The 113,784-nt window shown below is 65.1% G+C and carries 104 protein-coding genes (2 of these 104 cut by a window edge); 60 read left to right on the forward strand and 44 right to left on the reverse strand.

Translation table 11 applies throughout. The annotated features are described in order from the left end of the window. On the forward strand, positions 1–116 hold the 3' end of the coding sequence (locus JQ604_RS20025; RefSeq protein ID WP_212360201.1) for a hypothetical protein. It extends 655 nt beyond the left edge of the window; 116 of the gene's 771 nt are visible here — the last part of the coding sequence; its start codon lies off the left edge, out of view; its stop codon occupies positions 114–116. 25 nt (positions 117–141) lie between these two features. Here JQ604_RS20025 and JQ604_RS20030 read toward each other — a convergent pair whose 3' ends face one another. The 3 genes from JQ604_RS20030 to JQ604_RS20040 are packed head-to-tail and all read right to left on the reverse strand — an operon-like array spanning position 142 to position 3,618. Beyond that, positions 142–765: a DUF1254 domain-containing protein gene (locus tag JQ604_RS20030; protein ID WP_212360204.1), complete on the reverse strand. Its 624-nt coding sequence runs from the start codon at positions 763–765 to the stop codon at positions 142–144. Then, positions 762–1,340, reverse strand: a complete 579-nt coding sequence (locus JQ604_RS20035; RefSeq protein WP_212360207.1) for a DUF1214 domain-containing protein — start codon at positions 1,338–1,340, stop codon at positions 762–764. Before JQ604_RS20035 ends, JQ604_RS20030 begins: the two co-directional genes overlap by 4 nt. 4 nt (positions 1,341–1,344) lie before the next feature. Further along, a complete protein-coding gene (locus JQ604_RS20040) occupies positions 1,345–3,618 on the reverse strand; it encodes a transglycosylase domain-containing protein (protein ID WP_212360211.1) in 2,274 nt (757 codons plus the stop codon). A gap of 284 nt (positions 3,619–3,902) precedes the next feature. Between JQ604_RS20040 and JQ604_RS20045 the strand changes: the two genes are divergently transcribed. Together JQ604_RS20045 and JQ604_RS20050 are read left to right on the forward strand one after the other, a co-directional pair. Continuing rightward, a complete protein-coding gene (locus JQ604_RS20045) occupies positions 3,903–4,418 on the forward strand; it encodes a YcgN family cysteine cluster protein (protein WP_212360214.1) in 516 nt (171 codons plus the stop codon). A 204-nt stretch (positions 4,419–4,622) separates the two neighbouring features. Further along, on the forward strand, positions 4,623–6,209 hold the full coding sequence (locus JQ604_RS20050) for an MDR family MFS transporter (protein ID WP_212360216.1): 1,587 nt from the start codon (positions 4,623–4,625) through the stop codon (positions 6,207–6,209). Positions 6,210–7,030: 821 nt separating this feature from the next. On the opposite strand, the gene JQ604_RS20055 is transcribed toward JQ604_RS20050, so the two are convergent. Both JQ604_RS20055 and JQ604_RS20060 read right to left on the reverse strand, forming a co-directional pair. Next, positions 7,031–7,402 (reverse strand): hypothetical protein, encoded by a 372-nt coding sequence (locus JQ604_RS20055; RefSeq protein ID WP_212360220.1) that lies wholly within the window; start codon positions 7,400–7,402, stop codon positions 7,031–7,033. A 178-nt stretch (positions 7,403–7,580) separates the two neighbouring features. Further along, a complete protein-coding gene (locus JQ604_RS20060) occupies positions 7,581–9,062 on the reverse strand; it encodes an FAD-dependent monooxygenase (protein WP_212360223.1) in 1,482 nt (493 codons plus the stop codon). Positions 9,063–9,310: 248 nt separating this feature from the next. On the opposite strand from JQ604_RS20060, the gene JQ604_RS20065 reads away from it, so the two are divergent. Continuing rightward, entirely contained in the window at positions 9,311–9,769 is a 459-nt protein-coding gene (locus JQ604_RS20065; protein WP_212360228.1) for a YybH family protein, read from the forward strand. Positions 9,770–9,882: 113 nt separating this feature from the next. Here the strand turns inward: JQ604_RS20065 and JQ604_RS20070 are convergent, their stop codons facing one another. Together JQ604_RS20070 and JQ604_RS20075 are read right to left on the reverse strand one after the other, a co-directional pair. After that, positions 9,883–10,710, reverse strand: coding sequence for a molybdenum storage protein subunit alpha (locus JQ604_RS20070; RefSeq protein ID WP_212360231.1), 828 nt, complete (start codon positions 10,708–10,710; stop codon positions 9,883–9,885). Positions 10,711–10,720: 10 nt separating this feature from the next. Beyond that, on the reverse strand, positions 10,721–11,533 hold the full coding sequence (locus tag JQ604_RS20075) for a uridine kinase (protein ID WP_212360235.1): 813 nt from the start codon (positions 11,531–11,533) through the stop codon (positions 10,721–10,723). 297 nt (positions 11,534–11,830) lie between these two features. On the opposite strand from JQ604_RS20075, the gene JQ604_RS20080 reads away from it, so the two are divergent. Next, a complete protein-coding gene (locus JQ604_RS20080) occupies positions 11,831–12,064 on the forward strand; it encodes a DUF6894 family protein (RefSeq protein ID WP_212360239.1) in 234 nt (77 codons plus the stop codon). 9 nt (positions 12,065–12,073) lie between these two features. Continuing rightward, positions 12,074–12,217, forward strand: coding sequence for a hypothetical protein (locus JQ604_RS20085; protein ID WP_212360242.1), 144 nt, complete (start codon positions 12,074–12,076; stop codon positions 12,215–12,217). A 112-nt stretch (positions 12,218–12,329) separates the two neighbouring features. Here JQ604_RS20085 and JQ604_RS20090 read toward each other — a convergent pair whose 3' ends face one another. The 3 genes from JQ604_RS20090 to galE form a co-directional block, all read right to left on the reverse strand. Beyond that, positions 12,330–13,031 (reverse strand): fumarylacetoacetate hydrolase family protein, encoded by a 702-nt coding sequence (locus JQ604_RS20090; RefSeq protein ID WP_212360246.1) that lies wholly within the window; start codon positions 13,029–13,031, stop codon positions 12,330–12,332. Between the two features lie 261 nt (positions 13,032–13,292). Then, a complete protein-coding gene (locus JQ604_RS20095) occupies positions 13,293–15,104 on the reverse strand; it encodes an ABC transporter ATP-binding protein (RefSeq protein WP_212360249.1) in 1,812 nt (603 codons plus the stop codon). 195 nt (positions 15,105–15,299) lie between these two features. Then, positions 15,300–16,313 carry a UDP-glucose 4-epimerase GalE gene (gene galE, locus JQ604_RS20100; RefSeq protein ID WP_212360252.1) on the reverse strand — a complete coding sequence of 338 codons (1,014 nt, stop codon included), beginning with the start codon at positions 16,311–16,313 and terminating at the stop codon, positions 15,300–15,302. 131 nt (positions 16,314–16,444) lie between these two features. On the opposite strand from galE, the gene JQ604_RS20105 reads away from it, so the two are divergent. Next, positions 16,445–17,491: a glycosyltransferase family 4 protein gene (locus JQ604_RS20105; protein WP_433996267.1), complete on the forward strand. Its 1,047-nt coding sequence runs from the start codon at positions 16,445–16,447 to the stop codon at positions 17,489–17,491. Here the strand turns inward: JQ604_RS20105 and waaF are convergent. Next, on the reverse strand, positions 17,473–18,540 hold the full coding sequence (gene waaF, locus JQ604_RS20110) for a lipopolysaccharide heptosyltransferase II (RefSeq protein ID WP_212360255.1): 1,068 nt from the start codon (positions 18,538–18,540) through the stop codon (positions 17,473–17,475). The genes JQ604_RS20105 and waaF overlap by 19 nt on opposite strands. A 159-nt stretch (positions 18,541–18,699) precedes the next feature. Here waaF and rfaD point away from each other — a divergent pair, with 159 nt between their 5' ends. The 6 genes from rfaD to JQ604_RS20140 all read left to right on the forward strand — a co-directional run bounded on the left by rfaD (position 18,700) and on the right by JQ604_RS20140 (position 26,631). Then, positions 18,700–19,680, forward strand: a complete 981-nt coding sequence (gene rfaD / locus JQ604_RS20115; RefSeq protein WP_212360258.1) for an ADP-glyceromanno-heptose 6-epimerase — start codon at positions 18,700–18,702, stop codon at positions 19,678–19,680. A 12-nt stretch (positions 19,681–19,692) separates the two neighbouring features. Further along, positions 19,693–21,165 (forward strand): D-glycero-beta-D-manno-heptose-7-phosphate kinase, encoded by a 1,473-nt coding sequence (rfaE1, locus tag JQ604_RS20120; RefSeq protein ID WP_212360261.1) that lies wholly within the window; start codon positions 19,693–19,695, stop codon positions 21,163–21,165. Continuing rightward, entirely contained in the window at positions 21,162–22,442 is a 1,281-nt protein-coding gene (locus tag JQ604_RS20125) for an O-antigen ligase family protein (RefSeq protein ID WP_212360264.1), read from the forward strand. The genes rfaE1 and JQ604_RS20125 overlap by 4 nt, the downstream gene beginning before the upstream one ends. Before the next feature lie 82 nt (positions 22,443–22,524). Continuing rightward, positions 22,525–24,435 (forward strand): nucleoside-diphosphate sugar epimerase/dehydratase, encoded by a 1,911-nt coding sequence (locus JQ604_RS20130; protein WP_212360267.1) that lies wholly within the window; start codon positions 22,525–22,527, stop codon positions 24,433–24,435. 28 nt (positions 24,436–24,463) lie between these two features. Beyond that, on the forward strand, positions 24,464–25,696 hold the full coding sequence (locus JQ604_RS20135; RefSeq protein ID WP_212360269.1) for a glycosyltransferase family 4 protein: 1,233 nt from the start codon (positions 24,464–24,466) through the stop codon (positions 25,694–25,696). After that, on the forward strand, positions 25,693–26,631 hold the full coding sequence (locus tag JQ604_RS20140) for an NAD-dependent epimerase/dehydratase family protein (protein ID WP_212360271.1): 939 nt from the start codon (positions 25,693–25,695) through the stop codon (positions 26,629–26,631). Before JQ604_RS20135 ends, JQ604_RS20140 begins: the two co-directional genes overlap by 4 nt. Here JQ604_RS20140 and JQ604_RS20145 read toward each other — a convergent pair whose 3' ends face one another. Further along, complete coding sequence (locus tag JQ604_RS20145; RefSeq protein ID WP_249158470.1) at positions 26,632–27,627, reverse strand: MraY family glycosyltransferase; 996 nt, start codon at positions 27,625–27,627, stop codon at positions 26,632–26,634. Between the two features lie 30 nt (positions 27,628–27,657). Continuing rightward, the gene (locus JQ604_RS20150; protein WP_212360275.1) at positions 27,658–28,617 is read right to left on the reverse strand and encodes a lysylphosphatidylglycerol synthase transmembrane domain-containing protein; all 960 of its coding nucleotides are present in this window, start codon (positions 28,615–28,617) and stop codon (positions 27,658–27,660) included. 342 nt (positions 28,618–28,959) lie between these two features. Here JQ604_RS20150 and JQ604_RS20155 point away from each other — a divergent pair, with 342 nt between their 5' ends. The 5 genes from JQ604_RS20155 (at position 28,960) to JQ604_RS20175 (ending at position 35,230) form a co-directional block, all read left to right on the forward strand. Beyond that, the gene (locus tag JQ604_RS20155; RefSeq protein WP_212360277.1) at positions 28,960–30,372 is read left to right on the forward strand and encodes a mannose-1-phosphate guanylyltransferase/mannose-6-phosphate isomerase; all 1,413 of its coding nucleotides are present in this window, start codon (positions 28,960–28,962) and stop codon (positions 30,370–30,372) included. A gap of 397 nt (positions 30,373–30,769) precedes the next feature. Next, entirely contained in the window at positions 30,770–31,786 is a 1,017-nt protein-coding gene (locus tag JQ604_RS20160; protein WP_212360281.1) for a Gfo/Idh/MocA family protein, read from the forward strand. Between the two features lie 28 nt (positions 31,787–31,814). Further along, positions 31,815–32,966 carry a DegT/DnrJ/EryC1/StrS family aminotransferase gene (locus JQ604_RS20165; RefSeq protein ID WP_212360284.1) on the forward strand — a complete coding sequence of 384 codons (1,152 nt, stop codon included), beginning with the start codon at positions 31,815–31,817 and terminating at the stop codon, positions 32,964–32,966. A 136-nt stretch (positions 32,967–33,102) separates the two neighbouring features. Further along, a complete protein-coding gene (gene murJ / locus JQ604_RS20170) occupies positions 33,103–34,632 on the forward strand; it encodes a murein biosynthesis integral membrane protein MurJ (RefSeq protein WP_212360287.1) in 1,530 nt (509 codons plus the stop codon). 256 nt (positions 34,633–34,888) lie between these two features. After that, a complete protein-coding gene (locus JQ604_RS20175) occupies positions 34,889–35,230 on the forward strand; it encodes a DUF1127 domain-containing protein (RefSeq protein WP_212360291.1) in 342 nt (113 codons plus the stop codon). A gap of 99 nt (positions 35,231–35,329) precedes the next feature. Here the strand turns inward: JQ604_RS20175 and dapD are convergent, their stop codons facing one another. Beyond that, the gene (gene dapD, locus JQ604_RS20180) at positions 35,330–36,298 is read right to left on the reverse strand and encodes a 2,3,4,5-tetrahydropyridine-2,6-dicarboxylate N-succinyltransferase (RefSeq protein ID WP_212360294.1); all 969 of its coding nucleotides are present in this window, start codon (positions 36,296–36,298) and stop codon (positions 35,330–35,332) included. A 223-nt stretch (positions 36,299–36,521) separates the two neighbouring features. On the opposite strand from dapD, the gene JQ604_RS20185 reads away from it, so the two are divergent. After that, on the forward strand, positions 36,522–38,831 hold the full coding sequence (locus tag JQ604_RS20185) for a xanthine dehydrogenase family protein molybdopterin-binding subunit (protein WP_212360298.1): 2,310 nt from the start codon (positions 36,522–36,524) through the stop codon (positions 38,829–38,831). Positions 38,832–38,942: 111 nt separating this feature from the next. Then, complete coding sequence (locus JQ604_RS20190; RefSeq protein WP_212360301.1) at positions 38,943–39,389, forward strand: c-type cytochrome; 447 nt, start codon at positions 38,943–38,945, stop codon at positions 39,387–39,389. A gap of 78 nt (positions 39,390–39,467) precedes the next feature. Here JQ604_RS20190 and JQ604_RS20195 read toward each other — a convergent pair whose 3' ends face one another. Next, positions 39,468–39,890: a CHRD domain-containing protein gene (locus JQ604_RS20195; RefSeq protein ID WP_212360304.1), complete on the reverse strand. Its 423-nt coding sequence runs from the start codon at positions 39,888–39,890 to the stop codon at positions 39,468–39,470. A gap of 166 nt (positions 39,891–40,056) precedes the next feature. Between JQ604_RS20195 and JQ604_RS20200 the strand changes: the two genes are divergently transcribed. Further along, entirely contained in the window at positions 40,057–40,983 is a 927-nt protein-coding gene (locus JQ604_RS20200; RefSeq protein WP_212360307.1) for a c-type cytochrome, read from the forward strand. 181 nt (positions 40,984–41,164) lie between these two features. Here the strand turns inward: JQ604_RS20200 and JQ604_RS20205 are convergent, their stop codons facing one another. Then, a complete protein-coding gene (locus JQ604_RS20205) occupies positions 41,165–41,410 on the reverse strand; it encodes an Lrp/AsnC ligand binding domain-containing protein (RefSeq protein ID WP_212360311.1) in 246 nt (81 codons plus the stop codon). A gap of 97 nt (positions 41,411–41,507) precedes the next feature. On the opposite strand from JQ604_RS20205, the gene thiD reads away from it, so the two are divergent. The 4 genes from thiD (at position 41,508) to JQ604_RS20225 (ending at position 45,430) form a co-directional block, all read left to right on the forward strand. Beyond that, the gene (gene thiD, locus JQ604_RS20210) at positions 41,508–42,305 is read left to right on the forward strand and encodes a bifunctional hydroxymethylpyrimidine kinase/phosphomethylpyrimidine kinase (protein WP_212360314.1); all 798 of its coding nucleotides are present in this window, start codon (positions 41,508–41,510) and stop codon (positions 42,303–42,305) included. A gap of 192 nt (positions 42,306–42,497) precedes the next feature. Beyond that, on the forward strand, positions 42,498–43,310 hold the full coding sequence (locus JQ604_RS20215) for a UDP-2,3-diacylglucosamine diphosphatase (RefSeq protein WP_212360317.1): 813 nt from the start codon (positions 42,498–42,500) through the stop codon (positions 43,308–43,310). Next, entirely contained in the window at positions 43,307–44,398 is a 1,092-nt protein-coding gene (locus tag JQ604_RS20220) for a glycosyltransferase family 4 protein (protein ID WP_212360321.1), read from the forward strand. The genes JQ604_RS20215 and JQ604_RS20220 overlap by 4 nt, the downstream gene beginning before the upstream one ends. 42 nt (positions 44,399–44,440) lie before the next feature. Further along, positions 44,441–45,430 carry a threonine/serine dehydratase gene (locus JQ604_RS20225; protein ID WP_212360324.1) on the forward strand — a complete coding sequence of 330 codons (990 nt, stop codon included), beginning with the start codon at positions 44,441–44,443 and terminating at the stop codon, positions 45,428–45,430. 76 nt (positions 45,431–45,506) lie between these two features. Here the strand turns inward: JQ604_RS20225 and JQ604_RS20230 are convergent, their stop codons facing one another. Together JQ604_RS20230 and JQ604_RS20235 are read right to left on the reverse strand one after the other, a co-directional pair. After that, the gene (locus JQ604_RS20230; RefSeq protein ID WP_212360328.1) at positions 45,507–47,015 is read right to left on the reverse strand and encodes a caspase family protein; all 1,509 of its coding nucleotides are present in this window, start codon (positions 47,013–47,015) and stop codon (positions 45,507–45,509) included. A gap of 135 nt (positions 47,016–47,150) precedes the next feature. Further along, the gene (locus JQ604_RS20235) at positions 47,151–48,479 is read right to left on the reverse strand and encodes a hypothetical protein (protein ID WP_212360332.1); all 1,329 of its coding nucleotides are present in this window, start codon (positions 48,477–48,479) and stop codon (positions 47,151–47,153) included. A gap of 76 nt (positions 48,480–48,555) precedes the next feature. On the opposite strand from JQ604_RS20235, the gene JQ604_RS20240 reads away from it, so the two are divergent. Continuing rightward, positions 48,556–49,755 (forward strand): MFS transporter, encoded by a 1,200-nt coding sequence (locus JQ604_RS20240; RefSeq protein ID WP_212360335.1) that lies wholly within the window; start codon positions 48,556–48,558, stop codon positions 49,753–49,755. Here JQ604_RS20240 and dgcA read toward each other — a convergent pair. Then, the gene (dgcA, locus tag JQ604_RS20245; protein ID WP_212360339.1) at positions 49,725–50,720 is read right to left on the reverse strand and encodes an N-acetyl-D-Glu racemase DgcA; all 996 of its coding nucleotides are present in this window, start codon (positions 50,718–50,720) and stop codon (positions 49,725–49,727) included. The genes JQ604_RS20240 and dgcA overlap by 31 nt on opposite strands. Before the next feature lie 132 nt (positions 50,721–50,852). Here dgcA and JQ604_RS20250 point away from each other — a divergent pair, with 132 nt between their 5' ends. The 3 genes from JQ604_RS20250 to JQ604_RS20260 all read left to right on the forward strand — a co-directional run bounded on the left by JQ604_RS20250 (position 50,853) and on the right by JQ604_RS20260 (position 53,743). Further along, on the forward strand, positions 50,853–51,989 hold the full coding sequence (locus JQ604_RS20250; protein WP_212360343.1) for an MlaE family ABC transporter permease: 1,137 nt from the start codon (positions 50,853–50,855) through the stop codon (positions 51,987–51,989). Positions 51,990–51,991: 2 nt separating this feature from the next. Further along, positions 51,992–52,771, forward strand: coding sequence for an ABC transporter ATP-binding protein (locus JQ604_RS20255; RefSeq protein WP_212360347.1), 780 nt, complete (start codon positions 51,992–51,994; stop codon positions 52,769–52,771). 87 nt (positions 52,772–52,858) lie between these two features. Continuing rightward, a complete protein-coding gene (locus JQ604_RS20260) occupies positions 52,859–53,743 on the forward strand; it encodes an MlaD family protein (RefSeq protein ID WP_212360350.1) in 885 nt (294 codons plus the stop codon). A gap of 7 nt (positions 53,744–53,750) precedes the next feature. Here JQ604_RS20260 and JQ604_RS20265 read toward each other — a convergent pair whose 3' ends face one another. From JQ604_RS20265 to JQ604_RS20275, 3 genes are all read right to left on the reverse strand, one after another. Continuing rightward, the gene (locus JQ604_RS20265) at positions 53,751–56,123 is read right to left on the reverse strand and encodes a putative bifunctional diguanylate cyclase/phosphodiesterase (protein WP_212360353.1); all 2,373 of its coding nucleotides are present in this window, start codon (positions 56,121–56,123) and stop codon (positions 53,751–53,753) included. A 127-nt stretch (positions 56,124–56,250) separates the two neighbouring features. Then, positions 56,251–56,643, reverse strand: coding sequence for a hypothetical protein (locus tag JQ604_RS20270; RefSeq protein ID WP_212360357.1), 393 nt, complete (start codon positions 56,641–56,643; stop codon positions 56,251–56,253). Between the two features lie 185 nt (positions 56,644–56,828). After that, on the reverse strand, positions 56,829–62,891 hold the full coding sequence (locus JQ604_RS20275) for a negative regulator of septation ring formation (protein ID WP_212360360.1): 6,063 nt from the start codon (positions 62,889–62,891) through the stop codon (positions 56,829–56,831). Positions 62,892–63,269: 378 nt separating this feature from the next. Here JQ604_RS20275 and JQ604_RS20280 point away from each other — a divergent pair, with 378 nt between their 5' ends. Together JQ604_RS20280 and JQ604_RS20285 are read left to right on the forward strand one after the other, a co-directional pair. Further along, entirely contained in the window at positions 63,270–63,647 is a 378-nt protein-coding gene (locus JQ604_RS20280; RefSeq protein ID WP_212360364.1) for an Hpt domain-containing protein, read from the forward strand. A 156-nt stretch (positions 63,648–63,803) separates the two neighbouring features. Beyond that, a complete protein-coding gene (locus JQ604_RS20285; RefSeq protein ID WP_212360368.1) occupies positions 63,804–64,124 on the forward strand; it encodes a 2Fe-2S iron-sulfur cluster-binding protein in 321 nt (106 codons plus the stop codon). A gap of 10 nt (positions 64,125–64,134) precedes the next feature. Here JQ604_RS20285 and JQ604_RS20290 read toward each other — a convergent pair whose 3' ends face one another. Continuing rightward, positions 64,135–64,593, reverse strand: coding sequence for an acyl-CoA thioesterase (locus tag JQ604_RS20290; protein WP_212360371.1), 459 nt, complete (start codon positions 64,591–64,593; stop codon positions 64,135–64,137). Positions 64,594–64,767: 174 nt separating this feature from the next. Here JQ604_RS20290 and JQ604_RS20295 point away from each other — a divergent pair, with 174 nt between their 5' ends. Further along, positions 64,768–65,796, forward strand: a complete 1,029-nt coding sequence (locus tag JQ604_RS20295; protein ID WP_212360375.1) for an NAD(P)/FAD-dependent oxidoreductase — start codon at positions 64,768–64,770, stop codon at positions 65,794–65,796. A 130-nt stretch (positions 65,797–65,926) separates the two neighbouring features. Next, positions 65,927–66,511, forward strand: a complete 585-nt coding sequence (locus JQ604_RS20300; protein WP_212360378.1) for a DUF2147 domain-containing protein — start codon at positions 65,927–65,929, stop codon at positions 66,509–66,511. A 9-nt stretch (positions 66,512–66,520) separates the two neighbouring features. Here the strand turns inward: JQ604_RS20300 and JQ604_RS20305 are convergent, their stop codons facing one another. Further along, complete coding sequence (locus tag JQ604_RS20305; RefSeq protein ID WP_212360381.1) at positions 66,521–68,482, reverse strand: hypothetical protein; 1,962 nt, start codon at positions 68,480–68,482, stop codon at positions 66,521–66,523. Positions 68,483–68,572: 90 nt separating this feature from the next. Then, complete coding sequence (locus JQ604_RS20310) at positions 68,573–69,649, reverse strand: lysylphosphatidylglycerol synthase transmembrane domain-containing protein (RefSeq protein WP_212360385.1); 1,077 nt, start codon at positions 69,647–69,649, stop codon at positions 68,573–68,575. 586 nt (positions 69,650–70,235) lie between these two features. On the opposite strand from JQ604_RS20310, the gene JQ604_RS20315 reads away from it, so the two are divergent. The 5 genes from JQ604_RS20315 to JQ604_RS20335 all read left to right on the forward strand — a co-directional run bounded on the left by JQ604_RS20315 (position 70,236) and on the right by JQ604_RS20335 (position 78,065). Further along, positions 70,236–71,657, forward strand: coding sequence for an MFS transporter (locus JQ604_RS20315; protein ID WP_212360388.1), 1,422 nt, complete (start codon positions 70,236–70,238; stop codon positions 71,655–71,657). Positions 71,658–71,728: 71 nt separating this feature from the next. Continuing rightward, positions 71,729–73,735: a S9 family peptidase gene (locus JQ604_RS20320; protein ID WP_212360392.1), complete on the forward strand. Its 2,007-nt coding sequence runs from the start codon at positions 71,729–71,731 to the stop codon at positions 73,733–73,735. Positions 73,736–73,878: 143 nt separating this feature from the next. Then, entirely contained in the window at positions 73,879–76,281 is a 2,403-nt protein-coding gene (locus JQ604_RS20325) for an EAL domain-containing protein (RefSeq protein WP_212360397.1), read from the forward strand. An 837-nt stretch (positions 76,282–77,118) separates the two neighbouring features. After that, a complete protein-coding gene (locus tag JQ604_RS20330) occupies positions 77,119–77,565 on the forward strand; it encodes a hypothetical protein (protein ID WP_212360401.1) in 447 nt (148 codons plus the stop codon). Then, on the forward strand, positions 77,562–78,065 hold the full coding sequence (locus tag JQ604_RS20335; RefSeq protein ID WP_212360405.1) for a hypothetical protein: 504 nt from the start codon (positions 77,562–77,564) through the stop codon (positions 78,063–78,065). Before JQ604_RS20330 ends, JQ604_RS20335 begins: the two co-directional genes overlap by 4 nt. A gap of 2 nt (positions 78,066–78,067) precedes the next feature. On the opposite strand, the gene JQ604_RS20340 is transcribed toward JQ604_RS20335, so the two are convergent. Continuing rightward, a complete protein-coding gene (locus tag JQ604_RS20340; RefSeq protein ID WP_212360409.1) occupies positions 78,068–78,220 on the reverse strand; it encodes a hypothetical protein in 153 nt (50 codons plus the stop codon). 236 nt (positions 78,221–78,456) lie between these two features. Here JQ604_RS20340 and JQ604_RS20345 point away from each other — a divergent pair, with 236 nt between their 5' ends. From JQ604_RS20345 to JQ604_RS20355, 3 genes are all read left to right on the forward strand, one after another. Further along, positions 78,457–78,885: a hypothetical protein gene (locus JQ604_RS20345; protein ID WP_212360755.1), complete on the forward strand. Its 429-nt coding sequence runs from the start codon at positions 78,457–78,459 to the stop codon at positions 78,883–78,885. A gap of 314 nt (positions 78,886–79,199) precedes the next feature. Beyond that, entirely contained in the window at positions 79,200–80,264 is a 1,065-nt protein-coding gene (ftsZ, locus tag JQ604_RS20350) for a cell division protein FtsZ (RefSeq protein WP_212360413.1), read from the forward strand. A gap of 369 nt (positions 80,265–80,633) precedes the next feature. Further along, positions 80,634–82,382, forward strand: coding sequence for an adenylate/guanylate cyclase domain-containing protein (locus JQ604_RS20355; protein WP_349631125.1), 1,749 nt, complete (start codon positions 80,634–80,636; stop codon positions 82,380–82,382). A 129-nt stretch (positions 82,383–82,511) separates the two neighbouring features. Here JQ604_RS20355 and JQ604_RS20360 read toward each other — a convergent pair whose 3' ends face one another. Beyond that, positions 82,512–82,946, reverse strand: a complete 435-nt coding sequence (locus tag JQ604_RS20360) for a hypothetical protein (protein ID WP_212360417.1) — start codon at positions 82,944–82,946, stop codon at positions 82,512–82,514. A gap of 71 nt (positions 82,947–83,017) precedes the next feature. On the opposite strand from JQ604_RS20360, the gene JQ604_RS20365 reads away from it, so the two are divergent. Together JQ604_RS20365 and JQ604_RS20370 are read left to right on the forward strand one after the other, a co-directional pair. Beyond that, positions 83,018–83,623, forward strand: a complete 606-nt coding sequence (locus tag JQ604_RS20365) for a hypothetical protein (protein ID WP_249158483.1) — start codon at positions 83,018–83,020, stop codon at positions 83,621–83,623. A 324-nt stretch (positions 83,624–83,947) separates the two neighbouring features. Further along, positions 83,948–84,541 (forward strand): YdcF family protein, encoded by a 594-nt coding sequence (locus tag JQ604_RS20370; protein ID WP_212360422.1) that lies wholly within the window; start codon positions 83,948–83,950, stop codon positions 84,539–84,541. An 8-nt stretch (positions 84,542–84,549) separates the two neighbouring features. Here JQ604_RS20370 and JQ604_RS20375 read toward each other — a convergent pair whose 3' ends face one another. Further along, on the reverse strand, positions 84,550–85,896 hold the full coding sequence (locus JQ604_RS20375; protein WP_212360426.1) for a PLP-dependent aminotransferase family protein: 1,347 nt from the start codon (positions 85,894–85,896) through the stop codon (positions 84,550–84,552). A gap of 182 nt (positions 85,897–86,078) precedes the next feature. Between JQ604_RS20375 and JQ604_RS20380 the strand changes: the two genes are divergently transcribed. Then, positions 86,079–86,330 carry a DUF1127 domain-containing protein gene (locus JQ604_RS20380; protein WP_212360430.1) on the forward strand — a complete coding sequence of 84 codons (252 nt, stop codon included), beginning with the start codon at positions 86,079–86,081 and terminating at the stop codon, positions 86,328–86,330. Positions 86,331–86,405: 75 nt separating this feature from the next. Here the strand turns inward: JQ604_RS20380 and JQ604_RS20385 are convergent, their stop codons facing one another. Together JQ604_RS20385 and JQ604_RS20390 are read right to left on the reverse strand one after the other, a co-directional pair. After that, positions 86,406–86,831, reverse strand: coding sequence for a universal stress protein (locus JQ604_RS20385; RefSeq protein ID WP_212360435.1), 426 nt, complete (start codon positions 86,829–86,831; stop codon positions 86,406–86,408). A gap of 195 nt (positions 86,832–87,026) precedes the next feature. Then, the gene (locus JQ604_RS20390) at positions 87,027–87,560 is read right to left on the reverse strand and encodes a SixA phosphatase family protein (RefSeq protein WP_212360438.1); all 534 of its coding nucleotides are present in this window, start codon (positions 87,558–87,560) and stop codon (positions 87,027–87,029) included. Positions 87,561–87,656: 96 nt separating this feature from the next. Between JQ604_RS20390 and JQ604_RS20395 the strand changes: the two genes are divergently transcribed. The 5 genes from JQ604_RS20395 to JQ604_RS20415 all read left to right on the forward strand — a co-directional run bounded on the left by JQ604_RS20395 (position 87,657) and on the right by JQ604_RS20415 (position 95,626). Then, the gene (locus JQ604_RS20395; protein WP_212360442.1) at positions 87,657–89,144 is read left to right on the forward strand and encodes an NAD(P)/FAD-dependent oxidoreductase; all 1,488 of its coding nucleotides are present in this window, start codon (positions 87,657–87,659) and stop codon (positions 89,142–89,144) included. A gap of 149 nt (positions 89,145–89,293) precedes the next feature. After that, positions 89,294–89,794, forward strand: coding sequence for a peptide-methionine (R)-S-oxide reductase MsrB (gene msrB, locus JQ604_RS20400; protein ID WP_212360447.1), 501 nt, complete (start codon positions 89,294–89,296; stop codon positions 89,792–89,794). Between the two features lie 191 nt (positions 89,795–89,985). Beyond that, the gene (locus JQ604_RS20405) at positions 89,986–91,812 is read left to right on the forward strand and encodes a flagellar hook-basal body complex protein (RefSeq protein ID WP_212360450.1); all 1,827 of its coding nucleotides are present in this window, start codon (positions 89,986–89,988) and stop codon (positions 91,810–91,812) included. 45 nt (positions 91,813–91,857) lie between these two features. Continuing rightward, positions 91,858–93,741: a flagellar hook-associated protein FlgK gene (gene flgK, locus JQ604_RS20410; protein ID WP_212360454.1), complete on the forward strand. Its 1,884-nt coding sequence runs from the start codon at positions 91,858–91,860 to the stop codon at positions 93,739–93,741. Between the two features lie 7 nt (positions 93,742–93,748). After that, positions 93,749–95,626 carry a flagellar protein gene (locus JQ604_RS20415; protein WP_212360457.1) on the forward strand — a complete coding sequence of 626 codons (1,878 nt, stop codon included), beginning with the start codon at positions 93,749–93,751 and terminating at the stop codon, positions 95,624–95,626. A gap of 72 nt (positions 95,627–95,698) precedes the next feature. On the opposite strand, the gene flbT is transcribed toward JQ604_RS20415, so the two are convergent. After that, positions 95,699–96,130 (reverse strand): flagellar biosynthesis repressor FlbT, encoded by a 432-nt coding sequence (gene flbT, locus JQ604_RS20420; RefSeq protein ID WP_212360462.1) that lies wholly within the window; start codon positions 96,128–96,130, stop codon positions 95,699–95,701. A 374-nt stretch (positions 96,131–96,504) separates the two neighbouring features. Here flbT and JQ604_RS20425 point away from each other — a divergent pair, with 374 nt between their 5' ends. The 3 genes from JQ604_RS20425 (at position 96,505) to JQ604_RS20435 (ending at position 98,703) form a co-directional block, all read left to right on the forward strand. Further along, positions 96,505–97,728 (forward strand): flagellin, encoded by a 1,224-nt coding sequence (locus tag JQ604_RS20425; RefSeq protein WP_212360465.1) that lies wholly within the window; start codon positions 96,505–96,507, stop codon positions 97,726–97,728. Between the two features lie 217 nt (positions 97,729–97,945). Further along, entirely contained in the window at positions 97,946–98,311 is a 366-nt protein-coding gene (gene flaF / locus JQ604_RS20430) for a flagellar biosynthesis regulator FlaF (RefSeq protein WP_212360468.1), read from the forward strand. Between the two features lie 26 nt (positions 98,312–98,337). After that, positions 98,338–98,703: a hypothetical protein gene (locus JQ604_RS20435; RefSeq protein ID WP_212360473.1), complete on the forward strand. Its 366-nt coding sequence runs from the start codon at positions 98,338–98,340 to the stop codon at positions 98,701–98,703. Between the two features lie 31 nt (positions 98,704–98,734). Here JQ604_RS20435 and JQ604_RS20440 read toward each other — a convergent pair whose 3' ends face one another. The 4 genes from JQ604_RS20440 to JQ604_RS20455 all read right to left on the reverse strand — a co-directional run bounded on the left by JQ604_RS20440 (position 98,735) and on the right by JQ604_RS20455 (position 101,261). Further along, positions 98,735–99,100, reverse strand: coding sequence for a hypothetical protein (locus JQ604_RS20440; RefSeq protein WP_212360476.1), 366 nt, complete (start codon positions 99,098–99,100; stop codon positions 98,735–98,737). A 160-nt stretch (positions 99,101–99,260) separates the two neighbouring features. Beyond that, positions 99,261–99,758, reverse strand: coding sequence for a hypothetical protein (locus JQ604_RS20445; RefSeq protein ID WP_212360479.1), 498 nt, complete (start codon positions 99,756–99,758; stop codon positions 99,261–99,263). 19 nt (positions 99,759–99,777) lie between these two features. Continuing rightward, complete coding sequence (gene flgJ / locus JQ604_RS20450; RefSeq protein ID WP_212360767.1) at positions 99,778–100,104, reverse strand: flagellar assembly peptidoglycan hydrolase FlgJ; 327 nt, start codon at positions 100,102–100,104, stop codon at positions 99,778–99,780. 32 nt (positions 100,105–100,136) lie between these two features. Next, entirely contained in the window at positions 100,137–101,261 is a 1,125-nt protein-coding gene (locus JQ604_RS20455) for a flagellar basal body P-ring protein FlgI (protein WP_212360483.1), read from the reverse strand. A 263-nt stretch (positions 101,262–101,524) separates the two neighbouring features. On the opposite strand from JQ604_RS20455, the gene JQ604_RS20460 reads away from it, so the two are divergent. Next, the gene (locus tag JQ604_RS20460; RefSeq protein ID WP_212360486.1) at positions 101,525–101,938 is read left to right on the forward strand and encodes a flagellar assembly protein FliX; all 414 of its coding nucleotides are present in this window, start codon (positions 101,525–101,527) and stop codon (positions 101,936–101,938) included. Between the two features lie 81 nt (positions 101,939–102,019). Here JQ604_RS20460 and JQ604_RS20465 read toward each other — a convergent pair whose 3' ends face one another. Further along, entirely contained in the window at positions 102,020–102,391 is a 372-nt protein-coding gene (locus tag JQ604_RS20465) for a winged helix-turn-helix transcriptional regulator (protein WP_212360488.1), read from the reverse strand. 100 nt (positions 102,392–102,491) lie between these two features. Between JQ604_RS20465 and JQ604_RS20470 the strand changes: the two genes are divergently transcribed. The 4 genes from JQ604_RS20470 to JQ604_RS20485 all read left to right on the forward strand — a co-directional run bounded on the left by JQ604_RS20470 (position 102,492) and on the right by JQ604_RS20485 (position 105,609). Continuing rightward, complete coding sequence (locus JQ604_RS20470; protein ID WP_212360491.1) at positions 102,492–103,103, forward strand: NAD(P)-dependent oxidoreductase; 612 nt, start codon at positions 102,492–102,494, stop codon at positions 103,101–103,103. Positions 103,104–103,311: 208 nt separating this feature from the next. After that, the gene (gene dksA, locus JQ604_RS20475) at positions 103,312–103,677 is read left to right on the forward strand and encodes an RNA polymerase-binding protein DksA (protein ID WP_172803574.1); all 366 of its coding nucleotides are present in this window, start codon (positions 103,312–103,314) and stop codon (positions 103,675–103,677) included. A gap of 247 nt (positions 103,678–103,924) precedes the next feature. Then, on the forward strand, positions 103,925–104,743 hold the full coding sequence (locus tag JQ604_RS20480) for a phytanoyl-CoA dioxygenase (protein WP_212360495.1): 819 nt from the start codon (positions 103,925–103,927) through the stop codon (positions 104,741–104,743). A gap of 80 nt (positions 104,744–104,823) precedes the next feature. After that, positions 104,824–105,609, forward strand: a complete 786-nt coding sequence (locus JQ604_RS20485; RefSeq protein ID WP_212360498.1) for a 2-keto-4-pentenoate hydratase — start codon at positions 104,824–104,826, stop codon at positions 105,607–105,609. 47 nt (positions 105,610–105,656) lie between these two features. Here JQ604_RS20485 and JQ604_RS20490 read toward each other — a convergent pair whose 3' ends face one another. From JQ604_RS20490 to flgF, 8 genes are all read right to left on the reverse strand, one after another. Next, positions 105,657–106,049, reverse strand: coding sequence for a ClpXP protease specificity-enhancing factor SspB (locus JQ604_RS20490; protein ID WP_212360500.1), 393 nt, complete (start codon positions 106,047–106,049; stop codon positions 105,657–105,659). Between the two features lie 66 nt (positions 106,050–106,115). Further along, positions 106,116–106,865 carry a carbonic anhydrase gene (locus tag JQ604_RS20495; RefSeq protein ID WP_212360504.1) on the reverse strand — a complete coding sequence of 250 codons (750 nt, stop codon included), beginning with the start codon at positions 106,863–106,865 and terminating at the stop codon, positions 106,116–106,118. Positions 106,866–107,054: 189 nt separating this feature from the next. Then, positions 107,055–107,240: a hypothetical protein gene (locus tag JQ604_RS41605; protein ID WP_249158485.1), complete on the reverse strand. Its 186-nt coding sequence runs from the start codon at positions 107,238–107,240 to the stop codon at positions 107,055–107,057. Next, on the reverse strand, positions 107,201–107,779 hold the full coding sequence (locus JQ604_RS41610; RefSeq protein WP_249158487.1) for a hypothetical protein: 579 nt from the start codon (positions 107,777–107,779) through the stop codon (positions 107,201–107,203). The genes JQ604_RS41605 and JQ604_RS41610 overlap by 40 nt, the downstream gene beginning before the upstream one ends. 218 nt (positions 107,780–107,997) lie before the next feature. Next, the gene (gene flgH, locus JQ604_RS20510; RefSeq protein WP_212360509.1) at positions 107,998–108,750 is read right to left on the reverse strand and encodes a flagellar basal body L-ring protein FlgH; all 753 of its coding nucleotides are present in this window, start codon (positions 108,748–108,750) and stop codon (positions 107,998–108,000) included. Positions 108,751–108,755: 5 nt separating this feature from the next. Beyond that, entirely contained in the window at positions 108,756–109,802 is a 1,047-nt protein-coding gene (gene flgA / locus JQ604_RS20515) for a flagellar basal body P-ring formation chaperone FlgA (protein WP_212360512.1), read from the reverse strand. 2 nt (positions 109,803–109,804) lie between these two features. After that, the gene (gene flgG, locus JQ604_RS20520) at positions 109,805–110,593 is read right to left on the reverse strand and encodes a flagellar basal-body rod protein FlgG (RefSeq protein WP_212360515.1); all 789 of its coding nucleotides are present in this window, start codon (positions 110,591–110,593) and stop codon (positions 109,805–109,807) included. 15 nt (positions 110,594–110,608) lie between these two features. Beyond that, positions 110,609–111,373 carry a flagellar basal-body rod protein FlgF gene (flgF, locus tag JQ604_RS20525; protein WP_212360519.1) on the reverse strand — a complete coding sequence of 255 codons (765 nt, stop codon included), beginning with the start codon at positions 111,371–111,373 and terminating at the stop codon, positions 110,609–110,611. Between the two features lie 383 nt (positions 111,374–111,756). Between flgF and fliL the strand changes: the two genes are divergently transcribed. The 3 genes in view from fliL to JQ604_RS20540 are tightly spaced (at most 18 nt apart) and all read left to right on the forward strand, a layout consistent with a single transcriptional unit that may run on beyond the window. Then, positions 111,757–112,245, forward strand: coding sequence for a flagellar basal body-associated protein FliL (fliL, locus tag JQ604_RS20530; protein WP_212360523.1), 489 nt, complete (start codon positions 111,757–111,759; stop codon positions 112,243–112,245). Positions 112,246–112,263: 18 nt separating this feature from the next. Next, positions 112,264–113,466, forward strand: coding sequence for a flagellar motor switch protein FliM (gene fliM / locus JQ604_RS20535; protein WP_212360526.1), 1,203 nt, complete (start codon positions 112,264–112,266; stop codon positions 113,464–113,466). Continuing rightward, positions 113,463–113,784, forward strand: partial view of a DUF6468 domain-containing protein gene (locus tag JQ604_RS20540; protein ID WP_212360529.1) — the 5' portion only. It continues 134 nt past the right edge of the window; 322 of the gene's 456 nt are visible here — the first part of the coding sequence; it begins with the start codon at positions 113,463–113,465; its stop codon lies beyond the right edge, outside the window. Before fliM ends, JQ604_RS20540 begins: the two co-directional genes overlap by 4 nt.

Below are 113,784 nucleotides of genomic sequence, written 5' to 3' on the forward strand. Positions count from 1 at the left end.
ACGGCATGGCCGCCGATGTCGATCGCCAGATCGGCGAACTTGCGCGGCTGACCGCCAATCCGCCGATCATCGGTGCACCGCCGGTCATCGGCGAGGCCGTGGTGACCAAGGGCTGACTGTCTTCGCACCTGAGTTTCCCATTTACTTCTTCTTCGCCGGCGGCGGCGGGGCAGGTGCCGGCGCGGGCCGCGGCTCCTGCTTGGCGGGGGTCGGCGGGGCGTCGACCTGCACGCTGCAGCGTGCGGCCTGCAGCGAGGCCTGGGCCTGCGGCATCAGGCCGGGCTCGGCGGCGAGCGCCTTCAACAGGATCAGGCCGGTCTCGGTCGGGGAATCGATGATCAGCCGGTCGGCGGCGGTGACTTCCTCGTCCTCCGGCAGCGCGTTGTGCTGCGCTTCGGTCATCAGGTCGAGCTCGATCACGCGCTTGCCGGCAGAGCGGTCGTTGATCGCGTAATAGGCGACCTCGTTGCGGGTGTAGAACGACACCGAGGTGTAGGACTGGCTGACCGGCACCGTCAGCTTGATCGGCCCGGTGGAGAGATCGTAGCGGCAGATCGCCATTGCGAACGCCGGGTCCATGAACGGCATCGGCGAGCTGCCGGGCTCGGCCAGCGGCAGCTGCGTCACCTCGTTCTGCTTCGTCATCGGCGTCAGCCGCGAATAGGCATCCTGCGAGGCGACCCGCGGCAGCGCCAGCACGCTGACGAGATGCACAATGCCGCCGAGCAGCACGCCTGCGATGATGGCGAAGGCGATCCGGATCATGGGCAGCCCACCGTCGCAATCGCCGGCATCGGCGCATCGCGCTGGGTGCGCGTGGCCACGCCGACCGGCGTGTCGTACAGCCGCAGCATCAGCGAATAGCGCTCGATGCCGCCGGTCGGCAGCCAGTTGCCGGCGCGCGAGCGCGAGGCGATGCGGATCTCGAACGAGCCGTCGGAGCCGCGGATGATCTCCTGGCTGGTGAAGCCGTAACGCTGCAGCGTGTTGGCGACGAGGTGGCCCTTCTGGTCGAACAGTGTCAGCGTCCAGAACCGCGCCGGCGGCGTCACGCCGCTGACCACGATATCGCAGCGGCCGTCGAGCGGCTTCTTCCTGTCGTCCGACGTGGCGGTGAAGGCGATGCCGTCGCCGGTGCCGACCGGCAGCTCGCCGCTGCGCGCGATGGTGGCGCGCGAATAGGGATCGACGTCGGCGGTGCCGTTCTTCGGCCGCGCGGTCCAGGCGCCGATCTTCAACGTACCCAAATCGGTGCCGCGCGTCGCTGTGACGTAGGTCGAGCCGAGGCCGACCGCAGTGGCGATCGCAAGCGCGAGCAAGGTGATGAGGATCAGCCGCACGTCGTCAGTTCTTGCGTGGTGCAGTCGTTGGTGTGCCGTCGGGACCAGCGGCGGCGTAATTCTCGGGGAAGGCCAGCGCGCTCGAAGAGTCCGCCTTCTGCCTGGCGGGCTCGTTCAGCGTGGTCGCGCCGACGGTCTTGGCCGCATCGTCGAGCATCTTCTCGACCCGCACCAAAATGTCGGCGCCGCGCTTGGTCAGCACCGGCGGCGGACCGGGCTTGGTCTCCAGCACCCGCGGCGCGGCGTTGGCCTGCGCGGCTGCCGGCTGCGGCGGCAGCTTCTGGCCCATGCCGACGCCGACCAGCTCCTTCACTTCGACGCCCTGATGCGCGACTTCCATGATGTCGTGCCAGGTCTGCGCCGGCAGCGAGCCGCCGGTCATGCGGTTGGTCGGCGAATAGTCGTCATTGCCGTACCAGACCGCGCAGGTGAAGTTGCCGGTGTACCCGACGAACCAGGCGTCACGATAGGCATTGGTGGTGCCGGTCTTGCCCGCGGTTGGAATGCCGTCGAGCGCCGCGCGGCGCGCGGTGCCTTCGCTGACCACGTGGCTCATCATGCCCGCCATGTCTGACGCAACCGAAGCCGGGATCGCCTGCTTCGGCTTCGGCCCGTCGCGATCCCAGCGCCAGACCAGGTCGCCGGCGCCGGTGCGCACTTCCAGCACGGCATGCGGCGTCACCGACTTGCCCCGGTTCGGGAAGGTCGCATACGCCACGGCGTGCTCGAGCACGGTGACTTCGTCGGAGCCGATCGGCATCGACGGCGTGTCCGGCAGCGGCGCCTTGAGGCCGAAGCGGCGCGCGACCTCGACGATCTTGGCGCGGCCGGCCTTCGGGCCTTCCTTGCCGCCGAGCGCGATCGACAGTTTGACCGGCACGACGTTGATCGAGCGGGTGATCGCCTGCGTCAGCGTCACCGAGCCTGAGTAGGAATGGCCATAGTTCTGCGGACACCAATTGCCGATGCAGACCGGGCCGTCGACCACGATCGAGGTCGGCTTGAAGCCGTTGAGGAGAGCCGTGGTGTAGACGTAAGGCTTGAACGAGGAGCCGGGCTGGCGATAGGCGTCGGTCGCGCGGTTGAACTGGCTGGCGCCATAGTCGCGGCCGCCGACCATGGCGCGGACGCCGCCGTCGAGATCGGCCACCACGGTCGAGGCCTGCGTCGCGTGATAGTCGCGACCGAACTGGCGGAGCTGGTTCTCGATCGCATCTTCGGCGGCGCGCTGCACCTTCATGTCGATCGCGGTGCGGACCACGAAGACGCGCTCGGTGTAGGACTTCGGGAAGGTGTCGACCAGCTTGCGCATCTCGTCGAAGGCGTAGTCGAGATAGTAGTTCGGCGATTGCTCGTCGCGGCGGTCGACGGCGACGGCCGGATTGCGGCGGGCACCGAACACCTGGCCCTCGGTCATGAAGCCGGCATCGACGAGGTTGTCGAGCACGACGTTGGCGCGGGCGCGCGCCGCGGGCAGGTTGATGTGCGGGGCGTATTTGGTCGGCGCCTTGAACAGGCCGGCGAGCATCGCGGATTCCGCGAGGTTGACGTCGCGGGCCGACTTGTTGAAGTAGAAATGCGCGGCGCCGTCGACGCCGAAAGTGCCGCCGCCCATGTAGGCGCGATCGAGATAGAGTTTGAGGATTTCGTTCTTGGTCAGGCGGAATTCGAGCCACACCGCCAGGAACGCTTCCTTGACCTTGCGCTCGATGGTGCGCTCGTTGTTCAGGAACAGGTTCTTGGCGAGTTGCTGGGTGATCGACGAACCGCCCTGGCGTACGCCGCCGGCCTGCGCGTTGGTGACGAGCGCGCGGGCAAGGCCCGGGAAGTCGATGCCGTAATGGTCATAGAAGCGGCGGTCTTCGGTGGCGAGCGTCGCCTTGATCAGATTGTCCGGAAAGTCTTCCAGCGGAATCGAGTCGTTGTGCTTGATGCCGCGGCTGCCGATCGGATTGCCGTAGCGATCGAGGAACGTCACCGCGAGGTCGGATTTCTTCAGCCAGTCCTCGTCCGCGGTCTCGCGGAACGCGGGGATCGCCAGCGTCAGCATCAACACCATGCCGCCGAGGCCGATGGTGGCGGCTTCCGACAGCGGCTCGATGAACACCCAGCGCTTCCAGCGGCCGACATAGAAGCGGTCCATGAAGGTGGAGAAGCGCTCATAGAGCTCGCGCAGGCCCTTGGCCGACGAGAACAGCGTCGAGTCGATACGCGCATCCAGGTCCAGGAAGAAGTTCCGGACCTTCTGCTTCCAATGCGGCGGTAGGATCTGGCGCACTTGGGGACTGGGCCCTTGATCAGTTCGACAGCGCTGCCGGCGCCCAAGCGGGGCAGGGGCAAGCGTCTTGCTTCGATGTTGCGGCAAACCCAAGGCGCTTTTGCGTCATTGGGGACTCGGAGGCTGTTCTATCCGAGCGGCGGCCATAAACCAATGGCGCGGCTATCGAATTTAATGAAAGCCCTAACGCCTTCAACGGCTTTTGTCGTCCCGCAAAACCACCCCCTTGCGCTGCCCCGGACCACACCCCAAGAAGAGGCCAAGAGAGGTTAGAACAGGGAATCATGACCGCACCGCCCAAGCATGCTTCCAGCCAGGAGGGATTCTTCTGGAAAACCAAGACGTTGGAAGAGATGTCCAACGCCGAATGGGAAAGCCTGTGCGACGGCTGTGCGCGCTGCTGCCTGGAGAAGCTCGAGGACGAGGATACGGGGAAGATCTACTTCACCCATATCTCCTGCAAGCTGCTCGATGCCGGCTCCTGCACCTGCAAGGACTACCAGAACCGTTCCGACCAGGTTCCGGACTGCGTCCGCCTGACGCCCGAAAACGTCCGTACCCTGAACTGGCTGCCGCCGAGCTGCGGCTACAAGCTCGTCGCCGAGGGCAAGGACCTTTACTGGTGGCATCCCCTGATTTCCGGTGATCCCAACACCGTGCACGAGGCCGGTGTCTCCGTGCGCGGCCGGGTCGAGGGCACCGAGATCGACGTCAACGACGAAGATCTCGAGGATCACATCGTGCAGTGGCCGGGGCTGCTGCCGAAGCGCGCGCGGCTGAAGAAGCGGCCCAAGATCTGAAGCTCGAAGGTCTGAACGACGCGCATCTGAACGCGCGAGGCTGTTGATCACGTCATCGCGAGAAGACGCTTGCGGGATGCACCCATGCGCTTGGGTGCCTGCCTCAGCATCGATTTGCTGCGTAGATTGCAGCTGAGAGAATGATTCCGCCGCCGCGGCCGGCGACGTAGCCGCTTTACGCCACATAGCAGCATTACGCCCGAAATGAACAAATACGAACGGCAGAGCCGTTTTCCTGCCGAATCCCAGACATTGCCCGACGACATTGCCGAAGAGCTGAACCGCCTCCCGAGCGAAGTCCTCGATATCCCCGACGCACCGTCGCTCGCGCCGCCGGCGCCGCTGAACCCCGATGAAGTCCGCACCATCGTCATCAGCCTGATGCTGACGATGTTCCTGGCGGCGCTCGACCAGACCATCGTGGCGACCGCGCTGCCGACCATCGGCCGCCAGTTTCACGACGTCACCAATCTCTCCTGGGTGATCACGGCCTATCTGCTGGCGTCGACCGCGGTTGCGCCGGTGTTCGGCACGCTCAGCGACATTTATGGCCGCCGCGCCATGATCATCACTTCGCTCAGCCTGTTCGTCGTGGGCTCGGTGTTGTGCGCGGTGGCGCCCAACATGACCATCCTGATCCTCGCCCGCGGCCTGCAGGGGCTCGGCGGCGGCGGCATCATGCCCGTCGTGCAGACCGTGATCTCCGACGTGGTCTCGCCGCGCGAACGCGGCCGCTATCAGGCCTATTTCTCCAGCGTCTGGCTGGTCGGCGGCATCGCCGGTCCCGTGATCGGCGGCGTGTTCGCCGAGCATCTGCACTGGTCGATGATCTTCTGGATCAATCTGCCGCTCACGGCGGCCGCGCTCGTGCTGCTGCTGCCGAACATGAAGAAGATCCCGGTGTTCCACCGCAAGCGCAAGGTCGACTGGCTCGGCGGCGTGCTGCTGATGGCCTCCGCCGTCGTGTTCATGCTGGTGCTGACCTGGGGCGGCTCGCGCTATTCCTGGCTGTCGCCCACCATCACCGCGATGGTCGGCGCCTCGATTGCACTGGCAGGTGGCTTCATCTGGCATGCCCGCCGCGCGGATGAACCGTTCCTGCCGCTGCCGCTGCTCAGCGGCTCGGTGGCGCCGTTCGCACTGACCGCCGGCGGTTGCGCGCTCGGCGCGATGACCGGCCTGACCGTGCAGCTGCCGCTCTATTACGAGTCGGTCTACCATCTCACCGCCAGCGAGGCGGGCCTGGCACTGATCCCGCTCGCGGCGGTCTCGACCTGCGGCGCGGCCATTGCCGGCCGCACCATGGCGCGCGCCAAGCATTACAAGCGCGTCGCCGTCATCGGCACTTCCTGGGCTGCGTTGTGCGCGCTGGGCCTCACACTCACCACGCTGCCGCTGTGGGCCCTGCTGACCCTGATGGCGGCGTTCGCGCTCGGGCTCGGCACGACTTTCCCGGTCTGCGTGGTGTCGCTGCAGAATTCGGTCGCCCGTCCGCAGGTCGGCACCATCACGGGGGCGATGAATTTCTTCCGCTCGCTGATGTCCTCGTTCATGGTTGCAGCCTTCGCCGCGATCCTGCTGCTCGCGCTCGGCGCCGACCTTCCGCTCGCCGGCGAGCACCACGTCGCAGGCGGCGTCCCTGCGATCTCCACCGAGGACATGCGCCACGCCTTCCGGTACGTGTTCGGCGCTGCGACCGCGCTGATGACCATCGCAGCCCTCTGCCTGCTCGCGATGGAGGAGCGGCCGCTGGCCGGTCCGACACAGGCGCCGGTGGAGATGGCGGAGTAGCTTCTCACAGGATTTGTAGGGTGGGCAAAGGCGCCCTTGCGCCGTGCCCACCATTCCCGGTGTGCTTGTGATGGTGGGCACGTCGCTTCGCTCTGCCCACCCTACGGCAGCTGACAACCAAACCTAGCGGTGTCATCACCCGCGCATGCGGGTGATCCAGTATTCCAGAGACAGTGGTGATTGAGCCGATGGGGCCCGGCGTACTGGGTCGCCCGGTCGAGCCGGGCGATGACACCGAATGTGAGGATACACGTCCGCCTTCTCGCGACATGATTTGCCCGAGGTTTCCATCTCGTTCCGCCCTCTCTCCTTGATGAGGGCGCAGGGAAGACCGGGTGCACGCTGCACCCGCGGTCCCATGTGCCATGAGTAGAAAGTGGCGCACACGGGCATACAAATGCAGCGGAGGCACGCCGGCCTTCCCTGCGCGATGGCTTTACGGCTTATACGTGCTCGCCCTGGTGAGACTCTGCTTTTGTGCCACCATCGTCCGCGATCGGCTTTGGGCCTCTCACGGACTTGCCACCAGCATCGGGGCGGCAGGCCCACACGACTTCGCCGTACGCCTTGCGCGCACACGTCAGTTGCACGCTCGGCGTCCACCGCATCCCGACCCGCGTTCCTGACGTTGCGCAACGCCCCTCAGAGGGTGAGATGGGTGTATATATAGCATAATCAGAAATTCATTCAAGGCGAAATATTTTTGCGCCGAGGCCTTGCGCCGTCGGGCAAATCAGCGGTCTGATGTCAGCGGGAGCGCGCATGGCCATTGCCTGCAATTTCCTTGATCAACGCAGACGGCGCCTGACGGTTGATCCGTCCTAGGGATCGTCGATCGGCGTTTGATCCGGAATGTCGGTTGCGGTTGCGAGTACCGAGCAGGCTGCCGCAGCGACAGGTGAGAAAAGTCCAAGCGCCGCTGCGGCAGGTCCTCCGTAAGCGAAGGCACATGCCAGGCTCGATGCAACGAGGGCGACGAACGCCGTCAAGATCAGTCGCTCCCAGGCGGGAATATCCTTCATGGCGCCATCGACGAAGGCGCAGAGGAGGAACGGAATCATCTCGACCAGATAGATGGACGGCTGAGGCCACCAAAACCTTGCGGCCTTGCTTCCCGCCAGATAGAGGCTCCAGGACGTTGCTGCGGGACCCAGCAATCCAAAGATCAGAACTCGTATGAGACCTCGCCGCATGCAACGCATTCGAGCTTGCGACGCGGGATGCCACAAGCGTCGTTCCCATCAATGTTCCGCAAAGTCTGCCGTCTGCTCTGTGCGGATACGTCCGTCTTTGTGAGCATTTGTGCGGGTCCACATCACTCGCTCAGCTTCGCCGCGCACGCCGATCCGAATCATCCGGGCTACGACCACGTTACGCTGCCATTGGCGGACCAAGCCATCTGGTGAGCGCTTCGGCAAGTCCGAGATCGCCACCATCTCCCACCCATGCCACGTAGCCATCGGGCCGGATCAGGACGGCTGCGGGAGCAGGGACTGTACCGATCGCCGGAAGCTCCCACGTGCCCGTGTATTCGGCATCGACGAGCCGCACACGATCGCCCCATTGCGAGATGTCGAGGCTATCAGGCTCACCGAAATTGAGCAGCAGCGGCCGCGCGTCGTGCAGCAGCGTGAATGTCCGCAGCGCACCTTGCTGCGTCAGCATATCCAGATCGGGCATGCGGCGTCCGAGCAGCGCGTGTCCCTCGCTGAGATCGTAGTGCACATCGAGGCCGGACATCCGCGCGCCCAATTTCTTGCGCGGCTCGTCCATCTGCAGCAGCTCGGCCACGATCTCGCGCGCCGCGTCGAGGCGTTCTTCCGCGCGGCGGAGCAGGGCGACTTGCGCCATGGTGTTGCGCAGCACGCCCGCGGCGATCGGGTGGCGCTCGGTGTGGTAGGTGTCGAGCAGGGTGTCGGGCGAAATTCCCTTGACCACCTGCGCAAGCTTCCAGCCGAGATTCACTGCATCCTGCAGGCCGATGTTGAGACTCTGTCCGCCGGCGGGGTAATGCACATGCGCGGCGTCGCCGGCGAGCAGAACGCGGCCGCTGCGGTAGGAGGCGGCCTGCCGGCTCATGTCGGTGAAGCGGGAGATCCAGGTTGGACTGTGGAGTCCGTAATCGCTGCCGTAGACCGCTGACAGTGCTGCGCTGAGATCCTGCAATGTCGGCTCGCCACGGCCGAGCCGCTGCTCCGTCACCATGACGCGCACCAAGCCATTGTCGCCGTGTCGGGCAAAGGAGTGGATGCCCATCGCGTCGTGACGGAGGCCCCATTGCGGCTCGCTGGTGAGTTCGGCCTCGGCGATCAGATGGCTGATGCTCGGATCCCAGCCTGTGAATGCGATGCCGGCCGCCTTGCGGACCAGGCTGCGCCCGCCGTCGCATCCGACGAGATAGTTGGTGCGCAGCGCGCCTCCGTCCGCCAGCGCGACGTCGACACCGGAATCGCCCTGCGCAAAACCCGTCACCTCGCGTCCGCGATAGATCGGCACTGCGAGCTCGTCGACCCAATCAGCGAGGATGCGCTCGATGTGGCTCTGCCAGAGCGCGAGGCCGTAATTGTGCCGTGTCGGAGCGTCGCTGATGTCGAGCCGGATCCAGGCGAAGCCCGCGACCTGGGCGATCTGTCCCTCCCGGAGGAAACGGTCCGCAATGCCGCGCTGATCGAGCATCTCGATGGTGCGCGCATGCAGGCCGCCGGCGCGCGCGCCAGTGAGGTCCTGGCTGGTGCGCCGCTCGACGATGGCGACATCGATATCGGCCAAGGCCAGTTCGCCGGCCAGCATCAATCCGGTCGGGCCGCCGCCAGCGATCACCACTGCGTGCTGCTGCGTCGTCTGCATATCCATCCCGTCACTCCCTCGGCTATGTCTTGGGGCGGCGGTTCTACGGGATGAGTGGGGACTTGAAGCAAGCCCCTTGCGCCCCACATATCTGAGTGGGGAGAGGTGCTCTCCCGACGAAAAGCCCCGGAGCAAGTTCCGGGGCTTTTGTTTGACCGGTTGTGCGTGTCGGCGCGCCAGTTCGTGCGTGGCTTGATGGCCATTCAGGTTGATGGCAATGAGGTGCCATTCAATGACCGAGGATGGAGCAGGTCGTGACGCCTTTGCCGATTGCGAACGCCGACATCACCCAGTTCTTCCGCCAATGGCTTGAAACCTTCTCGGGCTATGTCCGCGACGTCGACTACGCCTCGGCGAAGCCGCTGTTCCATCCCGACGTGCTTGCCTTCGGCACGCACAACGACGTCATCCCGGGTCTCGATCAGTGGGTCGTGACGCAATGGGACAATGTCTGGCCGAAGACGAGTGACTTCCGTTTCGTGCTCGCGCAGACGCAGGTGCTGGCGTCGTCAGACGGCACGACCGCAACCGTGATCGCGCCATGGACCAGCACGGGTTATCACCCCGATGGCAGCGCATTCCTGCGGCCGGGGCGGGCCACCATGGTGTTTTCAAAGAGTGCCGACGGCTGGCTCTGCGTCCACTCTCACATGTCGCTCAACCGCGGCGTCCCGCAAGCGAGCCACGCCAGCCGGCCGGTGAAGGCCTGGTAGGTCGAAGCGTCAGTGCGTAGGGCGGATTAGCGGAGCGTAATCCGCCGCTATCGTGCGCGAATTGGCGGATTACGCCTTGCGGCTAATCCGCCCTACGGCGTAGCCGAGCCGCTTCAAGCCTGCCTTGCGCCCGTATCGATGATCGTCCCGACATGCTGGCCGCGCAGCGCTGCGGTGAGGCGGCCGGGGATGAGGCCGTTGACGACCTGCACGCGCGCGATGTGGCGCGCGTTCGCCATCACCTCGACCAGAGCGGGATCGAACGGCAGCGTGCCCTTGTGCTTTGCGAGCTCGGCGGCGCTGGTTTCCTTGATGAGCTTCGCGTTCTTTCCATCGGCGCCGTTGGGATCTGCGGAGTAAAAGCCGTCGACGTCCTCGACGATCGTGAGGCCAGCCGCGCCGAGCGCGTCCGCAAGCAGGAAGGCGCCGGTGTCGGCGCGGTGCGGCGGAATCCGCGAGCCCGGAAACTCGTGGTGATGATAGGGCGGGAAGGCGCTGCCGACGACCGCGCGCGCCGCGGAGAGGTGGATCGCGAGCTGGCTCGCGATGGTCGGATGCTCGATGTAGGACACGCCTTCCGGTGCGAGCAGGCTTGCCAGGATGTGGCCGTTCTGCCCGGCTTCGCTGGCGGCGAGCGGGGCGAGCGAGCCGACGGGAAGGCCGAGGTCGAGGCCGACGCTGTAGAGATGACGGGCGCGGATGCCGGCGCCAGTCAGGATCAGCAGGCGATGCTCGGACAGCAACCCGCGCAGCTCCGCGACGAGCGGCAGGATCGCTTCATGTCCGCGATCGATGACGCGGCCGCCGATCTTGATGACCTGCAGCCAGGGCAACAGCTTGATCGGGCGATTGCCGGCGACGGGGCGGGTGAGATTGCTGTCGAGCAAGGTCTGGCGCGCGAGCGGCGAGGCGACGTGCTTGATCTGGTTGGTGTCAGCCATGACGATGCTCTCAGCTCGCGGTGATGATGGTGCCGACATGCTCGCCCGCGAGCGCGCGGGTGAGGTTGCCGGGCACGAGGCCGTTGATGATCTGCACCTGGCGGACATGGCGCGCGGAGGCCAAGAGATCGAGCACCGGGAATTCGAGGACGGAGTCCTGCAGGCCCTTGGCCTTCATTTCGGCGACCGAGATCTTTGGAATGAAGGTGGCGTCCTTCGACGTCTTCGGGTTCGCGGTGTAGAGGCCGTTCTCGTCCTTCACATAGACCATCGCCTTGCAGCCGAACTGCTCGGCGACCAGGAAGCAGCCGGCGTCGGTGCGATAGGGCGGGATCACGCTCTCGGGTGCGGGGCGCATCCACAGGCTGTAGGGCGGCATGCCGCTGAAGATCACGGCGTTGACCTCGGCGAGGAACAGCGGCACCGACGACAGGCCGGCGCTCGAGACCGCGGAGATGCCGTGCTTGGCCAGCAGCTGCCCGAGCATCGCGGCATTCTGGTCGGCAACGGAGGCGCCGAGCTGCGACAGCACGCCGGCCGGCAGGCGAAGCCCGGCCGCGATTGAATAGAGGTGGCGCGCGCGGGTGCCGGCGCCGGTGCCGATCAACAGCTTGTGAGCGTTGCGGGCGGCGACGATCTCGTCGACCAGCGGATAGACCGCGGCGCGACCGCGATCGATCACGCTCTGGCCGCCGATCTTGATCACGGTGGCATCGGGGAGGATCCGGAAGTCCGGCGCCGCATCGGCGGCCGCAACCAGTTCGGGATCGCTGAGCGAGCGCTGCATCAGCGGTGCTTCGAGCTCAGCCGTGGTGTTGGCCATGACAGGCGTCCTTTCGTTGTCCGACGCGCTGTGTAGCAGGGCTGCGACGACGTTTCATAGTGCGTAGGGCGGATTAGCGCAGCGTAATCCGCCGCTTTTGCGCGCGTTCGATGGCGGATTACGCCTGACGGCTAATCCGCCCTACGGCCGCATGCTCGCGGCGCCTACGGCTCCGTGCTCGCGGCGCCCGGTCGCATCTCTGTGTGAGCCTGATCACAGAGGATTCGAACGCGAGCCGGTACACCTCCGACAGACGGGAGAGAGATTGCTCAACCGGATGTTGACGAGGATACCAACGTGACCCAGGTCTTCTTTCATTGCTCCAATGCCCGCGGAGTCCTGATGGATCGACGCGGGACCTCCGTGGCCGGCCTGTCCGAGGCCTGCGAGGCGGCGATGCGCATGGTGCGCTCGCTGGTCGCGACCACCACCCTCGAAGACTGGCGCGACTGGTCGCTGCATGTCAGCGACGATGCCGGCGACGAGATATTCATCCTCCCCTTCGCCTTCGCGATCGGCAAGCCGCACTGAGAGGACGCCATGACATCGCCGCGGTCGTCATTCTCATCGTTTCGCCGTGCGGTCAGGAAGCTGATCGAGACCGTGTTCGATCCCTATCGCCCCGAGCGCCACTACATGCGCGGGCCGGGCCCGAAGTGGCGCGCCAAGCACGCGATCGGCTGATCGTTGATGCAAGCCGACATGCAAAAAAGTAGGGCGGATTAGCCGTAGGCGTAATCCGCCATCTTGTCTTGCACCGCGGCGGGTTACGCCGCGCTAACCCGCCCTACAAGATTTACTCCGGCTGGCCGATCGACACCTTCAGCGTCCCGACACCGTCGACGCCGCATTCCAGCTTATCGCCGGGCTGCAGCTGCGACACGCCGGCCGGCGTGCCCGTCATGATGATGTCGCCGGCGGCGAGCTTCACCTGCTGCGACAGCTGCCAGATGATTTCCGGCACGTTCCAGATCAGCTCGGTGAGGTCGCCCTTCTGGGCTTCCTTGCCGTTCACCGTGAGCCAGATCTTGCCCTTGGTGGGATGGCCGATCTTGGCGGCCGGCTGGATCGCCGAGCAGGGCGCGGAATAGTCGAAGGACTTGCCGACTTCCCACGGGCGCTCCTTCTTGCGCGAAGCGATCTGCAGGTCGCGGCGGGTCAGGTCGATGCCGACGGCGTAGCCGTAGACATGGTCGAGCGCCTTGTCGGCCGGGATGTTGAGGCCGCCGCTCTTCATCGCGACGATCAACTCGACCTCGTGATGCAGGTCCTTGGTCAGCGGCGGATAGGGGATGGTGGCGCCATCGGGCACCAGCATGTCGGCGTGCTTGCCGAAGAAGAACGGCGGCGCGCGCTCGTCATTGCCCATCTCGCGGATGTGCTCGAGATAGTTGCGGCCGACGCACCAGATGCGGCGCACCGGATAGGCCCCGGCCTCGCCGACGACGGGAAGCTGCGGCTGCGGCGGAAGCGGAATGACGTAGGGGGCGGCGTTCATGCAGGGGTCTCGCTCTTCGTTGAGATGAAATGAGTGATGCGGATAAGAGCAGGCGGTGTCTCTTCCCCCTCGCCCCGCTTGCGGGGAGAGGGTCGGGGTGAGGGGGAGTCTCCGCGTAGCTGGTGATAGCTGAGTTTGCGGAGGCTCCCCCCCTCACCCGAATTGCATCTGCGATGCAATTCGACCTCTCCCCGCAAGCGGGGCGAGGTGAATTCTGAGCTTGCTTTGGCATGCGAAGCAAGATCGTCATGCTTCAAATCTCTAGGCGCTTGCGCTGATCGGCGCCAGCGCCAGGGGCGTGGTGTCGTGATGTTGCTGCAGGCGGAAGAACGAGGCGTAACGGCCGCCGCGGCGGAGCAGCTCGTCGTGCCGGCCGCGCTCGACGATCTCGCCGCCTTCGACCACCAGGATCGCGTCGGCATGCATGATGGTGTGCAGGCGGTGCGCGATCACAATGGTGGTGCGGTTCTGGCAGAGATGCTCGATCGCCTCCTGCACCTGCTTCTCGGACTCGGAGTCGAGCGCGGCGGTGGCCTCGTCGAGCAGGATCACGGGTGCGTTCTTGATCAGCGCGCGGGCGACCGCGATGCGCTGGCGCTGGCCGCCGGACAATTGCGTACCGTGCTCGCCGACCGGCGTGTCGTAACCTTGCGGGAAGCCCATGATGAAGTCGTGGGCACAGGCTGCCTTCGCGGCCTCGATGATCTCCTCAGACGTGGCGCCGTCCTTGCCGAAGGCGATGTTGTTGCGGATCGTGTCGCGGAACAGATAGACGTCCTGGCCGACATAGGCGGTCTGCTGCCGCAGCGATTTGCGCGACACCGATGCGATCGACTGGGCGTCGATCAGGATGTCGCCCGCGGTCGCCTCATAGAACCGCAGCAGCAGCGCCAGCACGGTCGACTTGCCGCCGCCGGACGGGCCGACCAGCGCGGTGACCTTGCCGGGCTCGGCAACAAAGCTCATGCGGTTGAGCACGGTCTCGGCCTCGCGATAGGCGAAGGAGACGTCGCGGAGCTCGATCCGCGCGTCGCTCAGCTTCAGCGCCGGCTTGTCGTCATCGGATTTCTCGCTGGCCGGGCTGTCGATCACCTCGAGCAGCATGCGCGCGCCGACCAGCTGGCTGTTGAGATCGATGTTGAGCCGCGACAGCCGCTTGGCCGGCTCGGTGGCAAGCAGGAACGCGGTCATGAAGGAAAAGAACTGCCCGGGGGTGGCGCCGAGCGCGACCACGCTGTAGCCGCCATACAACAGACAGCCGGCGACCGCGAAGCCGCCGAGCGTCTCCATCAGCGGGTTGGAGCGGTTGGCGACGCGCGCCATCTTGTTGGCGTTCTGCTCGACGGCGCGGATATTGGCATCGATCCGCCGCTGCATGGTGTCTTCCAGCGTGAACGCCTTGACGGTGCGGATGCCCTGCAGGGATTCCTGCATGGTCTCCATGATGTCGGCAGTGCCGGTGAACTGGGTGTGCGCGAGGTTCTTGATGCGCTTGACCAGCTTGCGCAGCATGATCATCGCCGGCGGCACCACGACGAGGCCGACCAGCGACAGGATCGGATCCTGGAACACCATCACGCCGACCAGGCTGATCAGCATCATCAGGTCGCGCCCGATGGCGTTGACCAGCATGTTGAGCACGTCGGTGATCGATTTGGCGCCGGCGGTCATCCGCGCCAGGAATTCGGAGGAGTGGCGCGTCGAGAAGAAGCCGATGCTCTCGTTCATCAGCTTGGCGAACAGTTGCCGCTGGTTGTTGGCGAGGATGGCATTGGAGATCTTGTTGAGGATCACCGTGTGGCCGTAGGTCGCCACGCCCTTGATGAAGAGCAGCAGCACGACGACACCTGACAGTGCGGCGATGCCGAGCACGTTCTTGTCGATATAGGCCTGGTTGATCACCTGGCCGAGGATGTAGGCGGAGCCCGCGGTGGCGCCGGCGGCAATCCCCATCAGCACGAAGGCAGTCAGATAGCGCCGCCAGTAGAGGACGCCTTGTTCCATGACCAGGCGGCGAATCAGGATCGCTGCGCCATAGGGATCGTCGGTGATTTTTCTCGGAAACTGGGCCATCCGCATTCCGTTGACGGCGCGGGACGAACCCGCCCCGTGACGTCAGGAGCTTAGGCGGTCTCCTTGCCCGCACTATCCGGAATTTTCAAGCCCAATTAAGGGCTTGTTAAGCCTTTGTGAGCGGGAAGACTCTTTAGTTGGACGCGTTTTCTCAGCGCGAACCGGTCCCCACTTCGCTTGAAAACGCTTTGGCTATTAGGCGGAAGCCGCGTGCTCGACGTGGCCGCCGCGCTCGCGGAACAGCTTCTCTTCCCAGGCCAGCGCGTGCGTTGCGATGGTCTCGAGGTCGTCATATTGCGGCGTCCAGTCGAGCGTCGAGCGGATGCGGCTGGTGTCGGCGACCATGGTCATGATGTCGCCGGGCCGGCGCGGCGCATACGACACCGCGAAATTGCGCATCGCGACGCGGCGCACCGCCTCGATCGTTTCCAGCACCGAATAGCCGCGGCCATAGCCGCAGTTCAGCGTCACAGATGGGCCGCCGCTGCGCAGGTACGACAGCGCCGAGCGATGCGCCTGCACGAGATCGCTGACATGGATGAAGTCGCGGATACAGCTGCCGTCCGGCGTCGGATAATCGGTGCCGTAGACATCGATCTTGGCACGCTGGCCGGTCGCGGCTTCGACCGCGATCTTGAGCAGATGCGTGGCGCCGACGGTGGCGAGGCCGACGCGTCCTTGCGGGTCTGCACCGGCGACGTTGAAGTAGCGCAGCACGACATAGTTCATGCCATGCGCGGAGGCGACGTCGTGCAGCATGATCTCGGTCATCAGCTTCGACGAGCCGTAGGGCGACAGCGGCCGCGTCGGCGCGATCTCCGGCACCGGCACCTGGTCCGGATTGCCGTAGACGGCCGCGGTGGAGGAGAAGATGAAACGGCTGACGCCGCCCTTCACCGCCGCATTCATCAGGCTGCGCGTCGTCATGGTGTTGTTGCGGTAATAGCCGAGCGGATCGCGCATCGAATCCGGCACGACCACCGAGCCCGCGAAATGGATGATGCTCTCGATGCCGTGCTGGGCGATCACGCCCTCGACGAGATTCTCGTCGCCGGCGTCGCCGATGAACAGCGGCACGCCCTCGGGCAGGAAGGAGGAGAATCCGGTGGAGAGGTTGTCGACCACGACCACGCTTTCGCCGGCATCGACCAGCGCATGCACCATGTGACTTCCGATATAGCCGGCGCCGCCGGTCACGAGCACGGTCATGAGTAGCACTCCCAGAATTCTTGCTTCCGGGGATGCTAGCGGCCTCGCGGTGAAGAGGGGGTTTCGTCGTGGGCGAACTGGCCACTATGCTTAATGTTGCGTATAGGAGGGCTCGCGAAACGGAGACGTGCGTGCCGATCGAGAACAATCAGGCCGATGGACTGCAACTGATCGTGCCGAATCTGCACAGGCGCTATTCCGGCGTGACTGCAACCAACCGTATGGTGGCGCCGAAACTCGCGAAACTGTTCCGCGCAGCCTGGCTCGGATCGCATGCGCCTGACGGCATCGCGCGTATGACATTCGCCGATCTGCTTCCCTTGTGGCGGCGCCAGACGCCGTTGATCTGGCACGCGCGGCGCAATGACGAGATGATTGTTGGCGTCGTGCTGCGCGCGCTCGGCTGGCCGTTCAAGCTCGTCTTCACCTCGGCCGCGCAGCGCCACCACACCTGGCTGACGCGCTGGCTGGTGCGGCGGATGGATGCGATCATTGCGACCTCAGCGCTGTCGGCGTCGTATCTGAAGCGCGAGTCCACGGTCGTGATGCACGGCGTCGACATCGATCGCTACGCGCCGCCGGTGGATCGTGCCGCGGCGTTCGCTGAAAGCGGATTGCCCGGCCGCTATGCGATCGGTTGCTTCGGTCGCGTCCGCGCGCAGAAGGGCAGCGACGTCTTCGTCGATGCGATGTGCAAATTGCTGCCGCGCTATCCGGATTTCACCGCCGTGATCGTCGGCGCCGTGGTGCCGGAGCAGCAGGGCTTTGCCAACGAGCTGAAGCGCCGCATCGAAGCCGCCGGCCTGCAATCGCGCATCATCATCACCGGCGAACTCGCAATCGAGGAGGTCGAACGCTGGTACCAGCGGCTGACGATCTACGCCTTCACCTCGCGCAATGAAGGTTTTGGCCTGACGCTGATCGAGGCGATGGCGGCAGGCGCCGCGCTGGTGGCATCGCGCGCAGGTGCTGCGGAGTACGTTGTCGAGGAGGGCGTTACCGGCGTGCTGACGCCGCCTGATAATGTCGATGCGCTGGTCAATGCGCTCGAGCCGTTGATGCGTGATCCCCAGGCGGCTGCGGCGATGGGCGAACGGGCGCGCGCGCGCGTCGTGGAAAAATTCAGCCTTGATGCCGAGGCGAACGGAATCGCTGCGGTCTATCGCGCGCTCGCCTGAGCGAGCACCTGCTGCACAGTGTCGGCGATATCATCAGCGGTGATGTTGGTCATGCAGCGATGGTCGTTCATGCGGCACACCGTGCTCTGGCACGGCTGGCACGATAGCTTCTCCTTCGTCTGCACCATGGTCGATGCGAGGCCATTCAGCGGCGCCCAGAGATAGGGGCTGGTCGGGCCGAAGATGCCCATGGTCGGGGTGCCGATCGCGGCCGCGATGTGCATCAGGCCCGAGTCGTTGGTAACAGCGACGCTGGCGGCGGCCATTGCCAGCACGCCGTTGCGCAAATCGGTGCCGGTGAGATCGCGGACGCGCGGCCCGCCGGCGGCGGCTATCTCCTGCGCCAGCGCCTTCTCGCCGGGACCGCCGACCACCCAGACGTCGAAGCCGCGTTCGATCAGGAGACGCGCGGCCTCCGGATAGGAGGTCCAGCGCTTGGAGGCGCCGACCGAGCCGGGGCCGAGTGCGACGGCCGGCGCGGTGCCAAGGCCATTGGCCTGCCGCCAGCGCGCAATGTCCTCGGCCGGCACCCGGAGTTGCGGCACCGGCCATTCCGGCTTCGGCACCGGCGCGCCGGCGGGCAGGGCCAGGGCGGCGTTCTTGTCGATGAAGCGCGGCAGCTTCTTCTCGCCCCAGCGCATCGCGTTGATCAGGCCGAACCGGGCCTCTCCGAAGAAGCCGACCCGTTCAGGAATCCCGGCCAGCGCCGGCGCGATGGCGGCCTTCCAGGTGCGGGGCAGCACCAGCGCGGTTCCATAGCCCCGGGCGCGCAACTGCGCCGCTAGGCCATGTTGCTTGCCCAGCGCCAACCGGCTGCGCGGCAGGTCCCAGACGATGCCCTCCCGGACACCGGGCATGTATTCGACCAGGGGCGCGCAGAGGCTGGTGACCAGCAAATCGACCGGCCGGTTCGGCCAGCGCTGCTTGAGCACCCGGACCACGGTGTGGCCGCGGACGAAATCGCCGATCCACATATAGGGGATGATCAGGATCGGGCGGGTATCCGCCGTATCCTCGGTCGCAATCCCCTGAATTGAATCTTGATTCATAGAATGATGTGCTACGCCGGTCGGGATTCGGGCCTGTCGGTAGCCGGTCCGCACCAAGAGGTAAAGCGTTCATCCCCAACGGCTTTGCAAGCCAAGTTGCTTGCGGCGGCGGAGTGGGGCAAAGCTGGCCGTGCTGGGACAAGAGGCAGGGATTTCGGAATGTTGCTGGTAACCGGGGGAGCCGGTTTTATCGGATCGAACGTCGTGGCCGCGTTGAATGACGCCGGCCGCAACGACGTTGCGGTCTGCGATATCCTCGGGTCCGACGGCAAGTGGCGGAACCTGGCCAAGCGGCAGCTCGCCGACTTCGTGCCACCGGCCGCGCTGCTGGACTGGCTGCAGGGCCGTCGGCTCGACGCCATCATCCATCTCGGCGCGATCTCGTCGACGACGGCGACCGACGGCGACCTGGTCATGGAGGCCAATTTCAACACCCCGCTGCGACTGCTCGACTGGTGCACGACGAACGGCGTGCCGCTGATCTACGCCTCGTCGGCGGCGACCTATGGCGACGGCGAGCAGGGCTTTGACGACGACGGCTCGGTCGCGGCGCTAAAGCAGCTGCGGCCGATGAACCTCTACGGCTGGAGCAAGAACCTGTTCGACCTCGCGGTCGCCGAGCGCGCGGCGAAGGGCGAGCGGCTGCCGCCGCAATGCGTCGGGCTGAAGTTCTTCAACGTGTTCGGGCCGAACGAGTACCACAAGGGCACGATGATGAGCGTGCTGGCGCGCCGCTTCGACGACATCAGGGCTGGCCGTGTCGTGCAATTGTTCAAGTCGCATCGCGATGGAATCGCCGATGGCGACCAGCGTCGCGACTTCATCTATGTCGACGACGTCGTGCGCGTGATCATTTGGCTGCTGGCTGCGCCATCCGTCAGCGGCCTCTACAATGTCGGCACCGGCAAAGCGCGCAGCTTCAAGGATCTGATCTTGTCGGCTTACGCGTCGCTCGGCCTGCCGCCGAACATCGAATATATCGACATGCCCGAGCAGATCAGGGGCGCCTATCAATATTTCACCGAGAGCAAGGTCGAACGCCTCCGGCAGGCCGGATACAATGGCGGCTTCACCGCACTCGAGGACGCGGTCGGCGCCTATGTGAAGGGCTTTCTCGACCGCGCCGACCGTTACCGCTGAGAGGCTTCACGCATGTTCGATTTCGAAGCCCTCTCGCACGCGATCTCAGGCCGCACCGTGCTCTGCATCGGCGATCTCATGCTCGACGAGTTCGTCTATGGCGAGGTGTCGCGGATCTCGCCGGAAGCGCCGGCGCCGGTCATCGCGGTCCGCCGCAGCGAGATTAATATCGGCGGCGCCGGCAATGTCGCGCGCAATATCGCTTCGCTCGGCGGCCGCTGCATCTTCGTCGGCCTGATCGGCGACGACGAAGCCGGCCGCACGCTGCGCGCGGCGCTGGCCAAGGAGAGCGCGATCGAGAGCGTGCTGGTGCAGGATGCCTCGCGTCCGACCACGCGCAAGGTGCGCTTCGTCTCCGAGCATTTTTCCACGCATATGCTGCGCTCGGATTGGGAGCAGGCGACACCGGCCTCCGAGCCGGTCGAGCAGCAGCTGATCGACGCGATCCTGCCGCAGCTCGCCCGTGCCGACATCGTGCTGCTGTCCGACTACGCCAAGGGTGTGCTGACCGCGCGGGTGATCCGCAACGTCATCGATGCCGCCAAGAAGGCCGGCAAGCGCGTGATCGTCGATCCCAAGAGCGCCAATCTCGCGATCTATCGCGGCGCGACCCTGCTGACGCCGAACCGCAAGGAGTTCGCCGAGGCGACGCGCAGCCGCGCGGATTCGCAAGGTGCGATCGCGCAGGCCGCGCCGGATGCGATGTATCTTGTCGATTGCGAGGCGATGCTGGTGACGCAAGGCGAGCACGGCATGACGCTGGTGACGCGCGAGGGCTCCTCCATCCACGTGCCCGCGCTTGCGGTGAAGGTGCGCGACGTCTCCGGCGCCGGCGACACGGTGGCGGCGATGCTGGCGCTGGCGCTGGCGAGCAATGCCGATTGGGACACCACGCTGCGCATGGCGAGCGCGGCGGCCGCCGTTGCGGTCAGCAAGACCGGCACGGCGATCGTCACCCCCGACGAGCTGCGGCGGCGAATCCTGCCGCATGCATCGCTGGCGGCCGAAGAGAAGATCGTCGCCGCCGGCGGCGACCTCGATTCCTATCTGGCGGAATGGCGGGCGCAGGATCTGCGCATCGGCTTCACCAATGGCTGCTTCGACATCCTGCATCCCGGTCACGTCAAGGTGCTCACCGCCGCGCGCGGCGCCTGCGACCGCCTGATCGTCGGCCTCAACAGCGACGCGTCGGTGAAGCGGCTGAAGGGCGAGGGGCGTCCGGTGCAGGACGAGCGCGCGCGCGCCGAGGTGCTTGCGGCCCTGGAGGCCGTCGACCTCGTCGCGATCTTCGAGGAGGACACGCCGATCGACCTGATCACCAGGGTGAGGCCGACCGTGCTGGTCAAGGGCGGCGACTACACCCGCGAGCAGGTGGTCGGCCACGAGATCGTGGAAGCCGCCGGCGGCCAGGTGGTGCTGATCGACATCTTGCCCGGCCACAGCACGACCTCGCTGGTCGATCGCGCCCGCGGAGGCAAGGCGTGACCGCAAGCTTCGCTTCGCCGAGCACAGCGGCATTGCCGGCCTGGCGCGATCCGGCGCGCTGGACCACGGTCGCCGACGTCGTCGCGGTGCTGCTGGCGCTGGCGCTGCCCTGGTCGACCTCACTGGTCGGCATTCTCGGCGTCGTGCTGCTGATCGTGGTCGCGCCAACAATCGCGCCGAAACAGTTCCTCGCGCTGCTCAAGCAGCCGATCTGCGCGGTCCCGATCGCGCTGTTCGTGCTGGCGCTGGTCGGAACGCTGTGGTCGGACGCTGCCTGGGGCGCGCGGCTCTATGCGGTCGGGCCGGCCGCGAAACTCTTGATGCTGCCGGTGCTGCTCTATCACTTCCAGCGCTCCAGCCGCGGTGAGTGGGTGTTCACCGCCTTCCTGATCTCCTGCGCGCTCTTGATGCTGGTCTCCTGGGCGGTGTTCCTGCATCCCGCGCTGTCGTCGAAGCCGGCGGAAGAGGCCGCGCGCGGCATCTTCGTGAAGAACTATATCGACCAGAGCCAGGAATTCACGCTGTGCGCGGTGGCGCTGGCCTATCCGATCATCATGCTGCTGCGGACCGGGCGGACGGCGATGGCGCTGCTGCTGACCGCGATAGCCTTCAGCTTCTTCGTCAACATGACCTTTGTCGTGGTGTCGCGGACCGCATTGGTCACTGTGCCGATCATGTTCGCGGTGTTCGCGTTCCTGCATCTGCGATGGCGCAGCATCGTCCTGATCGTGAGCGCCGCTGCGGTGTTCGCCGCGGTGGCGTGGCAGACCTCGCCGACCCTGCGGCAGACCGCAGAGACGTTCTCGCGCGACTACCGGATCTACAAGGAGCGCGGTGAGCCGACCTCGATCGGGCTCCGTCTCGAATTCTGGCGCAAATCGCTCGGCTTCTTCGTCGAGGCACCGGTGATCGGCCACGGCACCGGCTCGACGCGGGGTCTGTTCGAGCGCGTTTCGGCCGGCACGCTGGCCGGTCGCGAGGTGATCGGCAATCCGCACAACCAGACCCTCAACGTCGCGGTGCAGTGGGGCATCGCCGGCGTTGCGCTGCTGTTCGCGATGTGGCTGCTGCACCTCTTGATGTTCCGCGGCGACGGGTTCGCGACCTGGATCGGTCTGCTCGTCGTGGTGCAGAACATCTTCACCTCGCTGTTCAACTCGCACATCTTCGACTTCCACGAGGGCTGGATGTACGTGCTCGGCGTCGGCATCGCCGGTGGCATGGTGCTGAAGTCCGCGGCTACTGCGGGGGAACCTGTACCTCCGGATCGGCGATGATTGCTGGCCTGCCTGCGGTAGATGAGCTATCAGCAAACCCAATGTCTCGTTGCAAACTCCGACCGGTCCGCCCTCTCGCCACATGAAACGCCCGTCACAATTCAATCTCCGCAACGTCCTGATCGCGACGCATGACGCGCTCGCGACTGCGTTTGCGCTGGTGGCGAGCTTCTATTTGCGCTTCGAGGGTGTCCAGCTGGCTGACCGCCTGCCGTTCCTGTGGAAGATCCTGCCCTGGTTCGTGCTGTTCAGCATCGTCATCAGCTACCTGTTCAACCTCACCACGGCGAAATGGCGCTTTACCTCGCTGCCGGACGCGCTGAACATCCTGCGCGCCGCCGCGGTGCTGACGCTGGCGCTGGTGGTAATGGACTATGCCTACTTCTTCACCGCGCACTCCCACGTCCTGATCCTGTTCGGTCGGATCACGATCGTCCTCTATTTCTTCTTGCAGGTGTTCGCGCTGAGCGCGCTGCGGTTCGGCTATCGCTATTTCCGCTACTCGCGGACCCGCCATCATGCCCGCACCGACAACGCCGCGCCGGCGCTGCTGGTCGGCCGCGCCGCCGACGCCGAGGTGGTGCTGCGCGGCATCGAGAACGGCGCCATCAAGCGGCTGTGGCCGGTCGGCGTGCTGTCGCCGTCGGACGCTGACCGCGGCCAGAAGATCCGCAACATCCCCGTGGTCGGCGGCGTCGACGACATCGAAGCCGTCATTCGCGATTTCGAGGCCCGGCAGCGCCCGATCAAGCGCGTCGTGATGACGCCGTCGGCATTCGAGCCGGACGCGCATCCGGAAAGCGTGCTGATGCGTGCCAAGCGGCTCGGCCTGATGGTCAACCGCCTGCCGTCGCTGGAGGGCGGCGATACCCCGCGGCTGACCAACGTCGCGGTCGAGGACCTGCTGCTGCGTCCGAGCCACAAGATCGACTATGCGCGGCTCGAGGAACTGGTGAAGGGCAAGGCCGTCATCGTGACCGGCGGCGGCGGCTCGATCGGCGCCGAGATCTGCGACCGCGTCGTGACCTTCGGCGCGGCACGGCTGTTGATCGTGGAGAATTCGGAACCGGCGCTCTATGCGGTGACGGAGGATCTGGCGGCGCGCGATATGGCGGCCGAGATCGAGGGACGCATCGCCGATATCCGCGACCGCGAGCGGATCATGCGGCTGATGCGCGACTTCAAGCCCGACATCGTGTTCCACGCCGCGGCGCTGAAGCACGTGCCGATCCTGGAGCGCGACTGGAGCGAGGGCGTCAAGACCAACATCTTCGGCTCGGTCAACGTCGCCGACGCGGCGCTCGCCGCCGGTGCCACCGCGATGGTGATGATCTCGACCGACAAGGCGATCGAGCCGGTGTCGATGCTCGGCCTGACCAAGCGCTTCGCCGAGATGTACTGCCAGGCGCTCGATCACGACCTGATGGCGCAGGCGGGCAGCAAGCCGCATATGCGGCTGATCTCGGTGCGGTTCGGCAACGTGCTGGCGTCGAACGGCTCGGTGGTGCCGAAGTTCAAGGCGCAGATCGAGGCCGGTGGCCCCATCACCGTCACCCATCCCGACATGGTCCGCTACTTCATGACCATCCGCGAGGCCTGCGACCTCGTGCTGACGGCCTCGACCCATGCGATGACTCCGGCGCGGCCGGACGTCTCGGTCTATGTGCTCAACATGGGACAGCCGGTGAAGATCGTCGATCTCGCCGAGCGGATGATCCGCCTGTCGGGCCTGCAGCCCGGCGTCGACATCGAGGTCGTGTTCAGCGGCATGCGGCCGGGCGAGCGGCTTAACGAGATCCTGTTCGCCAGCGAAGAGCCGACCATCGAGATCGGTGTTGCCGGCATCATGGCGGCGAAACCCAACCAACCGCCGATGTCGACGCTGCGGCAGTGGCTTTCCGCGCTCGAGGCGGCGATCGCCAATGACGACCGCGTCACCATCCGCGCCGTGCTGAAGGATGCGGTGCCGGAATTCGGATCGAACGCCGCGTGAGCGCGGCATCGCATGCGCGAGCCGGGTGATGTCCAGGCACGGCAAAGTTCTCGTCGTCAGCCAGCACTATCCGCCGGATCATTCGACGACCGCGGCGATCATGGCCGCGATCGCGGGCCGCATCGCCGATGAGGCCGACGTGCTCGTCGTGTCGGGGATGCCGGGCTCGGCAACGATGCCGGGCTCGGCAACCGCGCCATCGCCGGGCCGGCCGACGGTGGTGGAGGTCAGGAACTGGCTGCCGGAAAAGGGCGCGCTGATCCGCCGCGCGCTGGCCGAGGCGCTGTTCACGCTCCGCATCTTCCTGACGCTGTTGACGCGGCTTCGCCGCGGCGACGTCGCGCTCACGGTGACGGCGCCGTTCGCGCTGCCCTATGCGGTTGCGGCCGCGGCGCGGCTGAAGCGCGCGAAGTCGGCGCTGATCCTGCACGATCTGTTCCCCGACGTGCTCGTGATGGCCGGCCTGCTGCGGCCGGCCTCGCTGGTGGCGCGCCTGATGCGCGGCATCAACGCGCTGATGTTCCGCGCGCTCGATGCCGTCATCATCATCGGCCGCGACGCCGAGCCGCGGCTGATGCGCTATGCCGGGATGACACCGGCAAAAATCCGCTTCATTCCGAACTGGGCGACGCTCGCGCCCGGCGTCCGTCCGGTGAGCGCGGACAATCGGTTTCGCCGCGACATCGGCGGGCGCTTCGTCGTCGGGCTATCCGGCAATCTCGGATTCACCCATGATCCCGTTGTCGTGTTCGAGGCGGCGCGCCGCTTGAAGGATCAGGCGGATATCCATTTCCTTCTGTCGGGGTGGGGAATAGGTTTCGACCGGTTGAAGGAACTGCAATCGCAGGCGAGGCTTGCCAATGTCACCCTGGTCGACCGCGTCGCCGATGCGGACCTCGAGATGCTGCTTGCCGCTGCCGATGCCTGGCTCATTCCCTACCGCAAGGATGTCGCTGGTGTCTCGGTGCCGAGCCGGTTCTACAATCTGCTCGCCATCGGCCGGCCGGTCATCCTGGTCTCAGAGCCGGATGCCGAGGCGGCGCTCACCGTGGCGGAAGACCGCCTGGGCTGGGTTGTGATGCCCGATCGTCCCGAAGAGCTCGCCGATGCGATCCGGCAGGCGTCACGATCGCAAGACGGCGCGATGGCCGAGCGCGCCGTCGCGGCCGCGGCGCGCTACAGCGCCGAGCACGCATTGAACGGTTACGCCGCGCTGGCGCAGGAGCTGCTGCGCGGGACCAAAGCGGAGCAGGACCGATGAGCGAACGTCCCACCGCACTGGTGACCGGCGCGAGCGGCTTTGTCGGCCGCCACATCGCGCCCGAGCTAGCGCGTCATGGCTGGACCGTACGTCGCGCCGTTCGCGAGCGGAGCGAGGACGGCAACGACGTCGTGATTGGCTCGCTCGGCCCGGAAACAGGTTGGCATCAGGCGCTCGCGGGCGTCGATGCGGTGGTGCATCTGGCCGCGCGCGTGCATCACCAGCACGAGGAGCATGAGGTCGGGCTGTACCGCAACGTCAATATCGAGGGCACGCTGCATCTGGCGCGCTGCGCGGCAGAGGCCGGGGTCAAGGATTTCATCTTCGTCAGCACCATCCTGGTGCATGGCCGCAGCAACAACGGCCGCGTGCCCTATTGCGAGGACGACGTGCTGACGCCGCGCGGGCTGTACGGCATGTCGAAGGCTGCCGCCGAGGTCGGGCTGCGGGAGATCGCAGGCACCGGCGGCATGCGCGTCACCGTGATCAGGCCGCCTTTGATCTACGGTGCGGGCGCCAAGGGGAATTTCGCGCTGCTGGAAAAGGCCGTGAAGCGCGGCCTGCCGCTGCCGTTCGCCCAGGTGAACAATCGCCGCGCGTTCCTCTCGGTCGATAATCTCGCATCGTTCATCGTCTATCGGTTGTCGCATCCCGACGGCAACTTCGACGTCTTCCTGGTCGCCGACGATCAGCAGGTCTCGACGCCCGAATTCATCATGCGGCTGGCGAAAGCCGCGCAAACCACACCGCGGCTGTTCCGCCTGCCGCCGCGGCTGCTGAGCGCGTTGCTCAAGATCAGCGGCCGCAGGGAGGCCAATGACAGTCTGCTGGGGTCGCTGGAGCTGGATCTCTCCAAGGTCGGCCGCACAGGATGGCGGCCGCCGATCGATCTCGACGAAGGCCTACGGCGGGCGCTGAGCGGGAATGGCGACTGATCAAGCCACGCGCGGCTGCGCGAAACGGTGCAGCTGAAAGCCGACCGCGGCAGCGCCAATCGCCAGCAGCACCAGGTCGGCCCACATCGTCTGCAGTCTGACCGAGGCGAGCGCGAGCAGCGCGAGGCCGACATTGAGCGCGAACACCTCGCCGACGACGCGCCACACCGTAAATCCGTTGTCGGTGGCGCGCTGATAGAAATGCGAGCGGTGCGCAGCCCAGAACGCCTCGCGCCGCGCGATGCGGCGGAACAGCGTCAGCGTCGCGTCGGCGAGATAATACAGCGGCAGCAGCAGCGCGGCGGCGATTTGCCCTTGCATCGCGAGTTCGAGCAGGCCCCAGCCGAGCAAGAGGCCGATCGGCAGGCTGCCGACGTCGCCGAGGAAGATTTTTGCGACCGGCCGGTTGAACGGTACGAAGCCGATGAGGGCGCCGCCCAGCGCCGCGGCAACGATCGCGGTGTCGGCCGGGATGAGCCCCACGAAGCCGATCAGCGCAATCACGGCGGCGATGGGCACCGCCTCGGCCGCCGTCATCAGGTCGAGCCCGTCCATGAAGTTGACGAGGTTGACGAACCAGAGGCCGGCGATCAGCAGCAATCCGCGCTCGAGCCAGAGCGGACTGGCCGGAACGATCTTCAGCTCGCCGGGAATCGCGAACAGCACGGCGGCCACGGCGCTCGCCTGCAGCAATAGGCGCGGTGCCACCGGCAGCGGCCGCACGTCGTCGACGAAGCCGATTACCGCGATGAACACACTGGCCGCGAATACCAGCAGCGGAATGGTGACGACGGCGTTGCCGGCGAAGGCGATCGCCACACCGGCAGCCAGCAGCGTCGCGGCGATGACCGCGACGCCGCCGCCTTGCGGTGTCGGAATTTTATGCGAGGAGCGCGCATTCGGCTTGGCAAGCGCGATGCGCAGCAGCATCGGCCGTGTCAGCGGGATCAGGGCAGCCGCGATCAAGGCAGCGAATGCTGCCGCCGCGACCGACATGAGGATCTCTGAGCTCTGCATATCCTTAAGTTATTCAGGCACCTGGATCGGCTCGGCGCCCTTGGCGGCTTTCTCCGGGCTCAAGATCCAGACCAGGCCGCCGAACACGCCGACGACGAAGGTCACCGCGCCGAACAGCAGCGAGATGTTGACGCCCTCATTGGTCACGAGGCCGGCATAGCCGAAGGCTAGGCCCATGGTGGCTTCGCGCACGCCCCAGCCGGCGATCGAGATCGGCAGCATGGTGATCAGCATCACCGGCGGCAGCAGTTGAAAGACCTGGCCGAAGGTCGCGGGCGCGGCAATCGACTGCACCACGCACCAGGCGATGACGACGGTGACGACGTGAATCATCATCGAGAGCACGGCGATCTTCGGCCCACGGTCGCGGCTGAAGATGACGCGGTTGGCGATCACCGCGCAGGCATGGACGTGATGCGTCGCCCACCAGCTCTTCAGCCACGGCCAGCGCAGCATGCCGAGCACCAGGAAGCCGAGCCCGCCGGCGAGCGCCGCGGCGTCGAGCAGGATCAGGCCCGAGCGGCCGTGCGGATCGGAGATCAGCTGATAGCTCCAGGGCAGCGTCACCAGGATCAGCACCGCGAGCGCGATCAGGCCGACCGCGCGATCGACGAAGATCGAATAGGTCGCCGCGCGCCAGCCGGCGCCGTTGCGCGCGACCAGCCACAGCCGCACGGCATCGCCGCCGATCGAGGAGGGCAGCGTCTGGTTGAAGAAAGTGCCGATCACGTTGTAGCGCATCGCCTGCCGCATCTCGAGCGGCGCGCCGCATTCGCCGCTGATCTCGCGCCAGCGCAGCACGCCAAGGAAGATCTGCAGGAACGTGATTGCGATCGCGAGCCCCAGCCAGCCCAGGCTCTCGACGCGGATGCGCGCGGCGAGATCATACAAATTGACCTTGCGCAGCGAGAAATAGAGCAGCGCGGCCGAGATCAGAATCTTGATGGTGGAGAGCAGGATCCGGCGCATGTCGCCCGTGTTGGCCAGGTGTCAGAATGTGTCCCAAAAACAGCGCAAAACGCCTTGCTGCGCCCAAATTCGCCGCCTTGGTATGGTTTTCGCCGCGATCTGGCAATAGCCTGCAGCCGGGTATTGCGACGCCCTTGACATGCCGGTTAAACAGGCACTGAAAACAGGGCGTTCGGCGCCGCGTCCGGGTTACAATGTCGTCAAAATCCGCCTCTACGCGAGAAGAGGGCAGCCCGGCACAGACCGGGGCGGATGGGGCAGAAAGCCGTCATTTTCGCTTCAGAAGATCTGCGCGCACTTTCACTGTGTCATCTCACCGACACACCACGACTCGAGGCATTGATGGACGGACGAATCATACCCCTGATCATGTGCGGCGGCGCCGGCACGCGGCTCTGGCCGGCATCGCGCGAGGTGCACCCGAAACAGTTCCTGTCGCTGTTCGGCGCGCGCTCGACGTTCCAGGAGACGCTGCTGCGGGTCTCCGATGCGGGCCTGTTCGATCGTCCGATCATCATCACCAACGAGGCCTATCGCTTCATGGTGCTGGAACAACTGGCTGATATCGGCATGGAGGCCGACGTGCTGCTCGAGCCGATGCGGCGCGATTCCGGTCCCGCCATCGCCGCCGGCGCGGCGTTTGCGCAGAGCCGCGACAGCGAAGCGATCGTGCTGGCGCTCGCCGCCGACCATCTGGTGCGCGACACCAAGGCGTTCGTCGCGGCATGCCGTGAGGGCGTTGCGGCGGCCAGGGCCGGGCGCATCGTGACCTTCGGCGTCAAGCCGGAACGTCCCGCGACCGAATATGGCTACATCAATCCCGGCGAGGTGGTGTCCGGCGAAGTGCGCGCGGTCGCGAAATTCGTCGAGAAGCCGGATCTGGAGACGGCCGCGAATTACATCGAAGCCGGCTATCTCTGGAACAGCGGCAACTTCATGTTCCGCGCGGCCACGCTGCTCGACGAATACGCCAATGTCGACGCCGAGAGCGTTGCCGAGGTGACGGCGTCGGTCACCAACGCGGTGCGCGACCTCGGTTTCCTCAAGCTCGATCCAAAAGCCTTCGCCGCGGCCAAGGCGATCTCGATCGACTATGCCGTGATGGAGAAGACCGCGCATGCCGCCGTGGTGCCGGTTGCCTGCGGCTGGTCCGACATCGGCTCGTGGCGCCAGGTCTGGGAGCTCTCGGACAAGGACGGCGAGGGCAATGCCGCGCGGGGCCGCGCGGTGTTCGAGGACTCCCGCAATTGCAACGTGGCGACCGACCATGCGCTGGTCGCGCTCGAAGGCGTCGACGATATCGTGGTGGTGGCGACGCAGGACGCCGTGCTGGTGTCGCGCCAGAAGGACGCCAACGGGCTGAAACGGCTGGTCGCCAAGCTGAAGACCAGCGCGCCCGAGGTGACCGAGAGCCATATCCGGGTGCACCGGCCCTGGGGCTCCTACCAGTCGGTCGACAATGGCGACCGCCATCAGGTCAAGCGCATCATCGTCAAGCCGGGCGGGCGGCTGTCGCTGCAGAAGCACCATCACCGCTCCGAGCACTGGATCGTGGTGCGCGGCGCCGCGCAGGTGACCGTCAACGAGCTGGTCAAGACGGTGCATGAGAACGAGTCGATCTACATCCCGATCGGCGCGGTGCACCGGCTGGAGAATCCCGGCAAGATCCAGCTCGAGCTGATCGAGGTACAGACCGGCAGCTATCTGGGCGAGGACGACATCATCCGCATCGAGGACGACTACAAGCGGACGTGATGGCGGCGTCTAGAGTCCCATTCCGATCGGAATGGGACTCTAGATTCATGTTTCGACGCGTTTTCTTCACGCGAACCGGTATCCACTTCGCTTGAAAACGCTCTGGGTTCCGGGGCGAGTGATTCGCCCCGGACCGATGTAACTCTTTGAATCAAAACGTGTCCGGAAAACGCCGATGGCGTTCGCCACATTTGTGGCGGCGTGCTATAGCGCTTGCAACCAAACGGGGTGCTTCGCGCTGGGGGCTGGCGCGGTCGACGGGGACATCGAAGGGGACATGGGCCGGGGGCTGATTCCTCCGCGCCTTTCGGGATGCCTCCCAAGGGCCGAAACATCGGTCAGGCGGGCATCCGCAAATCGGGCGGGCCATCCGCCAAAGAAGTCTTGGGGTCAACATATGAGTTCCAAAGGGTCCGCTTCGGGCACCACGGCTGACATCAAGCGCGCGCTGCGCGTCGGCGTCATCGGCGCCGGTGTGATGGGCAGCAACCATGCGCGCGTGCTGGCAGGTCTGCCCGGCGTCGTGATGGTCGGCGTGGTCGATCCGCTGCCGGAGCATCGCACCCGCGTCACCGCCTTCGCCGGCTGCCGCGCCTTCGAGACGCTCGATGATCTGCTCGCCGAAGGTGTGGATGCCGTGACCATCGCGGCACCGACGCATCTGCATCACGAGATCGCGCTCGCCTGCATCGCGCGCAAGATCCACATCCTGGTCGAGAAGCCGGTGGCCTCCACCGTCGAAGAGGGCCGCGAGATCGTCACCGCCGCGCGCGACGCCGGCGTCACGCTGATGGTCGGCCATGTCGAGCGCTTCAATCCGGCGGTCGCCGCGATCAAGCAGGCGATCTCCGGCGAGGACATCCTGTCGATCGGCATCACCCGCGTCGGTCCGTTCCCGCCGCGGATGTCGAATGTCGGCGTCGTCATCGATCTCGCCGTGCATGATATCGATTTGATCCGCTGGTTCACCGAATCCGACATCGTCGAGGTGCAGCCGCAGCTCTCCAGCGCAGTGGCCGAGCGAGAGGACATCGCGCTGCTGCAGTTCCGCACCGCCTCCGGCGTGCTCGCCCACATCAACACCAACTGGCTGACGCCGTTCAAGGCGCGCAGCGTCACGGTCGCGACCCGCGGCAAATATGTGATGGGCGATCTCCTGACGCGGCAGGTCACCGAATGCTTCGGCTTCAAGCCCGACGGCAGCTACTCGATGCGGCATCTGCCGGTCGGCCATGACGAGCCGCTCCGCGCCGAGCTGATCGCCTTCATCGACGCGGTGCGCGGCGGCAAGCTGCCGGCGGTGTCGGGCGAGGAGGGCGTCGCCAGCCTCGAGATCGCGATCCGCTGCCTGGAATCGCCGGCAAGGCCGGCCGCCAGCACCGCCCACAAGGGCCCGCGCCGCGTCGTCGGCTGATCGTCATCCCAACACGCAGAAGAGCTTCATGAACCAGCACATGCGTCCCGAACCTGTTCCCTTCATCGACCTCGTTGCGCAACGCCGCCGCATCGGCACCGCGATCGACCAGGCGGTGGCCCGCGTGCTCGATCACTGCCAGTTCGTCAACGGCCCCGAGGTCTTCGAGTTCGAGAAGCAGCTTGCGGCCTATTGCGGCGCCAGGCATGTGATCGGCTGCGCCAGCGGCACCGATGCGCTGCTGATGATCCTGATGGCGAAGAATGTCGGGCCGGGCGATGCCGTGCTGTGTCCGTCGTTCACGTTCATCGCAACGGCCTCACCGGCGGCGCGGACCGGGGCGACACCGGTCTATGTCGACGTCGACGAGGCGACCTTCAACATGAGCCCGGAGTCGCTGAAGCGCGGCATCGCGACGGCCCGCAAGGCAGGCCTGAAGCCGGTGGCGGTCATCCCGGTCGACCTGTTCGGACAACCCGCCGATCACGACGCCATTGCCGAAATCGCCAGGGTCGAGGGCCTGTTCGTGATCGACGACGCCGCCCAGGGCTTTGGCGCGAGCTACAAGGGCCGCAAGCTCGGCACGTTCGGGCTCGCCACCGCGACCAGCTTCTTCCCCGCAAAACCGCTCGGCTGCTTCGGCGACGGCGGCGCGATCCTCACGGATGACGACGAACTGGCCGCCACGCTGCGCAGCATCCGCGTGCACGGGCAGGGTGTCGATAAATACGACAACGTCCGCCTCGGCCTGACCGGCCGCCTCGATACCATGCAGGCTGCGATCCTGATCGAGAAGCTGAAGATCTTCGACGACGAGATCGCTGCCCGCAACAAGGTCGCGGAACGCTACGCGCGCGGGCTCGGCAATGTCGTGACCGTGCCGCATCTGGTGCCCGGCAACACCTCGGTCTGGGCGCAATACACCATCCGTCTGCCCAAAGGCACCGACCGCGACGGCTTTGCCGCCGCGCTGAAGGCCCAGGGTGTGCCGACGGCCATCTACTACGGCAAGTCGATGCATCAGCAGACTGCCTACAAGCACTATCCGGTTGCCGATGGCGGGCTCCCGGGCTGCGAAAGCCTGTCGCAGGACGTCATCAGCCTGCCGATGCACGCCTATCTCGACGAGGCGGCGCAGGATCGCGTCATCCAGGCTGTGCGCGGGGCGCTGTCCTCCTGATTTGGTCGTTTTGAAGTCCTGATTCATAGCGTTTTCAAGCGAAGTGGACGCCGGTTCGCGTGAAGAAAACGCGTCTAAACAAAAAAGCACTTCGGTTCTGATGCAATCAGAACCGAAATTGCGCTAGAAGCGGCGCATGCTCGGGCGCATCTTCACTGTTGGCGGTTACACCCTGCTGTCGCGGCTGACCGGGCTCGCGCGCGACATCATGCTCGCCGCGATCCTCGGCGCCGGGCCGATTGCCGACGCCTTCCTGGTGGCCTGGCGGCTGCCGAACAATTTTCGCTCGATCTTTGCGGAAGGCGCGTTCAACACCGCCTTCATCCCGGCCTACGCCCATGTCCATGGCGAAGGCGGTGAGGCCTCGGCAAAACTGTTCGCCGACCGCATCTTCACGCTGCTGTTCGGCTCGCAGCTCGTGCTTTTGGTGCTGGCCTGGGCCTTCATGCCGCAGGCGCTGCGCATCCTGGCGCCGGGCTTCACTGACGACGCCGAGCAGCGCCGGCTTGCGATCGAGCTGACGCGGATCACCTTTCCCTATCTCCTGCTGATCACGATGGTGACGCTCTATGGCGGCATCCTCAATGTGATGCAGCGTTTTGCCAGCGCTGCGGCCGCCTCGATCTTGCTCAACCTGTCGATGATGGCCACGCTCGCGGTCGCCGCATTCTTCCCGACTGCAGGGCACGCCGCGGCCTGGGGCATCCTGATCTCGGGCTTCCTGCAATATTTCCTGCTGGCCGGCGATCTCGCGCGCCATGGCAGCGTGCCGCGCTTTGCGATGCCGCGGCTCGATGCTGATGTCCGCGCCTTCTTCCGCGCCATCGGGCCGGCGACGCTGGGCTCGATGGGCACCCAGATCGCGGTGTTCGCCGACACCATCATCGCGACCTTCCTGCCGGCCGGCGCGCTGGCCGCGCTGTATTACGCCGAGCGGCTCTATCAGCTGCCGATCGGTGTGATCGGCATCGCCGTCGGCACCGTGCTGCTGCCGGAAATGTCGCGGCGGATCTCCGCCGGCGACATCGACGGCGCCGCGAGATCGCAACGCCGCGCCTTCGAGCTGACATTGCTGTCGACCGTGCCGTTCGTCGCGGCCTTCCTCGCGGTGCCCGACATCATCGTGCGCGCGGTGTTCGCCCGCGGCGCATACACCAAGGCCGATGCCGCGGCCGCCGCCGTGACGCTCGCGGCCTATGCGATCGGCCTGATCCCGTTCGTGACCATCCGCAGCGCGGTGGCAACCTTCTATGCCCGCAAGGACACCGCGACGCCGGTGAAGGCCTCGCTGACGGGACTGTCGGTCAACGTCGCGCTCAAGGTGGCGCTGATGGGCACGCTCGCCCAGGTCGGTCTGGCGCTCGCGACCGCAGTCGGCGCCTGGATCAATCTGCTGCTGGTGCTGTTCTTCGCCGTGCGGCGCGGCTATCTCAGCTTCGACCGCGCGCTGACCCAGTCGCTGCTTAAATTCACCGCTTCAGGATTGATCCTGGCCGCCAGCCTCTGGGCGACCTCTCATTACGCCGCGGTCCTGTTCGCGCCGATGCAAATTCTGCGCGACGAGCTGACGCTGGTGCTGCTGATGACGGTCGGCCTGTTCGTCTACGCCTTCTGCATCCTGGTCTTGTTCGGCCGCGGCTGGATATTCGCGCTGCGCCGCGGGTAGGCGAAGCGCTCGCCTTCAGGGTGCAGCCGATGTCCGCGCATCTCTTGATTTTGCGGGAATACCATGGTATTGGCACCTCATGATCAAGTCCGTGCGCAAAGTCCACTTCAACCGCATGACCCGCTTCGGCTGGGCCGTGGGAGGAGTCGCGCGCTAGGAATTCGACGACGACATCTTTTCACCAAGGCCCCGCCGGCATCGGACGGGGCCTTTTGTTTGGCCTTGCTCCCTGCCGGCACAACAGCAGGAGCGTCCGATGCCACCTCAACAGACCAACATCACAGCCGGGACCGAGCGCGATGCCGCAGTGCTCGGCCTCTCCATCGCATTGACGAAGGATGCACTGTCGGACCGAGACGCTGCCGGATCAACGGCCGCATCGACGCGGAACGTCCTGGGGTTGCTCAAGCGATACTGGCGTGCGTTTCAGCTGCGGTGGCAACGCCAGAGCTTGCGAGACACCTTGCACGACCTCAGCGACAGAGAGCTGCTCGATATCGGCTTGACGCGCGGCGAGATCGATTACCTCACGCCTGAACGAGCGATCGATACGATGAGAGATCGCACGATGCATCTGTGGGGCGGTGGCGGGATGTGATCGTTTGCGCCGCGCTGGGCCTCAGGCGTACGAGGGCGCGTACTCAAATCTTCGTCGATGTCCGGTTTGCCCCGACATCGACGTCTTCGCGTGGACTGCCTAGCCGTGAAGCTGCGCGTTGAGGCCGCCCCAATTTGTGCGTCTGGTCGCCTCAAGAGCGCCGCTCTGGGAATTGCGACGAAACAGCAGGCCGGTCTGGCCCGAGAGTTCTTTCGCTTTCACGACCCGGCCATCTTCCAGAAGGATGCGCGCGCCTGCTGTGACATAGCAGCCCGCTTCGACGATACAACCGTCACCCAATGAAATGCCGATACCGGCGTTGGCGCCGATCAGGCAGCGCTCACCAACGGTAATCCTCTCTTTCCCGCCTCCGGACAGTGTGCCCATGATCGACGCTCCCCCACCAATGTCGCTGCCGCTTCCCACGACCACACCGGCGCTGATCCGGCCTTCGACCATGCAGGGACCGAGCGTGCCCGCATTAAAATTGCAAAAGCCTTCATGCATGACGGTTGTGCCCGGGGCCAGGTGGGCTCCGAGCCTGACGCGATCCGCATCTGCAATCCTCACGTCCGCAGGCGTCACATAGTCAGTCATGCGCGGAAACTTATCCACGCCCGTCACCTCAAACGCGAGGGCCCGCGTTCGCGCCAGCATGCGCGCTTCCGGGACACGAGAGCCTTCACAGGGACCGAGTGTCGTCCAGGCGACGTTGGGCAACAGACCGAAAATTCCGTCCAGGTTCAGGCAATTTGGCTGGACGAGCCGGTGGCTCAGGAGATGCAACCGAAGATACGCGTCGTGCACATCGGTCGGCGCCGATGCAAGGGAATCAATTTCCGTGCGAATGGAGACGATGTCGACATTGCGGATGTCGTCGTGTCGCGCATATCCGTCTGCCGACTCACCCAACGACCTCCTGATCTCGTCGCTCGTCAGCCGCGCGGTTGCCGTCTTGTCGGCTCCCTCAACCAGGCGCAGCCGAAGAAACCAGGAATCCAACACGCGGCCATCAGCGGCAATCGTCGCAAATCCTTCGCCGCTCGCGCCCCTCAGCTCCATCACCATTTGAATGTCTCACACCAGGATCCTGCACGTAGTGCATACGCGAGTTCTCGTGGACATGGCAACTTCCGGACTCGAGCCGAGGGTCCTCCCAGCAATTCCGCCATGACGGGCGAGCGGTGCTTTTTCCTGCCCTGCGGCCAACTTGCATGGCTAAAGGCGTTTGCGCTTCCCGGCCAACCACGCCAATATGCAACCCAAACACACCAAGCCAATCGGAGACAAGATGGCAGCTCCCATCAAATTCGGCGTCGGACAGAGCGTGCGGCGCAAGGAGGATGACGCACTCATTCGCGGCAAGGGCCGCTATACCGACGACGTCGCGCCGTCTCCCGCACTGCACGCGCTGATGCTGCGCTCGCCCCATGCGCATGCGACCTTCACCATCGATGTCTCCAAGGCGCGCGGCCTGCCGGGCGTGTCGCTGATCCTGACCGCGGCTGACGTCGCCGATCTCGGCGGCCTGCCGTGCCTGTTCAACCTCGAAACCGATCCCTTCACCGCACCGCCTTACCCGATCCTGGCCAAGGACGAGGTGCGCCATGTCGGCGACGCCGTGGCCTTCGTGGTCGCCGATACCGTCGACCATGGCCGCGACGCGATCGAGGCGATCGACGTCACATGGACGCCGCTGCCGGCGGTGGCGGGCCTCCTCAACGCCGTCAAGAAAGGCGCGCCGCAGGTCTGGCCCGACAAGCCCGGCAACGTGCTGTTCGACGTCTCGATCGGCGACAAGGCGGCGGCGGAAGCCGCCTTTGCCAAGGCGCATGCGGTGGCCGAGATCACCATCGTCAACCCGCGCGTCATCACCAATTTCATGGAGACACGCGCCGCGGTCGCTGAATACGACACCAAGAAGGATCATTTGACGCTGACCGTCGGCAGCCAGGGCAGCCACCGTCTTCGCGAGATCCTCTGCGACATGGTCCTGAAGATGCCGAAGGACAAGATGCGGGTGATCTGCCCCGACGTCGGCGGCGGCTTCGGCACCAAGCTTTTCCCTTATCGCGAATACGCGCTGATCTCGGTCGCCGCGCGCAAGCTGAAGAAGACCATCAAGTGGACCGCCGAGCGCTCCGAGCACTTCATGGGCGACGCGCAGGGCCGCGACAACGTCACCACGGCGAAGATGGCGCTTGCCGAGGACGGCAAATTCCTCGGCATGGATTGCGATCTGATGGGCGACATGGGCGCCTATCTCTCGACGTTTGCGCCCTACATTCCGCATGGCGGCGCCGGCATGCTGCCGGGCCTCTACGACATCCAGGCCTTCCACTGCCGCGTCCGCACCATCTTCACCAACACGGTGCCGGTCGACGCCTATCGCGGCGCGGGACGTCCGGAAGCTGCTTACGTCATAGAGCGCCTGGTCGACGCGGCCGCGCGAAAACTCGGCATGACGCCCGACGCGATCCGGCGGAAGAATTTCATTCCGCCGAAATCGCTGCCGTACAAGACCGCGACCGGCAAGGTCTACGATTCCGGCGACTTCACCGCGCACATGAAGCGGGCAATGGAGATCGCGAACTGGAAGGAGTTTCCCAAGCGCGCCAAGGCCGCCAGGAAGGACGGGCTGGTGCGGGGCATCGGCATAGCGAGCTATGTCGAGGTCTGCGGCACCATGGGCGACGAGACCGCCAATGTCGCGCTCGATCCGAACGGCGATATCTCGATCCTGATCGGCACGCAATCGAGCGGGCAAGGCCATGCGACGGCCTATGCGCAGCTCGTCGCCGAGCAGTTTGGCGTGCCGCCGGAACGCGTCCACGTGCTGCAGGGGGATACCGACAAAATCGCGAACGGCCTCGGCACCGGCGGCTCGGCCTCGATCCCGACCGGCGGCGTCAGCGTGCAGCGGGCGACGCACGAGCTCGGCAACAAGCTGAAGGAGCTCGCAGCGCAGGCGCTGGAAGCCGGCGCCGGCGACCTCGAAATCTCCGACGGCCGCATCCGCATCGCCGGCACCGACCGCGCGATCAGCTTCGCGGATCTGGCCAAGCGTCCCGGTACCGATCCGTCCAAGCTGAATGCCAGCGCGACCTTCAACCAGGCCGACGGCACCTATCCGAACGGCACGCATCTCGCCGAAGTCGAGATCGATCCGGCCACCGGCATCATCAAGATCGTCAACTACGTCATCGTCGACGATTTCGGTGTCACGCTGAATCCGCTGATGCTGGCGGGGCAGGTGCATGGCGGCGCGATGCAGGGCATCGGCCAGGCCCTGATGGAGCAGGCGGTCTACAGCTCAACCGACGGCCAGCTCGTCACCGGCACCTTCATGGACTACGCGCTGCCGCGCGCATCCGACGGACCGTCCTTCGTGTTCGAGACCCACAACGTGCCCTGCACGACCAATCCGCTCGGCGTGAAGGGCGCGGGCGAGGCCGGCGCGATCGGCTCCTGTCCGGCGGTGGTCAACGCGATCATCGAAGGCTTGCATCGCGAATACCAGATCGATCACATCGATATGCCGGCGACGCCGGAACGGGTCTGGGTCGCTATTCGCGAGGCGCAACGGCGGCACAAACTTTGATATCTGTTATTTTGCCGCAGGCGGAATGAACTTCCGCCTGTGGTGTTCGAAAATGGGGCCGGCTCGCGATGTCGTGAGCACGGACGAAACCGGAGTCGAGGGATTTCAACGATGAAACGGATTGTCGTCGTCGCAGCAGCGCTCGTGTTCAGTGCTGGCGCTGTCGTTGCGCAACAGGATCAAGTCAAACAAGCCCAGGCCCAGATGAAGGACAATGGCAAGAACGCCGGCGCACTGGCGGCGATGGTCAAGGGCGAAAAGCCCTACGACCAGGCGACCGTCAACGCTGCGCTCGCCCAGTTCGAAGACACCGTCAAGAAGTTTCCGACCCTGTTCCCCGAGAGCACCAAGGGTCTCAGCCCGGAGGGCGATTACGCGGCCTCGCCAAAAATCTGGGAAGACAAGGCTGGCTTCGAGGCCCATGTTGCAAGCTTTGCCAAGGCCGTTGCCGATGCCAAGGGCAAGATCAAGGATCTCGACACGCTGAAGGCCGAGCTGCCGGTCATTGGCAAGCAGTGCGGCGGCTGCCACGAGACCTATCGCATCAAGAAAGGTTGATCGCAGATCAATCGCGTGAACGGGAAAGGGCGGATGCCTCGCGGCATCCGCCCTTTTTGTGCCGGCCGCTGCTTGTTGTTACTTCGTCACCTGGCCGCGGATCTCGCCGCCCGGATTGGCCGCGGTGTGGATGTTGACGTAATATTTTCCGGCGGTGAGGTCGGCCGCCTGCGCGTCGGTCAAGGTCGCGCTGCCCTCAACCGGACTGGTGCCGGCGTTCGGGATTGCAACCGCGACGCCGCCGTTCTTGCCGGCTTCGGCGGGACCATGGAAATGCGCGGCGGTGGCGGGGCCGGAGAGGCCGGAATAGGTCACCTTCCAGCTCAGCTTCTTGGTCGCGGGATCATAGTCGATGTCGGCGGTGCCGGTGGCCGTGCTGGCGTTCGGCGGCACCTCGGCCTTGGCGTCGAGCTTCGCCGTCATCTTCTCGGCCAGCACCGGGCCGGCAAAGGCGATCGCGGCGCCGAGCGTCAGCGTGGCCAGCATGATCTTGTTCGACATGGTTCTCTCCCTGTTGACGTCAAACGACGGTGTCAGCCTCAAAACAGCAGCGTTTCGGATTTATTCCCAGGATCGCCGCGGTCGCGGCAAATTTCCGGCGCGCATCTTGTTCGACTTGCGGCCATACTGCCGCATCGGCTGACGCAGACAAATGACGGATCGGTGAATGTTGCGACGACTTCTCCTTGCGGCCGTGGTGGCCGCCATCGCTGGAACAGCTGTGTTCTGGTGGCTCACGATACCCGCAACGGTTGCGGCAGGCGCATTGCCCGCCTACCAGCCCAATCTCGCCAACGGCCTCACAACGTTCAATGCCGGCGGATGTTCCTCCTGCCATGCGGTGCCCAAGCAGGACGATCGTCTCAAGCTCGGCGGCGGGCTCGCGATACCGTCACCGTTCGGCACCTTCTATGCGCCGAACATCTCGCCCGATCCCAATGACGGCATCGGGCGCTGGAGCGAGGCCGACTTCGTGACCGCCGTGCTCAAGGGCACCTCGCCGCAGGGCACGCATTTCTTCCCGGCGTTTCCCTATCCGTCCTACACGCATGCGAAGATCGAGGACGCGAGGGATCTGTTCGCCTATCTGAAGACGCTGGCGCCGGTGCCGGGCAAGGTGCGCGATCACGATCTGCCGTTTCCGTTCAACATCCGCCGCAACGTCGGCGTCTGGAAATTCCTGTTCATGGACGACAAGCCGTTCGTTGCCGACGCGGGCCGCTCCGCGTCATGGAATCGCGGCGCCTATCTCGTCAACAGCTGGGGCCATTGCGCCGAGTGTCACAGCCCGCGCAATGTCCTCGGCGGCATCGTCACCGCGCAGCGCTTCGCCGGCGGGCCGAATCCGGAAGGCGAGGGCTGGGTGCCCAACATCACCCAGAAGGGATTGTCGGACTGGAGCGCCAAGGACATCGAATACTTCCTCGAGACCGGTCAGACGCCGGATGGCGACAGTGCCGGCGGATCGATGGTGCGCGTGATCAAGAACACCTCGCAGCTTTCAGCGGCGGATCGCGCCGCGATCGCCGAGTACGTGAAATCGCTGCCGCCGGTCGAGGGACCGCCCAAGCCGAAGAAGAAGGATGCGTCGTGATCCGCTTCACCTCGGCCCGCTTGCGGGGAGAGGTCGTATCGCATCGAAGATGCGATACGGGTGAGGGGGACTCTCCGCGAGTCGTCTTTCACCGATTGCTTGGAGGCAGCCCCTCACCCCAACCCTCTCCCCGCGAAGAGCGGGGCGAGGGAGCGCAGCTCGGTCGTGGTCGTACCTCAGCCTAGCGTCCGCCAAACGCCTTAAAGGTGATGATCGTCAGGGTGTCCTGGATGCCCGGGATCACCTGCACCCGTTCGTTGACGAAATGGCCGATGTCGGTTTCGTTGTCGACATAGAACTTCACCAGCAGATCGTAATTGCCGGCCGTCGAGTAGATCTCGGATGCGATCTCGGCCTCGGCAAGCGCGTTGGCCACCGTATAGGACTGGCCGAGCTTGCACTTGATCTGGATGAAGAAGGGAACCATCGCTGTCGTCTCCGGGAATTTGGGCGACTATAGGCCAAAAACCGGCAGTCAAGGCAAGCGAACTTGCTGCCAATGGGCGGTCGCGGTAGGAGGGGATATGACCCCGATTGCGCTCACCATCGCCGGCTCCGATTCGTCCGGCGGCGCCGGCATCCAGGCCGATCTGAAGAGCTTCGCCGCGCTCGGCGTCTACGGTGCCTCCGTGATCACGGCATTGACCGCCCAGAACACAAAAGGGGTCAGCGGCATCCACCCGGTGCCGGCGGATTTCGTCACCGCGCAGATCGATGCGGTGTTCTCCGATCTCGCGGTCGGCGCGGTCAAGATCGGCATGGTCGCGCATCCCGCCACGATCGAAGCGATTGCGGCGGTGCTGAAGCGCTGGTCGCCGCGGCATGTGGTGCTCGACCCCGTGATGGTCGCGACCTCGGGCGACCGGCTGCTCGCGGCCGATGCCGTCGATGCGCTCCGGACAAAGCTCATTCCGCTGGCGTCGGTGATCACGCCGAACCTGCCGGAGGCGGCCGCGCTGCTCGATGCGCCGATCGCGGAGAGTGAAGCCGCAGTCGCACAGCAGGGCAAGCGGCTGCTCGCCATGGGCTGCCGCGCCGTGCTGATCAAGGGCGGCCACGGGCAGGGCGCCGAGAGCATCGACTATCTCTTCGATGCCGACCACAGCATCACGCTCGCCGCGCCGCGCATCGCAACGAAGAACACGCACGGCACCGGATGCTCGCTGTCGTCGGCCGTCGCAGCGGGACTTGCAAAGGGCGATGATCTCGAGACCGCCGTGCGCAATGCGAAGACGTGGATCAGCGCCGCGATCGCTGCGGCCGATCGCTTTGCCGTCGGGCACGGCCACGGGCCGGTGCATCATTTTCACAGGTTTTATTGAGCGCCCACGCGCAACCGGAACGCCACACTCGCGCCTGTTCCGTAGTCTCACCGCCCCCGATGTCGCCTGATTGTCGCATCGCGCTGTTATCCGCAATCGTGGGGCGCGCAACCGATTCTCGTTAACTTTTCCCGGGCCTTACGCCGCGGGGTTAGTCATCGCCCTGTCACAGGAATCTGTTAGGTGCACGGCATGGGAAGCGACTCCTCGAGTGAAGAAAGCCCGGAGCGGCGCTTTCGCACTTTGTTTATCTCCGATGTCCATCTCGGAGCCCGCGGCTCGCAAGCCGACCGATTGCTCGACTTCCTCCGCAGCCACGACGCCGACACGATCTATCTGGTGGGCGATATCGTCGACGGCTGGGCGCTGAAATCCAACTGGTACTGGCCGCAGACCCACAACGACTTCGTGCAGAAGATGCTGCGCAAGGCGCGCAAGGGCGCCAAGGTGATCTACGTCCCCGGCAATCACGACGAGTTCCTGCGCAAATATTACGGCACGCATTTCGGCGGCATCGACGTGGTCGAGAACACCGTCCACACCGGCGCCGACGGCAAAAAATATCTGGTGATCCACGGCGACATCTTCGACCTCGTGGTGCAGAACGCGCGCTGGCTCGCCCATCTCGGCGACAAGGCCTACGACTTCGCGATCCAGATGAACCGCCTGGTCAACTTTGTCCGCCGCATGTTCGGCGTGCCCTACTGGTCGCTGTCGCAATGGGCCAAGCTGAAGGTGAAGAAGGCGGTCAATTACATCGGCGCGTTCGAATCGACGCTCGCGGGCGAAGCGCGGCGGCATGGCTGCGAGGGCGTGATCTGCGGCCACATCCACTACGCCACGATCCATGACGAGCACGGCATCCGCTACATGAATTGCGGCGACTGGGTCGAGAGCTGCACCGCGCTGGTCGAGCACGAGGACGGCCAGTTCGAGATCATCACCTGGACCGATCCGCAGCGTCATTTGGCGCCGGTCCCGCGCGTCACGGCCCGCGCTGCATGACGCATATCCTGGTCGCGACCGATGCGTGGCATCCCCAGGTCAACGGGGTGGTCCGCACGCTGACCATGATGGCGAAGGCGGCCAAGCATCTCGACGTCGAGATCAGCTTCCTGACACCGGAGACGTTCCGCACCTTCGCGATGCCGAGCTATCCGGATCTGCGGCTGGCGCTGCCGCGCCCTAAGAAGATCGCCGAGCTGATCCGGACGACAAGGCCCGACAGCATCCACATCGCGACCGAAGGCCCGATCGGCCTGCTGGTGCGGCGCTATTGCCGCAGGCATGGCGTGCCCTTCACGACGAGCTTCCACACCCGCTTTCCGGAATATGTCTCGGCGCGCTCGCCGATCCCGGAGCGATGGGTGTGGCGCGCGCTGCGCTGGTTCCACAAGCCGAGCCAGGCCGTGATGGCCGCGACCCCGGCGCTTGCCGCCGAGCTGCGCCAGCGCCGCTTCCGCAATGTGGTGCTGTGGTCGCGCGGCGTCGACACTGAGTTGTTCCATCCGCGCGACATCGATCTCTGCCTGCCGCAGCCGGTGTATCTCAGCGTCGGCCGCGTCGCGGTGGAGAAGAATCTCGAAGGCTTCCTCGACCTCGATCTGCCCGGTACCAAGGTCGTGGTCGGCGATGGTCCGGCGCGGATCGCGCTGGAGCGGAAATATCCGGACGCCGTGTTCCTCGGCGCGCGGCATGGCGAGGAACTCGCAGAGATTTACGCGGCCGCCGACGTCTTCGTGTTCCCGAGCCGCACCGATACGTTCGGCCTGGTGCTGCTGGAGGCGCTGGCAAGCGGCCTGCCGGTTGCCGCTTTTCCGGTCACCGGTCCCCGCGACGTGATCGGCTCAGCGCCCGTCGGCGTGCTGGACGAGGACCTGCAGAAGGCCTGCCTGGAGGCGGTGTCGATCCCGCGGCAGGCCTGTGTCGATTTCGCAGCGCTGCACACCTGGCAGGCGTCCGCGCGGGTGTTCGTCGGCCATGCCACCAACGTCCGGCCCGTTCCCCCCGAGGATGAGGCGGAAGCGGCGGAATTCGGTACCGAAGAGCACCATTTCACGGTTCTCCCGGCCACTCACACCAACGCACGATAATGCGTCTTGCCGGGTTGTCCGCCCGCGCGATACAAATTGCGGATGACGGACATCGCCCCCAATTCACCCATCGGCGCGGCTGATATCGAGGCCGCAGCGAAAGTGGTCGCGCCGTTCGCGGTGCGCACACCGTTGTTGAATTTTCCTGTGCTGGACGAACGCGTCGGCACCCGGGTCTTCCTCAAGCCGGAGATGCTGCAGCGGACCGGATCGTTCAAGTTCCGCGGCGCCTTCAACAAGCTCGCCTCGATCCCGCAGGACCAGCGGAGCGGCGGCGTGGTCGCGTTCTCCTCGGGCAACCATGCCCAGGGCGTCGCGGCGGCGGCAAAGATCCTGAACATGCAGGCGACCATCGTGATGCCTGCGGATTCGCCGCTCACCAAGCGCGAGCGCACCGCATCCTATGGCGCCGAGGTCGTGCTGTACGACCGCGACCGCGACGATCGCGAAGCCATCTCCAACGACATCGCGCGCAAGCGCGGTGCGACCCTGGTGCGGCCCTATGACGATCCCTTCGTGATCGCAGGCCAGGGCACTGCGGGCCGCGAGATCGCCGAGGACATGACCGCGATGGGGCTTGTGCCCGACATCGTGGTCGCGCCGGCCTCCGGTGGCGGCCTGATCGCAGGTGTCGCCACCGCCGTGAAGACGAAATTCCCCTTAAGCCAGGTGATCGTCGCCGAGCCCAAGGGCTATGACGACCACGCGCTGTCGCTGCGCGCCGGTCACCGCGAGCCGCATCCCGTGACGAGCCGCACCATCTGTGACGCGCTGATGGCGATGATGCCGGGCGAGCTGACTTTCGCGATCAACAGCAAACTGCTCGCCAACGGCGTGCAGGCCTCCGATGACGAGGTCGGTGCGGCCGTCGCCTTCGCCTATCGCGAGCTCAAGCTGGTGGTCGAGCCCGGCGGCGCGATCGGTCTTGCGGCGCTGCTCGCAGGCCGGATCGACGCCAAGGGCAAGAATGTCGTCATCGTGCTGTCCGGCGGCAATGTCGACGCGGATCTGTTTGCCAAGCTGGTGGCGTAACGGGAAGCTCCAACGTGAAACGGGGCAGAGCGGTGATCGCTCTGCCCCGCTTGCTTTTGGCGAGCGTTACGCGCGCTCAGTGGCGACCGCCGCCATGGCTCATGCCGCCCATGCGGGCGTTCGAGTTGAAGCCTGAATGGCCGCCGAATTTCGGCTTGCTGACCTGCATCGTCTGCCGCTCGGGACGGAATTTCGGCCGGTCGTTGAACTTCTGGACCTTCATGCCCTGATTGGTCCCAAGCTTGCCGGCATTCATCGCCGGCAGGTTGGCGACCTTGCCCTTGCCGACACCGGTGGCGTTGAGCGTGGTGTTTGACATCGTCTTGTTCATACCTGGCGCGGGCAGGGTCACGATCTTGCCGCCGCCGAGCTTGCCGTCGCCAAACTTGATGCCGTTGTTCGGCTGGCCGACGTTGGACAGCTTTGTGAACTGCAGCAGCGGCAGCGCCTTCGGCTGGCTCTGCAGCTTCAGCGCAGTCTGCGCATAGGGGCTGTTGCCGAAGTTGTCGTGGAAGGTCTTGTAGGCGAACGGCGTGTTGGCGAGCACCGCCTTGTGCCAGGCCGCGACCTGCCGCCAGTTGTTGAGCAGGAAGCGGATGCGATCGCACAGCGGATCGTACGGATAGAGCGTGATGAATTCCTCGTAGTAGTCCGGCGAGCCTTCCGACAGCACGAAGTCATAGGCCTGGCGCGCCGAGCGGCTCGGCAGGTTCGAGGCCATCATCACGACGGGGCCGCGCTCCGGCGGGCGCGCAGAGGCGACGGCGGTGTTGCCGAAGAAGGTGAAATCCGACGTCAGCGACGAGCTTTCCCACGGCGTCTGCTTTCCGTCGGTCGCGTCGTTGACCTCGAGCCGGATGCGCTTGAACAGCTGCTCGATCGGCAGGTTCGGCTCGCGCGCCAGGTTGAGGAAGGCGTTGGTGTAGGGGCTATGGCCGTTCTTGCCGTCCTGCGCCTCCATGCCGGGCGCAGTCGAGTAACCGACGATCGAGCCGTTCGGCGCGTCGACGATGGCGAGACCGCGGGTGGCTTCGTTGACGGTCGGAAACGGATTGTTGCGGCAGGCGTCGAGTATGACGATGCGCATCCGGCTGGGGACGTTTTCCAACGTGCCCATGATGTCGACGAGGCGCACCGAATTGCCGGTGAGATCGGCCGGCGTTGCGATCTTCGCATCGACGGGAACCAGATAGTTCTCGCCGGCAAGCTGCACGCCATGACCGGCGTAGTAGACCATCGCCACCGTGTTCGGACCGCGCGCCGCGACCTTGTCGGAGAAATCCTGCAACGCTCGCACCATGTCGCTCTGCGTCAAGTCGGTCGCCGCCATCACCTCGAATCCCGCCGAGTTCAACAGCTCCGCCATCGACTGCGCGTCATTGCCGGGGTTGGCGAGCTTCGGCGCGTTCACATAGTTCGAATTGCCGATCACCAGCGCGACCCGTTGCTCCGGCGCAGGCGTGGCGCTCGCGGCGTCGTTGGCGACGGCCGTGCTGGTCTCGGCGTGAGCCGCGTTGCCCTGGCCGAAGGCGAACAGGCTGCCGAGCAAGGCAGCAGCAGACAAAATCAATTTCAGGCGGAACATGGCGCGCTCCCAAACAGGAATCTCGATCGCGAGATGGGTCGCGTGCACGCTACGCGCAGGCTCGGCTGCAGAACGTGATCTGAGTCACGCAGCGCCGGCGGTGGAGGTGGGATGAATTGAAGCGGAGAGCGCGCTTCAAGAGAAGAACGCGATCTTCTCGGCCTGGCTCATGCGGCGGATCGGCGCGAGCGGATCGTTGGCGACGGTGCTCGGCCTCCGGACAAGGCCGCTCGCGAGGATGGTCGAGCCGAGCGAGACTTCCATTGCGGGCTCCGGTGCAGCCGGAGCGGCAACGGAGATTTCGGGCGGGGCAGGCGCAGCAACCGATGGCGTCGGCGCAGGCTCGGCGATCGGCTCTGGCACGAGCGCAACCTCGGGCTCGGCTATCTCCGGCGCGGCAATCTCAGGCTCGACCATCGGCGGTGCTTCGGCGACCGGTGCGTCGTCGAGGTGCGCTTCCTCGGCCAGCATGATCTCGCTGTCGTCGATCGGATCGGGGGCACCCATCTCGGCCGCAATGAGGTCGAGCACGGCTTCGTCCTCGGCCTCGGCGGCCGCCTCATCCGCGACGCGGGCGAGTTCGGCGGCTTCCGCTTCAGCAAGCGCCGCCTCGGCTTCCGCCAGTGCTGCGGCTGAGGGTTCCGTCGGAATATCGACGGGAGCAGCTTCAGCGACCGGCGCAGCCTCCGCCATCGGCGTGGCTTCGGTGACTGGCTCGCTCATGGCAGCCATGATCGCGTCTTCGACGGCCGCAGCCGGTGCGTGGTCGATGACCGGGCTTGCCTCCGCAGTTGGAGACGCGGCCTCAACTACGGGGGTCTCGAGCTCGGGCGTCATCGCCAGATGCGCTTCGGCGACGGGAACCTCGGCCGTTGCTTCCGCAACGGGGGCTTCCGCAACCGGCGCTGCGGTTTCATCCGGCTCGAACGCGGCGAGCCGGCCGGCGAGGGTGGCGAAGGCCGTATCGAGCGCGGCCTTGGCCTCGTCGACCGTAACAGCTGCGGCGGCGGCCTCGATGGCGCTCGCCTGCGAATCGATGATGTCGCAGATCCGCCCGTCATTGCCGATCTCGCGCAGCCGCCAGGAGATCTCGCGGATCACCCGCACGCCCTTGCGCACCGGCAGCAGCGTCTGCTCGAAACTGATGGCGTCGATGGTTGCGAGCGCCGAGGCCTGCACCGATTCGATCGCGCCGCGAACGGCGTTCAGCGCCTCGCCGAGCCGCTCCTCGTAGGCGGCGTCCTGCGCCGCCTGACGCTGCTGGCTGAGGTTTTCCTCGATCCGCGCCACCGCGTCGAGCACCATGCGGGTGTCGGCGTTGCGGTTGCGCTTGGCGTATTCGCCGAGAAACCAGCGGCCCCGCGAGGTCTCCAGGAAGGCTTCGCTGATCGCAGCATAATCCTCCTCGCTCGGCTGGGCCGCGCGGGCTGATATGGGCGACAAGGCGAATGCTTCTTCGGCCATCCACAATCTCTTCGCGCAAATCACTGCGCGTTAAGCTAACGATCACCACGATATCGCGCGAATCGCAATTGAATTGATGCAGTCCGAATCACAAATCCCCATCGCAGCGGCGGTTGCAGCGCGGCGATTCGCGCGGGCGCTGGCGGCCTTCTATGCCACCCTGTTCGGCATGACCGGCGTGCACCTGCCGTTTTTCACGGTGTGGCTGAAGGCGGTCGGGATCGACGCGACCTGGATCGGGATCATTTCCGCGGTGCCGCCGGTGTCGCGATTCACCGTGCTACCCTTCGTCACGGCGGCCGCGGAACGGCGCCAGATGCTGCGCGGCGCGATCGTGATCACCGGCTTTGGCACCGCGCTCGGGTTCCTCGTGATCGGCACGCAATACCCGCCGCTTGCGGTGCTCGTGACCTACGCCGTGACCTGCTGCGTCTGGACGCCGATGGTGCCGTTGACGGACGCCTATGCGCTGCGTGGCGTGCGGCGCTACGGGCTCAACTACGGCCCGCTGCGGCTGTGGGGCTCGGCGGCCTTCGTGGTCGGCTCGCTCGGCTGCGGCTTGCTGCTCGATGTGATCGCACCCAAGCATCTGATCTGGATCATCGCGGGTGCGGCGATGCTCGGCGCCTTCGTCGGTCTCGCGCTCAGGCCGTTGGATCAGCCGGCAAGCGCGACGACGCAGGCGCATGGCGCGGGCAAGCTGCTGCGCGATCCCGGCTTCATCGCCATCGTCGTGGCGTCCGCGCTGATCCAGAGCAGCCACTCCGCCTATTACATCTTCGCCTCGATCGCCTGGCAGCAGGCCGGTTATAGCGGACTGACGATCGCCGGCCTGTGGGCGATCGGTGTGATCGCCGAGATCGTGCTGTTTGCGGTCTCGCCGCGCTTCACGCTGCCATCGGCCGTCCTGGTGGTGATCGCGGCGGCAAGCGCGGTGGCGCGCTGGACGATCACGGCGCAGGATCCGCCGATCGCAATCCTCGCCTTCGTCCAGCTCGCGCATGCGCTGTCGTTCGGACTGACGCAGGTCGGCATCATGGGGCTGATGGTGCATCACGTGCCGGGCCACGTCATGGCGCGCGGGCAAGGCTATATGACGGCCTGCGGCGGCGTCGTCGCGAGCGCGACGTCGATCCTGTGCGGCATGGTCTATGCGCGCTACGGGCAGGGCGTCTACTACCTGATGGCCGCAATGGCCGGCTCAGGCGGGCTCGTGATGTGGTTCTCGCGAAAGCTCTACCTTCATCACCCCCAGAGAGCGGCATCCGGCGGATAGACCAGGCTGCCGTCGTAACGCAGCCCATGGTCGCGGTCGCGCGCCAGCAGCAGCGGCCCGTCGAGATCGACAAAGCGCGCGGCCTGCGCGATCAGCATCGCCGGTGCCATCGACAGCGAGGTCGCGACCATGCAGCCGATCATGATCTCGAAGCCGAGCGCGCGTGCGGCGTCGGCCATCGCGAGCGCTTCGGTCAGTCCGCCGGTCTTGTCGAGCTTGATGTTGACGGCGTCGTAGCGGCCGCGCAGGCCATCGAGCGAGGCGCGATCATGCACGCTCTCGTCGGCGCAAACCGCGACCGGTCGCTTGTTGCGCGACAGCGCCTCGTCCTTGCCCGCTGGCAGCGGCTGCTCGATCAGCGTGACGCCGGCATCGGCGCAGGCCGCGAGGTTTTGCGCGAGATTGTCCTCGGTCCAGGCCTCGTTGGCGTCGACGATCAGCTCGGAGTTGGGCGCGGCCTTGCGGACGGCCTTGATGCGCGCGGCATCGCCGTCGCCGCCGAGCTTGATCTTGAGCAGCGCGCGCTGCGCGGCCCTGGCGGTGGCCTCGGCCATCGCCTCAGGCGTGCCGAGCGAGATCGTGTAGGCGGTAGTGCGAGCCACGGGAGCAGGACGGCCGAGCAGGTCCCAGATCCGCTGGCCGGCGGCCTTGGCCTCCAGGTCCAGCAGCGCGCAATCCAGAGCGTTGCGGGCGGCGCCGGCGGGCATCGCGGCCTGCAGGGCGACGCGGCCCAGGCCCTGCGCCAGCGGCGCCTGCATCGCCTCCAGCGCTTGCAGGGTGGCTTCCGGTGTCTCGCCATAGCGCGGGTAGGGCACGCATTCGCCGCGGCCTGTGAGCCCGCTTTGGCTGACCTCGGCGACGACGGTCACGGCTTCGGTCTTGGCACCGCGGCTGATCGTGAAGGAACCCGCGATCGGCCAGCGCTCGATCCGGACAATGAGGGTTCGGGAGGGGGTGGAAGTCATTTGAAACTCTACTATTTTCTGTGAACCCCGTGCTTGCGGGCTGCGACCAACTATGGCTGTTTAGTGACAGATTCGACAAGGCGATCCGGAACGGTGGCGGATCAACGGCCAACCGGCCGAGGGGTGGGCATTGTGAGCGGTGGCGACCCGACACTGGAGCGGATAGCCCAAGGCAACGGACTGGCGTTGTGCGCGGCGGGTGCCTGGACGGCGCGCTTTGCGCCCGTGCTGGAACGGATTGTTGCCGACGCCGAGAAGCTGCGCGGCAGCCGGCCCAACATCTTCATCGACGTCTCGCAGATCTCCAAGCTCGACACGTTCGGTGCCTGGCTGATCGAGCGGCTGCGCCGCAGCCTGAGCCAGGCCGATGCGGAGGCCAAGATCTCCGGCCTGTCGGCGAACTACTCCACGCTGGTCGACGAGGTCCGCCGCGTCAAGGCCGCGCCCGTGGTCGAGAGCAATCCGGTGTCGTTGACCGGCATGCTCGAGCAGATCGGCCGCGCCGTGGCCGGAACCGGCACCACGGTGATCTCGCTGATCGATATGCTCGGCGCCGTGCTCGCCGCCGCCGGCCACGTGCTGATCAGCCCGCGCAGTTTTCGCCTCACCTCGACCATCCATCATCTCGAGCAGGTGTGCTGGCGCGCGGTGCCGATCGTGGTGCTGATCACCTTCCTGATCGGCTGCATCATCTCGCAGCAGGGCATCTTCCATTTCCGCAAATTCGGCGCCGATATCTTCGTGGTCGACATGCTCGGCGTGCTGGTGCTGCGCGAGATCGGCGTGCTGCTGGTCGCGATCATGGTCGCCGGCCGCTCCGGTTCGGCCTACACCGCCGAGCTCGGTTCGATGAAGATGCGCGAGGAGATCGACGCGCTGCGCACCATGGGTTTCGATCCGATCGAGGTCCTGATCCTGCCGCGCATGCTGGCGCTGGTGCTGGCGCTGCCGATCCTCGCCTTCCTCGGCGCGATGGCTTCGCTCTATGGCGGCGGCCTCGTCGCATGGCTCTATGGCGGCGTCGACCCCGAAGCCTTCCTGCTGCGGCTGCGCGATGCGATCTCGATCGATCACTTCATCGTCGGCATCGTCAAGGCGCCGGTGATGGCGGCCGTGATCGGCATCGTCGCCTGCGTCGAGGGACTGGCGGTGCAGGGCTCGGCCGAGTCGCTCGGCCAGCACACGACGGCGTCGGTGGTGAAGGGCATCTTCTTCGTCATCGTGATGGACGGCGTGTTCGCGATCTTCTTCGCCTCGATCGGGATGTGACGATGGCGATCCAGGCGCAACCGACATCCGATGCCATCATCCGCGTGCGCGACATCACCGTGCAATTCGGCAAGACGCGCGTGCTCGACGGCCTCAACCTCGATGTGAAGCGCGGCGAGATCCTCGGCTTCGTCGGCCCCTCCGGCGCCGGCAAGTCGGTGCTGACACGCACCATCATCGGTCTCGTGCCGAAGATCGCCGGCCGCATCGAGGTGTTCGGCGTCGATCTCGATGCGGCAAGCGCCAGCGAGCGGCGCGGCGTCGAGCGGCGCTGGGGGATCCTGTTCCAGCAGGGCGCGCTGTTCTCCTCGCTGACCGTGCGGCAGAACATCCAGTTCCCGGTGCGCGAATATCTCAAGGTCTCGCAGCGGCTGCTCGACGAGATCATGGTGGCCAAGCTCGTGATGGTGGGCCTCAAGCCCGAGGTCGCCGATCGCTATCCATCGGAACTGTCGGGCGGCATGATCAAGCGTGTGGCGCTGGCGCGTGCGCTTGCGCTCGATCCGGAACTCGTCTTCCTCGACGAGCCGACCTCGGGCCTCGATCCGATCGGCGCGGGGGATTTCGACGAGCTGGTGCGCACCCTGCAGCGCACTTTGGGGCTGACCGTTTTCATGGTAACCCACGATCTCGACAGTCTTTATACCGCGTGCGACCGCATTGCCGTGTTGGGGAACGGCAAGATCATTGCCGCAGGATCGATCGCCGACATGAAGGCATCGCAGCATCCCTGGCTGCAGGAATATTTCAACGGCAAGCGCGCCCGCGCCGTTGTGGTTTGACAGGCGCTCTCGCGTGACGAAAGCGCCGCAGGAAATTGAGTTCAGAGGCACGGTTCGAAACCGTTCCTCGCGTGACCGGAGCAGTTGATGGAGACGCGGGCGAATTACGTCCTGATTGGTGCGTTCACGCTGGCCGTGATCGCCGCCGCCTTCGGATTCGTGCTCTGGTTCCAGAGCCTGCACACCACCAAGCAGCGGAGCCCGCTGCGGGTCATCTTCGAGGGCCCGGCCTCGGGCCTGCGCAATGGCGGCAACGTCAATTTTAACGGTATCCGGATAGGGGAGGTCGTCTCGGTCAAGCTCGACAATCCGCGCCGCGTGATCGCACTGGCGATGATCGAGAACAACGCCCCGATCCGCAAGGACACTCTGGTCGGCCTCGAATTCCAGGGCCTGACCGGCGTCGCCGCGATCTCGCTGAAGGGCGGCGAGGAGGCCGCACCTCCGGTGCCGCTCGATCAGGACGGCATCCCGGTGCTGACCGCCGATCCGAACGCGCTGCAGGACGTCACCGAGGCGATCCGCGCCACCTTGCAGAACGTCAACCGGATCGTCGCCGACAACCAGGAGTCGGTGAAGAACTCGCTGCGGAATCTGGAGACCTTCACCTCGGCCCTGGCGCGCAATGGCGACAAGATCGACAGCGTGATGGTCAAGGTCGACGGCGTGATGGGCAAGGCCGACAGCCTGATGCTCGGCCTCAACGCGGTCGGCGGCGGCGCCAATGGCGGCGAGCTCAACCAGATGGTCAAGGCGATCCGCGAGCTTGCCGACGACCTCGACAAGCGCTCCGGCGCGCTGATCGCCGATGGCCGCAAGACGCTGGCCGACATCAGCCGTGCCGTGAACAATTTCGACCGCAACCCGAGCCGCGTGATCTTCGGCGGCGGCAACAATGCCGCGCCGGAGCCGGCACCCGCGCCGGCGGCGGCGCCGCCACGGGCCGCGACGGGCGCGCAGGGACGCCGGTAAGGTTTCGTCAGCTTGCCGCGATCAGCCGTGCGCCGCCCTCGGCCCGCATCTGCTCGCAATATTGCTCGGCGCTGCGCGGGCGGCCGATCAGATAGCCCTGCACGTCGTCGCAGCGCTCCCGGATCAGGATGGCAAGCTGTTCGCTGGTCTCGACGCCCTCGGCGAGAACAGGCACGTTGAAGCCGTGCGCCAGTCCGATCACGGCGCGCACGATCGCAAGCGAGCGCGGGCTGACGCCGAGATTGGACACGAAGGAGCGATCGATCTTGATGCGATCGAGCGGAAACGCCTCGAGATAGGACAGCGAGGAGTAGCCGGTGCCGAAATCGTCGAGCGCGATCATCACGCCGAGCGACTTCAGCGACGCCAGCGTCTGGCCGGCCCGCGCGATGTCCTCGATCAACACGCCTTCGGTGATCTCCAGCTCGAGCCGGGATGGCGCTAGGCCGCTCTCACGCAGTGCGTTGCGCACCTGCTGCTCGATGTTCTCCCGGCGGAACTGGGTCGCGGAGACGTTGACGGCAATCCGCACCTTCTCGTTCCATGTCGCGGCCTGCCGGCAGGCTTCCCGCAGCACCCATTCGTCGATCTTGGTGATGACGCCGCTCTTCTCGGCTACCGGAATGAACTCGCCGGGCGGCACGATGCCGCGCACCGGATGCTGCCAGCGCACCAGCGCCTCGAAGCCGGTGATCTCGCCGCTGCGGTGCTGCTGCGGCTGATATTCGAGATAGAGCTCGCCGTTCTCGACGGCCGAGCGCAGATCGTGCTCCATGGCCCGGCGGTCGCGGAGTTGCTGGTCCATCGCGCTGGTGAACAGGCGGACGGTGCCGCGGCCGTCATGCTTGGCGCGATAGAGCGCTGCGTCGGCGTTGGCCAGCAGCGCGGTCGGCGTCTCGCCGTCGCGCGGATGGAGCGCGATGCCGATGCTGAGATCGAGCTTGAGCGCCTGCCCTTCGATCTCGAGGGGCGCCGCGAAGGCCTCGCGCATCCGTCGCGCCAGCAGCTCGGCGCCCGCCGCCAGCGGCAGCTGGTCGGTCGTCGCGATGAACTCGTCGCCACCGACGCGCGCGAGGAAGGCGCCCTGTGCCGCTGCGCTGAGGCGGCGCGAGGTCTCGCGCAGCACGGCGTCGCCGACCGAATGGCCGAACAGATCGTTGATCTCCTTGAAATGATCGAGGTCGATGCAGAGCACGGCAAAGCCGTCGGCGCCGTCCGGGCGCTGCATCATCAGCGACAGCTGCTGGTCGAGCGCGGCGCGGTTCGGCAGATCCGTGAGCAGGTCGTGCGACGCCAGATGCCGCACCTCCCGCTCGGCGCGGTCTCGTTCGGTGATGTCCTCGTGGGTGGCGACCCAGCCGCCGTCGCGCATCGGCCGATGGCAAATCCGGACCACGCGGCCGCCGGTGAGCTCGACGATCGAATCCGATTCCCTGTTGATGATCTGTTCGCTGTTGCGCCACGTCAGGTAGTCGGCCTTCTTCATCAACGGCGCGGTGCCCGCCGCATAGCGCAGGTCGACGATCGCGTTGAGCTGCATGCCGGGATAGATGTGTTCGGGCGACAGGCCATAGATCTCGAGATAGCGGCGGTTGCAGACGATCAGGCGCTGCTCGCCGTCGAAGAAGCAGAGTCCTTGCGACATGTTGTTCAGCGCGAGATCGAAGCGGCCGGCGATCTCACGCGCCTTGGCCTGCTCGATGATCGCGCTGGTTTCGGCGGCGCGGGCACGCTCGCCTTCATCGGCGAGGCGAGCCTGGGTCTGGATCAGACCGACGAGCGTTCCGAAATTCGTGCTCATCATCCGCACCAGCAGCAGGAGCAACAGGCCGAGATTGACGCCGATGCAGACCAGCAGCGCGTCGCCGGTCGCCACCAGACGCAGCACCAGCGGCACGCCCGCAATCGTCACACACAGGCGCGAGGCGCTTGGGAAGCTTGCCAGACAGTAGGCGCTGCCCACGCAGCCCATGAAGACGAGTAGCGCAATCGGCGCGCGCAGCGCCGGCTCGACCACCTCCAGCAGCGCCAGCGTCCAGATGATGAAGCCCGCCGGCAGCGCGGTGGAGAGGAGGCGCATCCGGGCCAGGTTGCGATAGGCCTGTTCAGGCGTGTAGACGGCGCCGCGCAGCCTGATCCACTGGATCATGCGGATGACGCTGACGGTGAGCAGCGCGCCTGGCAGGCCGAATCTGAGCCAGGGGTTTACGGTCGGTGGCAGGACGATGCAGACGCTGATGCTGTCGAGCAGCAGCACGGCATAGAGCACCGGAACCTGGTTGGTGAGGATGCGGAACTGCTCGACGACCAAGGCGCGGCCGAGCGGCGTGTGGCATTCGCCGACACCGAACAGGTTGCGTAGCTTGGTCGCGATGGTCATCCGGTCCCCTGGGAACAGGGTCCAAGCTAGGCCGGAAACGCCAATGTCCCGTAAAGGGACTTGGTAGGAATGAACTTAACCGGACGACGTTCGGGGGGTGAAACCACCGTGCTTTTACGGAGACTGGCTATCGATCGGCAGACGGAGGCGAGGATGCCGTGCCGGGAACGAAGCGGTTATAGGAGGTGCCGGTCTCCGCGCCGTCGGACCGGATCGACTGGGTGCGAATGCGATGCGAATCCGACGCGCGATCGACGGTGCCCGGCGTTCCCGACCATTCGCGATCCGCAACATTGCGCTTCTCAGCGGCCGCTGGCTTGACCGGGATCGTCCGGACGAAGCGAGGCTCGTTCAGCGAGCGTGCAGATCCCGGCTGATCGTCCGCTGCCTGTGGCCCGATCCTGATGGTTCGGACCTTTGATGGCTCCAGTTGATCGGCCGGGACGGCTGCCGCAAATCCGACTGCGCCCAGCACGATCAGCGCGGCGCAGAAGCTCCCGTTTGCACGACGTTGCCGCATCTCGAACCCTCAACCCGGTTGCCTGTGCGATCGATCGACGATTCCAACAGGGCAGGAAGATTAGGTTGAGCGCCGGCGCTCACGCAACTGCAATCGTCCGCCATGTCGGACATTGATCTCTGGCCAAAAACAAAAACGGAGGCCGTGAGGCCTCCGTTTCTCATTCGCAGTTCGTCGCCGAAAGCTTATCCCAGCCGTCCGGCCGCATGGGCGAGCAGCGTGTACACCAGGCCGGTTTCCGAGGTCAGGTGACCCTGCAGCTCCTGCGGGCCGCGGCCGTCGCGGGCGACCTCGTCGAGCAGGCGCTCGAACTCGGCGACGTAGCGGTCGACCGTCTGCTTGAAGCCGCGGTCGGCGCGATACTTCCGCGCGACCTCGTCGAACGCCTTCTGGCCGGCCGGCGTGTACAGGCGCTTGGAGAAGGCCTTGTTCTCGCCGCGCTGGTAGCGGTCCCACATCTCGGAGGCGAGGTTGCGGTCCATCAGGCGGGCGATGTCGAGCGACAGCGACTCCAGCGGATTGCCAGCCTGCGGCTGCTGCGGACGGGGGATCGGCCGCTGCGGCTGGCTCGAAGCGGGCGGCGCGTCGCTGCGGTTGAGCAGGTCGGACAGCCAGCCGTCGCCGCGGCCATTGTCGGTGTTCGCAGGCGCGACCGGCGGCGCTTCGGTGCGGCGCGAGGTCGGCATGCCCAGGTTCTGCACACCGAGGTTCTGCACCCCGAGGTCCGGCGGCGGCAACGTCGAGGCACTGCCCGCGCTGTCGCGCATCCGCACGTCGGTGCGTCCGCCTGCGGCCGCCATCGCCACCGGCTCCTCGTAGCGCTGCGGTTCGACCCGCTGCTGCGTGGCGGTCGTGCGGCTGGTGGTCACGACGTCGAGACCGCGGCCGTGATGGGCGACGATGCGGTTCAGCTCGGCGAGCGCCTCGATCTGGTCGACGATCACCTTGCGCATCTGCGCGGTGTTCTCGGCGGCTTCCTGCGGCATTTCGAGCACGCCGCGGCGCAGCTCGTTGCGGGTGGCTTCGAGCTCGTGATGCATCTCGCTCGCCATCTGCTTCATCGCCGTGACCATCGCCGAGAACTTCTCGGTCGATTCCTTGAACATCGAGTCGGTCTCGGAATTGCTCTGCTGATAGAGCTCGTTCATGGCGTCGAGCGTCTGCTGGCGCTCGTTCTCGGCCGCGGCGCGGACCGCCTCGAACTGCCGGCTGATCGCCGCCGAGCCTGCGCCGGCGGTCTCCGCCACGACGCGCGCGATGTCGCGGGCGCGCTCTTCGGCCGCGGCCAGCGATTCATCGAGCAGGCCGGTGAAGCGCGACAGCCGCTGGTCGAGATCGGCGGTGCGCAGGTCGATGGTGTTGACCAGCGTTTCCAGCGACGCCTTGCGGTCGTTGACCGAGGCGGTGGTGCTCTTGTTGGCCTGTTCGACCACGGACGCCGCGTCGATCAGCGCCTTGCCATGGGTCTCGAACTGGCTCGACAACTGGCCGAGATCCTCCAGCGCCTTGCCGGTCTTGCTGTTGAACACCGTCAACTGGTCTTCCAGCGTCTGGGTCGCAACGCCGTTGCGCGAGGTGACGTCGTTCATGGCGGACACGAAGTCGGCCACGCGGGTCACCAGCGCACGCTCCAGCGAGTTGAGGTTGTCGTGGGCGCCGGTCAGCACCTCCTGCAGCAGGATGTTGCCCTCGCGCAGCCGCTCGAACAGCGCCACCGTATCGGTGCGCAGGATCTTGCTGGTCTCCTGCATCTCGGTGACGGCCGCGATCGAGACCTGGCGCGACTGGTCGATCGCCGAGCGCGACGAGGTCTCGAGGTCCTTGAGCGACTTGGCAACCGCGCCGGTCGCCTGATCGCCGGCCGAGGTGATGTTGCGTGCGACATCCGAGCCGTGCGCCGACATCGACTGCGTGAACGCCAGGCCGCGGGTCTCGATCGACTTCAGCGCATCGCCGGTGGCGCGATCGATATCGGTGGCGAGCTGCGTGGTCTTGACGGTGAGCGCCTCGACCAATTGGCCGCGACGGGCATCGACCATCTGCGACAGGCGGTCGGCCTGCTGCTGCACATAGGTGACGATCTCGTCGGTCTTGCCGGTCATGGTCGAGCCGAACGAGCTCGAGGCGGCGAGCACCGAACGCTCGATGTCGGCCGAAGTGGTCTTGACCTTGGTCGAGACTTCGTTGGAGGCGCTGATCAGCGCGGCCTGGGCGTTCTGCGCCGAGGTCTGGATGTTGTCGGTGGTGGTCGCGGTGACCGCCGCGAGCGCGCGCTCGATCTCGGCGGAGATCGCGCGGATCTGGCCCGACGCCTCGGCCGAGGTCGCCGCGAACGAGTTCTGCGCGTCGCGGGCCGAGCCGAGGATGGTCTGTGCGGTGCTGGCGCCGGCCGCAGTCAGGCTCTGCTCGATCTCGCCGGCGATCGTGCGGATCTGGTTGGCGGCTTCGGACGACGTCATGGCGAACGTGCTGTGCGCCTCGCGGGCCGAGCCGAGGATGGTCTGCGCCGTGTTGGTGCCGGCCGCGGTCAGGGTCTGCTCGATCTCGGCGGAGATCGCGCGGATCTGGCTCGCCGCTTCCGACGAGGTCGAGGCGAACGAGCTCTGGGCCTCGCGGGCGCTGCCGAGGATGGTCTGCGCCGTGTTGGCACCGGCCGCCGTCAGCGTGCGCTCGATGTCGGTCGAGATCGCACGGATCTGGTTGGCGGCTTCCGAGGAGGTTGCCGTGAACGAGGTCTGCGCCTCGCGGGCAGAGCCGAGGATCGCCTGCGCCGTCTCGGCACCGACCGTGGTCAGCGTGCGCTCGACGTCGATCGCCAGCGACTTGACGTGGTTGGCGGCTTCGGTCGAGGCGTTGACCAGGGTGGCCTGGGCCTCGCGGGCGCCGGCAGTGACGGTCTCGGCCGTGCTGGTGCCGGCCATCGACAGCGAACGCTGCATGTCGGCGGCGAGCGCCGTGACCTTGCTCGCGGCATCGCTCGAGGCGTTGAGCAGGGTGCTCTGGGCTTCGCGCGCACCTGCGGTGATCGCCTCCGCAGTCGCGGTGCCGGCGAGCGACAGCGAACGTTGCACGTCGGCGGACAGCGTCCGCACCAGGTTGGTCGCCTCGGTCGAGGCGGCGGCGAGCGTGGTCTGGGCTTCGCGTGCGCTGGCGACGACGGCTTCCGCGGTCGCGGTGCCTGCGAGCGAGAGCGAACGCTCGACATCGCCGGCCAGCGACTTGACCTGGCCGGTGACGTCGGTCGAGGCCGCGATCAGCGCGGTCTGCGCCTCGCGGGCGCCGGACGTGATCGCTTCCGCGGTGGCGGTGCCGGCGAGCGACAGCGTATGCTGGATGTCGGCCGCGAGCGACTTGACCTGGCTCGCAGCTTCGGTGGACGCGCTGACCAGCGTGGTCTGGGCCTCGCGGGCACCCGACAGCACGGAGGCGGCGGTGGCGCTGCCTGCGGCCTGCAGGGTGCGCTCGACGTCGGACGACAGCTCCTTGATCTGCGAGGCGACGTCGCCGGAGGTGGAGACGAGGGAGGCCTGCGCATCGCGGGCGCTGGTCAGGATCGAGTGGGCGGCGGCGCTGCCGACCGCGCCGAGCACGCTCTCGACCTCGGCCGAGGTCTGGCGGAGCTGGGCGCCGACGTCGGTCGACACCGAGAGCAGCGACTGCTGCGCGGTGCGCGCGCCGGTCTGGATGGTCTCGCTGCTGTTGACCACGAGGTTGGTCAGTGAGCGCTCGGCGTCCTCGACATGCGACTTGATGCTGGACGACAGCATTTCGGCGCGCGACATCAGGTCTTCGCTGGCCTGGCGTCCGCTGCTCTCGATGCGGCCGGCGACCGCCTCGACGCGCGAGCCGAGCAGGTCCTCGAACTGCGCGACGCGGGTATCGATATCGCCGGCGATGGCGCCGACGCGGGTCTCGATGCCCTGCTGGATGTCCAGGAAGCGGGCATGGATCGAGTCGGTCAGGTGGGTGCTGCGGCCGTTGATGGTGTCGGTGACGTGGTTGATGCGCTGGTCGACCGCGGCGATCGCCTGCGCGGTGCCGTCGGTCAGCGTCGAGGTGAGCAGGCCGAGCCGCGAGTCGATCGAGTGGATCGCCTGCGCCGCGCCGTCGGTGAGCGAGGTCGCGAGCGAGCCGAGGCGGCCCTCGATGGTCTCGGTGACCGCGCGTGCGCGGTTGTCGAAGGTCACTTCGAGCGCCTTCAGGTGGCCGTCGACGCTGCTGTCGAGCGAGCGCAGGCGGTTGTCGAAGGTGTTGTCGAGCGAGCCGAGGCGGCCCTCAAGCGAGTTGTCGAGCGAGCTGATCCTGCTGTCGAGCGCGCTGTCGAGCGTGCTGATCTTGCTGTCGAGCGAACTGTCGAGCGTGTTGATCTTGCTGCCCAGCGAATTGTCGAGCGAGCTGATCCGGGTATCGAGCGAGCTGTCGAGCGTGCCGATCTTGTCGGCCAGCGAGCTGTCGAAGGTCGACAGCTTGTCCTCGAGCGAGGCGTCGAGGTTGGTGACGCGGCTGCCGAGCGTTGTCTCGAACTGCAGCAGGCGCTGGTCGAGCGAGGCGGTGATCTGGCCGCTATTGCTCGAGACGCGATTGTCGAAGGTGTCGACATAGGTCTTCAGGCTGTCGGCGATGTCCTGGGTGCGCTGGCCCATGCGCTCGACGATGTCGCCGCCGAACGTCTTCACGGTGCGGTCGAACTCGGAGATGTGGCGGGTGATCAGCGCGCCGAGCGTGCCGGAGTCGCGGGCGAACCTCTCGGCGAGGTCGCCGCCGTGGTTCTTCACGAGATCGTCGAAGGCGCTCATCTGCAGCGACAGCGAGTCGTGCGCGGTCTCGGTCTGGCCCACCACCTTGGCGACCAGCGAGTTGACGGTGACGTCGAGCGCTTCGCTCGCCTTGTCGCCGCTGGTCATGATCTGGCCGGCGAGGCGGTTGCCGGCGTCGTCGATCTTGCTGACGAGGTCGTTGCTGCGCAGCTCGAGCTCGAGCAGCAGCGAGTCGGACGAGTTCTTCAGGGAGTCGTGGACCTGCTCGGTGCGGTCGGAGATGCCGTCGACGATGGTCGACGAACGCTGCTCGAACTCGCCGGTGATGCGGTCGATGCGCTCGTTCAGCATCTCGTGGACGCGGTCGGCCAGATCGACGAACTCGTCATGGACGTGGCCGGTCTTGAAGTTGAGGCTGGTGGTCAGCCGCTCGGAGGCGTCGAGCACCGCGCGGGTGGTCTCGGCAGAGGCTTCCTCGAGGCGGTCGAGCAGGTCGCCGCCGCGCTCGCCGAGCGCCAGGATCATGTTGTCGCCGGCATGGCTCAGTGCAGACGTGATGTGCTGGCCACGCTCTTCCAGCGCGCCGGTGATGCTTTTCGCCACCTCGTCGACGCGCGAGGCGATCGCGTCCGAGATCAGTGCGATGTCGTGGCGGAGATCGATCTGCACGCCGGAGATCGCGCTGCGCACCTGCTCGGCCTGGCCGACCAGGTTGTCGCGCTGATGGGCGATGTCCTGCAGCAGCGCGCGGATGCGCACTTCGTTGTCGGAATAGGCGCGCTCGAGCGCGGCCACTTCGTTGGCGACGAGGGTTTCGAGTTCGCCGGCGCGCGCGATCGCGCGCTCGACGCCATCGCCCATCGCCGCGACCTCGCGGCGGATCGCCTGGCCGACGGTGACCATGGAATCGGCGGCGGCGCCTTCCGGCTCCGAGAAGCGGATTGCGACCTGCGCCATCGACTGCGCGATCATGCGCATCTCCTGGCCGCGCCAGGCCAGGTTGGCGAGGAAGAACAGCAGCAGCACGGGCGCGACGAACAGCGACGCCAGGCCGGCGATCACCAGCACGCCGCCGCTCTGGCCCATCGAAGCCTGCAGCGACGGCCAGAAGGCGAGGGTGAGCAGCGCGCAGCCGATCAGCCAGATGCCGGCGAAGATCGATGCATAGGTGTAGGCACGGCCGGCGGGCTGGCCCTTCTGCAGCGCCTGCAGCAACTGGCCGATCGTCTCGCGATCGTCATTGGCGGCGCGGCGCGGAGCGGGGCGCGGTTCCTCGATCGGCTCGAACACCGGACGTTCTGCGTTTCCGCGCGGCTCGAAGACACCGGCGTTGAAATCAGGAGGGGTCGCCGGCGGCAGGCTCGGCGGCGCGATGTCGTCGGCGATGGCGTTGCGGTTTTCTGCGCCCTGTTCGCCGATGTTGAGGGCTTCCTGAATGGCAGAAAGCGCGACTTCGGTGGGATCTTTGACCTTCTTGGGATTGTTCGCCATGTTCAGTCCAAGCCCTCTTACTATTTTACGCGTCGGCGCGCCTGCGATTGTCCCCACGCAAGCTCGAGCCGGTTCCCACAGCAGGACATGCGCGCCCGTCGGCGGCTTGTCCGCTACATCCGCAAACATCCTATTGGCTGAGCGGATCGAATGAAATGGCCGCGATTAAGACATTCTTAATCATCGTTAACAGCTTTGGGCCATAAGACCTTATGGAGGCACGGAATTCCCGCGCCGCAGCGCTGATTGTGTTCAGACCTTGTCTGAAATCGGGCGAATTCCGGGATATTCCCGGCAACAATCTGTTAACCAATTCCATGATTGGCTGGGCCCCACGCGCCGCCGAACCACACGCTGGCGGGCAGATTGGGGTAGGCCGTGTCGCTTCATCTCGAACGGATTGAATGGATGCCATCGCCGCCACTCGCCCCCGATGACGGCCCGATCGATCTCGACCATCTCGCGCGCATGACGCTCGGCGATGCCGGCCTCGAGCAGGAGGTGCTGGCGATGTTTTCGGCCCAGTCCGCCAAGCTGCTCGGCGAGCTCGCGAGCTTGCCGGCGGAGGCTCTGGCCATCGCCCATACGCTGAAGGGGTCGGCGCGGGCGATCGGGGCCTTTGCCGTTGCCGAGGCTGCCGCCCGGCTGGAGGCGGTCCTGTCGGCCAGTTCCGACCCGGCGGAGCCGCTGGCCGAGCTTGGCGCGGCGATCGCAACCGCGCGAGGCGCGATCGACGCGATGCTGCGGCGGTCCTGAAGGCCGTTTCAGCCCCAAATTCCAACCAAACTCGCCCGGGACAGGGCCGGCCGGTTTTCCCCTGCCGGGCGCTGGCGCTGCGCGGGTCGACCCGTTATAGGACTTGCCGGGGACCTTCCATCTATTGTCCGGCGCATTCCGGCAGCATGAGCGACCATGGCCAAAATCCACTTTACCGACCATAACGGCGAGACACGCACCATTGAGATCGAGAACGGCGCGACCGTGATGGAAGGCGCGATCCGCAACGCGATCCCCGGCATCGAAGCCGAATGCGGCGGCGCCTGCGCCTGCGCGACCTGCCATGTCTATGTCGACGACGCCTGGACCGAGAAGGTCGGCAAACCGACGCCGATGGAAGAAGACATGCTCGACTTCGGCTTCGACGTGCGGCCGAACTCGCGACTGTCCTGCCAGATCAAGGTCTCCGACGAGCTCGACGGTCTCGTCGTCTCGACCCCCGAACGTCAGGCCTGAGATTTTAAGATTACGCGGCGTCGGGATTGACGCCGCGCTTGATCCAGCGCTGAAAATTCGCCTTCACCTCCGCCGACAGCGGCGTCGGCTTGCGCGTGGCCTCATCGATCATGACCGTGATCGCGGTCGCCGACGCCACGCATCGTCCTTCCGAAAACACCACCTGCTCGAACGTCGTCGACGTCCGTCCGAATTTCACGAGGCCGAGGCCAAGCTCGATCTGGCCCGGCCAGTGCAATTCGGCGCGGAAGTGGATGTCGAGGCGGACCATGATCCAGCCGAGCCCCGCCGGCATCAGCCCGTTGGCGCGATCCTTCACCAGCGTGACGCGGCCGGTCTCGAAATAGCTCGCATAGACTGCGTTGTTGACGTGGCCGTTCGGATCGAGGTCGGCGAAGCGGACATTGTCGGACAGGCGATAGGGGAAATCTTCCAGGCACGGCTGCTCAGTGCGGACGGGGGCATTCACGGCGGCCATCTCCAAAGGCGATCTGCGAGGGTTTCCATCCATACAACCCAGTTGCCGAGCCGCGGCAAGGGGTTGCCGCGACTGCGCCTGTCCCTATTATGCATGTCCCGATCCGGCATCCACGAGGCGAGGGCTTAAGCCGTCTTCGCCGATCCCAACTGAAAAGAAGCGGATATGAGCGAAGCGATCAAAACCGATGTGCTGATTATTGGCGCAGGTCCCTGCGGACTGTTCGCCGTGTTTGAGCTCGGCCTTCTCGACATGAAGACGCATCTGATCGACATCCTCGACAAGATCGGCGGCCAGTGCGCCGAGCTCTATCCGGAGAAGCCGATCTACGACATTCCCGGCATTCCCTTCGTCACCGGCCAGGGCCTCACCGAGCAACTGATGGAGCAGATCAAGCCGTTCGGCCCGACCTTCCATCTCAACGAGATGGTCGAAAAGATCGAGAAGATCGGCGACCCCGGCTTCCGCGTCACCACCGACGGCGGCCAGGTGTTCGAATGCAAGGTGGTGGTGATCGCGGCGGGCGGCGGCTCGTTCCAGCCGAAGCGGCCGCCGGTGCCGGGCATCGAGGCCTATGAGGGCACGTCGGTGTTCTACGCCGTGCGCAAGATGGAGCAATTCCGCGACAAGAACGTGCTGATCGTCGGCGGCGGCGATTCCGCGCTCGACTGGACGCTCAACCTGCATCCGGTCGCCAAGCGCATCACGCTGCTGCACCGTCGCGACGATTTCCGCGCAGCACCGCACAGCGTCGAGCAGATGCGCGCGCTGGTCGCAAGCGGCAAGATGGATTTGAAGATCGGCCAGGTCACCGGCCTCGAAGGCGCCGACGGCAAGCTCTCGGGCGCGACCGTGAAGGGCAACGACAACGCGGTCTCCAGCGTCGCCTGCGATACGATGCTGCCGTTCTTCGGTCTCACGATGAAGCTCGGCCCGGTCGCCAATTGGGGCGTCGCGCTGGAGAACAATCTGATCCCGGTCGACACTGCCGCGTTCGAGACCAACGTGCCGGGCATCTTCGCGATCGGCGACATCAACACCTATCCCGGCAAGCTGAAGCTTATTCTCTCCGGCTTCCACGAGGGCGCGCTGATGGCGCAGAAGGCGCATCGCTACGTCTATCCGGACAAGCGGCTGGTCTTCCAGTACACGACCTCCTCATCGAGCCTGCAGAAGAAGCTCGGGGTCAACTGATTCCAACCGGAATATGACCAAATCGCCGTGTTCCCAATGACATAGGATCATGCGGGGCACTGGAACCCATCGTGAAATGGCCGTAGTCTGCGGCCATTGGTTTTTTGTGAATTGAATCAGGTGAATGACGATGCGGAAGACGATCTCCAGGCTTCGACTGATGCTCCCTGTTGTGCTGGGGTTGGCGTTTGTCGTGCAAGTCGCCGCGCAACCGGTTGAGCCTACTGCGGCTGGCCTGTGGCAGAAGGTGGAAAAGGGCAAGCCGGTCGGATGGTTTCTGGTGGTCGATCGCAACGGCATCTTTGAAGGCGCGTTCGCCAAGCTGTTTCCCGAGCCGGGCGATGCTCCCAATCCGATCTGCTCGAAATGCACCGACGATCGCAAGGACGCGCCATGGCTCGGGCTTTCCTTTATCCGCGACATGAAGCGCGACGGGCTGAAGTACGAGAACGGCAACGTGCTCGATCCACGCGACGGCAAGATCTACAAGGCCAAGATGACGCTCAGCCCCGACGGGCAGACGCTGACGATGCGCGGCTATCTCGGCATCGCGCTGTTCGGCAAGGATGAGGTCTGGACCAAATTGCCGGATACGGCGATGGCCGAGGTCGATCCCGCGGTCGTCGCGAAGTACCTGCCGGCGCAAGCCGTCACGGGCAAACCGGCGCCCGCGGCTGCGAAGAAGAGCGCTGCACCGCCGGTGAAGAAACAGTAAGTAGACTTCTTAACGCGTCGGAACGATCGGCAGCGGCGCCACCGGCTGCCCGATGACTTCGGGCACCGCGCGGTCGAGCTCCAGCACGCTGGCTGCAGCGGGCACCGCGGCGTCCGCCATCGCGGCGTGGCCTTCCGCGGTCGGATGCACCGCGCCGCCATAGACGGCCGAGAGGATTCCCCAGGTCGCGTCGTGAATATCGGTCGGCTGCTGCGAGGACGGCAGCGCCTGCGGATAGGTCATCGCAGCGAAGTAGCTGTCGTTGGCGTCGCGGATCCAGCGCGCGCGGGGCGAATAGGCGCGATACTCGCCGGCGCTGCGGCCGCATTTCAGCGGCTGGTTGGCGGCGGCGACGATGTCGGTCTCGAAGCTGTCGCCGTTGGCGGCAAAGCAGTCACGGTCGAATTCCGGATCGGTGTTGGCGCGCGCGCAAAAACCGTGGCTCGCGAACGCGTCCTGATGCGCATCGACATAGGTCATGCGATCGCTGCGCGGATTGCGGCAGATGATGCCGGACTGGCACAGCGCGAGCCCGCGGAGCTGCGGCAGGAATTCGTTCTGCACGAAGCTGGAGACGGCAGCGAGCCGCCGCGGATCGGCATTGAAGGACGGGTGGATGTCGAAGCCGGCACGGCCGCCCGGGCAGGGCGCGCCGCCATTGACGAGCGTCGGATTGGCGTAGCTCGTGTAGATGACACGCGACAGGTCATTGCCGACCAGCGGCTTCAGCGCCTCGCGCAGCTTGGCGAAGCTCGCCGGCAGGTCGCGTGCCAGCGCCGAGCGGGCATCATCGACTGATGCCATCGAGCCGCCCCGCTGGAATAGCGCGCGCTCGGTCGTGGTGTCGACGATCACGTCGGCGACGAGGCCGGAGAAATAGATGTCGTTGGCGCCGATCGACAGCAGCACGAGGTCGAGCTTGCGGTCGGGCTGCCGCTTCCTGGCGGCGGTCAGCGCCTCGCGCAATTCGCTGAGCTGGGCGTTGACCGAGCCCGAGCAGGTGTTGGCCGATTTGGTCGGCAGGCATTCGCGCGCCCGCTGCGAGCCGAGCAGGCCATCCGAGATGGTGGCGCCGGTACAGGCGAGCGGCAGATAGGTCACCGCGATGTGCGGATATTGCACGGCGAGCGCCAGCGCCGTGCGGGTCTGGTAGCTGTAGAGCGAGCGGTGGCAGGCCGAGTTGAACCACAGCGCGCCGTGGCGCTGCCAGTTGGCCAGCGTATCGGGGGCTTCGCAGGCCCGTCCGCCCTTGTAGCCGGCACGGCTCGGCCGGAAATATTGCGAGCTTGCGGTGGCGCCGAGATAGGAACGGAAGCAGAAGCCTTCGTCCGACAGGCCGATCGCGCGGTCCGGATTGCCTTCGCCGGAGGCGATGCTGTCGCCGATGCCTGCGATGAAGATGTCGCGCACCGCGATCTCGGTCGCGACGCGCTGGTTGCCTTCCGCGCTCGAGACGTCGGCGGTCGCGATCGTGGTGCGGCCGTAGCGGACGCGCAGATTGATCGGCTCGGCGCAGTCGAAGGTCGAGGTCTGCGGCCCGTCGCCATCGTCGAACGACCAGGCGCAGGTGGCGCCGACCGGCACCGGGCCGGCGAGGCGCACGACGATCGGATGGTCGATCGGCGTCAGATAGCTTTCCTTGACGTTGTCGCGGGTGCAGGGCTCGTTGACGCGGCCGAGCAGGTCGATGCAGAGCCGGTTGACGGTGTTGCGGGCCCAGCCGCGGCCATCGCTCTGCATCTCCAGCGCCTGCTCGGAGGCAAGCACGGTGCGGCCAAGCCCGGCGTCGACCTGGAGCAGGAAGTCGCGCTCCTCGCGGAACAGGCGGAAGCGGTTGCGGACTTCCCAGGTGATCTGCAGCGGACCGGTCTGCGCTTGCGCAGCGGAGGCGAAGACCGCGGTCAACGCGCCGGCGAGCAGCGCGACGCCCATCAGGGAGCGGAACGAAAATCGGGCCAAAAATCGAAACATGGCGCGTTTGACGTGAGCGGTAAGGCGAAAATAAGAGAAGGCGGCAGCGTGCGACGAAAAACCCGGACATCGCGCCCGATAACGAGACCGTTACCGCTTGAGGCGCTTGATCCGTTGCTGCCGGCTTTCGATCGGTTGCCGCACGGTCGCCGAGGCCGTGCAGGCCTCGCTGAGCCGTCTCCGCTCTTGCCAGGGCTGCACCACGCTGAGCCAGAGCTCGCGGGCGCCCATGATCGAGATCGAAATCCCGAACGGGATCAGGAAATAGAGGATGCGGAACACCACCAGCGTCGCCAGCAGCTGTTCCTTGGAGAATTCGGGCAGCGCCACCAGCATGGCGGCGTCGAACACGCCGATCGAGCCGGGGGCGTGGCTGGCAAAGCCGAGCAGCGTCGCCAGGATGAACACCACGGCGAGCGAGACGAAGTCGATATGCGGCGTGGTCGGCATCAGCAGATACATCGCCAGCGCGCAGAAGCCGAGATCGACCACGCCGATCATGACCTGCAGCAGCGTCAGCTGCGCCGACGGCAGCACCACCTTCCAGCCGTTCTGGCCGAGCTCGCGGCGCTTCTCGCCGGTGACGAGCCAGACGAAATAGGCGGCGATGCCGGCAAGGCAGCCGAGCGCGATCAGGCGGTTCATCGACGGGGGCAGCAGGTCCATCGCGGAGGCCGCAGCCGGGTGCCAGGCCATGCCGAAACCGAGCACGAACAAGTTACCGAGCCAGAAGGTGAGGCCGGACAGGAAGCAGATTTTCGCGACGTCGATCGCGCTCAGCCCGTAGTCCGAATAGATGCGGAAACGGATCGCGCCGCCGGTGAAGACGGTGGCGCCGATATTGTGGCCGATCGTGTAGCTGGTGAAGCTCGACAGCGCCGCGATCCGGTAGGGGACGTGGGTCTTGCCGATCGTCCGCAGCGCGAAGAAATCATAGAAGGTCAGGGTGCAGAACGCGCCGACCACGCACAGCGCCGCAAGCGCGATCCGGTGCGGGGCGATCTCGGTCAGCGCCGTCAGGATGATGCCGGTATCGACGCCCTTCAGCGTCCGGACCAGGGAGGTGACCGCAAAGACGATGATCAGCAAGCTCGCAGCAATGCCGAGCCGTTTCCAGCCGATCTTTTCCTTGAAGCCACGCCCAAGCGTGGTCAGCAGCCGATGCATTCATCCTCCCGGCGGGGCGGCAATTCAGTGGGACCCGGTCACGGATCGCGACGGGTTAACGGGCAAACGCACCGTGCGCGATGACACATAAGGCAAAACAGGGCTTTTGTGCAGCCCTTGACAAGCCTTGCATTGGCCATGGTCGGTGGTCCCTGTCATACGCCCTACATATGTCAGGACGTCGCGGAATGTGAGTCGCGGCGAAGCATGGCCCTCTGATCAATTCGCCGCATGTTCCGCCATTCGGGATCGGTTTCACCGTAATTTGGCGGTTTCATAGCGACGGCAGCGCGTTTCGATGAGCAGAGCCGGTATCCGAAATTGGATATGGCGCATGCGTCAGGCGCGAGGAAGGAAACGGCGATGCGGCCGTTTACCAAAGACGTCAAAACCGTGACGGCTTGCTCGGGCATCTGCGGGTGGCCGGCTAGTCAGTAGGTCGATTGAGGCAATTCGCCGCGCGAATGCCCATCGCGCGGGGGTGGCCGATTCCACCGGGGATCAACGTCACACTTCGATCTGAAGCGAAGTATCTGATGGCGGCGAACACCTATCTCCAGGACTGATCCCGACGCGAGGTAGGCTCATGCAAACCGCTTCCATCAAACTGCCCGAGGAACGCGCCGCGTTCCCGCAGCAACCATCAAACCTGGCGACGACGCTGACGCTGGCCGCGATGTCGCTCGGCTACGGCGTCGTGCAGCTCGACGTCACCATCGTCAACACCGCGCTCAACGCGATCGGCACATCGCTTGGCGGCGGTGTCACCGAGCTGCAATGGGTGGTCAGCGCCTACACGATTGCCTTCGCCGCCTTCATCCTGACGTCGGGCGCGCTCGGCGACCGGATCGGCGCCAAGCGGATCTTCATGGCGGGGTTTGCCATCTTCACCGCGGCGTCGGTGGCCTGCGCGCTGGCGCCTGACGCAGTGACCCTGATCGCGGCGCGCTGCGTGCAGGGGCTGGCGGCGGCGATCCTGGTGCCGAATTCGCTCGCCTTGCTCAGCCACGCCTACAGCGACGACAAGGCGCGCGGCCGCGCCGTCGGTGTCTGGGCCGCGGGGGCAAGCCTCGCGCTGACCGCGGGGCCATTCGTCGGCGGTGCCTTGATCGCGGTGGTCGGCTGGCGCGCGATCTTTCTCGTCAACCTGCCGGTCGGCCTCGCCGGCCTGTGGCTCGCCTGGCGCTATGCCGCAGAGACTACGCCTTCGGCGCAACGCGAGGTCGATCTGCCTGGCCAGATCGCGGCGATCGCAGCGCTCGGCCTGCTGGCCGGCGCGATCATCGAGGGCGGCTCCTTGGGCTGGCACGATCCCTTCGTGATCGCGGGCTTTGCCGTATCCGCGCTGTGCGCGCTGCTGTTCGTCTGGCGCGAGGCGCGCGCGCCGCAGCCGATGCTGCCGCTGTCGCTGTTCAGGTGCCGGATGTTCGCAGCGACCGCGCTGGTCGGTCTGCTCGTCAACGTCGCGATCTACGGACTGATCTTCGTGCTCAGCCTGTACTTCCAGCAGATCAACGGCCTGACCGCGTTTCAGACGGGCCTTGCGTTCGTGCCGATGCTGGGCGCGGTGCTGCCGGTCAATCTGCTGGCGCCGCGGCTTGCCGAACGGATCGGCGCGCCCGCGACGATTGCGCTGGGTGCCGCGATCTCCGCCGTTGGGTGCCTGGCGATGCTCGGCATTCACAAGGGCACGCCCTATTGGGCGATCTGCCTGCAGATGATCGCGATGAGCGGTGGCCTCGGCCTCTTGGTGCCGCCGCTAACGTCGACGCTGCTCGGCAGCGTCGAGAAATCGCGCGCCGGCATCGCTGCGGGCGCGCTCAACGCGACCCGGCAGACCGGCAGCGTGCTTGGCGTCGCCCTGTTCGGCTCGCTGGTCGGCCAGGCCTCGGCCTTTGTCGGCGGCCTGCACGCCGCGCTGATCATCTCCGCCGGCGTGCTGCTCGCGGCTGCCGCGGTGATCTCGCTTGGCGCGCGATCACAGAAGCGGCAACAGGCCAACCGTTGATTGCGAAGACGCAACCGCGCATCTAGTCTCCCTCCGCCGATGGCTGTTGGCATTGGCGGAGGGTTCATTCGATGCATCTGTCGATCGACCGTCGTCTGCTGTTGCAGTGCGCCGCCATGCTGGGGGCGTCGCTGCCTTTCGCGAACCTGCTCGGCCCGGCCTATGCCGACACGTCCGAGCTGGTCGCGCGAAAAGTGTTCTTCGACAATCCCGACACGGTCAACGTCCAGCTCAGCCCGGACGGCCAGCACCTGGCTTACATCGCGCCGGTCGACGGCGTGAACAATCTGTGGCTCGCGCCGGTCGCCGATCCCGCAGCCGGGCGACCGCTGACGAAGGTGACCGACCGCAATATCTCGACCTATTACCGCTGGGCCCACACCAACCGTCATCTGGTGTTCTTCCGCGAGCGCGACGGCGACGAGAATTTCCGCGCCGTCAGCGTCGATATTTCTGATGGTGCGACCGTGCTGCTGTCGCCGGAGCAGGGCGTGAAGTCGTTCCTGCAGGAGGTCAGCCACAAATTTCCCGACGAAATCCTGTTGCGGCACAATGCGCGCGACAAGCGCTATTTCGACCTGTTCAAGGTCAATGTCGTCACCGGCGCCTCCGAGCTGATCTACGAGAACCACGACTACATCACGTTGGCCACCGACAGCGCGTTCCAGCTGCGCCTCGCCTCGCGGCTCAACAAGGAAGGCACCAGCGAGGTGTTCGAGCGCCGCGCGGATGGCAGCTGGGCGCCATTCATGCAGATACCGATCGGCGACAGCAGCACCACCGAGCTGCTCGACTTCAGCGCCGACGGCAAGACGCTGTTCCTGATCGATTCACGCGGCCGCGACAAGGCGGCGCTGTTCGCGCTCGAGATGGCGACGGGCCAGAGCACGCTGCTGGCCGAGGACAAGGATGCCGACATTGTCCGCGTCTATTTCGACGACGATCGGCGGCCGCTGGCCGCGCAAGCCAACACCGATCGCACGCGATGGCATGCGATCGACCCGAACCTGACGCGGGACCTTGTCGACATCAAGCGCCACGGACCCGGCGACATCAGCTTCGTCAACGCCAACGCCGATCGACGTCTGGTCAGCGTGTTCTACGAGCGCGACACCGAGAGTGGCGAATATGCGCTGCTCGATCGCGACAAGCGCGAGGTCAAAAAACTGTTCACGCAGCGCAAGTCGCTTGCGGGCGTCGCGCTGCGCAGCATGCAGCCGGTCACGATTCCCGCCCGCGACGGCCTGCGCCTCAATTGCTATCTCACCACGCCGCCGGAGGCAGATGCCGGGCCGGTGCCGCTGGTGCTGGTGATCCATGGCGGCCCCTATGCGCGCGACAATTGGGGCTTCAACTCCGTCCATCAATGGCTCGCCAGCCGCGGCTATGCGGTGCTGAGCGTGAACTATCGCGGCTCGACCGGTTTCGGCAAAGCCTTCGTCACCGCCGCCGACCATGAATGGGGCGGCAAGATGCACGACGATCTGATCGATGCCGTCGACTGGGCGATCACGAAAGGCATCGCCGATCCGAAGCGGGTCGGCTTCTTCGGCGGCAGCTATGGCGGCTATTCGGCGCTGGTGGCCGCGACCAGGACGCCCGAAATATTCGCCTGCATTGTCGATCTCTTCGGCATCTCCAACCTCGTCACCTTCATGGCGACGATCCCGCCCTATTGGGGGCCGTGGATCAGCATCTGGAAAAATCGTCTCGGCGATCCCGACACCGAGGCCGGGCGCGCCTTCCTGGTCGAGCGCTCGCCGCTCACCCATATCGATCGCGCCACGCGGCCGATCCTGATCGCGCAGGGCATGCGCGACGTCCGCGTCGTCGCAGCCGAGTCCGAGCAGATGGTTGATGCACTCAAGCAGCGCGGCGTGCCCGTCACCTACATCACCTTCCCCGACGAAGGGCACGGCTTCGTGCGGCCGCAGAACCGGCTGGCGTTCTACGGCGTCACCGAGGCGTTTCTCGCCAAGCATCTTGGCGGCCGCTATCAGCCTGTCGGCAACGACTTTGCCGGTTCCTCGCTGAAGATCGAGACGGGCGGCGAACTGATCCCGGGAATTTCCGGATAACGGGTGTGGCAAAGCCGGCGTGTTAACGCGACATTGTCCGTGCCGCGCAAAGCTTTGTTCACCATCCGCAGAGCCGAAGCAGCACCGGTTACCTTAAATGCACCAATCGGGCTGTTGTTACAGGTCAATAACGGGGGCCTGTAATGTATCGCGTTCTGACCTGTCTCACCTATGAGCATGATTGGCGGCTCGTCGTTCTCGGCGGTGCGATTTGCCTCCTTGCCAGCGCAGTCGCAGTCAGCCTGTTTCGCCGCGCGCAAGCCTCGCGAGGTCGCGCCCGTGAGATCTGGGTCGCCCTCGACGCCGTTGCAAGCGGTTGCGGTATCTGGGCCACGCACTTCGTCGCGATGCTGGCTTATGATCCCGGCGTCGGTGCTGCATACAACATTCCCGTCACCGTATTGTCGCTGGTGCTCGCAATCGCGATTTGCGCGGCAGGCCTCTCCGTCGCGCTGCTCAATTCACGCTGGTCGACGATCGCGGCCGGTGGCGCCATCGTCGGAGCCGGCGTTGCGGCCATGCACTACACCGGTATGGCAGCACTCGAAGTGCCGGCACGCATCACCTGGTCGCCGGGGATCGTCGTCGCATCCGTTCTGCTCGGAGGCCTGTTTGCGGCAGTCGGCCTCGTCGTAGCGTCCCGTCGGGACACCTTTGCTTCCGCCGCGATCGCCACCGTGTTGATGACGGTGGCGATCGTCTCGCACCATTTCACGGCGATGGGCGCGGTGATGCTCGTGCCTGATCCGACGATCTCCATCGATTCCATGTCCATTGCCCCTGTGACGCTGTCGTTCATGACGGCGCTCGGCGCCTTCGCCATTCTCGCCGTCGCGCTCATCGCAGCGATCCTCGATCGTCGGGCGGAAAGCGCGCTGCACAAGCAGAAGCTGGTGCTCGACACCGCGCTGGAGAACATGTCGCAGGGCCTGTGCATGTTCGATGCCGACGGTCGCATCATGCACTTCAACGAACGCTACGGCGAGATGATGGGGCGCAGCCAGATGCGGCTGCAGGGCCGTCTCCTGATCGACGTGCTGCAGGATCTCCGCTCGAAGGGCCAGTGGGAAGGCGATCCCGAGGAGTTCGTCACCGGCCTGATCGCCGAAGCCAGGGCCAATCGGACGGCGACCCGTACCCTCACCCGCCAGGGCCGGGTGATCCGCGTGGTCGATCAGCCGATGAAGGGCGGCGGCTGGGTTGCGACCTTCGAGGACGTCACCGAATGGCAGGAGGCGCAGGCGCGGATCTCGCACATGGCGCGCCATGACGCGCTGACCAATCTGCCGAACCGCACCCTGTTCCGCGAGCAGCTCGAGAAGGCGCTCCGGCTCGCCAAGCGGGCCGATCAGCTCGCGGTGCTCTGTCTCGATCTCGACCACTTCAAGGAAATCAACGACACGCTCGGCCATCCCGTCGGCGATGCGCTGCTGAAGGACGTGGCTCAGCGGCTGCGCGACTGCGTAACCGAGCACGACACCGTGGCGCGGCTCGGCGGCGACGAATTCGCGATCGTGCAGTTCTGCAGCAATTGCGATCCCTCGGTGGTCTCGGCGCTCGCCAGCCATCTGGTCGAAAAGGTCGGCGCGCCCTACGAGATCGGCGGCCATCAGCTCGTGATCGGCGTCAGCATCGGCATCTCGCTGTCGCCCGAGGACGGCATCAATCCCGACGAGTTGCTGCAGAAGGCCGATCTTGCGCTGTACCGCGCCAAGGCAGACGGCCGCGGCACCTACCGCTTCTTCGAGACCGGCATGGATGCGCGTGCCCAGGCGCGGCGGATGCTGGAGCGCGATCTGCGGCTGGCGCTGCAGCGCGACGAGTTCGAGGTGCATTATCAGCCGATTCGCGACGTCGCCGGCAACGAGGTCGTCGCGTTCGAGGCGCTGGTGCGCTGGAACCATCCGTTGCGCGGCCTGATCGCGCCGTATCACTTCATTCCGCTGGCCGAGGAGACCGGGTTGATCGTTTCGCTCGGCGACACGGTGTTGCGCAAGGCCTGCGCGGATGCCGCAACCTGGCCGCAGGACATCTCGGTCGCCGTCAATCTGTCGCCGGTGCAGTTCAAGAATCCGAACCTGGTGGCGTCGGTGAAGACCGCGCTCCAGACTTCCGGCCTATCGGCGAGCCGCCTCGAGCTCGAGATCACCGAATCGGTGCTGCTGCAGAATAGCGAATCCACGCTCGCCGTGCTGCACGAGCTGCGCGGCTTCGGCGTGCGGATCTCGCTCGACGATTTCGGCACGGGCTATTCCTCGCTGAGCTATCTGCGCAGCTTCCCGTTCGACAAGATCAAGATCGACCGCTCCTTCGTCACCGATCTCGCCACCCGCGATGAATCGATGGCGATCGTCCGTGCCGTGACCGGCCTAGGCAAGAGCCTCGGTATCGTCACCACGGCGGAAGGCGTCGAGACCGATGCGCAGTTCGACCTGTTGCGCCAGGAAGGCTGCACGCAGGCGCAGGGCTATCTGTTCAGCCCGCCGCGCCCGGCCGCCGAGGTGGCGCGGATGCTGCGCAAGGCGCCGGACCGGGACGTCGCGTGATCCAGGGCGTGTACTCATAAATCCGAGCGGCTGCTATTGGACAATGAGGGGACAAGCTCGGGCGAGTCAGAGATGCCTGATCCTGACCCATTGCGGGCCTTTGGAGAGTTCGACAAGTTCACGCCGATCCGTTGGTACTTCGGATAGAACTCCCGTTTAAGATGCGAACCCGGGCTTGGACCGGATGCAATGATCTTTCCTCGCATCGCTGTATTCATCGCAGCGCTCTTCTCGGCTGGGGCAGCGACCCTACCGCTTTTGATTGCTGCTCCGCCTGGCTGTCCTGGCTGGCAGTTTTTCCAGTGGTCCGAAGGCTCTCCGTGGTCTTTGCTGGTGGTCTGGCCGCTTGTAACGTTAGCGCTTCCGCTTTTTATTGCCATTCGTTGGGAATGGTGCGTTCGAAAACAAGCTGAAGCTGACACCTCGTCAGTGTTGGTGCCGGGCGAGCACGTGATGGCTGGCATGTGCCTCATGGCAGCCGCATGGTCTCAGGTCCCGTCGTTGCTGGTGCTCGATTGCTTACTCAGGTAGCTAGATTAGCGTGTCTCGCTGGCACCTTAAGGATTGCAATTTCCCTGCGGCGCCTTAGTCCGGAATTGGCCCGGAGTTGAACAACGCCGCACCGCCCATGTCGGCTGTCGGCCGGAACCCGGACGATGTACGATGGTTTGCGGTGACCGCCGCTCGTGACCCGAAGCAGAATTAATTGCCTGTTAGGTGTTGCTCCGATCCTACGTCCACTCCGCATAAAAGTGCGGGAGTGTCTTTCATAGTTGTTTCATTACTAAGAGACAACCGTAGCGACGGTGTTGGCGAACGGTAAGTGGAGCCTCAGTCATGATTTCGGGTCGTCGTGCTCTGCAGTTGCAGATGATGCTTTACATCGCGGCAGCCCTATTTTTTACCGCGTCACTGTTTTTGCCTGCAGTCGAGACCGTTGAAGCTAACCATGACCCTGACAGAACACAGCAGTGGGTAGGCTGGTGGCTTCTGCTGTTTGGGCCCTTCGCCGTCTTTAAGTGGCAATTCGGGTGGTTCGCCAATCCGTTGATGCTGCTTTCCGCGATACCGTGGCCGCCCTACGTCAAAATAGCCTTCGCGTGCGCGGCTATCGCGCTCGTCATTTCGACCGTCACAGCAACTTCGATGCATGTCATGGACGCTGAGCTAGTTGTAAAGAGCGTCCGATTGGGTTTCGATCTGTGGTTTGCCTGCCCATTTCTCTTGTTGCTTGCGGCGCTCGTGAAGCCGGACGGCCAAATCATTGGGGCGTGCAATACATGACCGAACGAGAACAGAAGCTGCTGGTCGCGCTCGTCAAGATGGTATGTCAGCATCTTACCGAGCATGGCGACCAGGTTGACAGCAGCTCCCAAAGTGCTGGCGAGCGTGCTCTCGAAGTCCTCGCTGGCTTCGGATTAATGGAGGCTGTGAATACACGATTTGGCCGTTGGACCGAGGAAGGAAGACGGTTTCGCCGTGACGTGGCCGGAGTTCCTGATAGGCAGGCAGTGAGCCAGGGCAATCGCCTGCAGCTGAGTGGCGTGGTTACGCGGAGCTTGGAAGAACTCGCTCCGCTTGCTGCTGAGGTTGCAGCCAACGCTGATCTATTGAAGCGTTTTGAAGATGTCGCATTTGGGGATGATAGCCGCCGGACCTACGAGATCGGGGAAGAGATTACCGCCTACGTTCGAACATTTTTTCCGTCGTTGACAGACCATGAAGGCCACAACGTTCAACTAATCCTCGCCAATATGATCGGCCGGCGCAAAGGAAAGCTCTAGCGTTAAGCAAACGTCAGGTTCTGGCCCTGAGCTGAACAACGCAGCACCCGCCGCCCATGTCCGCTGTCGGCCGGAACCGGACGATGCACGATGGTTGCGGCGACCGCCGCTCCTGACCCGTTGCGGAAGTGGTCGGCTTCGAGGACGAGCGCCATAAACCTTCGTATCGTCCTGTGACTCCTTTGGTGGTCCACGATGACTTACGTTCAATTAAGCCGCTGATTGCAATCGTCTAAGGCTGCATTCGTTGGGAAAAACCCAGGGATCATGACGTGCGTCTGTGAACGCGCTTCTGGAATCACGGGTGCTCACGCAAGGCCACGAACTGCTTTTGTTGTTTCGCGCATCACGCAAAACGATCGAATCCGTTTGCTCGAACAAGGGTGGGGACATGAAATTCGCAACGGGTTTGCTTGCGGCCGTTCTCTTGCTTGCGGGCATGGGGGCAAGTCATGCGGCAGTCCGCATTGCGGATGATCCGGGCGGTCAACTCGGAACCTACGTTTCCAAATTCCAGCACCTGCGCTCGTCAGGCGAGTCCGTGATCATTGACGGTCTCTGTGCCTCGGCCTGCACCATTGTCCTCGGTGCGGTCCCTCGCGAGAAGATCTGCGTGACCTCGCGCGCGACGCTCGGTTTCCACGCCGCGTATGATTTCGGCACCGATGGTCGCACCAGCACCAATCGTGAAGGAACCATGTTGCTGTATTCGATGTATCCGAGGTCGGTGCAACGCTGGATCGCCGCGCGCGGCGGGTTGAGGCCTCAAATGATCTACCTGAGCGGCAAGGTGCTGCAGGCGATGTACAAGCCTTGCTAGGGCGTGCGCGGCAATCCCCGCCGGTCACGCTCAGGAGACAGGCCACGGCCTCCCCCGTTACGAATTCGTTAACCATAGCGGCCTAGCCTGCCACCATCAGCCGATTGCCGCTCGGTTCGTTCCAGGAGAACGGCCGTGTCCGCCGAAACGCTGACATATGCCTCGCCAGGTGCGTGCCTGAAAATCTCGCCAGTGGCTGGCTCGTCGCTTGCCATACGACTGCGCTCGCCGCGCTCACTTCGGAGCAAAGCCCTGGTGTAAAGCAATCCGTGCCCTCTCATACCCCAGCTCGGTGGAGCAACTGCGAGGCAAAAATGACCAACACGACCGATATTCGCGAGATGAAGGCGCGCATTACCGTGTTTGGGGTCGGCGGTGCCGGTGGCAATGCAGTCAACAACATGATCGCAGCCGGGCTGCAAGGCGTAGACTTCATCGTCGCCAATACCGATGCACAGGCGCTGACCATGTCGAAGGCCGGGCGTCTCATCCAGATGGGCACGCGGGTGACGGAAGGTCTCGGCGCGGGCTCGCATCCTGAAGTGGGGCGCGCCGCAGCCGAAGAGACGATCGACGCGATCCGCGATCATTTGACCGGCGCACACATGGTGTTCGTGACTGCGGGCATGGGCGGCGGTACCGGCACCGGCGCAGCGCCGATTATCGCCAGGACTGCGCGTGAGCTTGGCATTCTCACCATCGGTGTCGTCACCAAGCCGTTCCACTTCGAGGGTCAGCGCCGCATGCGCCATGCCGAGGCCGGCATCGCGGAACTGCTGAAGGTGGTCGACACTCTGCTGATCATCCCGAACCAGAATCTTTTCCGGGTGGCCAACGAGAAGACCACGTTCTCCAATGCCTTCGCGTTGGCCGATCAGGTGCTTTATTCGGGTGTGGCCTGCATCAGCGACCTCATCGTCAAGGAAGGACTGATCAACCTCGATTTTGCCGACGTTCTCGCCGTCATGCGCGAGAAGGGCAAGGCCATGATGGGCAGGGGCGAGGCTTCCGGCGCAAACCGCGTGCTCACCGCCGCCGTGGCCGCGATTTCCAATCCTTTGATCGAGGACCCCTCGATCAAGCGTGCGAGCGGCCTGATCATCTCGATCACTGGCGGCAAGGACCTGATGCTATTCGAGGTCGACGAAGCTGCCACCCGCATTCGCGACGAGTGCGACCCGGACGCCAACATCATCATTGGCGCATCGTTCGATGAAAGCCTGGAGGGGACCGTCCGCGTCTCGGTCGTGGCGACCGGCATTGATAATCTCGACCCGGCGCCGCAGGCGCGACCGGCGGAAAGCTCACTTGCAGAACTCGCCGGCAGGCTGCGCAACGACAGCCGTCAGGTCGCCGGACCGAGCGTAGTACACCGCTGACCGACGCGCACCGCATCGGGCGTCGGTCCGACCTTGGCTGATCCGGTCCACTTGAACGCCGGGCACTCGGTTACTTCCGGTTATGGCCCGTTTGAGATATGTCGGCGTGGTCTGGTGATGTCCGTTTGCGGGGGTGGACCGGAGGAGAAACGGTACCCGACGCGATTGACCCCGACTCGGACTTCCCGAGCCGGCGCATGCTTGTCAGCCTCTGCGCCGCCCGGCGAGTGCCGTTGGAGGCAAGGCTCCTGCAATTTCCGCCCAAAAACCACGGCAAAGTGCTAGGCTGAGTATACCACGGAGCGTGCCTAACGTGGCGGCGATAGCTGGGTGGCGGGCACCTGCGGTCTGGTCCTTTCCGAGGGTGTCGTGACCGAGCAGCGGATTCATAGGCGATTAGCAGCAATCTTGGCCGCTGACGTGGTCGGTTATTCGGCGCTCATGCAACGTGCCGAGGAAGCCACGTACGCCGAGTTCGAGCGGCTCAAGCGAGAATTGATCGAGCCAAGCCTCTGCAGCCATGAAGGGCGACTTATCAAGACAACAGGTGATGGCGCGCTTGTCGAGTTCGCGAGTCCGTCGGCTGCGGTGAGATGCGCGGTGGAGATGCAGGAACGCATAGCGTCAGGCCGAAGCCCCCTTAAGCTACGCATTGGGGTCAATCTCGGGGAGGTTATCGTCGGGGCTGATGGCGATCTTTTTGGCGACGGAATTAACATCGCAGTCCGACTAGAAGGGGTCGCCGATCCGGGCGGCATCCTGATTTCCGAAAAGGTGTACAGCGAGGTCGACGGCAAGCTGGACGTTGGCTTCGAGGATCGGGGCGAACAGCAGCTCAAGAATATCTCGAAGCCGGTCCGCGCTTTTGCTGTATGCGCGGGAGCGTATAGCGCGCTGATCGATAGACTAACTGTCGTGGGCCCACCACGCCCAGAGAAACCATCTATCGCCGTGCTGCCGTTCGAGAACATGAGCGGCGATAGCGAACAGGAATACTTCGCGGATGGGATGGTGGAGGAGATCATTACAGCGCTGTCGCGGTTCAAGTTCCTCTTTGTGATTGCGCGCAATTCGAGCTTCACGTTCAAAGGCCGAGCGGTCGATATCAAGGAGGTCGGGCGCAGGCTTGGCGTGGGCTACGTTCTGGAGGGATCGGTGCGCAAGGCAGCGGGGAAAGTTCGCATTACCGGCCAGCTGATCGATGCGGTGACCGGCGCGCATATTTGGGCGGACAGGTTTGAGCGGGATCTGACGGACATATTCGCGCTACAGGACGAGCTCACGGTCGCAATCGTGTCGGCCATCCAGCCGAAGCTGCGTCAGACAGAGATCACACTGGCCGTACGGCGACGATCAGAGAACCTTACCGCATACGATCTTTTTCTCCGAGGTATGCACCAGTTCTACCTGGCGACGCGCGAAGGGCATGCCGAGGCGATCAGGCTGGCCCATCGCGCTCTGGAGCTAGATCCTCGGTACTGCGTCGCTGCTGGTTTAGCGGGCATCTGCCACATGCTAAACGTTCTCTATGGTTACGCTAGCGATCCTCAATTCGAGCGCAGCGAAGCAATTCGCCTTTCTCGATTGGCATTGGACAGCGAAGGCGTGGATCCCGAAATGCTAGCACTCGCCGCGATGATCTCAGCTTTCATGGTCGGCGATATCGAAGGTGAGATCGAAATGGCCGATCGGGCGATCGAGCTCAACGCGAATTCACATACCGCATGGCTCGCTAGAGCTTGGGTCTATGAAGCCGCGGGGCGGCCCGAGGATGCTGTTTGTGGCTTTGAACGCGCCTTGCGCATGAGCCCAGTTGACCCAATGCTGCACCAAACGCTTGTTGGTATGGGTTTTGCTCTTATCGAGCTTGGCCGTTTCGAGGAGGCGATCGCCGCAGCGAAGAAAGCTCTTCGTTGGAACAATTCCTATTCGGTAGCTTACCGTTGTCTCGCCTCCGCTTTCGCGCATCTCGACCGCGATGCTGAGGCGCGTGAGGCTGCGGCTTGTCTGCTTGAGCTTGACCGTGCTTTCACACTGTCGGCGTTAATCGCCCGGGGCGGAGTATCCAAGTTGAAGCTTTACATTGAGGGACTCCGCAAAGCGGGGCTACCCGAATGAGCGCATGCTCGCGCAGGCGAGTTGACGAATGACAGCTTGTGGCCCCTAGCACTCCTCGGTCCTCGACGCCGTGATGTCTGCTTTCAGAGCTGAAACAGACTCGTGCGGAATAAATTATGAGTGTACACCCTAGCCCTTGCGCATCGCGAAATAAGCGCCGCAGAACGCCATCGCGGCGCCGAGGCAGAGCGCCGCGAGGCCCGCCAGCACGCCTGATATGGTCGGGATCGGGCTTGGCGCGGACGCCGCCTGTCCGACGCCGGCCAGGATCAGCACACCGACCGCGATCAGGAAATGCCGCATCCGTTGCGGGATCTGGCCGGACACCGCACTGTGCATCAGATTGGCGGTGAAGTAGCCGCCGGAAAATCCGACGCCCGCGATCAGCCACCACGCGATCGCCGCGCCCGCCGGCATGAACTCGCGGGTATCGGAGCGCCACAGGCCGCCGAGATCGAGCCCGTAGCGCGCGCCGAGCATGTGCACGGCCAGCGCCAGCAGCACGCCGGAAATCATGGCGCCGCCCAGGATCAGATAACGCGGAAAATAAGTCGTCTCGGCCATGCTCCGCTTGTAGGATGAAGCGACAATGCCGCGCAAGCGCGCGCGGGCAACACAGGTGTGGAACGCAGGCCTTGCCGACATCGCTGCCGGACCGGACGGAAAGCGCAGGCGAGGGCGCGCCGGTCGCCTACGCCTACAAGGCCTCGTTGATCGGCTCGGCGCATCGCTTCGAGCTGACCGATGCCGGATTGTCATGGACGATCGGCGGACGGTCCGGCGTCTGGAACTATGCCGATATCAGCGCCGTCAAACTGTCCTATCGTCCGACATCGATGCAGGCGCAGCGCTTCCGCGCCGATATCGACAATGCCAAGGGCGGCCGCATCGCCATCCTGTCCGTGAGCTGGCAGACCGCCGCGCTGATGGCGCCGCAGGATCACGGCTATCGCGATTTCATCGTCGAGTTGCATCGCCGGATGCAGACGGCCGGCAGCAAGGCCGTGCTGACCGGAGGCCTCGGGCCGAAGACCTACACCGCGGCGCTGGCGCTGCTGGCGTGCCTTGCGGTCGCGATGACCGGCTTGTTCGTGCGCGCGCTGCTGACGGCCGAATGGACCGGCGCACTGTTCCTGGTCGGCTTCGCGTTTCTGTTCGTCTGGCAGGTCGGCGGCTTCATCCGCCGCAACCGGCCGCGGCGCTACAGTTTTGACGATCTGCCGGACGCGCTGCTGCCGTAGCCCGTCGCAACCGAACGACATCTAATGTGAGTTTGTTTTCGCCCGACCGCACGGCAATTTCCGATGCGTCATGGGTCAGGGCAATCGCATATGGATTGGGAGCGGAGTGATGCGGGCAGCGGCGGTGGGCTCCCTCTCCCGCTTGCGGGGGAGGGTGGGGTGGGGGTGTCTCCGCAACGGGATTCCCAGCGTGGAGAGAGCCCCCACCCGCCGCGCTCTTCGAGCGCGTCGGCCTCCCCCGCAAGCGGGAGAGGCGAAGCGAACCCGCGAACGGTCCTCAATAACGCCATATGCGATTACCCTGCTGCCATAGGGGAATCGGGCTTGGACGATCGTAGCGGGCGAATGCCGTCGGATGCGGAGATTGCCGCGATCAATGCACAGCACCTGATCGAGACGCCGCTGAGGCCGGCGGACCTGCTGTTCGTGTTCGGGACGCGCGTCGACGTCGATGAACGCGTTGATGCGGCGGTGCGCCTGTGGCGGGACCGCATGTTCCGCTGGGCGATCGTGAGCGGTGGGGTCACGCCGGGGTCGGATCGCTCGGAGTGTGACATCATCAAGGCGGCGATGGTCGCGCGCGGCATTCCCCCTGAGCTGATCCTGGAAGAGCATCGCGCAACGAACACCGGCGAGAATGTGATCTTCTCGCTGCCGGTGATCGATGCCGCACTTGGGCGCGATACCGTCAGGAGCGTGATCTGCCTCGGCAACACCTGGACTGCGCGGCGCTATCCGATGACGCTGCACCGCCACTGGCCGGAGGTGGAGAAGATGCTGGTCATGGTCGACAGCTTCACGACGCCACGCGCACTCTGGCACACCGATCCCGAATTCCGCCGCCGCATGCTGCATGAATGGGACAAGATCGAGCCCTACAGGGCGAAGGGCTTTATCGCGGAATGGCCTGTCACGTAGGGCGCGGCTCACTCCGTCGAATCGAAATCCTCATCATCCGTCGCGCTCAGCAGTCCCGCCAGCGTCCGCAAGCCCAGCTCGAGCTGCTCCATCGGCGGGGCGGCGAGCGCGAGGCGCACGGCATTCGGCGCGTGGCCCGGGGTGACGGCAAAGGTCGTCGACGGCGTCAGCGCGATGTCGCGCCGGGCGGCTGCGGCGACGAAGGTCTGCGAGCGCCAATGCGGCGGCAGCGTCAGCCACAAATGATAGGACTTGGCGTTGCTCTGCACCTCGAAATTCGCAAAGTATTTTTGCGCCAGCTGCTGGCGCCGCACGGCGTCGATCCGTTTCAGCCGTGACAGTTCGGCCGCGGTGCCGTCGCCCATCAACCGCTGGCCGGCGGCGAAGGCGTAGCCGGATGCGGTCCAGCCGCCGGAGCGCACCGAGGCCATCACGCTCTCCCGTAGCCGCGGCGGCGCGACGATGAAGCCGAGCGCCAGCCCGGGCGCCACCTTCTTCGACAGGCTGTCGAGCACGATGCAGCTGTCGGGCGCGAGCGCCGCCAGCGGTACCTCGTCGTCGAGGAAACCGTAGACGGTGTCCTCGATGACGGTGAGCCCGAGCTTCTCGACCACGCGCAGCAGATCGGCGCGCCGCTCGCCCGGCATGGTGATGCCGAGCGGGTTCTGGATCGTGGGCTGGACGTAGATCGCCGACAGATGCGCCTCGCGATGCGCCTTCTGTACCGCGTCGGGGCGCACGCCATCGGCGTCCATCGCGAGCGGCACCAGCGTGACGCCGAGCCGCGCCGCAATGCCCTTGATGAAGGGGTAGGTCAGCGCCTCGACGCCGCAGCGGCCGCCGGGCGGCACCACCGCGGCCAGCGCGGCGGCGATGCATTGCCGTCCGTTGGCGGTGAACACGATCTGGTCCGGGCTCGGCGTCCAGGTCTTGCGCGCCAGAAACTCCGCCGAGATGGTGCGCGCCGCCTTGGTGCCGCCGCTGGTCGCCTGGCGCAGCGCGATCTCCAGGGCTTCGGGACGCTCGAGTCCCTCGAGGCTGCGCGCGATCATCGCAGCCTGGTGGGTCAGCAGCGGATAGTTGAATTCAAGATCGATGCGGGCGCCGCGCGGCTCGGTCGGAGCAGCGACGCCGCGGCGCGCCTCGCCGGAGACGAAGGTGCCGCGGCCGACTTCGCCGACGACGAGGCCGCGGCGCAACAGCTCGGTGTAGACCCGGCTCGCGGTGGAGACCGCGATCTTGCGCTCATAGGCGAAATGGCGCTGCGGCGGCAGGCGGTCGCCGGCCTTGAGCGCTCCGCTCGCGATCTCGGCGGCAACGGTATCGGCCAGCTTCAGATACTCGAACTTTGACATTATTGCACCGAGAGCAATGTTTTACTTGCTCCGAGCAGTGTATCGGATCATTTAGACAGGCACAAGCCTGCGATTGATCTGAAGATAGCCTAGGCAATCCGATGTCAATGACGGGTGCAAGCGCAGCAAGCGTTTGTATCAACGGTACCTTTTGGCCGCGCAGTTACTCCAGGAGAAGGACTATGAACACGATATCAACGACCGCCGCCGCATTGCCCGCAAAGCCGAGTGTTTTGCCGAGCGTCCTGGGCAAATTGCTCCGATTGATCCGAGGTTGGGGCGATGCAATCGCCATCTATTGGATGCGCCGCGAGGCCATCAAAACCCTCGGTGAGCTCGACGACCGCGCGCTCCGCGATATCGGCATTGCCCGCTGCCACATCGAGGCCGTCGCGAACGGCGACATCGACCTGGAGCTGATCCGGATCCGCTAAGTTTAGGTGTGCGGCGCTAGCAAGACGATCCCCGGCTACTTTGCATGGGTTGTTCTTCGGATTTTGGCCGAAGGTCTAGTGCCGCACCACCAGCACCGAGCATTTGGCGTAGCGCACGACATGCCCGGCGTTCGACCCCAGGAAGTAGGTGCGCATCGCGGGGCGGTGCGAGGTCATCACGATCAGATCGGCCTTCATCGCCGCCGCCTCTTCGAGGATCTCGTGATAGATGCCGCCCTGGCGGACCACGCCTGAGATGCGCGAAGCCTCGATGCCGGATTCGCGCGCCACGATCGCCAGCGCCTCTTCGGAGGTTTCCCGCTGCTGGGTGTCGAAATCCGCCGGCACATACTCGGCCAGCATCACCGGTGTCATCGGCAGCACGTTGAGCAGGCGCACCGAGCCGTTCCAGGTGTGAGACAATGTCGCGGCGGTCGCGATTGCACCCTTCGCCAGATCGGTGTCGGCCAGATCGATCGGCACGAGGATAGATTTGTACATATGCGCCTCCTGTCCGCTGATGGTCCGGAGCCGTTTCGTCCCGATCACGCCGGGACTTCTGCCCTCATCTTCATGCTTTTGATGCGGCGCCTCGATCTGAGTATCAGGTGCTGCATGGTGACGCGAACCGGTCCCCCTGTCGCGCAATCCGGATCATAGCACGCGCGCGTGACGATGTCCGCCCGCGACGATCGTCTAGCCCTGCTTCAACAGTTTCGGGCTGGTGAACAGCACGAGCTTGCCGCGGCGGAACGAGACCTCGTTCCAGTCGTCGATCGCGAAGTCGAGGATCGCAAGGCCGGCGGTCGGCAGATTGTGGTTGAGCGCTTTCCGCGATGCCTCGTCGCCGCTGCCGGTCAGGGCCAGCGCGAGCTCGTGCATGCCGGGATTGTGGCCGACCAGCAGCACGCGCTTCGGGTCGGTGGCGGAGGCCATGCGGACGATGGCCAGCAGTTGCGCCACCTCGGCGCCGTAGAGCTCGGGGAGGAATTCCACAGCCGGCTGCTTCGCCCGATCCTGCATCGCCTCGCGCGCGATCTCCCAGGTCTGCGTCGCCCGCACGGCCGGTGACACCAGCGCGAGATCGGGGAAGGGCGGATGCCGTCCGATCCAGTCGCCCATCTCGGCGGCATCGCGGCGGCCGCGATCATCCAGCCGGCGGTCCTGATCCTGCCCCGAAGGTGAGTCGGCTTCGGTCTTGGCATGACGCAGCAGCATCAGTCGGCGCATGGAGTTCGATCTCGATTCGTTTCGTCCGGCATTAATTCTACAAGCTCATGCCCGGGACAAGGTGACAAGCGCCGCAGCGGTCCGTAAGAAAACGCCATGAGCGAGACGTCCACAAGTGCGGCAGACGGCCCCGGTGACAGCGCAGCACCATTCCGGTCGCGCCTGGCATTCGACCTCGATGTTGACATCTGTGTGGTCGGCGCCGGGCTCGCGGGCCTCACGGTGGCCCGCGAGGCGGCGCGGCTCGGGGCCAGCGTCGCGGTGCTCGAAGGACGGCAAGTCGGCTGGAACGCCTCGGGCCACCAACTCGGCACCGTCCTGCCGGGCTTCGGTCTGCCGATCTCCGACCTGATCGAGCGTGTTGGGCTCGAGGATGCGCGCGAGCTCTGGGCGCTCTCGAAGGAGGGCGCCGCGTATGTCCGCGCCGCCGCGACCGAGGAACTGATTCCCGGCATCGGCCTGTCCGACGGCGCGCTGGAGGTGTCCAATGTCGATGCCGGCGAGACGCTGATCAGCCGCCTGCAGACGCTCTCGGAGGATTTCGAGACCGAGGTCGAGGGCTGGCAGGTCGACCGCGTCCGCAGCGTGCTGAAGACCGGCCGCTACTTCCACGGCATCTACTATCCCAAAGCGTTCCAGATCGACGGCCGCAAATATGTCCACGGTCTCGCCGCGCTCGCCACGCGCGCCGGCGCGCGCATCTTCGAGGACACGCCGGTCGTCAGCATCGACTTCTCCGGCATCCGCAAGCGCATCGTGACGCCATCGGCGCGGCTGCGCGCCGCCCACATCGTGCTCGCCGGCAACATTCATCTCGGCGCGCCGCTCAAGCGGCTGTCGGAGACGCTGCTGCCGGTGTGGCGCTACGCAGGGGTCACCGAGCCGCTCGGCGAGCGGCTGCACGACGTCATCGGTTTCACTGGGTCAGTGAACGACAGCGACGGCATCGATCATTTCCGCATCGTCGAGGGCGCCCGCCTGATGTGGGCGAGCCCGGAGACCACGTGGGATGCGCGGCCGCAGCGCTTTGCCGGCGCGGTCCAGCGCCGGATCGCGACCGTGTTTCCGCAACTCGGCAAGGTTCCGGTCGCCGAGACGTTTGGCGGCGCAGTCGGGCTCACCGTGCACGGCATGCCGCAGATCGGCCAGCTCCGCAAAGGCCTGTGGGTGGCCAGTGGCTTCGGCCGGCAGGGTCTCAACACGTCGGCGATGGCCGGGCAGCTGATCGCGCGCAGCATCTTGTGGGGTGATGAGCGCTGGCGGCTGTTCTCGCCCTTCGAGCTGGTCTGGGCCGGCGGCGCGACCGGGCGCGTCGCGGGCCATCTGATCGGGATGTGGGGGCGGGGCGCTGCGGCTGCGACCGGCGCGCTGGCCCGCTACCGCGAAGGCGCCCGCGCCAGGGAACGGATCCGCGAAACGCGGCTCGCCGAGGCTAATCTCCGGGCAGGAACCCGGGGTCCGCAGCGCCGTCCGCCCGGGGCGGCCCGCCCGGTGCCGCCGCCGCCCGCCGAGCCGCCGCCCAGCGAAGAGGCGGCCTCTGTTCCCTCGCAAGAAAGTGAGCAGGTTCAGGACCGTTCGATGTAACGTCTCCGCGGGTGGTCCGTATTTGCTGACGTATGATCCGGAAAAGCTTGTCGCGGTTTTCCGAGAAGATCATGCTTAACAAGTATCTAAAGCGCGATGATCTCGTCGCACTTTAACCAGTTCACCTGCTGCGTCCGGAGACCAGTCTCATGATCGACCGCCGTATCTTGCTTGCTTCCGTCGCCGGCCTGTTCGGCCTGGCCGCGTTCCGCTGGCTGCGCGCCACCCCGGCGCAGGCCGCCGAGAAATTCGAGATCGAGAAGACCGACGCCGAGTGGCGCGCGCAGCTGACGCCGCAGCAATATGACATCCTGCGCAAGCAGGGCACCGAGCGTCCTTGGTCGAGCCCGCTGTTGAAGGAGCATCGCAAGGGCACCTTCGCCTGCGCCGGCTGCGACCTGCCGCTGTTCTCATCCGACACCAAGTTCGAGAGCGGCACCGGCTGGCCGAGCTTCTTCAAACCGCTCGACAATGCGGTCGGCACCACCGAGGACCGCACCTACGGCATGGCCCGCACCGAGGTGCATTGCCGCCGCTGCGGCGGCCATCTCGGCCACGTCTTCGATGACGGCCCGAAGCCGACCGGACTGCGCTATTGCATGGACGGTTTTGCGCTGGTGTTCCACCCGGCGGCGCCGTCGGCGACCTGACCGCGCGACCCATATTCCCCGGCAAATGTTGCCGGTCCCGGCAAATGTGCCCCGGTCCAACGATCGGGGCTTTTTTTCAAGCGCATGATTTTATTGCTTTTTGTTTCTTGGCACGACCCTTGCGACATGCTCCGCCGACGCGGCCTTAATTTTCGACCGAGCCGCCCGGTATCGATCTTGGAGAACATGTCATGGGTATCTTCGGCGCTCTTACGACCTCTGTCGGCGGCTTGCGCGCAGAGTCGTACGCACTCGAAAACATCTCAGGCAACATCGCCAACTCGCAGACCACGGCGTTCAAGCGCATCGACACCTCATTCCTCGACCTGATCCCGCAGACCGCGCTGACCGCGCAGCTCGCCGGCGGCGTGACCGCGCAGTCCCGCTCCACCAACTCGGTGCAGGGCGACGTGCAGTCGGCCCAGGTCGCGACCTTCATGGCCATCAACGGCAACGGCTTCTTTGCGGTGCAGAAGCCCGGTAGCTTCTCGGACGGTTCGCCGGTCTTCGACGGCGTCGACCGCTACACCCGCCGCGGCGACTTCCAGCTCAACAAGAACGGTTACCTCGTCAACGGCGCCGGATATTATCTCGAAGGCGTGCCGATCGACCCGACCACCGGTAACCCCTCGGGCTCGTCGCCGCAGGTGCTGAAATTCCAGAACGACTTCCTGCCGGCGCAGGAGACCACCAAGGTCGACTATCGCGCCAACCTCGCATCCTATCCGCTGACCACCAAGCACGACACCTCGGTTCCCGGATCGGAATTGCTGTCGCCGGCTTCGTTCAGCTCCGGGCATAATCCAGTCGTGCTGGGCACGCCCGCGGCGCCCTATACGGACACCACGACCTCGGGCACGGCGCAGTCCAACAAGGCGACGCCGTCGGTGGCGATCACCGGCAATACCCTGCTGTCGGGCGCCTCCGGCACCGACTCGATCGGCGCCAATTTTTCCGCCGGCCCCCCCGCCGACACCATCACGGTCAACGGCCAAACGATCACCTTCGTGGCGTCAGGTGCTGTCGGCAATAACCAGGTCAATGTCGGCGACGACATTGCGACGCTGCTCGGCAAGATCGACGCGCTGTCGGGAGCCACGGCCGGCGGATATTCGTCCTCCGTCTCGGGCGGCGCGATCACCCTGCATTCCGGATTGCAGAACGATCTCACGGTCGCCAGTTCGAACACGACCGCGTGGGCGGCGCTCGGCTTCACCGGCAACATGACCGCGACCCGCGGCGGCGGCGGCACGGTCGGCACCGGCCAGGTGATCGGCAACGACAGCTCGACCTTTATCGACGAGACGGTCTCGGGCGGCGCGGTCACCACCTACGACGTGTCTGGCGCGCCAGTGAACCTGCAGTTCCGCTGGGGCAAGGTCGACAGCGTCACCCTCGGCGCAGGGCATACCGACACCTGGAACCTGTTCTACCAGGTCAATCCCAACGCCACCGGCACCCAGGTCGCCTGGCAGAACGTCAACACCAACTTCACCTTCTCGGCGAGCGGCCAGATGTCGCCGGCAATCGCCTCGGTGACCCTGACCAACGCGGTCGTCAACGGCGTCTCGCTCGGCAGCCCCGTGGTCAACTTCGGCACCGGCGGTCTCACCCAGTTCGCCGACGCCAACGGCAACGTCCAGGTCAACCAGATCCAGCAGGACGGCTTCCCGGCCGGCCAGCTGCAGTCGGTCAGCGTCTCCACCAACGGCCGCATCGTCGGCAACTACTCCAACGGCCGCAACCTCGATCTTGCGGAAATCTCGGTGGCAACCTTCAACGGCACCAACTTCCTCAAGCGCGTCGACGGCGGCGCCTTCGAGCAGACCGACGAATCCGGCGCTGCGCTGTTCGGCAAGTCCGGCACCATCGTCGGCTCCTCGCTGGAGAGCTCGAACACCGACATCGCCGACGAGTTCACCAAGCTGATCGTCACCCAGCAGGCCTATTCGGCGAACACCAAGGTCATCACCACCTCCAACTCGATGGTGCAGGATCTCCTGAACGTGATGCGCTGATCGCGGCGATGACGCGCGAGGCGAAGTAAAGGTGAGTAACACGCCATGGGTTTGAGCCAAGCTCTTTCCACCGCAATGTCGGGCCTGCGTGCAACGCAGGCTTCGATCGCGCTCGTGGGATCGAACGTCGCCAACGCGGAAACGCCCGGTTACACCAAGAAGACGGTGAACCAGGTCGCGGGCCAGACCGGCGAGTTCGGCTCGAGCGTGCTGATCAACGGCGTCAACCGCCAGCTCGACGACTATCTGCAGACGCAGATCCGTACCGAGACCTCGGGTGCGGCCTATGCCGACACCCGCTCGACGTACTTGCAAAACCTGCAGAGCGTGTACGGCAACCCCGATGACACCGGCACGATCGAGGATGCCTACAACAAGTTCCTGACCGCGATCCAGGGCCTGTCGACCAGCCCGGACTCGCAGTCGGCGCGGATCGGCGTCGTCAACGCCGCGCAGACCATGGCGCAGCAGCTCAACGCCACCTCGGCCGGCATCCAGAGCCTGCGCGCCAACGCCGAGACCGGGATCAACGACTCGATCTCCACCGCGAACAACGCGTTGACGCAGATCGCCAGCATCAACAACCAGCTGCAGGCCAACGGGCAGACCGACGCGTCGACGGCGGCACTGCTCGACCAGCGCGATCAGTACATCACCCAGCTGTCGTCGCTGATGGACATCCGCACCGTCACCAACAATCTGAACCAGGTGACGGTGTTCACGAACTCCGGCGTGCAGCTGGTCGGCACCGAAGCGGCAAAGCTGAGCTTCAACCCGCAGGGCACGGTGACGCCCAACACCCTGTACAACTCGAATCCGGCCCAGAGCAACGTCGGCACCATCACCATCACGTTCCCGCACGGCGGCAGCTACGACATGGTGTCGACCAACTCGATCCGCTCGGGAAAGATCGCGGCCTATCTCGAGCTGCGCGACAACACGCTGGTGAAGGCGCAGACCCAGATCGACCAGTTCGCGGCGTCAATGGCCAGCGCATTGTCGGACAAGACGACCGCAGGCACGGCCGCGCCGGCCTCGGTGGCGCCGCAGGCCGGCTATGATCTCGACCTTTCCGGATTGCAGAGCGGCAACGTCATCCACGTCACCTACAAGGACAACACCACCGGCGTCACGCATAATCTCTCGATTGTCCGCGTCGACGATCCGAGCGTGCTGCCGCTCGGCAACAACGCCACCGTCGATCCGAACGATGAAGTGCTCGGCGTCGATTTCTCCGGCGGCATGAGCTCGGTGTTGTCGCAACTGAACGGTGCGCTGGGATCAAGCGCCAGTCTGCAGTTCTCCAATCCGTCCGGCTCGACGCTGCGCGTGCTCGACGATGGTGCCGCCAACCGCTCGGACGTGACCGCGGCTTCCGTCACGACCACGATCTCGTCGCTGAGCTCGGGCAATCCGCAGTTGCCGCTATTCACCGACAATGGCGGTCTCTACACCGGGGCGATCACCGCCAACGGTTCGGAGATGACGGGGCTGGCGGCACGCATCAGCGTCAATACCGCGCTGCTCGGCGATCCCTCGCGGACCATCGTGTTCTCGACCAACCCGCAGACGGCGGCCGGCGACACCACGCGCTCGGACTTCATGCTGTCGCAGCTGCAGAACGGCGCCTACACCTATTCGCCGACGACCGGCCTCGGCACCACAGGCGCGCCGTTCAAGGGAACGCTGCTGAATTTCGCCAAGCAGTTCATCAGCCAGCAGGGCGAGGCGGCGACATCGGCCAAACAGCTGGCCGACGGCCAGGACGTCGTGCTCAACACGCTCCAGAACAAGATGAGCGCGACCTCCGGCGTCAATATCGACGACGAGATGGCGCATCTGCTGGCGCTGCAGAATGCCTACTCCGCCAACGCACGCGTGATGTCGTCCATCAAGCAGATGTACGACACGCTGATGCAGTCCATGTGAGGGTCAGATGTCGATCGACGGCGTTAGCGGCAGGACATCCTATATCGGCACCTCCATCATCAACATGCGGAGTCAGCTCAACGATCTGACGACGCAGCTGGCGACGGGCAAGGTTTCCACCACTTATGCCGGACAGGGGGCCGACCGCGGCTTCGCGCTGAGCCTGCGTGCGCAGGTCTCCAGCATCGGTGCCTATTCCGACACGGCGACCAACGTCAACACGCGGCTGAGCGTCGCGAATTTGGCGCTGCAGGGGCTGTCCGACATCGGCACCCAGGTGAAGAACGCCTCGACGACGACCACGCTGGTGCTCAACAACAACGGCCAGACCTCCGGACAGATCACCGCGCAGGCTGCGTTCGCCAACGCCGTGTCCGTGCTCAACAGCCAGTCGGGCGACCGCTATCTGTTTTCCGGCCGCGCCACCGATACGGCGGCGACGGTGCCTGCCGACGTCATGCTCAACGGCACTGCGACCCAGGCCGGCCTCACGCAACTGATCACCGAGCGCAAGCAGGCCGACCAGGGCGTCAACAACATGGGCCATTTGACGGTCTCCTCGCCGCCGGCGCCGACCACGGTGACCAGCATCGGCGAAGACGGTTCGGCGTTCGGGTTGAAGCTGCTCTCGGTGCAGTCCTCGCTGACCGGCGCCACCGTGACGCAGCCGGCCGGATCGCCGCCGTCCGAGACGGTCGACCTCGGCGCCGTCAATCCGAACGACGGCGACAAGATCAAGTTCAATTTCACGCTGCCCGACGGCACCACGGAAGCAATCGAGCTGACCGCAACCACGACCAATCCGCCGCCAGCCGGCTCGTTCCTGATCGGCGCAGACACCGTTGCGACCGCGGCGAACCTGAAGTCGGCGCTGACGTCGTCGATCCAGACCTTGAGCGACACCTCGCTGGTTGCGGCGTCCGCGATCGCGGCGTCGAACAATTTCTTCAATCCGGTGGCGACGGTCACCGGCGCTGCGGTCAATAACCAGAACACGCCGGCCGCTCCGATCAGCGGCGCGACCGCGCTGTCGGGCGCGGTCGGGACGGACTCGCTATCCTCGAGCTTCGCGGCGGGCGACACCATCACTGTGAATGGCACGCCGATCACCTTCGTTGCCTCCGGCGCGACCGGCAACCAGGTCAACATCACCGACAACATCCAGACCCTGCTGTCCAAGATCGACCAGATCACCGGCACCAGCAACCCGTCGACCATCAGCAACGGTGCGATCTCGATCCATGGCGCCGACGGCGCCAACCTCTCGATCACGAGTTCGAACACCGCAGCCCTCGGTGCGCTCGGCATCGCCGCCAACTCGACCGCGGCGCCGGCGCCGCTGCGGGTCGGCGGCTCGCCGCTCAACACGGCGATGAGCCTGGTGGCCGGCACACCGGCCAACACCGTGTCCTGGTACACCGGCGAGAACGGGCCGGGGTCGGCGCGCGGCACCGCGCTCGCGCAAGTCGATCAAGGCATCACGGTGCAGTATGGCGCGCGCGCCAACGAGCAGGCGTTCCGCTACCTGCTGCAGAACATTGCGGTCTACGCCGCGGTCACCACCAATGCCAGCAACCCGAATGCCAGCGCGCAGTCGACGGCGCTGTCGCAGCGCATTTCCGCCAACCTCGCGCCGCAGACCGGCCAGCAGCAGATCCAGGACGTGCAGGCCGAATTCGCCGGCACGCAGACCGCGATCAAGGCGGCCACCGATCGCCAGACCCAGCTCAAGGGCATGGCGCAGACCATGCTGGACCAGATCGAAGGCGTGAACCAGGACGAGGTCGCGACCAAGATCCTCGCGCTGCAGACCAGCTTGCAGGCGTCGTACCAGACGACGTCGATGCTGTATCAGACCACACTGCTGAAATATCTGCCGGTCTGAGTTCGCACGCCGATCGCTGAAATGAAAAAGGCCTCCTCGCGGAGGCCTTTTGTGTTTCCGGGGGGAGGCCGTTCAGGCCGATTTGCGATCCTCGTCCTGCTCCGACGCCTTCATATTGCGCGCGCTTTCCAGCAGCTGCTCTTCGTGGCCGATCAGCTTCTTGGATTCCTTCAGCGCGTGATAGAGGTCGCCGTTCAGGATGAAGTTGTTGATGCCTTCGATGAAGGGCCAGGCGCTCGGCATCGCGGTGAGGATGTCGCGCACCAGGCTGAAATAGGTCGGATGGTGCGCCATCGGATCCGGCGACAGATACATCAGCTGCACGGCGAGATAGATCAGTTTCGCCGGCGTATCGGCGGTCTCCGGCGTCAGGATGTCCTTCTCGCGCAGGATCGGGATGCGATCGCCGTCGATCAGCAGGCGCGCGCGCTGATCGGTGTTGGTGATTACGCAATTGCCGACGATGATGCGCTCGTTCGGTTTGAGTTCGACCTTCAAAGCCATGCCTGTTCTCCTTGGTCGCCGGACGCGCGAGATATCGTCGATGCAAATCGAAGTTGATTTCGGCTCTGCTGAACAGCGGTCAATGCGGCTGCGAGCCGATGCGACAGCGATCCTTTCCCATGATGGTTAACGCTTGGTGAACAAAGCGGGCGTTCGCACCTCGCGACGGGGCCGAAATCGGCAGTGACCTCAGTAGTTTTTGGGTCGAACCTCATCCAATCGCGACAATTTTATTCTTCTCCATTTGAATTAAATGCCCCCGCGGAGATTTCTTTTTCCTTCGCGCGCAACCGGGAGGATCGGCCATCCGCGCTGATCAGAAAGGATCGGAGCGGGCTTTTGAACCCTCAGTTTCACACCAGAAAGGTATGAAAATGTCCGATATCGTTCTCTCCGCCTCCGTTCGTCAGAACCTCCTCTCCCTCCAGTCCACCGCTGATCTGCTCTCCACCACGCAGAACCGCCTTGCCACCGGCAAGAAGGTCAACACGGCGCTCGACAACCCGACCAACTTCTTCACGGCGCAATCGCTGGACAACCGCGCCAGCGACATCAACAACCTGCTCGATGGCATCGGCAACGGCGTGCAGGTTCTGCAGGCTGCCAACACCGGCATCACCTCGCTGCAGAAGCTGGTTGATACCGCGAAGTCGATCGCCAACCAGGTGCTGCAGAGCCCGGTCGGTTACACGTCCAAGGCCAATGTCGACGTCACCGGCACCGGTACCGGCACCGGCACGACGGTTGCGACCGACCTCAACGCCGGCAAGCTCGGTGGTTCGGTCCTGACCTTCAAGACCTCGAGCGGCACCCTGGCCGTGACGATCGGCTCGACCTTCGCAACCGGCACCGGCACCGCGACCGTCAAGACGCTCGACCAGCTGAACAGCGTGCTGGCGTCGAACGGCGTTGCCGTGACCGCCGCGCTGTCCTCGACGGCCGACACGCTGACCTTCACCTCGACCAACGATGCGGCGAGCCAGACCATCACCAAGTCCGGTACCGCACCGACCGGCGCAGGTGTCGACATCACCGCTGCCACCGCCACGGTGGGAACGGTCAATGCCGCGGTTGCCGATCCGACTTCGCAGACCACGCGCGCCAACCTGGTCAGCCAGTACAACGCGGTGATCCAACAGATCACGACCACGGCGCAGGACTCGTCCTTCAACGGCGTCAACCTGCTGAACGGCGATAACCTGAAGCTGACGTTCAACGAGACCGGCAAGTCGACCCTGAACATCACGGGTGTCACTTTCGACGCCGCCGGCCTCGGCCTTGGTTCGCTGACCGCAGGCACCGACTTCCTGGACAGCAACTCGGCCAACAGCATCATCACCTCGCTGAGCAACGCGTCGAGCACGCTGCGCTCGGAGGCGTCGTCTCTCGGTTCGAACCTGTCGGTCGTGCAGATCCGCCAGGATTTCTCCAAGAGCCTGATCAACGTGCTGCAGACCGGCTCGTCCAACCTGACGCTGGCCGACACCAACGAGGAAGCGGCCAACAGCCAGGCGCTGTCGACCCGCCAGTCGATCGCGGTGTCTGCGCTCGCGCTCGCCAACCAGAGCCAGCAGAGCGTGCTGCAGCTGCTCCGGTAAGGGCCCTGAAGAACGTGCGAAACGGCGGGGGCAACCCCGCCGTTTTTGTTCGGAAGTCTCTCGAGAAATTCGGCGCTGCAGCAACGCTTTTTTGCCCAACATCGGTCCGAGTTTCTAACGGTTGCTAACCATATTTAAAGGCGCCGCCGGTATCAAAGTCGGGAATGTCTTGAAGTATCCGCGGCTCGAGAAATCCGCACCCATCCGAGGTTTTTGAATGTCGAATGCAGCCCAGGCCTACGCGCGCACGTCCACCACGACGGCGTCCCCCCGTGAGATCGAGGCGCAGGCGCTGCTGAAGGCGGCTCGACAGTTGCAGGAAGTCCAGACCAACTGGACCGGTCCGTGCGCGGAGATGAACAACGCGCTGCTGTTCAACCGCCGCCTGTGGTCGATCTTCCTGAGCGCGGCGCAGGCCGACGAAAACCAGCAGCCGCTCGAGGTCCGCCAGAACATCGCCAATATCGGCGTATTCGTGCTGAAGCAGACCGTCGACATGCAGCTCAACCCGGATCCGGCGAAGCTGAAGTCGCTGATCGACATCAACTGCAATCTCGCCGCCGGCCTGTCCGGTCGCGGCTGATCGCCTGACCTCGACGGAGGCCGCCCATGGCCGATCTGATGAGCATCCTGTCGGCCAACTACAAGGCCGTCGGGTTGACCACCCCGTCGAAGACGCCCTACGTCGCGGTTGATCCTGATCTCTATCAGGGCAGCTGGAGCGGCAAGTATGCCGATGGCAAGTCGTTCACGGTGACAGTCTCGAACGTCACCGGCTTCCGCGGCAAGGTGCACTACCAGAGCGGCAGCACCAGCAAATATCAGGACGTGCTGATCAAGGACAACGCGTTCCGCGTGGGCGATACCAAGTTCACGCTGGTCGGCAAGGGAACGGCGCTGATCAAGAACGTCGTGACAGATCCCGCGACGGGATCGACCTATCTCGATCAGGCCTACGCCAAGCAGTCGAACTGACCGCCGGGTCTTTCATCAATCAAGTCTGCTCTTACACGTGACGATCGGTGCCGCCGATCCGCGTCGGCGCTTCCTTGCTGAGGTCGAGCGCGTGGAAATAGGCGCGACGGCGCAGCACGGCTTCTTCGGGATATTGCTTCACCACCTGGCTGGTGCGGTTGTCCACCACCTGGTAGACAACGGCCCGCGCGTCGCGGTCGATGAACACCTGGTCCATCAGGGCCGCGTTGGCGACGTTGGAATCGATGGTGACCTTCACGCTCGGCTCCGGAGCGGTGACGCTCTGGCTCGCCGGCAGCTCGGTCGCAACCGCCTTCTGCGCCGTCTCGCTCGCATGCGAAACAATCGGCGCGGCAACCGGTGCCCCCACCGGTTTGATGTTGAAATCTGTACTCATGAAAGCCTCCTAGTGCTTCGGCACTAGCTACGCTTGAGTCAAATCCCAACCCCTCCGAAACGCAACTCTAGGGAACACGTCTCAATATGCTGTTACAAAACGCCCTCAATTCCGTGCTTCTACGGGGGCGCCGAATTGATGAAAATTATCAGAGATTTTTTTAGAGCGAGCGGCTGACCGCGAGCGGCGCGATGTGACGCGCGGTCGGCGCGGCGCGTTGTCCGGCCGCGGTGTAGGTGTTCGGCATGTTGCGGCGCTGCATCTCGGTGTTGACGCCGCGCACGATGCCTTCGGACACCGCATGCGCGGTCGCGAGCACGGTGAGGTTGACCTGCAGCATCGCGCGGAAGGTGTCGTGATGACGGCGCAGCGTGGTGAGCAGTTCGGGGGCGGCCTGCGACAGAACTTTCTGCGCGGTCTTCAGGCCTTCGACCGCGAGCATGTAGCGGCGCGACAATTCGGACTTCTGCGTCTCCAGCCGCATCGCCTCGCGGACCTTGCCGGCGCGCACCAGTTCGGTTTCCAGCTCGATGGTGCCGAGCAGCGCGCTCATCACCTCCATCAGCTCCTCGGCAAGCTTGCGCACCTCCGGAGGTGTCGGTGTTGCGGGACGGGGAGCGGGGGCGGGCGCGGGGCGCTGCTGCAGACGCTGGTTCATGGCTTCTCCTTCGCGCGCTTCAAGCGGTGCGGCTGGCTTGCTGCAGGATCAGGCTGCGGTACACTTCGTTGGAAATGCCGACGCCGCCTCCCTTGGCGAAATTCTTGGCGTATTGATCGGTGAGCATCGAGCGCCACGGGCCGGTGCCGGGCGTGTCGCCGAACGGGCCGTCGCCCTTCAGGCTGGTGGTCATCTGCGAGAACATCGTGTTGAGGAACATCGCCTCGAACTCGGTGGCGGTCTTCTTTGTCTTGGCCTGCGCTTCCGGCGACACCTTCTTCAGTGCCTCGGCGAAGGACGGATCGGGCCGGCCGTTGAACATCGGCATCAGGGCCTTCTTGGGCATGCTGCCGGTGGTCGCGCTGATCAGGCTGTCCATCACATCACCTCGATGTCGGCCTGGATCGCACCTGCAGCCTTGATCGCCTGCAGGATGCTGATCAGATCGCGCGGCCCGATGCCGAGACCGTTGAGGCCGTCGACGAGCTGCTGCAGCGAGACGCCGTCCTTCATGACCGCGAATTTCTTGCCTTCCTCGGAGACTGCAACGCTCGATCGCGGCGTCACCACGGTTCGTCCGCGCGACAGCGGGTTGGGTTGGCTCACCTGCGGGCTCTCCGAGATCGCGACCGTGAGATTGCCTTGCGCCACCGCAACGGTGGCGACGCGGACGTCGCGGCCCATCACGATGACGCCGGAGCGTTCGTCGATCACGATCTTGGCGGCGAGATCCGGTTCGACCTGCAGTTGCTCGATCTCGGTCAGGAAGGCGACGACGTTGCCCTTGAACTCGCCGGGGATCGAGAGCTGCACGGTCGAGGGATCGATCGGCTCGGCGGTCTTGACGCCGAGGAAGTCGTTGACTGCGGCCGCAATGCGCTTGGCGGTGGTGAAGTCGGCGTTGCGCAGCGCCAGCCGGACATTGGGCAGGCGGTTCAGCGCGAACTCGATCTCGCGCTCGATGATGGCGCCGTTGGCGATGCGGCCGACGGTCGGTACGCCGCGCACGACGCTGGCGGCGGCGCCTTCGGCGGCGAAGCCCGCGACCGCGACGGAGCCCTGTGCGACCGCATAGACATTGCCGTCGGCGCCGAGCAGGGGGGTGACGAGCAGGGTGCCGCCCTGCAGATTCTTGGCATCGCCGAGCGCGGAGACGGTGACGTCCATCCGCGTGCCCTGGGTGCCGAACGCCGGCAGATTGCCGGTGACCATCACGGCGGCAACGTTGCCGGTGCGGATGGTGGCGCCGCGGATGTTGACGCCCATGCGCTCCAGCATCGCCTGTAGCGACTGCTTGGTGAAGGGGATGTTGTTGAGGGTATCGCCGGTGCCGTTGAGGCCGACCACGAGGCCGTAGCCGATCAGCTGGTTCTGGCGCACGCCTTCGATGTTGGCGAGGTCCTTGATCCGGGACGTCGCGCCCGCGGGCATGGCTGACCACGCCAACGCCAGCAGCGCCGCGCAGGCCAGTCCTATCTGCTTTGCCGTACGGATGCCGGGCATCCCGTTCTCCCCTCAAACTTCCAACTGGATCACGCGACACTCCCATGACGGCGATCCGCCATTAACTATGCGAGATCAGTGCCACGTTGTTTGGAGAGGGCAGGACGTTGATATCTTTATCGAAATTTTCGCGGAGCTATTTGCTTCCGGTTTGGCAGCCCGCGCGAAACTGCCGCGCGGCGGCAGAAATTGCCGGGTCGTTTACGCCCCGTTAACCATAAAACGGCGATGGTATTTTCACGCGAGGCCAGCGAGACACCACGATGCGCATCTATGGACCGAACGGCACCACGCTTGGGACGCCCACGAGCAGCACGCGCCGCACGTCGTCGACCGGCTTCTCGCTGCCGGATACGGCCACCGTGTCCGAAGAGGTCCGCTCAGCCGCCGCGCCAAAATCCGCAGCCAATATCGACGGGCTGCTGGCGCTGCAGGGCGTGGAGGATCCGACCGAGCGCCGCAAGCGCTCGGTGGCACGCGGCAAGGGCGCACTCGACGTGCTCGACGATCTCAAGCTCGGACTGCTCTCCGGCAATCTCGATGCGGCTACCGTCAACCGCCTGCGCACCGCGGCTGCGAATCTCAAGGAATCCTCCGGCGATCCCGGCCTCGATTCCGTGCTGAGCGAGATCGAGCTGCGCGTCGAAGTCGAGCTCGCGAAAGCCGGTCAGTTCTAGTCTCTCTTTTTAACGCGTTTTCTTCACGCGAATCGGAAGTCTATCCCGCATCACGCGCGGGACAGGCTTCGCTCGAGAACGCTATGCGGCCAGCGCCTTGCGCTGCGCGTCGTAGCGGCGCTGCGCCGCCAGCACTTCCTTGAGATTGCTCTCGGCCCAATCGCGCAAGGGATCGACGGCGGCGGCAAGCGTCAGCCCGAGCGACGTGATCGAATATTCCACCGTCACCGGCACGGTCGCGATTGCGCGGCGGCGAATGAGCCCGTCGCGCTCCAGACTCTTCAGCACCTGCGACAGCATCTTCTGCGAGATGCCTTCGATGGCACGGCGCAGCGCGTTGAAGCGCATCGGCTCGTCGCGCAGCAGCAGCAGGATCAGCACCGCCCATTTGTCGCCGACCCGGTCGAGGATCTGACGGGTCGGGCATGCGGCGGCATAGGCATTCGGCTTCATCGGTTACTCCGGCGTTATCTGGTAGGACGAAAGTGCTCTCTTCACACTTATATCCAGTTCGCTATCTAGTCACCATTGGTTACCACAAATGGAGACACCCATGAAGATCGCCGTCGCCGGCGCCTCCGGACGCGCCGGTTCCTGCATCACTGCCGAACTGTCCCGCCGCGGCCATACCGTCACCGCCATCGCCCGCAACCCCGAGAAGATCGCGACCCTGCCGGGCGTCACCGCCAGGAAGGGCGACGTGCTTGACCAGGCCGGGCTTGCCGCGCTCTGGGCCGGGCATGACGCCGCCGTCAGCTCCGTCCACTTCCTGGCCAGCGATCCCCTCAAGCTGATCGGCGCCGCCAGGGATTCGAAGGTTGGCCGTTACCTTGTGGTCGGCGGGGCCGGCAGCCTCGAGGTCGCCCCGGGTGTCCGCCTGGTCACGACGCCGAACTTTCCGGCCCAGTACAAGGCTGAGGCCGAGAAGGGCGCCGCCTTCCTGGACCTGCTCGGCCAGGAAAAGGAGCTGAACTGGACCTTCCTGTCGCCGTCCGCCCTGTTCGTCGAGGGCGAGCGGACCGGAAAGTTCCGTCTCGGGACCGATCAGCTGCTGAGCGATTCCGACGGCAAGAGCTGGATCAGCTTCCCCGATTTCGCAGTTGCACTCGTCGACGAGATCGAGCGCCCTTCGCACCTGCGTAAGCGCTTCACGGTCGGCTATTGAGGTGTTCGGCCACCCCTTCGGCCGGGGCCGATAACTTTGCCTGTGCAAGGCTTTGGGGGCGGCCCTTGCCGCCCCCCGCAAGATATTGTCTGTCACATGTCATCGCTATATAAGGCGCCGCGCGGAGGGGAATTTCCTCCGTCTGACAGGGACATGGTTGCCTTTGGAAAAGCTGAAGAACTACCGGCCGTCTGAAAAAGAGCCTTTCATGAATGAGCGGCAGCGCGATTATTTCCGCGCCAAGCTGCTGGCCTGGAAGGACGAGATCCTCCGAGAATCGAAGATCACGCTGCAGACGTTGCAGGAAGAGAACGTCAATCACCCCGACCTCGCCGATCGGGCCTCCTCCGAGACCGATCGGGCGATCGAACTGCGCGCCCGCGACCGTCAGCGCAAGCTGATCTCCAAAATCGATGCCGCCCTCCAGCGCATCGAGGACAATACCTACGGCTATTGCGAAGAGACCGGTGATCCGATCTCGCTGAAGCGGCTCGAAGCCCGCCCGATCGCAACGCTGTCGGTGGAGGCGCAGGAGCGTCACGAGAAGCGCGAGAAGGTCTATCGCGACGAGTAGGGGTGGCTGACCGCCACGGATGATTGATACCGGCGCGCACGCCCTGTATGTTCGCGCCGCCATGATGACACGCACTCTCAACATCGCCTCGGTGTTCTTCCTGGGCTGATCCCGCTTTCCGCGAGGAAGCGCTGATCATCAGTTCCGTCGGCGTCGCCCGGCGGGATTCCAGTGAACCGAATGAGCCGGCCGGGTTCCGCATGACGCGGACCGACGATGGCTGGCGACAGCTTGAGAGACAACAATCATGACCGATCGAGACGACGCGCGTGCGCTTGAGCCCGCGCAAATCCAGCAATTCATCGAACAGGGCTTTGTCAGGATCGACAACGCCTTTCCCCGCGCGCTCGCTGAGCAGGGCCGTGCCATCCTGTGGCGCGATCTGCCGTGCAGCGAGCACGATCCGTCGACCTGGACGCGCCCGGTGATCCGGCTGTCCGGCTATGGCGGTCCGCTATTTCGAGAGATCGCCAACACGCCGGTGCTGCATCGCGCGTTCGACCAGTTGGTCGGGGTGGGACGCTGGCGGCCGCGCAAGGATATTGGCGGCACCTTTCCGGTGCGCTTTCCGCATCCGGACGATCCCGGCGATGCCGGCTGGCATATCGATCTCAGCTTTCCCGGCGAGGATTGCGACCCCAATGAACGGCACGATTATTCGGCGTGGCGAGCCAACATTGTCTCGCGCGGGCGCGCGTTGCTGATGTTGTTCCTGTTCTCCGATGTCGGCGAGCGCGACGCACCGACCCGGATCAGGGTCGGCTCGCACATGCCGATGGCGCGCTACCTGGCGCCGGCGGGTGAGGCGGGCCGCGCGCGGATGGTGCTCGATGACATGGGCGCCGATTGTGAGATCGCGCTTGCGACGGGCGAGGCGGGCACCGTCTACCTCTGCCATCCGTTCCTGGTGCACGCGGCGCAGATGCATCGCGGAAAATCACCACGCTTCATGGCGCAGCCGGATCTCCCTCCGGCCGAACCATACCGGCTCGAACGCGCCGATGGTGACTATTCACCGGTCGAGATCGCGATCCGGCTGGCGCTGGGAAGGATCGACGCAGGATAGGCGCGGCACGGTAGCGCGCTTGTCATCGAGCCTCCGGAGTGGTGAATTGCAGGGAACAAGCCACAACGGAGGCGGCGCCGATGGATAAAATTGTTTCGGCCGCGAAGGCGATCGCTGCGGCCCGCCGCAATCATGCGGCGCTGAAGGCGCTCGGCGCCGACATCGTTCCGCAGGACGAGGCCGAGGGCTATCAGGTGCAGCGCGCGCTGCACGATCTGCTGCAGCCGCAGGTCGGCAGCCTGGTCGGCTACAAGATCGGCTGCACCAGCGCGGTGATGCAGGACTATATCAAGATCCCGCACCCCTGCGCCGGTGGCGTGTTTGAGAAGGTCGTGCATGAGAGCGGCGCGAAGCTCGCCGCCGGCGACTATGTCCATGTCGGCGTCGAATGCGAGATCGCGGTGCGGCTGAAGCGCGACCTTGCTCCCGGCGAAGCGCCGTTCACCGCCGAATGGGTCGCGGAAGCCGTCGAGGCCTATCATCCCGCGATCGAGATCGTCGACGACCGCTATGTGAAATGGGAGACGCTGGGCGCGCCGACGCTGATCGCCGATGATTTCTTCGCCGCCGGCTGCGTGCTCGGCAAGGCCGTGCCGCGGATGTCGGTGCCTGATCTGCGGGAGGTGGTCGGCCGCGCCATCATCAACGGCAAGGAGGCGAGCCGCGGCACCGGCGCCGACGTGCTCGGCCATCCCCACAATGCGTTGGCCTGGCTCGCCAATCATCTCGCCGCCGAGGGAAGGGGATTGCACGCCGGCCAGATCGTGCTGACCGGCAGCCTCGTCAAGACGATATGGCTGAAAGCGGGGGATGAGGTGGTGATGGAGCTGGAAGGATTAGGCAAAGTTTCGGCGACGTTTGCTTGAGCTTGTCGTCCCGGCGAAGGCCCGGCCTTCGCCGGGACGACACTGAGTTATTGTTGGTCACCACCGCACTTCTGCACGGTGTCGTCCCAGAGACCTCTCACCGCGGCGAACGGCACCGTGAGCCGCGCATATTTGCGCTTGAACCAGACGCCGACCTCGAAGCGGTCGTCTTTCACCACCAGATGGTCGAACTCGTATTGCAGGACGATGGTCATCTCGTCCGGATATTTCTCGATGAGATAACCGGGCATCTTCACGCCGTCGGTCCTGGTCGCGAAGGTGACGTGGACCGGCCGATCCTCCGTGGCATGGCGGAGCGAGACCGCCATTTCGACGCGATCGGCGGTCGCGCTGCAGGGCTCGGCGTTTGCGCGGGTGATCAACGAGGCCGCTGCCAGGACAACGAGCAGCCATGTCACGATCATCCCACCCGCGCGCATCCTGCCACTCCAAGTCACCAGCCATGTCACCTGCCATGGTTCAGTGGCCGCGAGCAGCGAGGAGGTTCAAGCGGGCGGACGATTTGCATCCGTGACGATGTCGACCTTGCCGTCGGCCAGGCGGTAGATGCCGCCGACGATCCGAAGCTTGCCCTGGTCGACGGCCGCGTTGAGGATCGGCGTCGCCGACCGCAGCTTGGCGACGTTGTCGATCACGTTCTGCCTGATCGCATTGGCGAGGCGGTCGCCTGACTTGCCTTCGCTGGCCTTCACCGCCGGCGCGAGCGCGCTGACCAGCGACGGCAGATGGCCGGGCAGGGTGGTGTTGTCCTTCAGCGACTTGATGGTGGCGTCGATCGCGCCGCAGCTGTCATGGCCGAGCACCATGAACAGCGGTGTATTCAGCACCGCGTGGGCGTATTCCAGGCTCGCGATGGTCTCATCGCTGGCAAAATTGCCGGCGAGGCGGCAGACGAACAGATCGCCGCGGGCGCTGTCGAAGGCATATTCCGGCGCGATCCGCGAATCCGCGCAGCTCAAAATACCGGCAAAGGGATTCTGCCCGCCGGCCAGCGCCTCGCGCTCATGCTTGAAATCGTGCCGTCGCGACACGCCCTCGATATAGCGCGCATTGCCCTTCATCAGCCGGTCCAGCGCGTCCGCCGGCGACAGCACGTTCTGCGGCTTCGGCGGCGGCTTTGTCTCTTTTGCCAGTGCTGACGATGCGAAGGCGGTGCTCGCCGCGAAGCTGACAGCGCCGGCGAGGAAGTGGCGACGCGAGGAGGGGCGGGCAGACGCTTCGCAGAGCTGGCACATGACAGGTCTCCGTGTGATGAGGAAGCAGCGAGAAGTTGTATGCCATGGTGATGCTTCGCTGCAATGACGGCGTCAGCGCCGTAGGGTGGGCAAAGGCGCGCTTGCGCCGTGCCCACCATTCCCAGCGTGCTCGTGATGGTGGGCACGCTGACGCTTTGCCCACCCTACGCATTCGGCAAATGTTCGCGCCTACGCCATGGTGTGCACGATCACCGGACCCGCCACCGCGCTCGCCTGGCCATCCAGCAGCGGTCCGAGATTCTGGTCGATCCAGGCCAGCGCGCGGCGGTTGGCTTCGTCGGCGCCGGCATGGTTGTTGAAGATGCTGATCGCGGTCACGGTGTCATCGCCGGCATAGACGACGTAATAGGCCATGAAGCCGTCGACATCGCTGATGATCGGGATCGCACCGTCCTTGATCCGGCGCGCGAGTTCTTCGGCGGTGCCAGCTTTTGCCTTGGCCTGACGGATGGCGGCATACATGGGATCCTCCTTCCGGCTGCGGATGTTGCGCGGAGGCGGCCGGTCGGGATCGTCGGCAGCTTCGCGGCATTCACCGGCGGCGACATGCGGGCAGGATCGGGCGCGGGCAACTCCTGCTGCAGGAACAGCGTGGCCTCGAAACGGATGTCGGGCGCCTGCCTTGCCGCGCCGGCGCAGATGGCGGTGGTGCCCTTGAACTGACCGGTCAGCAGGGCCTCGACCTCGTCGCAGCCGAACACGGTGGTCGGGCCGGCGGAATGCCGTCGCGTCGTCAGCGTGGCCGTGAAATTGTCGCCGTCGACATCGTAGCTGCCGCCATAGGCGAACATGCAGTCGCCGCCGGAGATCTTGCCATCAGCGAGATGGACGATCCCGGTACCTTCACCGTGCATCGTCCGAAACCAGACCGCGTAGTCGCCGTCTCTGTACATGGAGGAAATTTCATACCGGAAAATTCAATGTGCACTACCTAAGGTGCAGTGCATATAAACTCCAGCGTGTATTGGAACGACAGTTAACGATCACGAAAAGCAGTCCGAAAATTTGTTGGAAACGATCACGGCCCTCGCCAGGGGAGCTGGCGAGGGCCGTGTTGGTACACCGCGTCGCGCCTAGGTTCGCGACGAGATGTGGGAGCTGGTGAGAAAGGCTAGAACGGCAGCAGCACGTCCATGACCTGTTGGCCGTAGCGCGGCTGTTGCACGTCGGTGATCTGGCCGCGGCCGCCATAGGCGATGCGGGCCTGCGCGATCTTCGAGGAGTCGATGGTGTTGTCGCTCTGGATGTCCTCGGGCCGCACGATGCCGGCGACGATCAACTCGCGGATTTCGAAGTTGACGCGGATCTCCTGCTTGCCCTCGACCACGAGGTTGCCGTTCGGCAGCACCTGGGTGACGACGGCGGCAACGTTGGTCTGCAATGCTTCCTGGCGGTTCACCGAACCCTTGCCGTCGCTGGACGCACTGGAGTCGGCGGTCAGGATGCGGCCGGGCAGGATCTTGTTGGCCTGCGTGATGGTCTGCGAGCCGAGGAAATTGGTGATGCCGGAATCTTCCGAATTGGTGCGGCTGCGCTGCGTCTCGTTGGCGATCGCGGCCTTGTCGGTGAAGTTCACCGTAATGGTCAGGATGTCGCCCATCCGCGCGGCGCGCTGGTCCTTGAAGAAGGCGCGGGACCCGTTGCGCCACAGCGAGTTCGGGCTGTAGGAGGCCACCTCCGGCTTCGGCATCGGCATCTGCACCGGCTTGTAGCCGGGCTGCGTGGTCGGATTGTCGATCGACGACAGCTTCGGCTGCTCGCCGATCTGGGAGAGACGATCGATCGACGAGCAACCGCTGGCGATTGTCCCGAGCGCGAACAGCGCTCCGGCCAGGATGAGGCGGTTGATACGGTAAGCGTACATGAACATTACTCGGCGTTGGGTGCGACTGAACTCAGTTTGACGGGGGCTGCGGGTTCGGCGGCGGCGACGGGTTCGCGCGGCGTCGGCGCGGTGATGGTGACTTCGCCGCGGCCGGTGACGACGCCGGAGATGATGCGCTTGGACTGCAAATTCATCACGCTGACGGCATCGCCCTCGGCGCCGCCTTCCATCGCCTTGCCGCGGATCGTGAGGTAGAGGCTGGCTGAGCGGTAGATCAGCGTCACGCTCTGATCGCGGGTGACGAGGTCGGGCTTGACGAGGTCGCCGGCGCGCATCGCCTGGCCGGCGCGAAGCTGGCGCCGGGCCTGCATGCCGATCACGCTCTCGCGGCCCGCGGCGTCGTTGCCGACCTCGGATTTCGGGCGGCGCTCGACCATCACGTCGGAGGCCTTGATGATTTCTCCACGCTCGATCGTGCGTGCCAGCACGGCGGCTTCGAGCGTTTCGATCGCGGTGCCGGTGAAGCGCAGCTTGAGCGGTGCGGTGCCGTTCTCGTTGGCGATCTCGAACGTGACGTCGAAGCGGGTGTTGCGCGGCTCGTAGCGCACCGCGACCGGCGTCATCGCGCCGTTGTTGCTGGCGTCGAGCTTCATGTCGCCGGTATCGCGATCGAAAGTGAGGGTGAGGTTGGCGGCGTCGCCAAGGCCGTGGCGGCGCTCCAGCGCGCGGGCGACCTGCTGCTCGATCTCCCTGGTGTCGAGCGTGCGCGCCAGCCGCGTCACCGTGATCTCCTTGAGATCGCGGGTGTCGACGCCGATCACCTGGCGGGCGCGCAGCGTGTTGATGACCTGCGCGACCGGCAGCGTGCCGGTGGTGCCGAGATCGGGCGCGCGGTAGACCGCGATGGTCGCCGCCGGGCCGGCATTGTCGACGAGGTCGCCGACCCGCACGATCTCGCCGGTGACCGAGACATTGGCGCGCAGCGCCGGCACCGCGATGGTGTCGGCCGCGCGCTGTGCGAGCGCCGATGTGGCGGTCACCGCGAGCAGGGCGAGCGCTGTGAGGAATGGGCGGGCGATCATCGACATCATCCTCAGCGGAACAGGTTGGAGGTGGACTGCATCATCTGGTCGGCAGCGGAGACCACCTTGGCGTTCATCTCGTAGGCGCGTTGGGCTGCGATCAGATCGGAGATTTCCGAGACCACCTCGACGTTGGCCTGTTCGAGGTTGGACTGCTGCATGTCGCCATAGCCGTCGGTGTTGGCGATGCCGTCCTGCGGCGTGCCGGAGGCCGGCGTGTCGGTGAAGAGGTTGTCGCCGATCGGCTGCAGGCCGGCCTTGTTGATGAAGCGGGTCAGGCCGATCTGGCCGAGCGTGGTCGAGGTGGTCGAGCCCGGCAGCGTCACCGAGACCTGGCCCTGGCTGTTGATGGTGATGCCGGATGCGTTCTGCGGGATCGTGATCGTCGGCTGCACCGGGTTGCCCTGGGCGTTGACGATGCGGCCCTGCGCGTCCATCTGGAACGAACCGTCGCGGGTATAGGCGTAGGTGCCGTCGGGCATCTGGATCTTGAAGAAGCCTTCGCCGCGGATCGCGATGTCGAGATCGTTGCCGGTGGTCGACAGCGTGCCCTGGGTCATCAGCCGCGGCGTGCCGACGGTTTTCACGCCGCCGCCGAGGTCGATGCCCATCGGCAGGATGGTGCCCTGATCGGAAGCCTGCGCGCCGACGCGGCGCACATGGTCGTAGATCAGGTCCTGGAACGCGGCGCGCTGCTTCTTGTAGCCGGTGGTGCGCAGGTTCGCGATGTTGTTGGAGATCACCTGGACGCTCAGCTCCTGAGCGGCCATGCCGGTGGCGGCGGTGTAGAGTGCACGCATCGGTCTAGCTCCTTATCAGGCCGGAACGTCGGCGAGTTTTTCGATCGCCGACTTGTGCAGGTCGCTCTGGTTCTGCAGCATCGAGGCGATCTGGCTGTAGGTCCGCGTGATCTCGATCATGCGGCCCATCTCGACGACGGAATTGACGTTTGATTTCTCGATAAAGCCCTGGCGCAGCTTCGAGGTGGTGTCGGGGGTGGCTGCGCTGCCGGCGGGCGCGGAATAGAGGTTGCCGCCTTCCTTCAGCAGGCTCTGCGCCTGGGCGAAGGAGACCATGCGGAGCTTGCCGCGGATCGAGTCGATCCGGCTGGTGCCCTCGAGCACGCTGACATTGCCGTCGGCGGCGATGTTGATCGCCTTGTCGGTCGGCTGGAACACGATCGGGCCGGAATTGCCGAGCACCTGGTAGCCGCTCGTGGTGACGAGCTGACCCTGGTTGTTGATCTGCAGGTTGCCGTCGCGGGTGTAGCGCTCGCCGGCCGGCGTCTGCACCACCAGGAAGGCCTTGCCGTCGATCGCGACGTCGAGCGGGTTCTTGGTCTCTTCGGTGCCGCCGGGGGTGAAATCGTGGAAAGTGGCGCGGTCCTGCACGAAGGAGATGCGGCGGTCCGCCGGCACGAAATTGTCCTCGTGCGCGTTGGTCGCCAGATATTCCTGGAACATCGACCGGTCGGCCTTGTAGCCGTTGGTATTGATGTTGGCGATGTTGTTGGCGACGACATCCATCTGTCGTTCCAGCACCACCTGCCGTGATAGTCCGACCAGAAGCGTATTCTGCATCGGTGGTTCTCCCCTTGTGAGGTGATCCGGTGCAGGGCTCTCCCAAGCTCGGCGTCCGGATCGGCGTAAACCTTTGGGCTCTCCCAAGCCGTCGGGTTCGCCGTCTTCTCAGCGAAAGCCGTGCCAAGTCGGAATTTTGTTTGGTTTGAATGACTTAGGTGTTCGGCGGGGGCCCGACAGGGGCGGCAGAAAGGTCTTGTTGACTATGTTTGCCCGGCAGTTTTTTCCTAGTTGGACGGTAATCCTAAGCTTCCGTTAACCATTCTTACCCTAGCGTTGCCATCGTAGTAGGGCGCGTGTGCGCCGGCGGCCTTTGTATCGCGTCTGAAAGCCAAAGCTGGAGCAACCGCGTTCGCATCCTTCATATTTGAAGCGGGCGGGCGATGGCGGACGAGGACAAGGCGGAAGGCGGCGAGGGCGAGGCCGCTCCGAAGAAGGGCAAGCTCAAGCTGATCATTGCCGCCGTCGGTTTCCTCGCCATCCTCGGCGGTGGCGCTGGCTGGTTCTTCTTCATGCGCGGCGGCCACGGCGAGGAGCATCACGCCGAAGCGCCACCCCCGAAGCCGCCATCCTTCGTCGAAGTCCCGGACATGCTGGTCAATCTGGTCGGCGGGCCCGGCGAGCGCGTGCAGTATCTCAAGCTGAAGCTCGTGCTCGAGGTCAAGGAAGAGAAGCAGGTCGAGGCGATCAAGCCGGCGCTGCCGCGCGTCACCGACCTGTTCCAGACCTACATGCGCGAGCTGCGCCCGAGTGATCTCAACGGCTCGGCCGGCCTGTTCCGGCTGAAGGAAGAGCTGACCAAGCGCGTCAACTCGGCGGTGGCGCCCAACCAGGTGAGCGCCGTGCTGTTCAAGGAAGTCGTGATCCAGTGACGGGGCAGGTTTAAGGCCATGGCCGGCAACGACCAGATGGACCAGGATGCCATTGCGGCGCAATGGGAAGCCTCGCTCGACTCCGAGGATCCCGCAGCGGCCGCAGAAGAGGCCGCCAAGAACGAACTCTCCGAGTCCATGGCGCTGCAATGGGCGGCGATGGTCGAGGACGGCAGCCGCGACTTCGGCGGCAAGGCCAGCAACGGCGAGCGCGTGCTGTCGCAGGAGGAGATCGACAATCTCCTCGGCTTCACCGTCGGCGACGTCAATCTCGACGACCATTCGGGCATTCGCGCCATCATCGATTCCGCGATGGTGTCCTACGAGCGTCTGCCGATGCTCGAAATCGTGTTCGACCGCCTGGTGCGGTTGATGACCACGAGCTTGCGCAATTTCACCTCCGACAACGTCGAAGTCTCGCTCGACCGCATCACCTCGGTGCGGTTCGGTGACTACATGAACTCGATCCCGCTGCCGGCGGTGCTCAGCGTGTTCAAGGCCGAGGAGTGGGAAAACTTCGGGCTCGCCACCGTCGATTCCAACCTGATCTATTCCATCATCGACGTGCTGCTCGGCGGCCGCCGCGGCCAGACCCAGCTGCGCATCGAGGGCCGGCCCTACACCACGATCGAGACCAACCTGGTCAAGCGCCTCGTCGAGGTGGTGCTGGCCGATGCCGAGCAGGCGTTCCGGCCGCTGTCACCGGTGACCTTCTCGATCGATCGTCTGGAGACCAATCCGCGCTTTGCCGCGATCTCGCGTCCTGCCAACGCCGCGATCCTGGTGCGCCTGCGCATCGACATGGAAGACCGCGGCGGCAATGTCGAGCTGCTCTTGCCCTATGCGACCATCGAGCCGATCCGGCCGGTGCTGTTGCAGATGTTCATGGGCGAAAAATTCGGCCGCGATCCGATCTGGGAAGGGCATTTCGCCACGGAAGTCGCGCAGGCCGAGATCGCCGTCGATGCCGTGCTGTATGAGGCCGACATTCCGCTGAAGCAATTGATGAAGCTGAAGGTCGGCGACACCTTGCCGCTCGACATCCGCGCCGACTCGCTGGTGTCGGTGCGCTGCGGCGACGTCACGCTGACGGAAGGGCGGATGGGCCGCGTCGGCGACCGCGTCGCGATCCGCGTCACCAAGAATTTGCGCAAACCTCAGACCACCTTCGCGATGTTCGAGAAGGCCGACGAGCAGACCAAGATGATGGAGGCCCCATGAGTCACGTGCTTGGATTAGCGATCGAGAGCCTGGTCGCCGTGCTTCTGATGCTCACGATCGGCTATTGCTGGCTGCTCAACAAGCGCCTGCAGCGGCTGAAGGCCGACGAGCATTCGCTGAAGGCGACGATTGCCGAGCTGATCACCGCGACCGAGATCGCCGAGCGCGCGATCGGCGGGCTGAAGCACACCGTGCGCGACGTCAACGAAAATCTCGGCAGCCAGCTCACCGCGGCGACGCAGATGTCGGCGCATCTGAAGGGCCAGCTCGCCGAGGGCGACAATGTGGTGCGTCGCCTCTCCAAGATCGCGATGGCGG

Origin of the sequence: Bradyrhizobium jicamae, assembly GCF_018130695.1 — a bacterium.
Lineage (GTDB): Bacteria > Pseudomonadota > Alphaproteobacteria > Rhizobiales > Xanthobacteraceae > Bradyrhizobium > Bradyrhizobium jicamae_B.

Coding starts and splice junctions, on each gene's coding strand:
- JQ604_RS20030 (WP_212360204.1), bottom strand. CDS start 765: ATGATCCGGATCGCCTTCGCCATCATCGCAGGCGTGCTGCTCGGCGGC.
- JQ604_RS20045 (WP_212360214.1), top strand. CDS start 3,903: ATGACCGCACCGCCCAAGCATGCTTCCAGCCAGGAGGGATTCTTCTGG.
- JQ604_RS20050 (WP_212360216.1), top strand. CDS start 4,623: ATGAACAAATACGAACGGCAGAGCCGTTTTCCTGCCGAATCCCAGACA.
- JQ604_RS20055 (WP_212360220.1), bottom strand. CDS start 7,402: ATGCGGCGAGGTCTCATACGAGTTCTGATCTTTGGATTGCTGGGTCCC.
- JQ604_RS20060 (WP_212360223.1), bottom strand. CDS start 9,062: ATGGATATGCAGACGACGCAGCAGCACGCAGTGGTGATCGCTGGCGGC.
- JQ604_RS20070 (WP_212360231.1), bottom strand. CDS start 10,710: ATGGCTGACACCAACCAGATCAAGCACGTCGCCTCGCCGCTCGCGCGC.
- JQ604_RS20075 (WP_212360235.1), bottom strand. CDS start 11,533: ATGGCCAACACCACGGCTGAGCTCGAAGCACCGCTGATGCAGCGCTCG.
- JQ604_RS20085 (WP_212360242.1), top strand. CDS start 12,074: ATGACATCGCCGCGGTCGTCATTCTCATCGTTTCGCCGTGCGGTCAGG.
- JQ604_RS20090 (WP_212360246.1), bottom strand. CDS start 13,031: ATGAACGCCGCCCCCTACGTCATTCCGCTTCCGCCGCAGCCGCAGCTT.
- JQ604_RS20095 (WP_212360249.1), bottom strand. CDS start 15,104: ATGGCCCAGTTTCCGAGAAAAATCACCGACGATCCCTATGGCGCAGCG.
- galE (WP_212360252.1), bottom strand. CDS start 16,313: ATGACCGTGCTCGTGACCGGCGGCGCCGGCTATATCGGAAGTCACATG.
- waaF (WP_212360255.1), bottom strand. CDS start 18,540: ATGAATCAAGATTCAATTCAGGGGATTGCGACCGAGGATACGGCGGAT.
- rfaD (WP_212360258.1), top strand. CDS start 18,700: ATGTTGCTGGTAACCGGGGGAGCCGGTTTTATCGGATCGAACGTCGTG.
- rfaE1 (WP_212360261.1), top strand. CDS start 19,693: ATGTTCGATTTCGAAGCCCTCTCGCACGCGATCTCAGGCCGCACCGTG.
- JQ604_RS20130 (WP_212360267.1), top strand. CDS start 22,525: ATGAAACGCCCGTCACAATTCAATCTCCGCAACGTCCTGATCGCGACG.
- JQ604_RS20135 (WP_212360269.1), top strand. CDS start 24,464: ATGTCCAGGCACGGCAAAGTTCTCGTCGTCAGCCAGCACTATCCGCCG.
- JQ604_RS20140 (WP_212360271.1), top strand. CDS start 25,693: ATGAGCGAACGTCCCACCGCACTGGTGACCGGCGCGAGCGGCTTTGTC.
- JQ604_RS20145 (WP_249158470.1), bottom strand. CDS start 27,627: ATGTCGGTCGCGGCGGCAGCATTCGCTGCCTTGATCGCGGCTGCCCTG.
- JQ604_RS20150 (WP_212360275.1), bottom strand. CDS start 28,617: ATGCGCCGGATCCTGCTCTCCACCATCAAGATTCTGATCTCGGCCGCG.
- JQ604_RS20155 (WP_212360277.1), top strand. CDS start 28,960: ATGGACGGACGAATCATACCCCTGATCATGTGCGGCGGCGCCGGCACG.
- JQ604_RS20160 (WP_212360281.1), top strand. CDS start 30,770: ATGAGTTCCAAAGGGTCCGCTTCGGGCACCACGGCTGACATCAAGCGC.
- JQ604_RS20165 (WP_212360284.1), top strand. CDS start 31,815: ATGAACCAGCACATGCGTCCCGAACCTGTTCCCTTCATCGACCTCGTT.
- murJ (WP_212360287.1), top strand. CDS start 33,103: ATGCTCGGGCGCATCTTCACTGTTGGCGGTTACACCCTGCTGTCGCGG.
- JQ604_RS20175 (WP_212360291.1), top strand. CDS start 34,889: ATGCCACCTCAACAGACCAACATCACAGCCGGGACCGAGCGCGATGCC.
- dapD (WP_212360294.1), bottom strand. CDS start 36,298: ATGGTGATGGAGCTGAGGGGCGCGAGCGGCGAAGGATTTGCGACGATT.
- JQ604_RS20185 (WP_212360298.1), top strand. CDS start 36,522: ATGGCAGCTCCCATCAAATTCGGCGTCGGACAGAGCGTGCGGCGCAAG.
- JQ604_RS20190 (WP_212360301.1), top strand. CDS start 38,943: ATGAAACGGATTGTCGTCGTCGCAGCAGCGCTCGTGTTCAGTGCTGGC.
- JQ604_RS20195 (WP_212360304.1), bottom strand. CDS start 39,890: ATGTCGAACAAGATCATGCTGGCCACGCTGACGCTCGGCGCCGCGATC.
- JQ604_RS20200 (WP_212360307.1), top strand. CDS start 40,057: ATGTTGCGACGACTTCTCCTTGCGGCCGTGGTGGCCGCCATCGCTGGA.
- JQ604_RS20205 (WP_212360311.1), bottom strand. CDS start 41,410: ATGGTTCCCTTCTTCATCCAGATCAAGTGCAAGCTCGGCCAGTCCTAT.
- thiD (WP_212360314.1), top strand. CDS start 41,508: ATGACCCCGATTGCGCTCACCATCGCCGGCTCCGATTCGTCCGGCGGC.
- JQ604_RS20215 (WP_212360317.1), top strand. CDS start 42,498: ATGGGAAGCGACTCCTCGAGTGAAGAAAGCCCGGAGCGGCGCTTTCGC.
- JQ604_RS20220 (WP_212360321.1), top strand. CDS start 43,307: ATGACGCATATCCTGGTCGCGACCGATGCGTGGCATCCCCAGGTCAAC.
- JQ604_RS20225 (WP_212360324.1), top strand. CDS start 44,441: ATGACGGACATCGCCCCCAATTCACCCATCGGCGCGGCTGATATCGAG.
- JQ604_RS20230 (WP_212360328.1), bottom strand. CDS start 47,015: ATGTTCCGCCTGAAATTGATTTTGTCTGCTGCTGCCTTGCTCGGCAGC.
- JQ604_RS20235 (WP_212360332.1), bottom strand. CDS start 48,479: ATGGCCGAAGAAGCATTCGCCTTGTCGCCCATATCAGCCCGCGCGGCC.
- JQ604_RS20240 (WP_212360335.1), top strand. CDS start 48,556: ATGCAGTCCGAATCACAAATCCCCATCGCAGCGGCGGTTGCAGCGCGG.
- dgcA (WP_212360339.1), bottom strand. CDS start 50,720: ATGACTTCCACCCCCTCCCGAACCCTCATTGTCCGGATCGAGCGCTGG.
- JQ604_RS20255 (WP_212360347.1), top strand. CDS start 51,992: ATGGCGATCCAGGCGCAACCGACATCCGATGCCATCATCCGCGTGCGC.
- JQ604_RS20260 (WP_212360350.1), top strand. CDS start 52,859: ATGGAGACGCGGGCGAATTACGTCCTGATTGGTGCGTTCACGCTGGCC.
- JQ604_RS20265 (WP_212360353.1), bottom strand. CDS start 56,123: ATGACCATCGCGACCAAGCTACGCAACCTGTTCGGTGTCGGCGAATGC.
- JQ604_RS20270 (WP_212360357.1), bottom strand. CDS start 56,643: ATGCGGCAACGTCGTGCAAACGGGAGCTTCTGCGCCGCGCTGATCGTG.
- JQ604_RS20275 (WP_212360360.1), bottom strand. CDS start 62,891: ATGGCGAACAATCCCAAGAAGGTCAAAGATCCCACCGAAGTCGCGCTT.
- JQ604_RS20285 (WP_212360368.1), top strand. CDS start 63,804: ATGGCCAAAATCCACTTTACCGACCATAACGGCGAGACACGCACCATT.
- JQ604_RS20295 (WP_212360375.1), top strand. CDS start 64,768: ATGAGCGAAGCGATCAAAACCGATGTGCTGATTATTGGCGCAGGTCCC.
- JQ604_RS20300 (WP_212360378.1), top strand. CDS start 65,927: ATGCGGAAGACGATCTCCAGGCTTCGACTGATGCTCCCTGTTGTGCTG.
- JQ604_RS20305 (WP_212360381.1), bottom strand. CDS start 68,482: ATGTTTCGATTTTTGGCCCGATTTTCGTTCCGCTCCCTGATGGGCGTC.
- JQ604_RS20310 (WP_212360385.1), bottom strand. CDS start 69,649: ATGCATCGGCTGCTGACCACGCTTGGGCGTGGCTTCAAGGAAAAGATC.
- JQ604_RS20315 (WP_212360388.1), top strand. CDS start 70,236: ATGCAAACCGCTTCCATCAAACTGCCCGAGGAACGCGCCGCGTTCCCG.
- JQ604_RS20320 (WP_212360392.1), top strand. CDS start 71,729: ATGCATCTGTCGATCGACCGTCGTCTGCTGTTGCAGTGCGCCGCCATG.
- JQ604_RS20325 (WP_212360397.1), top strand. CDS start 73,879: ATGTATCGCGTTCTGACCTGTCTCACCTATGAGCATGATTGGCGGCTC.
- JQ604_RS20330 (WP_212360401.1), top strand. CDS start 77,119: ATGATTTCGGGTCGTCGTGCTCTGCAGTTGCAGATGATGCTTTACATC.
- JQ604_RS20335 (WP_212360405.1), top strand. CDS start 77,562: ATGACCGAACGAGAACAGAAGCTGCTGGTCGCGCTCGTCAAGATGGTA.
- JQ604_RS20340 (WP_212360409.1), bottom strand. CDS start 78,220: ATGGCGCTCGTCCTCGAAGCCGACCACTTCCGCAACGGGTCAGGAGCG.
- JQ604_RS20345 (WP_212360755.1), top strand. CDS start 78,457: ATGAAATTCGCAACGGGTTTGCTTGCGGCCGTTCTCTTGCTTGCGGGC.
- ftsZ (WP_212360413.1), top strand. CDS start 79,200: ATGACCAACACGACCGATATTCGCGAGATGAAGGCGCGCATTACCGTG.
- JQ604_RS20360 (WP_212360417.1), bottom strand. CDS start 82,946: ATGGCCGAGACGACTTATTTTCCGCGTTATCTGATCCTGGGCGGCGCC.
- JQ604_RS20375 (WP_212360426.1), bottom strand. CDS start 85,896: ATGTCAAAGTTCGAGTATCTGAAGCTGGCCGATACCGTTGCCGCCGAG.
- JQ604_RS20380 (WP_212360430.1), top strand. CDS start 86,079: ATGAACACGATATCAACGACCGCCGCCGCATTGCCCGCAAAGCCGAGT.
- JQ604_RS20385 (WP_212360435.1), bottom strand. CDS start 86,831: ATGTACAAATCTATCCTCGTGCCGATCGATCTGGCCGACACCGATCTG.
- JQ604_RS20390 (WP_212360438.1), bottom strand. CDS start 87,560: ATGCGCCGACTGATGCTGCTGCGTCATGCCAAGACCGAAGCCGACTCA.
- JQ604_RS20395 (WP_212360442.1), top strand. CDS start 87,657: ATGAGCGAGACGTCCACAAGTGCGGCAGACGGCCCCGGTGACAGCGCA.
- msrB (WP_212360447.1), top strand. CDS start 89,294: ATGATCGACCGCCGTATCTTGCTTGCTTCCGTCGCCGGCCTGTTCGGC.
- JQ604_RS20405 (WP_212360450.1), top strand. CDS start 89,986: ATGGGTATCTTCGGCGCTCTTACGACCTCTGTCGGCGGCTTGCGCGCA.
- flgK (WP_212360454.1), top strand. CDS start 91,858: ATGGGTTTGAGCCAAGCTCTTTCCACCGCAATGTCGGGCCTGCGTGCA.
- JQ604_RS20415 (WP_212360457.1), top strand. CDS start 93,749: ATGTCGATCGACGGCGTTAGCGGCAGGACATCCTATATCGGCACCTCC.
- flbT (WP_212360462.1), bottom strand. CDS start 96,130: ATGGCTTTGAAGGTCGAACTCAAACCGAACGAGCGCATCATCGTCGGC.
- JQ604_RS20425 (WP_212360465.1), top strand. CDS start 96,505: ATGTCCGATATCGTTCTCTCCGCCTCCGTTCGTCAGAACCTCCTCTCC.
- flaF (WP_212360468.1), top strand. CDS start 97,946: ATGTCGAATGCAGCCCAGGCCTACGCGCGCACGTCCACCACGACGGCG.
- JQ604_RS20435 (WP_212360473.1), top strand. CDS start 98,338: ATGGCCGATCTGATGAGCATCCTGTCGGCCAACTACAAGGCCGTCGGG.
- JQ604_RS20440 (WP_212360476.1), bottom strand. CDS start 99,100: ATGAGTACAGATTTCAACATCAAACCGGTGGGGGCACCGGTTGCCGCG.
- JQ604_RS20445 (WP_212360479.1), bottom strand. CDS start 99,758: ATGAACCAGCGTCTGCAGCAGCGCCCCGCGCCCGCCCCCGCTCCCCGT.
- flgJ (WP_212360767.1), bottom strand. CDS start 100,104: ATGCCCAAGAAGGCCCTGATGCCGATGTTCAACGGCCGGCCCGATCCG.
- JQ604_RS20455 (WP_212360483.1), bottom strand. CDS start 101,261: ATGCCCGGCATCCGTACGGCAAAGCAGATAGGACTGGCCTGCGCGGCG.
- JQ604_RS20460 (WP_212360486.1), top strand. CDS start 101,525: ATGCGCATCTATGGACCGAACGGCACCACGCTTGGGACGCCCACGAGC.
- JQ604_RS20465 (WP_212360488.1), bottom strand. CDS start 102,391: ATGAAGCCGAATGCCTATGCCGCCGCATGCCCGACCCGTCAGATCCTC.
- JQ604_RS20470 (WP_212360491.1), top strand. CDS start 102,492: ATGAAGATCGCCGTCGCCGGCGCCTCCGGACGCGCCGGTTCCTGCATC.
- dksA (WP_172803574.1), top strand. CDS start 103,312: ATGAATGAGCGGCAGCGCGATTATTTCCGCGCCAAGCTGCTGGCCTGG.
- JQ604_RS20480 (WP_212360495.1), top strand. CDS start 103,925: ATGACCGATCGAGACGACGCGCGTGCGCTTGAGCCCGCGCAAATCCAG.
- JQ604_RS20485 (WP_212360498.1), top strand. CDS start 104,824: ATGGATAAAATTGTTTCGGCCGCGAAGGCGATCGCTGCGGCCCGCCGC.
- JQ604_RS20490 (WP_212360500.1), bottom strand. CDS start 106,049: ATGCGCGCGGGTGGGATGATCGTGACATGGCTGCTCGTTGTCCTGGCA.
- JQ604_RS20495 (WP_212360504.1), bottom strand. CDS start 106,865: ATGTGCCAGCTCTGCGAAGCGTCTGCCCGCCCCTCCTCGCGTCGCCAC.
- JQ604_RS41605 (WP_249158485.1), bottom strand. CDS start 107,240: ATGGCCTATTACGTCGTCTATGCCGGCGATGACACCGTGACCGCGATC.
- JQ604_RS41610 (WP_249158487.1), bottom strand. CDS start 107,779: ATGTACAGAGACGGCGACTACGCGGTCTGGTTTCGGACGATGCACGGT.
- flgH (WP_212360509.1), bottom strand. CDS start 108,750: ATGTACGCTTACCGTATCAACCGCCTCATCCTGGCCGGAGCGCTGTTC.
- flgA (WP_212360512.1), bottom strand. CDS start 109,802: ATGATGTCGATGATCGCCCGCCCATTCCTCACAGCGCTCGCCCTGCTC.
- flgG (WP_212360515.1), bottom strand. CDS start 110,593: ATGCGTGCACTCTACACCGCCGCCACCGGCATGGCCGCTCAGGAGCTG.
- flgF (WP_212360519.1), bottom strand. CDS start 111,373: ATGCAGAATACGCTTCTGGTCGGACTATCACGGCAGGTGGTGCTGGAA.
- fliL (WP_212360523.1), top strand. CDS start 111,757: ATGGCGGACGAGGACAAGGCGGAAGGCGGCGAGGGCGAGGCCGCTCCG.
- fliM (WP_212360526.1), top strand. CDS start 112,264: ATGGCCGGCAACGACCAGATGGACCAGGATGCCATTGCGGCGCAATGG.